Raw genomic sequence first — 94978 nt, forward strand, 5'->3', positions numbered from 1 at the left:
CCTTCGTGACCCAGCTGGGCCCCGTCCACGCCAACATCGTCCTCCTGGACGAGATCAACCGCTCCAGCGCGAAAACCCAAAGCGCCATGCTCGAGGCCATGCAGGAACGCCAGACCTCCATCGGGGGAGTGGTGCACCCGCTGCCCGCCCCCTTCCTGGTGCTGGCCACGCAGAACCCGATCGAGCAGGAGGGCACCTACCTGCTGCCCGAGGCCCAGATGGACCGCTTCATGCTCAAGGACGTGCTGGACTACCCCACCCCGGCGGAAGAGGCGGAGATCATCCGCCGGATCGACGCCGGAGTGTTCACCCCGGAGCAGAAACCCGCCGCGGCTGCCTCCCTCGAGGCCGTCAGCGACCTTCAGGGCATCGTCCGGCGGGTCTACATCGACCCCGCGATCGTCCGTTACATCGTGGGCCTGGCCTTCGTCACCCGCAACGCAGCGGAGTACATCGACGCGCGGCTGGCCGGCTTCATCGAATTCGGGGCCAGCCCCCGCGCCAGCATCGCCTTCAGCCAGGCCGCCCGGGCGGTCGCACTGCTGGACGGCCGGGACCACGTGATCCCCGAGGACGTGAAGTCGCTCGCCCACCGCGTGCTGCGCCACCGGCTCATTCTTGGCTTCGAGGCCGTCGCCGAGCAGGTGCCGGTGGAGACCGTGATCGACGCCATCGTCGCCGCCGTCCAGACACCCTGAGGATGGCGAGCCTCCTCCAGCGGGTGAAGTCGAAGCTCTCGATCCACGCGCACCGCAAGGCCCGCGGCATGCTCGAGGGCCAATACCGTTCCGTCTCCAGCGGCCGCAGCCTGGACTTCGATGACCTCCGCGCCTACGTGCCCGGCGACGAGGTCCGCGACATCGACTGGAAGGCAACCGCCCGGCACGGTTCCCCGCTGGTCCGGCGCTACCTTGCGGCACGGCGTCAGACCCTGCTGCTGGTCACCGACACCGGCCGCAACATGGCCGCCGAATCCCGGGACGGCGAGCCGAAGAAGGACCTCGCCGTGCTCGCGCTCGGGGTGGTGGGGTACCTCGCGCACCGCCACGGCGACGCCGTCGGGCTGGTGTGCGGCGACTCCGGCGGTTCCCGTGCACTGCCGGGCAAGACCGGCGAGGCGCACCTGGAACGGCTGCTCCGCGCAGCCCATGACACCACCTCGCTGGACTCCGCGCCGAGCCGGCTGGAAACCCAGCTGGACTTCGTGGTCCGGACCTTCTCCCAGCGGATGCTGCTCCTGGTGGTGGCCGATGAACTCCTGCCGGATGCGGAGACGGAACGGCTGCTCCGCCGGCTGCGCGCCCAGCACGAGATCCTGTGGCTGACGGTCCGGGACGCCGGGCTGCTCGGCGCCGGCTCCGGCTCCTGTACCGACTCCTACGACGTCGCCGGCACGACGGCGGTCCCGCGGACCCGCGGTCCTGCGGGACCGCGCACCGGGCTGCTGCCGGGCGGGCTGGCCGAATCCGCCGCCATCGCCGGGGCATACGCGCGCGCCCGGGACGACCGGGACGCGGCGCGGCAGTCGATGCTGCGCCGGCTGGGTATTGCAGAGGCCGACGCCGGCAGCAGCCACGACGTGATCCCGGCCGTTTTCACCCTCCTTGCCCGGCACCGGCGGGGACGGTGACTCCTATGGACGGTGACTCTCGTGGACGGTGACTTCTTCGCGCCGCTGGCGTACAGCGACTGGTACCCGTGGGCGGCCCTGGGACTGCTGGTCCTGGTCGCCGGCTGGTACGCCTATGTCCTCCGGAGCACCAGGCGCCGGCCCGCCGGGCAGCAGGCCGAGGAAGTTCCTGCGCCTCCCTCCGCCGTTGCCGCACCGGATCTGGACCGGCTCCGGCGGGACTACCTGGAGCGGATCGACGCCGTGGACCGCGAGGCCGCGGCCGGCACCCGTTCCGGGCGTTCCGCGCACCAGGAGCTGAGCCTGCTGATCCGCAGCTTCGTCCGCGACGCCTCAGGGGTGGACGCGACGCGGATGACCCTGGCCGAACTCCGGGCGGTGTGCACAGAAGGCGCGGTGGGGGTAGCCGTGGGCACGGCGGTGCACGGCGTCCCGGCCGCGGCCGACGCCATCGCGGCGCTGTACCCGGCGGCCTTCGCCGCCGGACCGGCGTCGGGCGCTAAAGACGCAGCGCGGACCGCGCGGGACGTGGTCCGCTCGTGGAACTGATCTTCTGGTGGTTCCTGCCAGCCGCCGCAGTGGCGGTCCCCGCGGCCTGGTTCCTCGTCCGGCGGCGCCACCGGGTCCGCGCTGCCCGGCGCCGTCCGGTCGCCCACAGCGACCGCCTCACCGCGCTGCCGGAGTACCAGGCGGCCCTGCGGCGACACCGGAACCGGCTGCGGCTCCTCGCCGCCGCCGGGACCGTGCTGATGGTGGCCGCCGTCGTGGCCGCCGCCCGGCCGGCCGAACGCAGCACGGTCCGGCCCGAGCAACACAAGCGTGACATCATCCTCTGCCTGGACGCCTCCGGCTCCATGAACAGCGCAGACGCCGCCGTGGTGGACGTCTTCGGCTCGCTCGCCCGCCAGTTCGACGGCGAGCGCATCGGCCTCACCGTCTTTGACAGCAGCGCCGTGCAGGTGTTCCCCCTGACCGATGACTACGACTATGTCCAGGACCAGCTCCAGCAGGCAAAGAGCGCCTTCGACGGGGCCGGCAGCGGCAGCTTCCTCGACGGGACATGGAACGGCGAGGGTTCCTCGCTGATCGGCGACGGCCTGGCGTCCTGCCTCCAGAGTTTCCCGGCGGCGCCCGAAGGGGACGAGCCCGGTCGCCGCGCCCGCTCGGTCATCCTGGCCACGGACAACTTCCTGTCCGGCACACCGCTTGTCACCCTCGCTGAAGCCGGAGCCCTGGCGAAGGAACGGGACGTGCGGGTCTTCGCCCTGAACCCCGGCGACTACGACTTCGGCCCCGACGCCGGCGCGGATCAGCCCGGCGCCCGGCTGCGCAGCGTGGCTGAGACCAGCGGCGGCGCGTACTACGCACTCGACAGCCCGGACGCGGTGCCCGGCATCGTCACCGGGATCGAGGCCACCCAGGCCGCAGCGTTCCGGGGTGCGCCCCGGGCCGTGGTGTCCGACCGCGCCGAGGTTCCACTCGCCGTGGCCCTGCTGGCCGGGCTGGTCCTCGCCGGAGCATCGTGGAGGCCCCGGCGATGACACTGAACCCCATACTGTCCTGGTGGGTCATGGGCCCGCTGGCCACCGCCATCGTCCTGGGCCTCGGCTGGGTCCTGTTCCGTTCCCGGCAGCAGCACGGGCCGTCCGGGGATGCAGGGTTCCGCGGCTGGCTCTTCCGGGGCGCCCTCGTGCTGCTCCTACTCCTCGCGGCCTGCCGGCCCGGACTCCCCGGCGGCACCGTCGAGGCCGCTGCTACGGACCTGAATGTGTTTTTCGTGGTGGATACGAGCAGCAGCATTGCCGCCGAGGACCACACCCCGGCCGGGGGAGAGGCGGCCAAGGGAGAGTCAACCGGGGGCCAGTCGGCCGGTGTGCCACGGCTCGACGGCGTCCGGGAGGACATCCGGGCCATCGCCCGGGAACTCGGCGGCGCCCGCTATTCGCTCATCAGCTTCGATTCCAGCGCCGCCGTGCGGATGCCCCTGACCACCGACACGTCCGCCCTGGAGACTGCGGTTGCCGTGCTGGGGCCCGAGGTGACCGACTACTCGCAGGGCAGCAGCGTCACCGCGGCCCGGGCTGTCCTGGCCGAACGGCTTGCCGCGGCCCGGGACGGCCACCCGGATCGACCCCGGCTGGTGTTCTACTTCGGTGACGGCGAACAGACCAGCGCCGGCGCGCCCCAGGCCCTGGGGATTGACGGCTCCCTCGTGAGCGGTGGAGCCGTCCTCGGCTACGGCACACGGGACGGCGGGCGGATGAAGGAAAACAGCGGCGACCCCGCCCGGCCGGCGACGACGTACATCCAGGACCCGACCACCGGCGCGGCTGCCGTCTCCCGGCTGGACGAGGACCGGCTGCGGGACCTCGCACGCCAGCTCGCCGTGCCCTATCTGCACCGGGCGGCAGGGGATGCGGCGGCCCCGATGCTGCAGCAGGCCACGCCCGGCACCCTGGTGTGCACAGGTGCTGCCCTCGACGGCAGGACCGAACTCTACTGGATGCCTGCGTTCGCCGCGTTCCTGCTGGCCCTGCGCGAAACGCTGCTGGCGTCCGGCCAGCTCCGGGAGCTGCGGCCCACCCGGCCCGCCCGCCGGAGGTCCGAGGGGGCGGCACGGTCCGCCGGGCGGGGGCCGGGCGCATGAGCGTCCGACGCCGGCGCCGGCTGCTGCTCTGGTCCGCCCTGCCCGTCCTGCTGGCACTGCTGCTCGCCGCGAAGCTGCTCAGCGCCGCCTGGTTCGCCGGCCAGGCCAGCAGCGCCTTTGCCCGCGGTGACGCACCGGCGGCGGAGTCGGCCGCCGCGGTCCTGGGCGTCGCGAACTTCCTCGAACCGCACAAGGCACCCTTCGCGGCCGGGGACGCCCTCGCGCTCAGCGGCGACTACGCCGGCGCGCGCACCGCCTTCGAGGCAGCCCTGGCCGCGGCCCCGGCGGCCGACGAGTGCCGGGTACGGGCCAACCTGGGGCTCAGCATCGAACGGCTGGGCGACGACGAGGCCGACGCCGGCCCTGCCGGCACTGCCGGCACTGCCGGCACCGCCGGCACCGCCGGCACCGCCGGCCCTGCCGGCCCAGACAGCACGGACGGCGGCCTCCGTCTGCTGGAGGAGGCCCTGGCCGTAGTCAGGGCCGCGCCCGCAGGCTGCTTCGGCTCGGACCGCGCCGACAGCGCCGCGGGGGAGAGACTGCAGACCGCCGGACAGCGGCTGGAGGAAAAAATCGAACGGCTGCGCGGCCAGCCTGGATCCGGCGAAGCCACCGAACCCGAGGAACCCGGCACGGAATCCGGACCCGAAGAGCAGGACGGCGCCGGGTCGGGGGAGCCACTCGACGCGCAGCTGGAGCAGCTCAGGGAGTCCGGACAGTCCGCCCACCAGGAGCGCAACCACGGCCTGCAGCGGGAGGAGTATCTGAATGGAACCGGCACCGGACCGCTCACGGACAGGCCCTGGTGACCGTCCGGACGAAGAATATTCTGTCCCGGAATGAAATATGCCGTAAACCTGCGTCTTAATTCGGGAGCCGACTTGAACAGCCTCCCGGCCCGCACGTAGAGTCCTATCCAAGTTACCTCAGTAACGTGTCAGCGATCCTCCGCTTACGGCCAGCCCCACGGCGGCCCAGGAGGGTGTGGGTGCCCCCATGTGGGCCTGACATTTGCTCACGGACAACTTCGTATCAGGCGTAACAGTCGCGGCTGCGCCCTGCTGGAGTTTCCTCCGTGTTCCCCAAACTCAATTCACCGGCAACGCCCGTTTTTCGGGCACAGCTGTCAGTGTTCACAGCCAAGGACGCAAATGTCTCCACCAAGCCTTATTGACACCCATCCAAATCTTGCCGGCTCGGCACCCGTCGCGCTGTCCTATGAGCTGTTCCCGCCACGGTCGCCTGCGGCCGCTGAATCGCTCTGGAACACCATCGGCGAACTGGAAGCCACGGACCCGGACTACGTGTCCGTGACCTACGGCGCCAGCGGCTCCAACCGGAACACCGCCGTCGAACTCATCAACCGCCTTGTCCAGGAAACCACCCTGCGGCCGCTGGCGCACCTGACCTGTGTGGGGAACTCCCCGCAGGAGCTCGCCGATATCATCGGCGAACTGCTGGACGTCGGCGTGCGCGGCATCCTGGCCCTGCGCGGTGACCAGCCCAAAGACGGCGTCGCCCCGCCGGAGGGATCGCTGCGCTACGCCCAGGACCTGATCGAGCTCATCCGCCGCGTCGAACAGCGCCGCTCCGCGCTGCTCTGCGCCGGCAAGGTGGCCGTTGGCGTCGCCGCCTACCCCACCCGGCACCCGGAATCCCCGAGTGAGGCGCACGACATCGAGGTGCTGCTGGCCAAGCAGCGCTCCGGCGCCGACTTCGCCATCACCCAGGTTTTCTTCCACACCGGGCAGTACGCGGACCTGCTGACCCGGGCACGCCGGGCCGGCGTGACCATCCCGATCATCCCGGGCGTTATGCCGCTCACCAGCCTCCGCCGGCTCGCCCGGCTCAGCGAGCTGACCGGCGTCGAACCGGACCCGGTCCTGATCGAACGCCTCGCCGCCGCCGAGACCGACGCCGACCGCACCCGGATCGGGGTCAGCGCCACCGTGGACCTGGCCAATGCGGCACTGGACGCCGGCGCCCCCGGACTGCACCTCTACACCTTCAACGAACACACCGCCGCCCTTGATGTGCTGGACAAACTCGCCCTCCCCCGGCCGCGACGCGGCAACCGGCACAGTAGCCACCAGCGCACGGCCGGCCGCCGCCAGCTCGCCAGCTAACCACCCCCCGAACGCCTAGGACTTTTCCCATGACTGCACAGAACATTTCCGCCAGCAACACCCCCTTCCCGTCCGCCTCGATCCTGGGTTACCCGCGCATCGGCCGCCGCCGCGAGCTCAAGAAGGCCGTGGAGGCCTACTGGGCCGGCAAGATCGACGCCGCCGCCCTCGACGCCGCCGCCAAGGAGATCCAACTCGGCACCGCCCGGCGCCTCCAAAGCCTGGGCCTGACCGAAGCCGCCGCCGTTCCCGGCACGTTCTCGTACTACGACCAGGTGCTCGACGCCGCCGCCCACCTCGGCGCCGTGCCCGCCCGCTTCGGCAACCTCCTGAACGCGGGGGGCCAGCTCGACATCGACGGCTACTTCACCCTGGCCCGCGGCACCAAGGACCAGCAGCCGCTGGAAATGACCAAGTGGTTCGACACCAACTACCACTACCTCGTTCCGGAGATCGGCCCGGAGACTTACTTCTCGCTGACCTCCAACCGCATCGTCGAGGAATTCGAATACGCCCTCGCCAACGGGGTCCAGACCCGCCCGTACATCGTCGGCCCGGTCACCTTCCTGCTGCTGAGCAAGGCCTCCGACGACGCCCCGGCCGGGTTCAGCCCGCTGTCCCGCCTCGAGGACGTGCTGCCGGTCTACACCGCCCTGCTGGAGAAGCTCGCCGCCGCCGGCGCCGGCTGGGTCCAGCTCGACGAGCCCGCCCTCGTGGTGGACCAGGACACCCCCGCCGCCGAAATCCAGGCCGCCGTCGCCCGCTCCTACGAGGTGCTCTCCGCCGCCGCCAACCGCCCGCAGCTGTTCGTCTCCACTCCGTACGGTGCGCTCAACGGCCAGCTCGGCACGCTCGCGGCGACCGGCATCGATGCCCTGCACCTGGACGTCTTCAAGGGCGAGGTTCCCTCCGCCGCGGCCCTGGCGGCCCTGGGCAACAAGACCCTGGTCGCCGGCGTCGTGGACGGCCACAACATCTGGCGCAACGATCTTGCCGCCTCCGCGGAGAAGATCGCGGAGCTGAAGAAGTCGGTCGCCAAGCTGGCGGTCAGCACCTCCACCTCCACCGCGCACGTCCCGCATGACGTCGACGAGGAGACCCAGCTCTCCGCGCAGCTGTGCAGCTGGCTCGCCTTCGCCGACCAGAAGGCCACCGAGGTGGTCACCCTCGCCGGCCTGCTGACCGACCCGGCCACGGGTGTTCAGTCAAGGGATGTCCAGCCGGCCATCGATGAGGCCACACGCATCATCGCCGACCGCGCCGCAGCCGACGGCGTCCGCCGCGCCGAGGTCCGAAACCGCACCGCCGCCCTCACCGGCGCCGACTTCAGCCGCTCCGACTACGGCGTCCGCGAGGCCGCGCAGACCAAGGCCCTGCACCTGCCGCCGCTGCCCACCACCACCATCGGCTCGTTCCCGCAGACCGGCGAAATCCGCACCGCCCGGGCCCGCGCCAACAAGGGCGAGCTCAGCACCGGACAGTACGAGCAGCTCATGAAGGATGAGATCAAGCGCGTTGTGGAGCTGCAGGAAGAGCTCGGCTTCGATGTTTTGGTCCACGGCGAGCCTGAGCGCAACGACATGGTCCAGTACTTCGCCGAGAACCTCGAAGGCTTCGACGTCACGGTGCACGGCTGGGTCCAGTCCTACGGTTCCCGCTGCACCCGCCCCTCGATCCTGTGGGGCGATGTCACCCGCAGCGGCCCCATCACGGTGGAATGGGCGCGGTACGCGCAGTCCCTGACCAGCAAGCCGATGAAGGGCATGCTCACCGGCCCGGTCACGATCCTCGCCTGGTCCTTCGTCCGCGACGACCAGCCGCTCGGCGAGACCGCCAACCAGGTGGCACTGGCCCTCCGGGACGAGATCGCCGACCTCGAAGCCGCCGGCATCAAGGTCATCCAGGTGGACGAGCCCGCCCTGCGCGAGCTGCTGCCGCTGCGCAAGGCCGACCAGGCCGCGTACCTGGACTGGTCCGTGAAGTCCTTCCGCCTCGCCACCGCCGGCGCCGGGGACGCCACCCAGATCCACACGCACCTGTGCTACTCCGAGTTCGGCGCCATCATCGACGCGATCGACGGCCTCGACGCCGACGTCACCTCGATCGAGGCCGCCCGCTCCCGGATGGAGGTCGTGCACGACCTCGAGTCCCACGGCTTCGGCCGCGGCGTGGGCCCGGGCGTGTACGACATCCACTCCCCGCGCGTCCCGGGCGAGCAGGAAGTCACCGAACTGCTCAGCACTGCCGTGAAGCACGTCCCGTCCCGCCAGCTCTGGGTCAACCCGGACTGCGGGCTGAAGACCCGAGGCTACGCCGAGACCGAGCAGTCCCTGCGCAACCTGGTCCACGCCACGAAGGCGGTCCGCGCCGGACTGCTGGAAGCGGCCAAGTAGCCGGCAGCTGAACCGACAAACAGCTGAATTAACGACGCCGGCCGGTCACCCCTCAAAAGGTGGCCGGCCGGCTTCGTGCGTATTTACTCATCGATTGCTGAGCAACCGCCCTTTTGAACGCTCAAAAGGGCCGATGCGGAGCAGTCGATTCAGGATTCCCAGAGGATCTCATCGTCCACGACGCCGTCCTCGTCCGCTGACGCGACCAGGATCTCGTCGGTGAAGTGCTGGCCGAGCGTGAAGTCCAGGACGAAATAGCGCTCCGGCTGGCCGGGGAAGATGCCCACGTGGCCGAGCTTCAGCGCCTTGAGGAAGACCGCGTCGGTGAGCTGGCTCTTGTCCTCGACGCCGAAGACCTTCCTCAGGTGTTCGTCCTTGATCGCGTTGCAGTGGAAGTGCCGGTACTCCTGCGGGCTGGTGCCGTCCTGCTCCAGTTCCTCGGCGATCATTTCCCGGACCTGGTCCACGAGTTCGGGCAGGAAGCGCAGCCGGTAGTCAACTTTGTGCATCGCTGCTTCATCGAAGCGGTCATGGGCGTTGACATTCAGGTCAAGCTCCACGGTCTGGCCCGCCAGTTCATGCTTGGCGGTGAAACTGTGGTCCCTTCCGTGGTTGAGTTCAACCTCTCCGAAGTGCTTGCTCGCTACCTTGTTCATACCTTCAACATAGCCCTGAAAACCGCTCCGTTCCAGCATTCCCAGAGGTTTTATCCGGTACCGCACCCGGCCGGCCGGCGGGTACCGGTACATTTAGCGGATGCAAACTGTTGCCCCCGCCGTCGCCCGCGCCCGTGAAATTTACGACAGCGGAGCCACGCGCCCGCTGGCCTGGCGGCTGAAGCAACTGGCCAGCCTGCGCCGGATGCTGGCCGAGCGCCGCACTGACTTCGCGGAGGCGCTGGCCAGCGATCTTGGCAAACACCCCACGGAGGCACTCCTGACGGAGATCGGGTTCGCCGACGCCGAGGCAGCGCACCTGGAGAAGAACCTTGAGGCCTGGCTGCGGCCGCGCCCGGTCGCCGTGCCGCTCGCCGTCCAGCCCGCCAAGGCCTGGACGGAACTGACACCGCTGGGGGTGGTGCTGGTGATCGGCCCGTGGAACTACCCGCTGCAGCTGCTGCTCGCGCCGCTGGCCGGCGCCCTCGCCGCCGGCAACACCGCGGTGCTCAAGCCCAGCGAACACGCTCCCGCCACCTCGGCCGCCCTGGCCCGCTGGGTCCCGGAGTACCTGGCCGGCGCGGCGGAGGTTGTCCAGGGCGGCATCCCGGAAACCACCGCCCTGCTGGCGCTGCGCTTCGACCACATCTTCTTCACCGGAGGGGAAGCGGCCGCCAAGGTGGTCCTGCGCGCCGCAGCAGAGCACCTGACGCCGGTCACCCTGGAACTGGGTGGAAAGTCTCCGGCCTACGTGGACTCCACCACCGACCTGGCCAAGGCGGCCAAGCGGCTCGCGTGGGGCCGGTTTCTGAACGCCGGGCAGACCTGCGTCGCGCCGGACTACATCCTGGCCACCGAGGAGGTGCTGGTTCCGCTGGAACGCGAACTGGTCACCGCGATCGGCGCGCTCTTCGGCACGGACTCCTCCCGCAGCGAATCCTACGGCCGGATTGTCAACGACCGGCACTTCGCACGGATCGCCGCCCTCGCCGACGGGAGCACCGTGGTCCACGGCGGTGAGCGGGACGCCGCCAGCCGCCACTTCGCCCCGACCCTGCTGCGCCCCGCCCCCGGGGACACCGTCATGGGGGAGGAAATCTTCGGGCCGCTGCTGCCGCTGGTCCCGGTCGCCGGGCGGGATGAGGCCATCCGGATGATCAACGACGGCGCCAAACCGCTGGCCCTGTACGTGTTCAGCAACGACGCCGGTACCCGCCGGGCCTTCGCCGAACAAACCTCGTCGGGGGCGCTGTGCTTCGATGTCCCGGCCGCGCACTTGATGGTTCCGGGACTGCCCTTCGGCGGGGTGGGCGCTAGTGGCATGGGCTCCTACCACGGGGAGCACTCGGTGCGGACGTTCTCGCACGAGCGGTCCACCCTCGCCAAGACGTTTCGGCCGGACACCCTGGCCCTGATTTACCCGCCCTACACCAAGACCAAGCACCGGATCATCAGCGCCCTCGCCGGGCTGGGGACCGGGGTCTTCAAGCGTTTCCGCCAGCGCTGACTCAACCCTGACTCAGCCCTGGTGCGGGGCCGCCTGCTTCAGGGCCGGGGAGTTGAAGGTGTCCGCCAGCAGTTCGACGAAGAGCTGGACCTGGGCGGTCTGCTTCTCGTTGATCAGCAGGGCAAAGACGTTGCGGGCCAGCCTGATCTCGGGGACGTCGAGCACCACCACGCCGGCCGGGCGGTGCAGCAGGGCCAGTTCAGGAACCAGCGCCGCGCCCAGCCCGGCCGCGGCCATCTCCAGGCTCGCGTGGAAGTCATCGCTGTAGGCCACGACGCGGGGGTGCAGGTTGCAGCTGGCGAAGAGCCGCTCGATCACCGTGGCGTCGGACGTGCCGGGGTGGTGCACGATCCACGGCATGTCGGAGAGGTGGTCCGCCGCGACCTTCGACCCCGTGCCGATGCCCCAGGCCGCCGGCAGCACCACCCGGAAGTCGTCGTCGCCGATCCACTGCCGCTTGACGGTGTGCGGCCATGCGAGTCCCGACTGGCCCACCTGGTAGACCAGGGCGACGTCGAGTTCGCCGCCGGTACGCAGGCCCTGGATGGTCTGGGCAGGCTCGGCCACGGAGACGCGCAGGTCGATGCCGAGTTTCTTCCAGGCCGGGTTCGCCAGGATCCGCGGCAGCACATAGGTTGCCAGGCTGGGGAAGATGCCCAGCCGGAGCTCCTGCCGGGCGGTGTCCCCGGTGCGCGAGGCCGCCGCCATGAGCGCATCGATGTCGGTGAGGACCTTGGCCGCGTGCCGGGTCATGACCAGGGCCGCTTCGGTGGGCTGAATGCTGCGGGCCGAGCGCTGGAACAGCTCGACGCCGGTGTCGCGTTCCAGGGCGGACATCTGCTGGGAAACGGCCGACGCCGTGTAGCCGAGCCGGGTGGCGGCCGCCGCGAAGGATCCCAGCCGGGTGACTTCGACGAGGGTCCGCAGATGGACGGGGTTGATCAAGGGGCTGCCCTTCGCAGGTTCCGGTGAGGCGGGACCGCAATCCCGCTTCATTCTGGCACATTGGTTCGAAACGAAAAGGTGGAAAGTCGCACACATCCGGCGGCCCTGCCGCGACGAATTGTCCATAAGACGATTCACCCGGACGATCCAGGCAATCGATGTACCAGCCAACAGGAGCAGATCAGTGTCAGATGCAGCAGGGATTCCCGAGGGCCGGCGCGTAGCCGTGATTGGCAGCGGTGTGGCGGGACTGACCGCCGCCTACGTGCTGAACCGGCAGGACTCCGTGACCCTGTTCGAATCCGATACCAGGCTGGGCGGGCATGCCCACACCCACGACGTGCCGCAGGTTGGCGGGCCCGTGCTCGGGATCGACACCGGCTTCATCGTTCACAACGAACGGACCTACCCCACGCTGCTGCGGCTCTTCGCCGAACTGGGCATTGAAACCCAGGACTCGGAAATGAGCATGTCCGTCCGCTGCGACGGCTGCGGCCTGGAATACGCGGGCGCCCGGGCAAAGGGCCGCGGCATCCTTCCCCGGCCCGCCACGCTGCTGCGCGGACGCTACCTGCTGATGCTGCTCGAGGTGATGCGCTTCTACCGCAAGGCCCGCGCCCTGCTCGCCGAGGACGCTCCCGCCGGGGAGAACACGGCCGGGGAGAACACAGCGGGGAAGAATGCTGCCGGGGAAATCACTGCGGAGCCGGAGCTGACCCTTGGTGAGTTCCTGGCGCGGGAGAAGTTCAGCAGCTACTTCATCTCGCACTTCATGACCCCGATTGTCAGCGCCGTCTGGTCCTGCGACCCCACCACCGCCCTGGCCTACCCGGCCCGCTACCTCTTCACCTTCCTGGGCCACCACGGCCTGCTCGGCGTCTCGGGCTCACCCCAGTGGCGCACCGTCACCGGCGGCTCGCGCACGTACGTGGACAAGCTCGCCGCCACACTGCCGGACATCCGCCTCTCCAGCCCGGTCACCGGAGTGCGCCGCCACGCCGAGGGTGTGGAACTCACCATCAGCCGCGGCAAGGGTGACGTCAGCACCGAGACCTTCGACGCCGTCGTGATCGCCACCCACCCGGCCCAGGCCCTGGGCATGCTCACCGACGCCTCGGCTGCCGAGCGGGACGCGCTCGGCGGGATGCCGTACTCGGTCAACCACACCGTCTTCCACCGCGACGCCGCCGTGCTGCCGTCCAGCGACAACGCCAAGGCGTCCTGGAACTACCGGCTGCCCTCCTGCGATGCCCGGCCGGACAACGTCCTGGTCAGCTACGACATGACCCGGCTGCAGCGGCTGGCCCCGGCGGACGGCGGGCGCTACATTGTCAGCCTGGGCGAATCCGAGCTGATTGAGGACAATACGGTGATCGAGCGCATGGTCTACGAGCACCCCCAGTACACCCCTGACTCCCTGAAGGCGCAGCAGCGGATCCTCGCGCTCGGCGACGGCCGGCTGGCCTTCGCCGGCGCCTACCACGGCTGGGGTTTCCACGAGGACGGCGCCCTCTCCGGGGTCCGGGCCGCGGCGCGGCTGGGACGCGAGTGGGACGACGCCGGCGTCGCGCTTGATACGGTTTCCCTGGACCCGGACCTGCAGACCGTCCCCGCGGAGGGCTCATGAGCGCCACAGCTGCCATCTACCGAACCTCCATCGCGCATGTGCGGCGCACCCCGCTGAAAAACGCGTTCACCTACCGCAGCTACAGCTGGTACATCGACGTCGACCGGCTCCCCGTGCTGCCCCGCCTGCTCCGCCCGCTCGCAGGCTTCAGCGCCGCGGACCACCTCGGCGACCCGGCCGGCACGCTCCGCGGCAACGTCGAGGCGTTCCTGGCCACCCGGGGGATTGACCTCGACGGCGGCCGGATCACCATGCTCGCCAGCGCCCGGGTCTTCGGGCACGTGTTCAATCCGCTGAGCCTGTTCTGGTGCCACAACGCCGCCGGGGAACTGCGCTGCGTCCTCGCCGAGGTCCACAACACGTACGGCGAACGGCACTGCTACCTTCTCGAAACGGACGACGCCGGCCGGGCCAGCGTTCCCAAGGCGTTCTACGTCTCACCCTTCAACGACGTCGAGGGCCAGTACCGCATGAAACTGCCGGAACCCGGCGACCGGCTCGCCGTCTCGATCGTCCTCGAGCGCGAGGGGCAGCAGCCCTTCATCGCCAGCGTGGACGGCGAACGCCACCACGCCACCGTGCGGAACATCCTCGCCACGGCGCTCGCGGTCCCGCTGTCACCCCTGCGCGTCTCGGCGCAGATCCGCTGGCAGGGAATCAAGCTGTGGGCACGCCGGCTGCCCCTCATCAAACGACCACACCACCCTTCACAGGAGGCAGTCCAGTGACTATGACCGACGCGACCGGATCCGGCGCTGCACGCCGGGCCAATGAGGCCGCAGCCCCCTACATCGTCCCGCAGCCGCCCGCCGTGGTCGACGCCGGCATCTGGCCCAGCGTCGCCACCGTCCCCTCCGGACTGAAGGTCGCCGTGGCCGGCCGGGTTGCCGAGGCCATCTTCAAGGCCGCGGTCCGCCGGCTGCCGCTGGAGGTCCGCTACCCGGACGGCACCGTCCTGGGCAAGCCGGCCACCCCCGGGCAGAGCCACCCCGTGATGACCCTGAACCGTCCCGAGGCGTTCGCGGCCCGGCTCGGCGACGGCGGCCTGATCGGCCTGGGGGAGTCGTTTATGGCCGGAGAGTGGGACGCCGATGACCTCACCGCCGTCATGGAGGTCTTTGCCGCCCGCGTGGGAACGCTGGTGCCGGAGCCGCTGCAGAAACTCCGAGCGCTCTACCTGCCGCGCCAGCCGCGGAAGGAACGCAACACCGAGCAGAACACCCGCTCGAACATCTCCCGGCACTACGACCTCTCCAACGAGCTCTTCGGCACCTTCCTCGACGACACCATGACCTACTCCAGCGCGATCTTCCCGGAGTCCGGCGAGGCGCTGACGGGCGTCGCCTGGAACGGCCTGGCCGCCGCGCAGCAGGCCAAGATCGACCGCCTGCTGGACAAAGCCGGCGTCGGTGCCGGCACCCGGGTGCTGGAAATCGGCACCGGCTGGGGCGAGCTTGCCCTCCGCGCCGCCCAGCGCGGCGCCACCGTCTACTCCGTCACCCTCTCCAGCGAGCAGCAGGAACTGGCCCGCAAGCGCGTTGCCGACGCCGGCTACACCGATGCCGTCACGATCGAGCTCAAGGACTACCGCGCGGTGGAGGGCGAGTACGACGCCGTCGTGTCCGTGGAGATGATCGAGGCCGTGGGCTTCGAGTACTGGGCCACCTACTTCCAGACGATCGAACGGGTCCTGGCCCCGGGCGGGAAGGTCGCCATCCAGGCCATCACCATCGCGCACGACCGGCTGCTGGCCACCCGCTCCAGCTACACCTGGGTGCACAAGTACATCTTCCCGGGCGGCGTCATTCCCTCCGTGCGGGCCATCGAGGACATCACGGAGAAGCAGACCGGACTGCGGGTGCGCGAACGCCTCGCGATGGGGGAGCACTACGCCCAGACGCTGCGGCTCTGGGAGGAGCGCTTCATGGCCCGCTCCGCCGACGTCCAGGCACTGGGCTTCGACGAAATCTTCCAGCGCATGTGGCTGTTCTACCTCTGCTACTCCCGCGCGGGCTTCGAGACCGGCTACCTCGACGTGCAGCAGATCGTGCTGGACCGCGGGACAGCAGGCGAGGCTGCCAGCGGATCCGGCGCATGACGGCGCCGCTTGCGGCGCTGATCGAGGAGGTCCTGCGGCCGCTGGCCGGCGGGGACCTCCCGGTCCGGCTCGTGGTCTGGGACGGCAGCGAGGCCGGCCCCGCCGGCGCTCCGGTGGTCCGGCTGAACTCACCGGACGCCGTCCGGCGGCTGCTATGGGCGCCCGGGGAGCTCGGCGCCGCCCAGGCCTACGTCACCGGGGACCTGGACGTCGACGGCGACCTCAACTCCGTGCTCGAGCACCTCTGGAAGGTGGTCCGGGACCGGGGCCTCTCCGGCGTCCGCCCCACCCCTGCGGTGCTGGCCGGCGTTGCGCGGATTGCCCGCGCCGCGGGGGCGCTCGGGGCGCCGCCCCCGCCGCCGGCCAGCCAGGCCAGGGTCAAGGGCAGGCTGCACAGCCTGATCCGCGACCGCGCTGCGATCAGCCACCACTATGACCTCAGCAACGATTTCTACGCGCTGATCCTGGATCCGCAGATGGCCTACTCCAGCGGGTACTGGACGGGCCCGCGGGCGGACGCTGCGCAGGGCTACGGTCTTGAGGACGCGCAGCGGGACAAACTGGACCTGGTCTGCCGCAAAATCGGCCTCAAACCGGGGATGCGGCTGCTGGACGTGGGCTGCGGCTGGGGATCGCTGAGCCTGCACGCCGCGCAGCACTACGGTGCAGAGGTGGTCGGCGTCACCCTGTCCGGCGAACAGAAAGCGTTCATCGACGCCCGCATCCGCGACCGCGGCCTCGAAGGGCACGTGGAGATCCGGATCCAGGACTACCGGGAAATCCCGGACGGGCCATTCGACGCCGTCGCCTCCCTGGAGATGGGCGAACACGTCGGCCAGCGGAACTACCCGCTCTACGCCACCGCGCTGTTCACCAACGTCACGCCCGGCGGCCGCGTGCTGGTCCAGCAGATGTCCCGGTGCGGCAAACACCCCGGCGGCGGGCCGTTCATCGAATCCTTCATCGCCCCGGACATGCACATGCGGCCGGTGGGGGAAACGCTGGGCTTCCTGGAGGACGCCGGCCTGGAGGTCGAGGGCGTGCAGGGCATGCGCCGGGACTACGTACTGACCCTCGAGGCCTGGTACGCGAGGTTCGAGGAGAACCATGCGGCCGCCGTCGCAATGATGGGCGAGGAGATAGCCCGGGTCTGGCGGCTCTACCTCGTGGGCGCGCTGCGCAGCTTCACCGAACGCCGGACGGGCGTGGAGCAGATCCTCTGCAGCAGGCCGGAGGCCGACGGGTAGGCAGCGATAGCTGCCCCCACAGCGGCAGCTGTTAGGCGCCTCACGCTCCGGAAGGCGGGCACCCCTGGGTGCCCGCCTTCCGCGTGTTACCGGACACCACATCTAGTGGTTTGCCGCACACCGGACCGCTGTAGGTCCGGGACGCGACACGCCGTCTTCCGGACGACACGCAGGGGAGTTAATTGTGCAAAGGTACTCCACAGCCTGTGGATTTCGTCCGGCAAAACGCCGGAAATACGGACATTTTGAGGCGCCCTGCCTGTGGACTGTCGGTGCATAAAATGACATACTTGTAATACATCATCTTGGGGTCCACATCGGGCTCTTGCACTACATGTAGTATCGACATACAGTTCCAGCGGAGCAGCAGTGCTCGTTAGGCAAGGCCAGTATCGGATCAGGATTCCTGTCCCGGAGAGGCCCGCCCGGACCACTGGCACCCGAGACTCAGCTCAACAGCCGCAGCTCCAGGGCAGTACACATTTCGCAGTACCAAAGACTTCAACAAAGGGGACAGGGACCATGACCGTAACGGTTTACACGAAGCCGGCCTGTGTTCAGTGCAACGCGACATACCGCGCGCTGGATAAGAAGGGCATCACCTACCAGAGCGTCGACATCTCGCAGGATGCGGATGCCCTCGAGCGCCTGAAGGCCCTCGGCTACATGCAGGCCCCGGTTGTCGTCACCGACCAGGACCACTGGTCCGGTTTCCGCCCCGACAAGATCGAAGAACTGGCGCAGGCCTACGCCGTCGCCGTAGCCTGAACCGCTTCGAGCAAAAACCACGTCAGATGAGGTGAGCGAGTCCATGGCACTGGCACCAGCCGCCACGACGCCGACAGCCGGCGCCGGGGCGGTGACGGCAGACGCCCGGACCTCAGACGCTCCGAACTCAAACGCTCCCCGGACCACCGGCAGCAACCTCATTTACTTCTCCTCCTCCTCGGAGAACACCGCACGCTTCATTCGGAAGCTCGGCGTCGACGCGGCCCGGATCCCGCTCCATGGGCGGGAACCCGCGCTCGTGGCCACCGAACCCTACGTGCTGGTGCTTCCCACCTACGGCGGCACCGGGGGAGAAGGATCCGTTCCGAAGCAGGTCATCCGCTTCCTGAACGATCCGCGCAACCGGCAACAGCTCCGGGGCGTGATCGGGGCGGGGAACACGAACTTTGGGGACAACTACTGCATGGCGGGCGACATCATCGCCGCCAAATGCCAGGTCCCGCACCTATATCGATTCGAACTCATGGGGACGCCGGAAGACGTCAGCCGTGTACAACAAGGATTGGAAGAATTTTGGACACGACTGTCGCAAGAACAGAAGTAGCCGTCGAGAAGCACACCGTCCCCGGTGAGAAGCCGGTCATGCCGGCGGCCTTCCAGGGCCTGGGCTACCACGAGCTCAACGCCATGCTGAACCTCTACGGCCCGAACGGGGAGATCCAGTTCGAGGCTGACCGCGAGGCCGCGCACCAGTACTTCCTGCAGCACGTGAACAACAACACCGTGTTCTTCCACGACCTCGAGGAAAAGCTCGACTACCTCGTCAAGAACGAGTACTACGAGCGCGAGACCCTCGACCAGTACACGATGAACTTCATCCGCGATCTCTACAACCGCGCGTACAAGAAGAAGTTCCGCTTCGAGACGTTCCTGGGCGCTTTCAAGTTCTACACCTCCTACACGCTGAAAACCTTCGACGGAAAGCGTTTCCTGGAGCGCTACGAGGACCGCGTCTGCATGGTGGCCCTGCACCTGGCCCGCGGCGACGAGCAGCTCGCGCTGCAGATGGTCGATGAGATCATCGAGGGCCGCTTCCAGCCGGCCACCCCGACCTTCCTCAACGCCGGCAAGCGCCAGCGCGGCGAGCTGGTCTCCTGCTTCCTGCTCCGCATCGAAGACAACATGGAGTCGATCGGCCGTTCCATCAACTCCGCCCTGCAGCTCTCCAAGCGCGGCGGCGGCGTGGCCTTCGCACTGACCAACATCCGCGAGGTCGGCGCGCCGATCAAGCAGATCGAGAACCAGTCCTCCGGCGTCATCCCCGTGATGAAGCTCCTCGAGGACAGCTTCTCCTACGCCAACCAGCTCGGTGCCCGCCAGGGTGCCGGCGCGGTGTACCTGCACGCCCACCACCCGGACATCTACCGCTTCCTGGACACCAAGCGCGAGAACGCCGACGAGAAGATCCGCATCAAGACCCTCTCGCTCGGCGTCGTGATCCCGGACATCACCTTCGAGCTGGCCAAGAAGGACGAGGACATGTACCTGTTCTCGCCGTACGACGTCGAACGCGTCTACGGGATGCCGTTCTCCGACGTCTCGGTCACCGAGAAGTACTACGAGATGGTGGACGATTCCCGGATCAAGAAGACCAAGATCAAGGCGCGCGAGTTCTTCCAGACCCTCGCCGAGATCCAGTTCGAATCCGGCTACCCGTACATCATGTTCGAGGACACCGTGAACCGGGAAAACCCGATCGACGGCAAGATCATCATGTCCAACCTGTGCTCGGAGATCCTCCAGGTCTCCCAGCCCACCACGTACCACGATGACCTGTCCTACGACCAGACCGGCAAGGACATCTCCTGCAACCTGGGTTCGCTGAACATCGCCAAGGCCATGGACTCTCCGGACTTCGGCCTGACCATCGAGACGGCCATCCGCTCGCTCTCGGCTGTTTCGGACATGTCCAACATCACCTCGGTGCCCTCGATCGCCCGCGGCAACGACCAGAGCCATGCCATCGGCCTTGGCCAGATGAACCTGCACGGCTACCTGGCCCGCGAGCGGGTGCACTACGGCTCCGAAGAAGGCATTGACTTCACCAACATCTACTTCTATTCGGTGGTGTTCCACGCGGTCCGCGCCTCCAACAAGCTGGCCATCCAGACCGGCCAGACCTTCGGCGGCTTCGAGAAGTCCAAGTACGCCTCGGGTGAGTTCTTCGACAAGTACACGGACCGGGAATGGGTCCCGCAGACCGCCAAGGTCGCGGAGCTGTTCCAGAACATCCACATCCCCACGCAGGATGACTGGCGCGAGCTGAAGGCGTCCGTCATGGAGCACGGCATCTACAACCAGAACCTGCAGGCCGTTCCGCCGACGGGCTCGATCTCCTACATCAACAACTCCACCTCCTCGATCCACCCGGTGGCGTCCAAGATCGAGATCCGCAAGGAAGGCAAGCTGGGCCGCGTGTACTACCCGGCGCCGTACCTGACGAACGACAACCTGGAGTACTACCAGGACGCGTACGAGATCGGCTACGAGAAGGTCATCGACACCTACGCCGCCGCCACCCAGCACGTGGACCAGGGCCTGTCCCTGACGCTGTTCTTCAAGGACACCGCCACCACGCGCGACATCAACAAGGCCCAGATCTACGCCTGGAAAAAGGGCATCAAGACCATCTACTACATCCGCCTCCGCCAGCTCGCGCTGGAAGGGACTGAGGTGGAAAATTGTGTCTCGTGTATGTTGTAATCAACTGAAATAGGTTGATTTTCATTAGGGGATGAAATGATGGAAACGACGACGGCGGTGGGCGGCTTGGTCTACGGCATCCGGCTTCGGCGGGAGTTCGAGTACAGGTACATCGGTATCACCACCAAGACGGCCAGTCGTCGTTTCCATCAACACCTCCGAGTCGCCGCAGAGGGGCGCAAAACGCCCTTCTACGATTGGCTTCGGAAGCACGACCCGTCGGACGTCATCGCAGATGAGTTGGACTGGATTGAGGGGTTGCCCGAACTGGGGCAGGCCGAAGTCGAGTGGATCAGCTACCTGCGACGCGAGGGGGACCGGCTGCTGAATCTTGCGGATGGCGGTCTGGGGCCGACCGGCGTTGTATGGACGGAAGAGCAGCGTGAAGCCGCGCGCATCAGGAGCACGGGTCGCAAGGGGCTAAGCCGGCCAGGAGCGGAGAACCCCTTCTACGGGGCGAAACACAGCTTGGAGCAGCGGCAGAAGTGGGCGGAGGAACGCAAGGGAACGTATTCCGGCGCGGACAACCCGAACTTCGAAAAGTTTGGACCCGAGCATCCGGGGTTCGGCCACTCGATGACAGAGGCTGCCCGCAAGGCGCTGTCAGAGGCGAGAACGGGGGAGGGCAACCCGAACTTCGGGAAGAAGGCAAGTGCGGAAACCCGTGCGAAAATGTCAGCAGTACGGAAGGGCCGTCCGATGCCTTCCAGCCAGCGCAGCGCCCACACCAGACATCACACCAACAAAGGCATCGAGAAAGCCGACTGCAGCTTCTGCGTCGAGGACTCAGCCAAACCCAGTCTCTCTTCAGAAAGCGAGTCGGAGTCATGACAGCAAAAGTAAAGCTTCTCACCCATGTTGACGCGATCAACTGGAACCGCATCCAGGACGAGAAGGACGTTGACGTCTGGAACCGCCTGGTAAACAACTTCTGGCTGCCGGAGAAGATCCCGCTGTCCAACGACGTCCAGTCGTGGGCGACGCTGACCCCGGACGAGCAGCAGCTCACAATGCGCGTGTTCACCGGCCTGACACTGCTGGACACCATCCAGGGCACCGTCGGCGCCGTCTCGCTAATTCCGGACGCGATCACCCCGCATGAAGAGGCCGTCTACACGAACATCGCCTTCATGGAGTCCGTGCACGCCAAGAGCTACTCCTCCATCTTCTCCACGCTGGCCTCCACCAAGGAGATCGACGAGGCATTCCGCTGGTCCACCGAGAATGCAAACCTTCAGAAGAAGGCCCAGATCGTCATGGACTACTACCAGGGCGACGATCCCCTGAAGCGCAAGGTGGCCTCGACGCTGCTGGAGAGCTTCCTGTTCTACTCGGGCTTCTACCTTCCGATGTACTGGTCCTCACGGGCCAAGCTGACGAACACGGCTGACCTGATCCGCCTGATCATCCGCGATGAGGCCGTGCATGGCTACTACATCGGCTATAAGTTCCAGAAGGGCCTGGAAGGCCTGTCCGAGGAGCGCAAGCAGGAGATCAAGGACTACACCTTCGAACTGCTCTTCGAGCTGTACGAGAACGAGGTCCAGTACACGCACGACCTCTACGACTCCGTCGGCCTGGCCGAGGATGTCAAGAAGTTCCTGCACTACAACGCCAACAAGGCGCTGATGAACCTCGGCTACGAGGCCATGTTCCCGGCCTCCGTCACCGATGTGAACCCGGCCATCCTCTCGGCCCTGTCGCCGAACGCTGATGAGAACCACGACTTCTTCTCGGGGTCAGGGTCTTCTTATGTCATTGGTAAGGCTGTCAATACTGAGGATGACGACTGGGACTTCTGACCTGCAGGCGAAAGTGCCCTGCACCCTTCGGGGTGCAGGGCTTTTTGCTGGGGGGCATCAATTTGATGTTCTCCACCCCGATGACTGCCGAGAAATTCTCCGCCCAGCTGTCCTAGCGTGGCAGAAGAACGAGGGCCGCACTGTCAGGCATTACGCCGTGGTGCGGCCCTTGTTTTGAACCCCAAGAACTGAACCACTGATTCATGGTGCCAACCTCCAAGAAGTCACCGTCAGCCAGCGTCTGAGAGGGAGAAGTGCAAGGCGTGCGATAGGAGAATCGCAACGGCTGGGGCAAGGGCGCTTGGCGGCTAGGCTGGGCCGGGACGGGGATGGGGCGTCTGAAAGTTAAAGCTTAGGAGGCGGGATCGGAGCTACGTTTCGTCGGCTGAGAGCCGGCGACATCGGCGCGGACGTCGCCCGCTTCGTGCCCGCCCTTCTTTTTGCCGAACGGCAGCACTTTCAGCAGCGGGCCCACGACAGCCATGACGATGAGGCCCCAGGCGAGGCCGAGGACGGCCGAGCACAGGGTGTTCACGAGCCAGGCCAGGAAGCCGCCCGCCACCGGGATCCCCGCGAAAGGGGCCTCGAGGACATGGACGAAGTCATAGGGCGCGTGCCAGCCGAGGTCGTATGCTCCCTGCAGCATGATGTGGCCACCGACCCAAAGCATGGCGATTGTCCCGACGAGGGTGATTGCGGCGAGCACTGAGGGCATCCCCTTGACGAGCAATTCGCCGAATCGCTGGGAGCCCGCGGAGTCCTTGGCGGCCAGGTGCAGGCCGATGTCGTCCATCTTGACAATGAGTGCGACGGCTCCGTAGACGAGCACCGTGATCAGGACCGCGACGACGAACAGAATGAGCGCCCGGGCCAACAAGGACTCGTCGGCCACCTCGTTCATCGAGATGACCATAATCTCGCAGGACAGGATGAAGTCGGTGGTGATGGCGCCCTTGGTGACCTTAGCCTCCGCCTCCGGACCCCGTTCGACCGCCGGCTTCTCTTCGTCGGCCTCGTGGTGGCCGCGGAACTTGTGCCAGACCTTTTCGGCACCCTCGTAGCAGAGGTAGGTGCCGCCCGCCATGAGGATGAATGGGATAACCCCCGGGATGAAGGCGCTGATGAGCAGCAGCGCCGGCAGGATGATGAAAAGCTTGTTCCGGAGCGAGCCCCAGAAGATCCGCCTGATCATAGGCAGTTCGCGGGACGGGTCCGCCCCCGAGACGTACTGCGGGGTAACGGCGGCGTCGTCGATCACCACACCGGCGGCCTTGGCTCCCGCCTTCGCCGCCCCGGCAGCGACGTCGTCCACCGAGGCGGCCGCTATGCGGACCAGGGCTGCGACGTCATCCAGCAGCGCGACGAGACCGCCGCTCACAGAACGCTCCCGCACTGCTCGAGGGGGGACTGCAGGGCATGGAAGCCTCGGTCGAGGCGCGTGATCGGCATGCTCAGATTATACGGTGGCGGGCAGCCCGTTGACGTGAACCGGCGTGCGTTCCCGCGGGACGCACGCCACCCGCACCGACCAGTTGGGGCACCGTGGCCGCTGAGTCGACCGCCTCCACAACGCCGTCAACCCCGCGACACCCACCCCGTTCGATCACAAGCATCTGTGCCCCTAGGGGACGGGGATCCGGACGGCCGTGCCGCTGACCACTATTCCGCCGGCAGCGGGAATGTCCACGGTGAGTAGGCCCGGCCGGCCGACGTGCCGTCCCTGGTGGATCAGGACCCTCGACGGGGGCTCGACCAGTCCCAGGATGCGCAGGTAGGCGCCGACCGCGGCCGCGGCGGCCCCTGTTGCAGGGTCCTCCGTGATGGCGCCCACCGGGAACAGATTCCGGGCTTCGAATTCGCCCTCTGCAGTCCGGTGCAGGACGGTCACCGTTGCGGCCCAGCCTTGTTCGTCCATAAGGCGGCGCACTGCATCCGGATCGAAGCCAAAGGAATCGAAAAGGGTACGGTCGGCGAAGACCAGCACCGGATGCCAGTTTCCCGAATACGCGATCCGCGGCGGATAGGCCGGATTGAGATCGCCCGGCCCGACGCCGAGCAATCCGAGCAGTTCAGCCAGGACGGCGTCGTCGAATTCGGCCAGCCGCGGCTCAACGGCAGTAAACGATGCGGTGATGTCGGTGCCTTCGCCTGCTGTCTCGATGACGACCGGGCCGACAGGGGTGTCGAAGGTGAAGGATCCCGCCCCGTCGCGAGCGCTCAACGCCACGGCCAGGGCAATCGTCGCATGGCCACAGAACGGCACCTCGGCGATCGGCGAAAAGTACCGAACCCGGCTCCGTCGCGGGTCGCCGTCGACGCCCTGCTCGGTCACAAAGGCCGTTTCGGCATACCCGACTGCGGCTGCCACCGCCAGCATCCCGGCTTCATCCAGGTGGCGGGCATCCAGGACCAGCCCGGCAGGATTGCCGCCGTCCGGCGTCGTGGAAAAGGCCGCATAACGGAGGACCTCGGGGGAGTTTTCCATGGCTCGATCCTCCCACGCCCGGTCACCGCATCAGCGGCGCAATCGGCAGGAATCATGCCACGGCTGTTGTCGCACTGATAGAACCAAGGCGTGCTGTAGTAACAGCATCGAGTGGCTGATGCTGAGCACGCCCCGAAAGCGGAGCGTCAGCGGTGATCACCGATTTGCAGATCGTTCAGTCTCTTCCGAGATCATTTGCGGTGGTCGGGTGATTCATTTACAGGCGCTAGACCGACGGCCAAAATGAGTCAGAATCGCGGCCTCCAGTACCAGGAGAGTCAGTGCCGAGCCACACAAAGGCCATGAGCCTGAACCCGGAGGCCTACCTCGTCTTGGAGTCCCACAGATGCGGCCGAAAGAGACGCGCCGCGACTGCGCGGCTTCGGTTTCAGCGCCCGAGGGATCGCCGACGTCACCGTGGCTGCGGTCGCCCGAAACTTCTTCAGCCGGGCATTGCTGGCCATGGACGTTGACCTAGACGTCCCCGAAGGCATTAGCGGAGCTGCAGGACGCGCTGCTCACACCGCTGTACCGGGTTCAAGGGCCGCGACGGGCAGCGGCTCCAGCTGCTCCGCTAGCGATTGAGTCTTGGGATGCCGCCTCCTCACAGAGGTCTGCCGCTGTGATGCAGGGTGAAGGTCCCGGCATGTTGTGGGCGGCGAGGGGGACATTTCCTTGGGCTGTGGCGTTCCACGCCGCAGCTTGAACCAATTCTTTGTTTACCGCCCGTTGGCAGATGTGGCTGCAGTTCCCTCAGAGCCACACAGTTTCTAAGATGGCAGGACAAGCAGTCTAGGCGAATGTCAATTGTGGCCGGGCGGATGTGACCAGCATGGCGGAAGAGGCACCGAGGCAGGGCCAGCATTCAATGCAGGACGGCGGCGCCACCGACTACCGCCCGGTCAGCTGGGATGAAGCCTTTGGTGCTATTGAGGAGCAGCTGCGCGGCCTGCACGGCCCGGATGGGGCGATCTTCTACACTTCAGGCCGGACCTCCAGCGAGGCCGCGTTTGGCTGCCAGTTGTTGGTCCCGGGCCTCGGCACCAACAGCCTGACGGACTGTTTCAAGATGTGCCAGGAGTCCGGCGGTAACGACCTGACAGCAGCCCTCGGCGTCGGCAAGGGCTTGGTCAGTCTGGAGGACCGTCGCCATCAAGAACTGATTCTGATCGCCGGACGGGCCCCGGGCGGTGATCAACCACGTATGCTCACCGCACGGGAGAAGGCTAAGCAGGACGGCGCCATTACTGTGGTGATCAACCCGTCTCCGGAAGCCGGCTGGCTGGAATGCTGTAATCCGCGGACTGTGCGCGGACCTGCGGGCAGGGCGAACCATCTGGCCGACGACTACTTGCCCATCCGCATCGGCGGGGACCGAGCGCTTTTCCAGGCACGAGGCATGCTGCCGATGGGCCTGCCCGGTGGGACGGGGGTGGATACGGTCCCAGCCCCGCGACGACGTGGAACGAAGCGCAGAGAACTTCCGCACGGTGGCCTTGACGCCGGTGGGATGTGCCGCCGCCCGCTGCCCGAAAACAAACCTTCTGGCGCCGCTGGATTTCGTGGCAGATGTGAGCGGGACGCCCACGGCAAAGTCCGTGCCAGTGCGCCTCGAAACCGTCCGCTGGGCATGCAGTGCCGGCCTGGATTCCGGCCGGAAGGAGATCACTTTCGGGGCAACCGCTTCAGTCCTTGGGCCGGTTCCGTGATTCCGCAGCACTGGTTCCAGGCGGAGCGGATTCCCTGATGAGTGCCGGCGGGGCAGGTCCCGTGGATGGGTTCGGCGCGCAGGCCGCCGTTCCCTTACCAAGGAAGCCAGAGCGATACGGCCTGAGAGCTTCCTATATCGCGCTGGTCATGTTTGGCGGAGGAGCCGGCGTTCTGTCGCGTCATGGGCTTGAGGAGGCGGTTCCGGCCCCGTCCGGATGGCCGCTCGCCACGCTGCTCATCAATTTGTCAGGGGCCTTGGCCCTCGGAGCACTGCTGGAGGCGCTCCACCGCCGCGGACCAGACGTTGGCATACGACGTAGCCTTCGGCTTCTGCTCGGCACAGGTTTCCTTGGCGGTTTCACGACCTACAGTGCTCTGGCGCTCGAATCGGTGCTGCTTGTGGCGCTGGAAGACAACTCGAGTGCAGCGCTGTACTTGGCTCTGAGCCTTTTCGGCGGCGCACTCGCCAGCTGGGCCGGGATCTGGTGCGGCGCGTCGTTCGACAGGAGGACTCTCGCGCGCCGCGCTGCTTCGGAAACGAAGACTCCCCGAAATCGGGACCTTCTCAAGGAGGAGAATCCATGACCATACTTCTGCTGACTCTGGCCGGCGCTGCCGGGGCCGGGACGCGATTCATTCTTGACAGTGTCGTGAGGCCCAAAGTGCCGACTCCATTGCCCCTGTCAACGATGGCTATCAACGTGGGCGGCTCTTTCCTGCTGGGTGTGCTCGCCGGCGCGGTGTTGACCGCCCGGGTTCCGGCGGAATGGCAGACCATTCTCGGCACGGGTTTCCTGGGCGGATACACCACGTTCAGCACTGCCAGCGTAGAAACCATCCGACTGATTCAGTCCCGGCGCAGCGGTCTGGCCGTCGTCTATAGCCTGGGAACACTGATCCTGTCTTTAGCGGCCGCCGCCACCGGCTTAGGCCTGGGCAGGCTCCTGTAACCCGGGATTCTCTGCCGGTGCCGGTCGCGTAGCTTCTCCCCGCGCTCCCTGCCCCGGTGTAGGCCTAAAGTCCCTATACCGGGGCGCAGGCGACGGCCATCCTTTAGGCGTATACCGATCTCAGGGGCAGGCGGGCAAATGCGTCCCTGTCGCCCGCCACAACTGCGGGGAATTCCAGTACTGCACTTTTTATTCATATGTCGATGGAGCTGACATGGGCAGCGTGGGTTTGCTTTACGTAGGAGCAGTTCTATTCATCAACGGACTGATGCTCGTCGGTGTCATCCCGGGCAAGTCGGCCGCTATCCTTAATTTCTTAGTGGGAACCATGCAAGTGGTCTTCCCCACAATCATCATTATTCAAGCCAATGGCAACCCGTCGGTAATCTTTGGCGCCGCCGGGCTGTATCTTTTTGGCTTCACCTATTTGTATGTCGGCGTGCTTCAGATGACAGGCATCAGCGGCGAAGGCCTTGGATGGTTTTCGCTCTTCGTTGCCGCTTGCGCAGTTGTCGTCGGGTACCTGCAATTCAGCTTGGTAGCCGATCCGGTCTTTGGCGTCATCTGGTGGGTGTGGGCTGTACTCTGGTTCCTTTTCTTCCTTCTTCTGGGGCTGAACAAATCATCCCTGACCAAGATGACGGGCTGGTTCACAGTGTTCATCAGTCATCTGACTGGCACCATCCCGGCGTTCTTCCTGCTGCTCGACCGCTACGAGACCAACAACACACTCGCGGTATTGGTCGCGGCAGTGGCCGCCGTCTCGCTGGCGGCTGCATTCCTCCTGGGACGGAAGTCGATGCGAAGCAGCGCTCAACGCGGTCCAGCCGCGAACGCGGTCCAGGCCGCTTGACACAGTTGCCCCGGGGCAGAGAGGAACCATTCCATGGCCATCTATGAGTACCGATGCCCCGACGACTCGCCCTTCGAAGCATCCCACCGGATCGGGGAGGCTCCGGATTCACTGGCATGCCCATCCTGCGGCAAACCAGCCCGCAGGATGATCAGTGCACCGCATCTATCCAAGGCGGGTTCCCCGGCGTTCCGGCTCATTGACTCTACTCAGCGCAGTGCATCCGAACCTGAGATTGTGAACTCGCAGATTCCAGGCACCCCCCGTCGTGTCCAGTCATATTCATCCAACCCGTTACATCGGAAATTGCCGCGACCCTAACAGCCCGGAAGCGGCACCCTTCAAAGGAGATGAAATGCCAGCAAAGATATTTTCCCTGGACTCCAGCAAGAAGTTCGAGGATCAGGAAAAGATCGGCCATAACCGATGGCACCCTGACATTCCGCCAGTCGCAACGGTCAAACCAGGAGAATCATTCCGGGTCGACTGCCGCGAATGGTTCGACGGGGCGATCGTGAACGATGACTCCGCGGAAGATATCCTTAACGCCCCGCTGCTGACGGTGCACAAACTCAGCGGACCCTTCGCTGTCGAAGGCGCCAAACCCGGTGACCTGCTGGTCGTTGACATCCTGGACGTCGGCCCGATCCCGCAGGAGGATTCCGGACCCCTGGCCGGACAGGGCTGGGGCTACACCGGCATCTTCGCCACCAGCAACGGAGGCGGATTTCTCACTGAACAATTTCCAGACGCATACAAAGCCATTTGGGACTTCACCGGCCAAATCGCAACTTCCCGGCACGTACCGGGTGTTTCGTTTACCGGGCTGATCCACCCCGGGCTGATGGGAACGGCCCCCTCAGCCCAGCTGCTGGCAAAGTGGAACAAGCGCGAAGGCGATCTTATAGCCACCAACCCCAACCGCGTGCCACCCCTGGCACTTCCGCCCGAGGCCGCACATGCGGTCCTCGGACACCTTGCGCCGTCGGAATTCGACAGGGTGGCGGCAGAAGCGGCCAGGACCGCGCCTCCACGTGAAAACGGTGGAAACCAGGACATCAAGAACATGTCCAAGGGCACACGCATCTTCTACCCCGTGTTCGTGGACGGAGCCAATCTGTCCATGGGTGACCTGCACTTCTCGCAAGGAGATGGAGAGATCACTTTCTGCGGCGCCATCGAGATGGGCGGGTTCTTGGATCTCAGGGTGGACCTGATCAAGGGCGGCATGGAAACTTACGGAGTGAGCGAAAATGCCATCTTCATGCCCGGCCACGTCGACCCGCAGTTCAGTCAGTGGCTGGCGTTCTCCGGCACCTCGGTGACCCTGGACGGTGAACAGCGCTACCTTGACTCGCACCTCTCCTATCAGCGGGCATGTCTTCACGCCATCGACTACCTAAGCAAATTCGGTTACAGCCCGGAGCAGGCATACGTTATCCTCGGTGCCGTCCCCATTGAGGGGCGCCTCTCCGGCGTTGTGGACATCCCCAATTCCTGTTCCACGGTCTACATTCCGACAGCGGTCTTCGACTTTGATGTACGACCATCCGCTGCCGGCCCCTACCAAGTCGACCCGGGGATGGGAGTGCCAAAGGCAAGCAACCGATAGCCTCTTTATCAACCGAATTTCGAGGGGCGCCCGGCAAGTGCAGTTCTCGCCGGGCGCCCTCATGCATGGAACCGGGTGTCCCGTTCATTCACCGGAATTGCCCTTGAGAGTGGCTCGACCGGCGGCTGTCCGCGGCGACTGGCCTGCCGTCTACCGGCAGCTAAGCCAGGCCCGGGCATTGTCGGAACTGGAGACGGGGGATCTGAGTCTTCTGGGCAGGGCCGCGTGATGGCTCAGCAGCCCCGGCCGGCGAGGCCGCCGTCGTCGTAACCGGTGAACCGGCCGATGGCGCGGCGGCCAGGGGGACCGGCCGGGGCTGGCCGTCAGTTGTCAGTGCGGGATGCGGAACCGGGCCGGAGATAGTCCCGCAGCAATGGGAACTCCGTGCGCACGTGGGCATCCAGGTCCGCAGTGAACCGGGGCGTGAAGTACAGCCGCAGCAGCGGGTCAAGCGCGCGGCCGATTCCCGGCCACCCGGCGGTGATCGTGTGGCGCACCGACACCCCGCCGCGTACCGGGGTGAGCTCCAGCGACAGACGCGCCGGGAGAGGCACGAGCTTGCGGAACCGCCACACCAGCCTGCGGCCCGGCTCGACCGCCTCCACGGCTCCGCGCAGACGGAGCCGGCGCCGGCCAATAAACTCGTCCATCACCACCACGTCACCCACCCCGCCGGTGGGCCGCCCCAGCACGTGGAGCTGGAGGTGGGTGCCCGGCCACCAGCTACGGTACTGCTCGTCGGTGCAGGCCACCATGAAGTCGGTGACGTCACGGCCCGTCAATCCCACGACGTCGACCGTCGATTCGATTACCAGCATCTGTGCCCCCTGGGCTGTCGCCCGGCCGTGGACCTCCGCGCCGGCCTCTGAGTATGATTTTGCTTGGAATAATTTTCCGCCGAGAACTTGAAGTCTATTGCTAGGCCGGCCTCCTTGAATGGGGGGATTATGGCCCTAGTCTTCCTGCTTGGCACGACGCTAGCTTGAGGGGCTGGGGGAGCACCGCTTTCCCTCGCAGCACGCCATGTTCCACCCCGAACCGCACACTGAGAAGGAAGGCGGCATCGCCAGATGCACATTAAGGACCATTGGGACCGACTGGACCCTGCCACGCGTAAGTGGTTCATTGACAACCCCGGCTGCCAGATTCTTCCCCGGACCATCACCGCAGTTGTCTCCAAGGCGGCGGGCGAGGATCTTGCCAGTGGGCAGCACGGCGAGACGGTCATATCCCAGGAGGATCATGAGTTCATCCGGTCGAAGGCGACCGAGGTCTCGAACGCCTGAACAGCCTCGGCGTCGCAGGGTCAGACGAAGGGCGCACCTCCATGTCAGAGATGCGCCTTTCGCCTGTCCCGGATCAGATGCCTGCCGTCTGGCGGCCCGCCATGGCCCGGGAGAGGAACTCTTCCACAACCGCGGCGAACTCATCAGGCCGCTCGATCTGGGGCATGTGCCCCGTATCCGAAAAGACGTGCGACTCGGCGCGTGGCAACGCCGCGGCCGCTGCCCCGAGATGGCTGAACGGGAGGATGTGGTCGTGGTCGCCCCACACCACGAGCGTTGGAACGTCCGACTGCGCCAGGGCCTCAACGAGGGCCGTGCGCCATTCAGCCCTGATACCGACGATCGTTCCGAGATCGCGGGCGATGTCGAGGACTGTCTGGCGGTGGGCGGCCCGTTGTGACAGGGCGAACGCATGGTTGACGCGGGCATCGGTCACCAGCGCCTTGTTGTAGAAGACAGACTGGACGGTCCGGCGTGAAGCTGCCTCGTCCGGACGCATAAGCAGGGCAGCGAGCGGCCGGACCGTGAGCAGGCGCAGCACCAGTGCAACGTCCTGGCCGAATCCGGCGCTGTTGGCCAGAACCAGGGCGGAGACGCGGTGCGGATGGCCAGCAGCGAACTTCATGGCGACGGCGCCTCCGAGCGAGTTGCCGATGACGGGGAGCGGCTGGTGCACCCCAAGGGCGTCGAGGAAGGCGGGCAGGACGTCAGCGAGCTTCGCCAAGGTCGCCGGTCCGGAGAGCCGGTCGGAGTACGCGAAGCCGGGCAGGTCCACACTGTAAACGGTGCGGCGGGCCGAGAGACGTTCGTGCTGCTCGCTCCAGTCATCGAGGCTCTGGCCGATGCCGTGCAGGAGAAGCACTGGGTCCCCGGCGCCGGTCTTCCGGTAGCGCAGGCGCGTGCCCGCGACGGTGATGTGTCCTGTCCCCGGGAGGTCGAGAGGATCCTGGCGCGGCTCCGGGTTTCGCCGTCCAGGCGCTGTCACCGGCTGCCCGCGCCGGCCGAAACGAACGTGGTCCGTCAGCCTGCCGGCCCTGAGCAGGGCGAAGTCGCGCACATAGTTCTGGTGCAGCCGCCATGGTGAGCCAGTGCCCTGCCGGGGCAGGGTCCCGGCGTCGCGAAGGATGTAGCCCGCCTTCAGGTCAATCAGGGACGTCAGCTCGCCGTTTGCGACGTCGGCGGGAGCCTGGGGCGCGACCCATTGCAGGTTCCGACGGTCGAGGTACTTCAGCACCCTGCAGATGTAGCCTGCGACCAGATCCGCCTTCAGGGTCCACGAGGCGTTCGTGTAGCCGACGGTGAGCGCAAAATTGGGCACGCCGTCGAGCATCATGCCCTTGTAGGTCAAGGTCCTGCCCACGTCCACCGGCTCGCCGTCGACCGTGAGAGTCACACCGCCAAGCACGAGCAGGTTCAGTCCTGTCGCCGTGACGATCACGTCCGCCGGGATGGATCTCCCCGAGACCAGGTCAAGCCCGCTCGGGGTGATCCGCGAGATCCTGTCGGTCGCGATCTCGGCAGTGCCCGCGCTGAGGGCGCGGTAGAGGTCGCCGTTGGGGATCGCGCAGAGCCGCTGGTCCCACGGCTGATACGTCGGGGCCAGGTGCGTGTCGACTGCAAAGCCCTCCGGAAGTTTGGCGATGGCTGCCTTGCGGAGGATTGCCTTCATCGTTTCCGGCCGCCGCCGGCTGAGCTGGTACGTCAGCATCGAAAAGAGGATGTTTTTTGCCCGGACGACGTCGTATGCCAGTTGCGAGGGCAGCTTGCCCCGCAGACGGTCGGCCAAGTGGTCCCGGGACGGCACGGGGGCGATGTAGGTGGGGGAGCGCTGCAGCATGGTGACCTTGGCTGCCGAGCCCGCCATGGCCGGCACGAGTGTCACTGCGGTGGCCCCGCTGCCGATGATTACCACCTGCTTGCCCTTGTAATCGAGATCAGCAGGCCAGTGCTGCGGGTGGACGATAGATCCCGCGAAAGTGTCGGCCCCTTCGATGACAGGGGTAAACCCTTCGTCATAACGGAAATAACCCGAACAGACGGACAAGAACGAGCAGGTAAATGTCACCGCCCGGCCGGCGGGCGACGCCGGATCGGCCCGACGGTATTCGCCCGCGTCCATGAGGACGGCCGTGACGGTCCACAGTGCGGTGTCGCTGGACCACTTGGCCGATTCGACCCGGTGGTGCAGCCGGATCCGCGATCCGAGTTCCTCGTCTGCGACCGTCGCCTCGATGTATTCGCGGATCGAATCGCCGTCGGCTATGGCCTTGGCGCCGGCCCAGGGCCGGAAGGAGTAGCCGAGGGTGTACATGTCGCTGTCGGAGCGGATGCCCGGGTATCGGAAAAGATCCCAGGTGCCTCCCACCGCGCCCCGGGACTCGAGGATCGTGAAGGTCTTCCCGGGTACGTCGCGCTTCAGCCGGCTGGCGAAACCTACGCCGCTCAGCCCGGCGCCGACAATCAACACATCAACGTGTTCGCTCATGAAGCAAAGTTATCGACAGGAGGTTGAGAGAGTCAACACCGCGTCGAGAGCAGGCTAGGATTGGCATATGGCCCAACGAGGACGACGTACCGCACGGGTATCCGGGGATGAACGCCAGGACGCGATTCTCGTCACGGCCGAGGCGCTTCTTGGCCAGCGGGCCTTCGACGACATATCGATCGAGGATCTGGCCCGGGGCGCCGGTATCTCGCGCCCCACCTTCTACTTCTACTTTTCGTCCAAAGACGCGGTGCTGCTGGCTCTTCTGGACCGCGTGATCACCGAGGTGGAACACCGGATCGCCGAATTGCCGCAGGAGTTCGAAAGTGATCCTGCAGGGTCCTGGACACGTGCCATTGGCATGTTCGTCGAGGTGTTCGTGTCCCACCGCGGCGTCTCGGGCGCGGCGATCGCAGCGCGCGCCCGCAACGATGAGGTGCGTGCGCTCTGGTCCAAGTCGATGCAGTCATGGGCCGATTTCTCGACCGGCGTGATCGAGTCCGAGCAAGCTCGGGGGGCCGCGCCGGGGGGAATCGACGCCCACGACCTGGCAGTAAGCCTCAACCTGATGAACGAGCGGGTGATCACGGCGGTCCTCAACCAGGAGAGTCCCGCCGTGGCGGAGTCCCGCGCCCTGGACGTGTTATCAACCATCTGGATCCGCAGTATCTACGGGTCCGTCAACCCCGGCCGCAGGTAACGCCTGCGTCGAAAGGAAGAACTCCAATGCCCCAAATCAAAACGGTGACCGTGCTCGGCACCGGAGTGCTCGGATCGCAAATCGCCTACCAGGCTGCCTTCCACGGATTCGCCGTGACGGCGTATGACATCAACGATGAGGTCCTCACGAAGGCCCAGGCCCGCTTCGCACAGCTCGCCGGCATCTACCAGGCAGAGAAGGTGGCCGGCGCTTCGGAAGGTAAAGCTGAGGCAGCCCTTGAGAACCTCCGCCTCACCGCTGACCTCGCGGACGCCGTCGCCAACGCAGACCTCGTGATCGAGGCCGTGCCCGAACTGATTGAGCTCAAGCGGGACGTCTACCGCAGGCTCGCGGATCTGGCGCCCGCCAGGACCATCTTCGCCACGAACTCGTCGACTCTGCTGCCCAGCGACCTCAAGGATTTCACCGGCCGCCCCGATCGTTTCCTCGCCATCCATTACGCCAACAACATCTGGGCGCAGAACATCGCCGAGGTGATGGGCACGGCCGAGACCGATCCGACGGTGTTCGACGCCGTCGTCGAGTTTGCCCGAAACAGCGGGCTGGAGCCGATCGAGATTAAGAAGGAGAAAGCGGGCTACGTCCTGAACTCGCTTCTGGTGCCGCTCCTGAACGCGGCCGCCGGCCTGCTGCTGCAGGGCATCGCCACCCCGGAAACGATCGACAAAACATGGCGCATTGCCACCGGTGCGCCGACCGGACCGTTCCAGATCTACGACGTCGTTGGCCTGGGAACCGCGTACAACATCTCCTCGTCCTCACCGGACGCCGGATCTCAAGCATTCGCCAAGCACCTGAAGGAGAACTACATCGACAAGGGCAAGCTCGGCGTCGCCTCCGGCGAAGGCTTCTACACCTACTGAACCCGTTCGGTCGATCCATTCAACGCTGGCCGCACCCGTCCACGACCGTCACGTCCAGAGGCATACGGTTGGCCCGACGGAGGCGGCCGGCCAGCACGTTGCGTAACCCACGGGTCACCATGGTCCTCTTGGTCAGGTAACGGAACTCGGCGGCATCGGAGGTCACGAGGTCCAGGAGGGGGCGCACGGCGTCGTCAGGGCTCTGCCCCCAAAGGCCGACGACAATCTGCAGCCCGCCCAGTCGATTCTCGTACCCGGGCTGGGACGTGACGTGCCCCAGCATGTCCGTCGTCACCAGGCCCGGGTTCATGCCATGGACCCGGGCACCGGTGCCCCGGGTCTCCCGCCGCAACGTCTCAGTGAACTGGCGGACCCAGCGCTTGCTCGACGCATACGCGTTTTGCAGCGCCACCGGCCCCTGATCGCCTTGGCCGTAAACGTTGACAAGGTCGCCGTGGCCTTGACCGAGGAACACCGGCAACGCAACCCTTGAGCCGTGGAACGTGCCGAGGATGTTCGTGCGGACCACGCGCGTGAAGTCGTCCACGGGGGTTGACGCCGTAGGTCCGAAGACACCCGAGGTTCCGGCGTTGTTGACCCAGATGTCGAGCGTCCCGCGGCTGAGGGCCTCATCGCGCAGGGCCTCGACGTCGGCCAGCTCGCCCGTATCGCAACGGCGTCCGGACGCCGCGATCCCTTCCGTGTGCAGCCGCTCGACGGCGGCCGCGACGTCGTCGACGGACCTGGACGCCACCACGACCGTCGCGCCCTGCTGCCCCAGCAGCCGGGCCATGGCAAACCCCAGTCCGCGTGTCGAGCCAGTCACGACCGCCACGCGTCCGCGGAGGACGTCTCGGTGGGATCCCATGCCTCTCTCCTACCCGCAACGGACCGGGGGAGCAAGAGTCCCGTCCCCGATTCCAGGTCCTCGGGCGCTGCCCGGGATGGAATGCAGCTGACGGGGCCAACGACTCTTCCCGCGGCTGCTGCCGCACTGCTAGACCGAAAGCCGCTTCATGACGTATTGGACCGTCCCGGGAGGCCGGCATGACAGAGGTGGCTATTGGCACTGAACGCGGACAAATGCCGGCCTACGTTGCGGTACCGGCCGGCGCGGGACCGTGGCCCGGCGTCGTCGTTATCCATGACGCGCTCGGCCTGAGCCGCGACACCCGCGGGCAGGCGGACTGGCTGGCCGGGGAGGGATACCTGGCGGTGGCACCGGACCTGTTCTACTGGGGCAGCAGGGCGGTGTGCCTCTGGTCCCTGATCCGCGGCTGGCGCCCGCTCGGTGACCTGGACCGCACCCGCGCGTGGCTGGCCGGGCGCGACGACTGCACCGGCCGGATCGGGGTCATCGGATTCTGCATGGGCGGCGGCTTTGCCCTCATGCTGGCCCCCGATCATGGCTTCGCCGCGGCCAGCGTGAACTACGGGGGACTCGACGGCGCCACGGCCCGGGCGATGCCCCGCGCCTGCCCGATCGTTGGCAGCTACGGCGCCAAGGACCGCTGGCCAGGGGTCCGCAAGGTGCCTGCCCGGCTGGAGCCGCTGCTCGCCGCCGCCGGGGTGGACCATGACATTAAGGTCTACCCCGGTGCGGGCCATGGCTTCCTCAACCAGCACGGCCCGTCGGATCTGAGCTTCGGGGACACCTTGCTCGCGAAACTGGTGGCGGCAAGCTATCACGAGCCCTCCGCCCAGGACGCGCGCCGGCGCATCCTCGTTTTCTTCCGGCAGCACCTGAGCCCTGAAGGGGAAATACGATGACACACCGCGCACAAAATCGGGCGTCCCAGGCCGGAGCCGTTGCCGCTGCAGCGGGTCTGGTGACCGTTTACCTGGCAATTGTGCGGCCGCGCCTGCTGCGTGCCGGAGCCACCGCAGAGGAAGCGCACGGGGCCTATCCGGGGGACCGGCTCATCCCGGGCGGCACCCGCAGCGCAACCATGGCCGCGACGATTGACGCGCCCCGCCCGCACGTGTGGGCCTGGCTGGTGCAGATGGGGACCGACCGGGCCGGGTGGTACAGCTGGGACCGGCTGGATAACTTCGGGCGCGCCAGCACCTGGACGATTCACCCCGAATGGCAGGACATCGCTGTGGGCGACCATCTGGCGGGCACGCCGGACGGCAGCCAGTGGTGGGAGGTCGCGGCGCTGGATCCGGAGCGGTTCCTGGGCCTGCGCATGTCGCTTGATCTGCGGGGCCGCCCTTTCGATCCGGCGGGACGGCGGCCCCGGTACTTCACTGACTCGCTGTGGGGATTCGAGCTGAAGGACGCGGCAGGCGGGCGCACCCGGCTGGTCGTCAGCGGGTACTGGTCATTCCGGCCGACATGGCTGCAGCCTATTCTGAGTATTTTGCTGCTGGAGCCCTCCCACTGGGTCATGCAGACCCGTCAGTTCTCGAATCTTCGACGCCGGGCCGGGTCACAAAGCGCCTGAGCGGCTGCGGGACCGTGCGCGGTGCCGTGGCCGCGCATGACCGGGAGAACGCGCAGCCCGGGAAGACGCTGGAGAGCCTCTACCTGGATCTGCTGGACGAAGTCGTCCAGCAGGAAGGCCACAGCGTCTATCCGGGCTGGGACGGCAGTCTGCAGCTGCTGATTGATATCAAGAGCGACGGCGAAAGCACCTACGCTGCGATCAAGCGGGAACTGGCAAGCACCCGGCCCTGATGACCCATTACAGCAAGGAGCGACGGCCTCACCGCTCTGGAACAGTTCCTCAAAGCCCAGCCGCGCGATAACACCATCCACGGGACGCTTTACGGCTGCTCCGTACCGGGTACGAGGTCTCACGCCAGACGGTCCGGTCCCTGGATCGGATCGAGGGGCTACCGGGGAGGTAGCCCTGCCCGGTAGCCATTCCGGTGCCGGCGGGCCTTCGCCGATGTCAGGGACGTAGGTGTACGAAAGGAGTTGGTCCGGGTCGCCGAGCACAGCCCGCACGGTGGGGTAGTGAGCAGTTCTCGCGACATCCTTCCCCTGAGTGACGGGATTTTCTCGGAACCGGGGGCCCGTATGGCCGCACGCCCGCCACCCTCGCCAACCGGCTACGACTCGACGGCGGCCACCTCGGGGTGATCGCCGTCAAGCGCCCGGACGATGCAGCAGAAGCTCTGCGCCGGGTGACGGCGCCCCTCGGTCACCCGGAGAGTTTTCCCGGCTTCGTCACCTGGGAGCCCTTGAGGGTTGAGGTGGGCTCGGGTGGGCCGATCGACGTCGGCATCGACGGGGAGGCGCTCCGCATGGCGTCCCCGCTGCGGTTCACCATTCGGCCGGGCGCGCTGCGGACCCGCCTTCCCCGGGCAAAGATCAGGCTCTCACCGCAGGACCGTCCGCTCCCGGTGAAGTTTCGGGGTCTGCGCTGTTTCCCTTCGGACTCGCAGAGCGGTTCTTCTTGATTTCCCCTGATGTTCTCATGGCGTTGAGCTGTCTTGGCTACGCTGGCGGCATGCCATCGTTCAAGCTCGACGGCGCAACGTATGAGTACCTGAGAGCGGACCTTGGGCGCGAGTCCGAGGATGCGCGGCCGAGGCCTGTCGGAAATACCCGGACCATTCAGGCGACCCTGTCCCTGGCAGCCGGCACACAGCCGATGTGCATGCTGCGGCGGCGCGCTGGCTAGATCAAGACGAGTCTCTGAATGGCCTGTTGGGTCAAAAAGAATAGGAGCGAAGATCCATGACGTCCGGGGATTTCGCACGCTTCATGTCCGACTGTATTGCCGCAGATGTCGCGGGTGATCGTGGGCTCACAGAGGACGAGATTTACGGGGTGTACATCAGTTGGTGCGTGCTTCACTGCGTCCGCCCCAGACCTTGCGGGGAATTCTGGGCGGCGATGTCCGGCCTGGGTCTCAACGAACGGCGCCGCATTAACCGGCACTACGTCCGGCCAGGACTTCGGATGACAGGGCCCGCGGCCGTGGATTACGTCCTCGCAAGCCGTCCCGGCCTCGCCCCACCGGACATCGGCGAATGTCCCACCGTCGGCGTTGACAGTCTTTGGGGGACTTTGGGCACGCCCCCGGGAACTCAAGGTTGGCCTACCATGAAGCATGCCCGGGACTGAGAAACTGGAAGTGGAGAGAAAATTCGACGTCGGCGAATCCGATGAGCTGCCGGCCTTCAGATCGATCGCGGGAGTGGAACGCGTTGGGGCGGCAGCGGATCAGAAACTTGATGCTGTGTACTTCGACACGGCGACACTGGCGCTTGCTGCCCGCCGGATCACTATGCGCAGGCGTACCGGGGGTAACGACGCCGGGTGGCACTTGAAACTGCCTGTGACCGCGGGCGAGCGCCGCGAAATCACGGAGCCGTTGAATCAGGACCCGGACTCGGTGCCGCCCCGGTTGAAGGCCCTGGTGCTGGCCCATACCCGGAATCAGGATCTGGTGGCGGTCGCACACCTGAAAACCCGTCGCACGGCGATTCCCCTCATTTCCGCCGACGGAACGGTCCTGGCCGAATTCAGCGACGACCGCGTGGAATCCCGGCTCCTTCTGGAACCGGGCGAAAGTGCCGCCTGGAGGGAATGGGAAATCGAACTCGTCGACGGGCATCGGAAGCTGTTGGACGCCGCCGATACGGTGATCGCGCTGCAGGGCCACCAACCGGCTGAGCTTCCCTCCAAACTGGCCCGCGCCCTTGGCGCCCGGTACCCGGCGGACAGCCCCTCACCACCTCGCCCGCGACGTAAGGGGCCGGCGTCTTCGCTGCTTCTTTCCTACCTGCACGAGCAGGTCGAGGCACTGAAGACGCATGACCCCGGGGTCCGGGAAGGAGCCCCGGACGCCGTACACCAGCTCCGGGTGGCGGCACGCCGGATGCGGTCCGTGCTGGCAAGCTTCCGCAAGCTGACAGACAGGGGGACGGCCCAGCTCCTGCGGGAGGAACTTCAATGGCTCGCCGGGACGGTGGGAACGGCCCGGGACCTTGAAGTCATGCGGATGCACTTGACGGAGCTGATTGGGGCCGAACCCCCGGATCTGGTCATTGGACCGGTAGAAGACCACCTCATGGACAAGCTCGCGGCCGAATACGAGGCGGCCCTCGCCGACGGCCTGGCTGCAATGGAAAGTGACCGGTATTTCCGGCTTCTTGACGCACTTGACGGCTTCCTGGCTGCCCCTCCGCTGTCGGAACCAGCCCATAAGAAGGCGCCGGGGACTGTAGGGCGGCTCGTCAACGCAGAGCGGAAGCGCCTGAACGAAGCGGTGAAGAGCCTCTACAGCGTTTCCAGTGACGAGTCTGCCACCAACCCGGCGCTTCATGAGGTACGCAAGAGCGCCAAGCGTCTCCGGTACGCGGCAGAAGCGGCCGTCCCCATTTTCGGAAAGCGGGCCGTTAGGCTTGCCCGCACCGCGGAAGAAGTCCAGACGATTCTGGGTGACCACCAGGACAGCGTCGTCATCAGGGAAAAACTCCGGTCACTCGCAGCCGTGCCCTCTGAGGGCGGCGGGGGAGCGGGATTCACCTACGGGCGGCTCCACGCGCTGGAGCAACACCGCGGGGCCGAAGCGCGCACCCGGTTCTTGACCGCATGGCAAAAGTCACCGCCGAAGGCCCTTCACGGGAAATAGTCATCGGCTGCTCGTACCGGATTCACCAGACGGACATCCGGGATGGGTAGCGTTGCCGGGGCGGACCCCTTGCCCGGCAGCCAGCCGAGATAGCAGGGTTTGTTCCCCCGCTCACTGTGCCCGAAGGCGGGGCCGGAAAGGACAGCTGTGACTGAAGCTGAGGTCCAGGAACTGCGTGCCCTGCTGGAGGACGTGAACCGGCTACGGCGTACGCTCCGGCACGCCGAAATTCGGCACACTGACAGGATTGCGGCCGTGCTACCCCGACACCGCAACAGCGCGCGGAACCTCATCCACTACACGGAGCTGCGTCGCCATGACATCCGTGACCTCCAATCCGGACTGGCAAAGCACGGACTCTCCTCGCTGGGACGCACTGAACCGAGAGTCCTGCCCAGTGTCGACACCGTGGCCCGGACTCTGGCGCGGCTGGTATCCGCGGACGGCCAACCGGACGCTCAGACGGATCCCATCGACCATGAAGAGATACTCGCCCGGAACGCAGTGAACCTGCTGGGACCGGAGCCGGAAGAACGCGGCACAAGGATCATGGTCACACTGCCCAGCGAAGCATCCACGGACCCCGACATCGCCCGCGGCATGATCGAACGGGGCATGGACCTTGCGCGTATCAACTGCGCGCACGACACCCCCCAGACCTGGCGGCAGATGATCGACAATATCCGTGCCGCAGAAGAATTCACGGGCAGGCGCTGCCTGGTCTCCATGGACCTCGCCGGGCCCAAGCTGCGCACGGGCCCCATCCGCCCGGGACCGCGCGTCCTCCGCGTGAAGCCGGTGCGCAACGAAACCGGTACAGTGACCGCGCCGGCCCGCGTGTGGCTTGGAACCCGGCCCGAGACGGGCACCGCGCTCCCTGTAATTCCTCTCCAGGACAAGAACTGGACAGCGGCCCTGCAGGACGGCCAAACGATCAGCTTCAAGGATGCTCGTGGAGCCCGCCGTACCCTCGTCGTTGACCAGGCAGGTCCGGACGGGTGCCTGGCAGCCCTTCACGACACGAGCTACTTCATCCCCGGAACCGGACTCACCGTCGCCCCGCAGGACCAGTCCGAAAAGAAGTCCCACCACCACACAGCGTCGTCCACCCTTGTTGGAGACCTGCCGGCACTGGAGGAGAGCCTCATGATCCGCCGCGGCGACACAATCATCCTGAGCAGTGACCTCACCCCCACTGACAGCAACACCGTCGGCACCCACCGGATAGGCTGCACCCTCCCCGGCGTCTTCACCGATGTGAACCCCGGGGAAAGGATCTGGTTCGACGACGGCAAGATCGGCGGGGTGATCACCGGGGTCCGGGCGGGAGAACTGACGGCTGAGATTGTCGCCGCCGCTCCACGGGGTTCACGGCTCCGGGCCGAAAAAGGCATCAACCTCCCCGACACCCGGCTCAGCGTCCCGGCGCTGACAGATCAGGACCTCGCCGACCTCGAACACGTCAAGGAACTTGCCGACATCGTCAGCATGTCCTTTGTCCGCAGCGAAGCCGACGTCCGTGACCTCCTGACCCACCTCGATCCGGTGCGGAACCGGGACCTGGACATCATGCTCAAGATCGAGACGGTGGCCGCGTTCGAAGCGCTGCCCGAGATCGTCCTTGAACTCATGAAGTGGGCCGATGTCGGCGTCATGATCGCCCGCGGAGACCTCGCCGTGGAGGCAGGCTTCGAACGGCTGGCAGAGGTCCAGGAGGAAATTCTCTGGCTCTGCGAAGCCGCCCACGTCCCGGTGATCTGGGCGACCCAGGTCCTGGACACCCTGGCCCGGACGGGTCTGCCCTCGCGCGCTGAGGTGACCGACGCCGCGATGGCCCAGCGCGCCGAATGCGTCATGCTCAACAAGGGCCCGTTCATCAACGAGGCCATCAGCATGCTCTCGGACATCCTGGGCCGCATGAAGGACCACACCCGGAAAAAGCGCAGCATGCTGAGGCGTCTCCGGGCCTGGGACCGCTGAAACCTGGCCGCTCCGACGTCACCGGGCTGAAGCGGGTCGAAGCCTAAAGGTGGCTGTCAGAGGACTCGAAGGAAAAATCCCGTTGCAGCCGGCTCCTCGCTTCTTGCTCAACCAGGGTGGGAATGTAACTCCTGATTCGTCCTCCGGCCAAGGACTCGTACTCTTCTCCGACGACCTGCGATATGCGGCCGGGGCGCCTCCGGAAAACGGGCTGACAGCCGGTCGACTACCGCGCGGACAACGGTGCTTTTTCCGATTCGCTCACCACGCCAGTGTCACTCGGGGCTGACCCGGCGTCAATCAACCCCGCGCATACGACGTCACAATCGAGACACCCTGCAGCGCCCGGTCACCGGGGACATGATGTTAACCCGATACGCTCCAGAAACGAGCTGGGGCACCCGTGACGTTCACCTTCGCCAAGTAGCATGGCCCCGTGGAAGCCGACCCTGATCTCCAACGCCCTGCCGCGGCCCTCGGCGCGACGCTGACAGCAGGGGGCGCGGACTTCGCTCTGATCTCCACCTCGGCGGCCGCAGTCGACTTGTGCCTGGTGGACGACTCCGGGGTCGAAACCCGCTACCCCATGGCAGGGGACGACGGATTCTGGACGGCGCACGTGCCAGGGATCTTCGCAGGTCAGCGCTACGGCTACCGCGTCGACGGGCCCTGGGACCCTGCCCGGGGTCTGCGCCACAATCCGAACAAGTTCCTGCTGGACCCGTACGCCAAGGCCATCGACGGCCGGCTCCGCTGGGGACCCGAACTGTATGCCTTCGACCTCAACAACCCGTCCAAGCCCAACACGGCGGACAGCCGGCGCCATACCTTCGCATCCGTCCTGGTCGACACCGCCTACGACTGGGGAACGGACACCCGCCCCGCAACTGCCTTGAACCGGACAATCATCTACGAGGCCCACGTCAAAGGCCTAACCAGGCTGCACCCGGACGTTCCCGCCGCCCAGCGCGGAACCTACGCGGGGCTAGGGCATCCGTCCGTCATCGCGCACCTCAAACGGATCGGCGTAACTGCGGTGGAGCTACTTCCCGTCCAGCAGTTCATCAAAGACGAGCCCCGCGATGGCAGACCCAACTACTGGGGCTACAACCCGATCGGCTATTTCGCACCCCACAACGCCTACGCCGCGGCCTGCGGAGCGGGTGAGACCGACGGCAATGCCGGCGACGGCACTGCGGCCGGGGAGACGCCCGGCGGGGTGCCGCGGTCCGGAGGGCAGGTCACCGAGTTCAAGGACATGGTCAAATCCCTCCACCGTGCCGGCATCGAGGTGATCCTCGACGTCGTTTACAACCACTCCGGTGAAGGCGGAGCCGACGGGCCCAACCTCTGCTTCCGCGGAATCGACAACGGCGCCTACTACCACCTGGTCCCCGGCGACGAGGCCAACTACGTGGACTACACCGGCACCAGCAACACCCTCAATGTGGGCTCGCCCACGGTCCTGCGCATGGTCATGGACTCGCTCCACTACTGGGTGGAGGAAATGCACGTCGATGGATTCCGCTTCGATCTCGCCCCTGCGCTGGCTCGGGCCTCGGACCGGGTCGACATGCTGTCCGCATTCTTTGAATTGGTCGACTCCAACCCGGTGTTTGACGGAGTGAAGCTCATCGCCGAGCCGTGGGACCTTGGCCCGGAAGGCTACCAGCTCGGCAACTTTCCCCCCCAGTGGGTGGAATGGAACGGCAAATTCCGGGACGTCGTCCGCGACTTCTGGCGCGGTCAACCGGGTCTCACGGCCGAGCTCGCGAACCGCTTCACAGGTTCCGCCGACCTCTACCAGGACGACGGCCGCCAGCCAAGTGCGTCCGTCAACTTTGTCACGGCCCACGACGGCTTCACGCTGCGGGACCTCGTCTCCTACGACCGCAAGCACAACTCGGCGAACGGCGAGAACGACCGTGACGGCGAGGCCACCAACCGATCCTGGAACTGCGGCACGGAGGGACCCGCCACGGACCCATTGGTCAACACCCTCCGCGCACGCCAAATGCGCAACCTCATGATCACCTGCGTCCTCGCACAGGGAGTCCCCATGCTGCGCCACGGCGACGAACTGGGACACTCCCAGGGAGGCAACAACAACGCCTACTGCCAAGACAACGAGATCTCGTGGATCAATTGGGCTTCCGCCGACGAGGACTTGATCCAGTTCACCTCGAAGGTCGTCAGGCTGCGCCGGGACTACCCTGTGTTCCGGCGCCGAACCTACTTCGACGGGAGGCCGGTTGCCCCGGCCGAGGGCCTCATGCTGCCTGACATCCTGTGGCTTAACGCCGACGGAACACCCCGGGCGGGAAACCAGTGGGACCAGTCCTGGGGGAAGTCCCTTGCGTGCTACCTGAGCGGCAACGGGGTGCGGACCCGCCGGAACGAACCCGAAAACGACTTTCTTGTCATCTTCAACGCGTCGTCCCACGCTGTGCCGCACCGAATGCCGAAGGAGCACTTTCCCGCGGAGTGGGAGGCCGCCCTGACAAGCTGGAACGGTCCGGCGCCGACAAGATTTCTGGCAGGCGCCGTCTATGAAGTACCCGGGCACACCACTTGGATCCTCCGCTCCGTCGACGAATAACCGGCCGGTGGAAACGCTCTGGATGGTGGCCAGCGGAAAAGGCTCCTGCGACGATGGCATGGTGAACGGGCCGATCGGATTCTGGGTCAAGCGGCTGGATGCGTCGCTTGAGACGCTACTCGATTCCACGCTCTCCCGCCTGTCCCTGACCAGAAGGCAGTGGCAGGTGTTGAGTGCGCTGCACGTGGGCCCCCTCAAGCCCGTGGAACTGGAACATGTCCAGCGCGCCTCGGACGTGGTGATCACCATGGGCTGCTGCGACTCCTGCCCCATCTACCCGGGCAAACGCTACGAGGACTGGGAACTCACGGACCCTTCCGGCCAGCCCGTCGCCGCCGTGTGGAACATCCGCGACGGGACCCGCGAACGGGTCAAGGCGCTCACCGGGGAACATCCCAAACCCGATACCGCCGAAGCGCTGGACGCGGTCGGCGTCGTGATCGTCCTGGGCAACGAGGCAAAGGTCCAAGCCCCGGAGGGCAAGCGGCTCGAGGTCTCGGGTACCGACGAGCCCTCCGAGCGCGGCATCAAAGGCATGGAACGCATGCGCCTGGTCCGGGACGACATCAATGCCCGGGTTCAGACGCTGCACGCGGAGCACACGGGCAACTAGGCCGTGCCGGCCCCGACGCTATCCCGGACGCTGGTCACGGAAGGTGCACAGCGCGGCGGCCTCGCCGCGCCGTGCACCACCCGGGCCGCCGCCGCTGCCCTCCCTGCAGGCACAGGACGGCATCTCGTCTGCGCCTTTGTGGATCCAGCCAGCTGCAGGTCTTCGGGCTTTGAGGCGTCAGCGCGAAGCTTCGCCGATGGTCCGTGGTGGTCTGCGGGTCAGGCTGCCATGGGCACCGGTTCATGGCTCGCCGGGGACGTCGGCTGCGTGGGGACGCGGATCACGACGAAATCTTCCAGGTCCAGGAGTTTCCGCCCGCCGCTCCGGTGGTCCCTGATCCAGAACACGCCAGCGTCAGGGGCCAGTTCAGTGACCGGGCCCCGGTGGGATGGCAGGCCTTGGTACCAGGCCTCGATTTCGTCCCCGGTCATGAGCTCGGTGCAGGCTTGGACCCTTAGGTCTTCAACAAAATTCATGGTTTGCCCTCCGGCTGTCTTCTTTGGCTCTCACAGACATTGCCATCGACTGATTACATGCGTCTTGCCCGCACATGAATCCTGAGTGTCTTCGACTTCGTCGAAGGAGTTGCACCCAACGGACGCCTCCCGGCCCGCACCTGGTTCATGTGTGAATCAGCTGCCCCACGGCGGGCACATCGCAGGCAGGTCCGGGACGGCCGATCAAATAGCCCTGGGCGGTATCGCAGCCCAGCCTGCGCAGAACCTCAAGCTGGCTGGGCCGTTCGACGCCTTCTGCGGTGGTCCGCAGCCCGAGTGTTGTCAGTGCGTGGACCAGCGCACCAACGACTGCGGCCGCGAACGCGTCCGTGTCGATGTCAGCAATCAGGGACCTGTCGATTTTTACAGCGGTCATGGGCAGCTTGCGGATCAGGGCCAGAGAGGAGTTACCCGTTCCGTAGTCGTCCAGGGCGACTCCGACGCCGGTATCGATGAGCTCCCGCAGTTGGCGGGCCGCGCCGGAAACATCGACAAGTGAGGTGCCTTCGGTTAATTCGACCTCCAGCCACCGGGAGCGCACTCCGTGTCGTTGCAGGGCGGCCCGGATTTCTTCGGCCACGGCCCCGGTTGCCAGCTGGCGGGGTGAGACGTTTATGGCGATTTTGCGCGGTGTCCCGTCGTCGATCCACTGGCGGGCCTGGGCGCAGGCACGGTCTGCGACCCACCGGCCGATGCGGTGTATTTCGCCGGTCTCTTCCGCGATGGGGATGAATTCGTCAGGGCCGACTGGGCCTATTTCCGGGTCAAACCAGCGAATGAGGGCCTCTACCGAGTCCAGGGCGCCGGATGCTAGGTCCAGCAAGGGCTGGTAGTGGAGGGATATTGAGCCCTCGTCCAAGGCCAGCGGCAGCCTGCGCCTGATGTCGGACTGCCTGTCCAACGGGAACGGGATCGGCAGGGCCCCGCGCATGCGTCCCATTTTGGCCTTTCCGGAGTGCTTGGCCCGGAACATCGCACCGTCGGCATGGCGCAACAGCGCATCCAGACGCGTCAGCGCATCGTCATCGGGGATCTCGCTCGCCATGGCCAGTCCAATGGTGGCCGTGGCCGTGACACGGTAGGCCTCAAACACAAACGGATCGTCCATCGCAGTCAGTATCCGTGCTGCGACGTCCCGGACCACGGCTTCGTCTGCATCTACCAGGAGAACGGCAAATTCATCACCCCCGAGCCGGACCACCAGGTCGGTAGGTCGCGCACATGCGGAGAGGCGGGCGGCGCATTCGGTGAGGACCGCGTCCCCGGCACGGTGCCCGTACGTGTCATTCACGGCTTTGAAGTCGTCCAGGTCGATAAAGAGTATCCCGATCCGTGACCGGTCGGTGTTCTGTGTCATCACCGGTGCGTGCTCTTCGAGCATGCGCCTGTTCGGCAGCCCGGTGAGAGGGTCATGCATGGCAGCATGTCGGAAAACATCGGTGAGCCCGGCAAGAACCTTCGACACCGGAACGATGAGCGGGCGTTCTTCGGCAACGACGAGGAAATCCTGATACCGGATCTCCTCGGGACGCTCCAGGATTATCCGCACGGCACTTGAAAGGTCAAGATCCGCGGGCAACTCGAATCGCAGGGCCGGCAAGTCCGAGGCCTGTGCCTTCGAGCTGAGTTCACGCCCGAATCCCAAGGGACCGGACATGGCGTACTCCACCTGGTCGCGTGTCAGCAGTGAGTGACCCTGGGGATCTTCGATGGCGACGGCGCGCAGGCCGCGGTCCGTCCGGAACAACGCGTCGATCTCGAGCAGCAGCGTTGCGGCAGGAAATACCCGTGCCTCGACGCCAATGTCAGCAAGTACGGCTACGCCCCCAGGACCCGGCCACGACGTATCACTTCGAACGGATTTCACGCATTGTTCATACCAGACGGAAATGAACGTTCGGTGCTCCCGGCGTTCATCCTGGGCCCGAACAGGTCCGCGGGACTGTGGCACCGGAAACCATCATGCGGCCTGGGGTCACGGGATGCTGACGATCTTCCGCTCGTGGTGCCGCAGGTCGGATGGTGGGCCAGGGCACCGCACCCGTGAAGCTGTGTGGGTGCCGGTGGTGATTGCGTTGCATGCAGGTTGGCCGCTGCATAAAAGGTTCAGTTGCTAGTAGACGACAGTCCCGGTGGAACGCACCACGGTTCCGGTGCTTTGGGTTCGTCCGCTGATGTCGATCTGCAGCCGGCTGCTCTGCAGGGGCGCCTCCAGGGCGCTTGAGAGCTCCGGCAGGGTGGTTGTTTGGATGCGGTGGATGACGTCCCGGACGTCGGCCCTGTCATTCACCGTCACCTGCAGGGTCAGCTCGGGGGCATTGGCCGATCCTCGCAGCAGGGCCGCGGAACTGACGACTCCGGGCAGGGTGTTGATCTGCTTTTCGACGGCCGCGGCGAGGACCGACGGGTCGCAGAGGGTGAACCCCTGGCTGCCGTCTTCATGGAGGCGGTAGGCGCCTGCCGAGTTTCTCCTCGGGATCTGGGCGATGATCCACAGCAGCCCCAGGATCCCGATGATGGCTCCGATGATCAGGACAACGGCCGCCACCCCCGTCGGCGCGAGGAAGGCGCGCAGGTCCCCGGGGACGACGGACTGCCATGCGGGGGCGGTGTTGAGCAGGGTTTGCAGTGTCCCGCTGGCCTGCAGAAGGAGGGCGGTGCCTGCGGCCAGGAAAAGGATGCCGAGAATTGTCAGCCAGATCCGGTTCAGGGTTCCTGCGGTCTGCCTCATCGGAAGCCATCCTTCAAATAGTCGCGGTGGGCGGGTGCGCGAATGGTCTTAGTCTCTGGACCGGACCGTGGCGGTAACCTGCGGAACCGGCGAGAGCCCGGTTTCCTCCAAACGGGCCCGGACGGCGTCGGTGATCCTCTGGCGCAGGTCCCCCGGCTCGTGCAGGGAAGTCGTCACGTTCACGTGGACGCGCCCGGTGGTGGCTGTCGCTGAGGCCGAGCCGACGCCGTCGATCTGCACGCACCGGGCTTTGGCCAGGTGGGCGACGGCGCGGCGGGTCATCACTGTCTCCTGCTCCTCCACCGGTGGCGCCTCATCTCCGACGCCCGTGCCGGAATCATCGACTGTGAGGGCACTGTACTGTCCTGGAATGATGGCGCACAGTAACAGGATGACCCCTGCGACGATGGCCGCTGTCCCGATCTGCCAGACGGCGGGGTCGTTCCACACCAGCCCGGCGAGCCAGTCGCTGGGTCCCTGCAGCACGGTCGGCCACGAGCCGTTGACCAGCCGGGTGACGCTCAGCCAGACCAGCGCGGCGCCGGCGGCCAGGAGGAATATGCCGGCGATGAGTGCCGGGACCGCGCGGCTGGGCCGGTGCCGCAGGCGCGTGGACCGTTGGTCGTGCCGACTCATAGCAGTTTCCTTCGTCCGTTGGTGCCGGTGCCGGTGGTCAGCCACGAGATCCTGATGTCGACCTGTCGGACGTCAACTCCGGTCAACTCGGTCACCCTGGCCGCGATCCGGCGGCGCAGTTCCTCGGTGGCCTGGCGTAGCGGCACCGGATACAGCATCCCGACCTCGACTCTTAACGTCGCGATGTTCCCGGTCAGTTCCACGGATGCCTTGGGCCGGGCGGAAAGATCAGCCCGGGTTCCGATGCCCAGAAACCCGCCCGAGGAACCGCCGGCGGAGGATTCGTCGCTGGCGACCTGGCCGGCGATTTTCTCGATCACCCTGGCCGCCAGCAGGGTCTGCCCCCGCGTGCCCGTCTCACCGAAATCCTCGCCGGCGTCCGCGGCCCCGGGTATGGGCTGGGCGTGGGCTCCTCGCGGGTTCATCGGCTCGATGCTCTACCGAACAGGGCCTGCACATCGAGTTTTCCTTCTGCGATCCGGCCGACCAGCAGGCCGATGAGTCCGAGGATCACCGCGGCCAGCAGCGCCGGCCAGCCGCCGAAGCCCAGAACGATTCCCAGTACTAGACCTATCGTCAGGCACCAACGCGTAGTAGACATAGCCATCCTTTTCCTCATCGTCCCGATCCCCTCGGCGGAGGATACTGTGACGGGTGGTTACTGCAGTTGGGTCTTCTGGACCTGCTGGTCCTCAGGCTCGTCGTCGGGCAGGTGGACATCGGTAACGTTGACGTTCACTTCGAGTACTTCCAGTCCGGTGGCGCGCTCGACGGACTGAATGATGTTGCGGCGGATGCCCTGGCTGACTTCCACCACGGAGAACCCGTAGTCGATGACGATGGAGACATCGATGGCTGTCTGGCGTTCACCCTTTTCCACGGTGACGCCGCCGCTGACGTTGGTCTGGGAACCGGGAATGCGTTCGGTCAGGGCGCTGAACGCGCGCCGGCCGGCGCTGCCCATGGCGAACACGCCGGGAACCTCGCGGGTAGCTATGCCGGCCAGCTTCTGCACCACGGTTTCCTCGATTGTCGTGGCACCGCGATCGGTATGCAGTGCATCCCTCGCATTCGTCGGTGCCAGCGCGCTGCCCTGCTTCTGCCCCTCGGGGGTGGCCATGACGCCGCCTGAAGCTCCGGGGGTTCTGGGTGTCTCGGTCATGGAAAACAACTCCTCGTCGGACTGGTGATCGTACTTACACCGGTATAGACGAAGCCCGGCAGGAATCGTCACGTGTTGGCGCAGACTATTTTTCGCGCTGGGCCACAGCACCGCGGTTCGGTTCCCGGCGTCGCCCGGCTGTGGCATATTGGGGCCAAGGTCCGGTGCGTTTCAGGACGGGATGGACAGTGCATGAATGATCATGGCCCCGGCTTCGAACCGGACCTGGACGAGGGGAGTATCGTCGCCCGTGCCCAGGACGGCGACCTGGCAGCATTCGAACACCTGGTGCTCGCGTATCAGTACAGGCTCTTTCGGCTGGCGTACCGGATGCTCAACGACCGCGGCGAAGCCGAAGACATCGTGCAGGAGACTCTGACAACGAGCTGGTGTGCTCTTCCCATGCTGGCTGATGTCGATGCCTTCGGTGGTTGGATCTACCGGCTGGCGACCAACAAGTGCCTGGACGTGCTGCGCAGGCGGTCCGCCCACGCCGAGAGCATCGTGGACTCGGACGACATGGATGCCATTCCAGGAGCCCGCGCCCGCCCGGTCTCGGCCGGATGGGATCCGGCCCACGAGGCGGAATGGTCCGCCGAACAGGACGGCCTGACCGCCCTCCTGAACACGCTCCCGCCGGCACAGCGGGCCTGCTGGCTGCTGCGGGAAATGCACGGACGCAGCTACGCCGAGATTGGTGTCACACTGAGGATCAGCCCGACAGCAGTTCGCGGCACACTCGCCCGGGCACGGCACCAGATAGCAGAAGGGATGAGCCAATGGCGTTAGACGACATCCCCCGGCTCGGCTGCGGCCGCAGCATCGACAGCATCTGGGCCACCACCGACCGGCCTCCCACCGCACACGAGGAACGGTGCGAACAATGCCAAACTGCCAGAACCCAGCTGGAAAGACTCAGTGAGGCAACCCGTGCACTGCGCGAAAGCGACCTTCACAATCCCGCGCTGGAACCCCGCCACGGGATCAAAAACGCCATCATGGATGTGGCCCGCGCGGAAGTCCGCCGCGGCAGCAGAATCCTCCTGCGCAGCGCAGACAACGGCTCCACGGAGATCAGCGAACAGGCCCTGAGCTCCCTCGTCCGGTTCGCGGCAGCAGCGGTCCCCGGTGTCCACTCACGACGCTGCCGGATCGAAATACGCCCCGCCTCAGCCGGCCCCGCCGGTGAAGACCCCCCGCCCGGAACCACCGGGACAGCCACCACGGCCGGTCCTCGCCTCATCGTCAATCTTCGGGTTGCCGCCGCCCCGGGCATCGACATCCCCCTCATGGCGGAGGCACTCCGACACGAGATCAGCAACGCGATTCCGGCCGGCGTCGGTATTGGGGCCGGGACCGTCAACATCACCGTGGAGGACCTGTACGATGTCTGACCCACCACTCCAAGGCACCATCATCACCAGCCAGCTCATCGCTTCCCTCGCCACCCGCACCACACTGGAAACACCCGGCGTCCTCAGACTCGAACCCACCGTCCAGGGCTTCCTGGCCCGGATCGGTCCCGCCGCCTTGCGCCACCTCCGCAATCCCGGCAGCCAAAACGGCACCTACCGGACCGACGGCGTCACGGCGACCATCAGCGACGGCACCGCACGCGTCCACCTCGATATCGCCACTGACATCACGTACGCCGCCCTCGACGTCGCCGAAAAAGTACAACAACGCGTGCGTGAAAGCATCAGCCACACCGGTCTGACCCCGGGCACGATCGACATCACCATCCTCGCCATAGAACACCACCGCGGCACAACGATCACCTAACCCGGGTGCAATCAGCGGCCGTACGACACTGTCGCAGGCGCCCTCTGCAGCATTCCGGCGCCTCAGCGCCGCGCGGCACTGGCACGCCGCCCGCAGGGTTAGTACCGTCGTCGTAACACCAATTCGCATACAGGCGGGGAACCATGAGCAAGAACGGCAGGAACCGGCACCAGCGCAAGGGCGCGGGCGGCCCCGCTACGCGCGCCTCGGCACCCCAATCCCTGAGCGCGGTCCGGGCCGGCCGTGCCGTGGACGCGCTCACGCCGGCATTTGTCCGCTGGTTTGAGGAGGTCTCACCCGGCTCGGCGGTTGCCGCCCTGGAATGCCTGGAGCCGATCAAGGCCGTCCTGGGCCGCTACATGGACACCACGGCCGCGGCCGACGTGGCGAGCCTTGAACCTTTTGGCTTGTCAGTGGCCGTGACGGACGAAATCGTGGCTGCGTCAGATGACGCCGGAGCTGCTGCCGGCGCCGCGGCCGGCAAGACGGATGTCTTCGGGAGCACGCACTTCGTCGTCCACTCCGTTGGCGCCTTCGTCGAATTCCTCGTCGACACCGGCCGGTGGGGCGGTTCAGCGGATCAGCTGGCGGAAGTCATGGACTTCCTCGACACCGCCGGGGGGGACGACGGCGGCGGGGGTCTCATCGACGTGCCGGACATTCCCGATGAGGAGGCCCTGGCGGACCTCTCCGAGCTGCCGCTCATCCGGCGGGCGACGGCGTTGCTCCAGTGGATCGGAGAGGGGAAGCCCGTCACAGCCACCGGCGCGCTCCGCCTGCGGGACATCGAAGCGGCTGCTGCCTGCGTCGGGGTCGCCGTCAAGGGTGGCGTGAAACGGTCCGGCTCCCCGCTGCCGGGCACCGCCGGTGCGGAGGTCCCCGTGCCCACGGTCCGGAGCATGTACGAGGTGCCGCTGCTGGCCCAGCTCTGGAACGCGCTGGAGGCGACCGAGCTCGTTGAGATCACGTCGACGAAGATAGTCCCCTCTGCGGATTCCGGGGTGTTCCTGGCCGGAGGGCCTGCGGAGCGCCTGGAGGAGCTGGTGTACTTCGTTGACGAGTTCCTGGATACGGCGGTGCTCGGATGGGATCCGGCGCAGCCCTGGGAACGGACGGTCTCGGGACTGCAGGCATCGCTCCTGCTCGCGGCGGCAACGGAGGACCCGCCGGAGAAGGCGCGGCTCCTGGCCGCCCCGGACAATGCGCCGACTGCGGAACGGGCCATGGCCAGGCTGTTGACCGGCATGGCCATAAGCCGCCTCGAAGAGCTCGCGGATCTGGGGCTGCTGACCATCGACACCCACTTCCGGGTGCCGCCGGCCCTCATCCGCTGCATTGCGAGTGTCTTCGACGACGACTGGTTGCTGGCCGACCTGGGCATCGGACAGGCTCCGGACGAGGCTGACGTCGAGCCGGCCGGGCACAGCCACGCAGATTTGGAATCGACCATCCCGGCCCCTGCGCTCGCCGCGGTCCGCGAAGCGCCCCAGCCGGCCGGGACGCCGGTTCTGCAGCTGAAGATCACGCTCAACGATGCGAAGCCCCCCATCTGGCGCCGCGTCCTGGTCCCGGCCGGCATGCCGCTCCCTCAGCTGCACCGGGTGATCCAGGCCGTGTTCGGCTGGCTGGACTATCACCTGCACGAGTTCCGGGTCGGGGGATTCCGCGGCACCGCTTACGCACCGGTGAATCCAGAAGGTGACGACGAGGTCTACGGCGGGGCTTCCCGCGACGAATCAACGGCGACGGTCGGCGTGCTGCTTCCGGCAGTGGGCAGCAGCATGGACTACACGTACGACTTCGGCGACAACTGGGTGCTCGCCATCAAGGTGGAGAAAATTCTGCCGGACGAGCACGGCGGGAAACTCCCGCGATGCACTGCGGGACGCGGCATGGCGCCGGCCGAGGACAGCGGCGGCACCTGGGGGTGGGCGAACATTGTCCACGCGGTCAACGATCCCCACCACGAAGACCACCAGGAATACCGGGAATGGCTGGGAATGCTGCCTGGCGACACGCTGGACCCAAAGGCGTTCGATGTTGAACGGGCCAACGAGGACCTCGTTGGCATCACCTTCTGACGGCTGCCGGCGCTCACGGCAGCGTCACCCTCCGGCGAATCTGCGGGTTTACGCAGGCTCCTCCGCGCTCCGCTGCCGAAGTTCCTCCGTGACGAGCAAGAGGAGTTCGTGGGCCGACCCGGACCCGGCGAGTTCCACACACTGCGTCAGCGCGGCCTGGAGCCGGCACAGCTCGGCGGAGGGGACCAGCGGCCAGCGGCGGACGGTGCCGAAGATCTGTGCGGCCGGAAGTCCGTGAGGAACCTGTCGGTGGATCGTCAAGCCGTCAACTCCCGCGGGGAAGCGGTCCGGCCGGCCACGTGGGACAGTACCTGGCCGCGGGTGGGGTCCGGGACGGGGGAGCCGTTGATGTTGCCGGAATCCATGTTCACTGCGACGGTGACATCCAGACTGCTTGTCATAGACACCATCTCTCTACGAATCACGTGTGACCGTTGCCTGGCTTCCAGAATACCGGCCCGGCAGGGGCGGCGTCACATTTCCGGTAACAAAGGGCACCCCCGCAGGACGCCCGGCGTGGTTCCGAAGATCCGCCGCGGCACAAGCCGCTCAGTCCCGATCCCAATCCCGTCGATCGGACTTCTTGGTCATCGACTCGGGTGGCGCCGGAAAGGCCCCGGCAGGATAAAACCCTGCGACCTCGAGCATGTAGTTCGCCCGCTGCGGGCCGGCAAGCATGTAGCCGTCAATGCTCTTGTAGAACTTGCCATTGACGGTGATGTTCTGCCCGGGCCGCTTCTGACCTTCCAGGGCGTCTCCGAAGAAGGACGCGGTGGCCAGGCCGCTGGTGTAGCCGACCACCCAGGTGGCGCCGTTGGTGTTGGACGTGCCGGTCTTGGCTGCGACCGGGAAACTGGTGTGGACCTTGGGTTTGATGTACACGCCGGACCCCTTTTTCAGCACATCCTGGAGTACGGAGTTCACGCCCCGGGCAACGTCGGGCCTGATGGCGTCACGGCACGACGTGGTTTGGGCCGGGAGCTGCTGACCCGCCGCGTCGCTCACCTCCAGAATGGCGACGGGCTCGCAGTACCTGCCGTCATTGGCGAACGTGGCAAAGGCATTGGCCAGCACGAGCGGCGCCACCTCAATCGCGCCCAGCAGGTTGCCCAGCTGATGCATGTTGACCTGTGCGTTATCCAGCCCGCTGTGGATTCCTGCGGCATCCACCATCTTCTGGATACCGCAGAAATCCAGTTTGGCGGCTTCCGCGAAGGTGGCGGTGTTGATGGAGTTATACAGCCCGTAGTCGACGCGCATGGGCCGGTAATATCCGGCGTCGTTGTTCTGCAGGTCATCCGCGGCGCCGAGGCTCTTCTGTTTCGTGCTGTAGGCACCGAGCACCTTGCCGCAGCTGGATTTCCACTTGAAATCGAGGGGATACGACCGCCGGGAGGCATCCACGGTGTCGGCCAGGGACTTGCCTTCGTTGAGCCATTCCGCCAGAGTAAACGGCTTCATGGTGGACCCGAGTTGGAACCCGCCGGCGCCGTTCAGGTCATTGCCGTCGGCGTCCTTGGAATCGACGTTGAAATTCAGCTGGGTGTCGAATTTCTCCGGTTCGGGGAGGAACACGGTGTTCTGGGCCATCGCCAGGACCTGGCCGGTGCCCGGCCCGATGGAGACCAGCGACGCGCCCCACTTGTCCGGGTTGGCCCCGGCCGTGGCGTCAACCTGCGCTTGGGCGACCTGCTGCAGCCGGCTGTCCAGCGTCGTGGTGATGGTCAGGCCACCGCGGTACAGCTTCCTTACCCGGGAGGCGAGGTCGACGCCGTACGCCGGGTTGTTCAGGATGAGATGCGAAACGTAATCGCAGAAGTATGGTGCCATTTCCGCCCCGGCGCAGCCCTGTTTCCCCGGGTTGAGGGCGAGCTCCACTCTGGAGGCGGCGGCGGCGTCGCGCTCCGCCCGGGAGATCTTGCCGAGCTCGAGCATGGCGTCAAGCACCTGGTTACGACGCTGGATGGCGTTGTCCGGATGGACGGCGGGATTGTAGAAGCTGGGACTTTTCACCAGGCCGGCAAGGAGCGCTGCCTGCGGCAGGGTCAGGCTCTGGGCGGTAGTGCTGAAGAAGTGCCGCGACGCGGCCTCAACGCCGTAGGCATCCCGGCTGAAGAACACGATATTCAGGTAGCCCTCAAGGATCTGGTCTTTGGTGTACTTCTTTTCCAGCTCGATCGCGAGCCGCATTTCGCGCACCTTGTCGCCGATGCTCTTCTGCCCGTTGAGGACAATTCGTTCGCCGTTGTCCGCCGATGCCAGGGACTCGTTGAGGACGTTGGTGACGTACTGCTGGGTCAATGTGGATGCGCCCTGTCTGCCGCCACTGGTCAGGTTGGACGCCAGAGCCCGAAGAATTCCCTGGGGGTCGATACCGGCGTGCTCGTAGAAGCGGCGGTCCTCGATGGCGACAATCGCCTCCCTGATGTACGGGGACATCTGGTCCAGGCTGACTTTTACCCGGTTCTCGGCGTAAAACGTGGCGATCGTCTTCCCGTCAGCAGTCAGGACTTTGGTCGACTGCGACGGCGGATCAACTTGCAGTTCCGCGGGAAGGCCGGTGAAGAACCCCACCGATTCCCGGAGGGCAACGCCAGCCCCGGCGACGGCGGGGACCACGAGGCTGGCGGCAAGAACGCCGCAGACCACGCTCACCGTGAAGTACCCGAGGACCGCACGGAGGCCGGAACCTGGCTTCGATACTGCACGATTTGCCGGCGCCATATTTCCCCCCGTATGCCACGCTCTAAAATTATGATCACACTGCCGCAGGTCCGTGGCTGGTCAGACCGCCGGGGCTGGCGTAGCCGCCCGTCGAACCTTCCGTTGCCCGTCTCCTGACCGTAGAGAGGTTGCGCCGGACACCGCCTCACCCGAACCGGATGGTATGGCTGTCCTTTCGCTTAGATGTTGACACCCCTCCTCGGACGGGACAAGACTAAATCCGCACAACAAATGCTGAAGCTCCCTTTTCAGCGCCTGGAGTGAGGTGGGACAATGCAGATTCCGGCTCGTTTCGAACACTTGCGGACCCCCGTAATGGACACTGCGCTCATGACACGTGTGAGACGACGGCTGGTTGCCGTCACGGCTGCCGTGGCCTTGAGCGTAACGGGGGGCGCCGTCGCCAGCCCCGCGTCCGCGGATCCACGGGAAACCGTCAAGACCTCGACCGCCACCGGGTACGGCGGCGCCGTAAGCACCGTGGACCCGGAGGCATCCGCCGCGGCCATCGAGATCCTCCGCAAGGGCGGCAACGCGGCCGACGCCGCCGTCGCCGCGGCCGCGACGCTCGGTGTGACGGAGCCGTTCAGTGCGGGCATCGGCGGCGGAGGCTACTTCGTGTTCTTCGAGGCGGAGACCGGCGACGTCGGCACGATCGACGGCCGCGAGACCGCGCCGGCCGGCATCACTGGTGACGCGTTCATCGACAAAGCGACGAATAAGCCCTATCCCTTCACCCCTGAACTCGTCACGAGTGGCGTCGCCGTCGGAGTTCCCGGCACGCCGGCGACGTGGGAGCGTGCCCTCGACCGGTGGGGCTCGGTCAGTCTCGGCGACGTCCTTGATCCTGCCATCGAGGTGGCGACCCGCGGCTTTGTGGTCGACGAGACATTCCGCCAGCAGACGCTCGACAACAAGGTCCGCTTCGAGGCGTTCACCTCGACGAGCAGCCTCTTCCTTCCGGGCGGGGACGCCCCCGCCGTCGGCAGTGTCTTCCTGAACCCTGACCTTGCCGAGACGTACCGGCTCCTCGCGAAGAAGGGCCCACGCGGTTTCTACGGCGGCCCGCTTGCGGCGGAGATCGCGGCGACCGTCCAGGCTCCGCCTAAGACTGCCGGCACAAAGCTGCCCGTTCCGGCCGGATCCATGACGACGGCGGATCTGGCCGCCTACCGCGCCCTGGACCAGGAGCCCACGCAGGTTGAGTACCGCGATCTGGATGTCTACGGCATGGCGCCGTCGAGCAGCGGCGGCACCACCACGGGCGAGGCGCTGAACATCCTGGACACATTCAACCTGGCCGGGATGTCCACACCCGGTGCGTTGCACCACTACCTTGAGGCGAGCGCGCTTGCCTTCGCGGACCGGGGCAACTACGTCGGCGATCCCGCGTTTGGCGACGTCCCCACCGCCGCGCTCACCGACCCCCTGTTCGGCAAGGAGCGCGCCTGCCGGATCGACCCGCGGCAGGCGGCTGACAAGCCAGTCCTTCCGGGTGACGTGTCCTCGTACGACGGCGTGTGCCCCGCCGCTGCCGCGGCGCCCGCCGATGAGAAGGACACCGAGAACATCTCCACGACGAACCTGACGGTCGCGGACAAGTGGGGCAACGTGGCCGAGTACACGCTCACGATCGAGCAGACCGGCGGGTCCGGCATTGTGGTCCCCGGCCGCGGCTTCCTGCTCAACAACGAGCTGACTGACTTCTCCACCGTGTACAAAGAGACCGATCCGAACCGGATCCAGCCGGGCAAACGCCCGCGCTCCTCCATGGCGCCCACCCTTGTCCTCAAGGAGGGCAAGCCGTTCCTCGCGCTCGGTTCGCCCGGTGGATCGACCATCATCACCACCGTTCTGCAGACGATCCTCAACCGGGTGGACCTGGGCATGACTATCGAGGACGCCATTGCGGCACCCCGTGCCTCGCAACGGAACACGGCCACAGTCACGGCAGAGCCGGAATTCATCGCGCTGCACGGCGAGGAGCTCACGCGGTATCGCCATCAGTTCACACCGTCGGGGGATGCATTCACTTCGGCAGCAGAAATCGGGGCCGCGACCGCCATCGAGTTCCTGCCCGACGGCCGCATGGTCGCGGCGGCCGAGCCGGCGAGGCGCGGTGGCGGATCCGCAATGGTGGTCACACCGTCGCCGAAGCCGTGAAACAAGGTGGCGAGGGGCACAGGCCGGATCCGCGGAGCCCGGCGGAGCGCCCTATCTCGTGGTGCTGCATCCATGCGAGCATGGGGGCTCACCGAAAATGCGCAGAGAACGGACCCGATGAAATCCAACGAACTTCTGCTCGACGCCTTCGCCCGGATCCGCGAGACCGTGGCCGCCACTCTCGACAGGGCCAACGACGACATTCTGCACCGGCGACCCTCCGGGAACGGTAACTCGATTGCGTGGCTGGTCTGGCACCTCAGCCGGGTCGAGGACGCACAGTTGGCCACCGCCGCCGGCCTGGAACAGGTCTGGACCACACAGGGGTTCGCCGGCCGGTTCGACCTGCCGCTGTCCGAGCGCGACACCGGCTACGGCCATTCCAGCAGCCAGGTCGACGCCGTGAAGGCGCCTCCCGGGCTCCTGCTCGACTACCACGAGGCCGTTCACCGGCAGACCGTGGAGTTCCTGGCCAGCCTCGGCGATGCGGACTTCGACCGCATCGTCGACACCCGCTGGGATCCGCCCGTCACGCTTGGTGTGCGGCTGATCAGCACGATTGCCGATTGCCTCCAGCACGCCGGTCAGGCCGCGTATGCCAGGGGCCTGAACCCCGTGCCAGGGGCCTGAACCCCGCGCCAGCAGCCTAGGAACCGTTGGTGCCGGCGGTACCGGGGTGCGCGTCGTTCGCGGCGGCAACCAGCCGATCGAAACTGGCGGTCCCGATATCGGGTGGGACCACGGTGAAAACTGCGAACCATTTCTCCGGGGCTTCCGTCTCCACCGGTGCCACCCGTTCCACGTGCAGGTTCAGCCCAGGCACCCCGCCAACGGGGAGGGGCAGATGCTCGCCGCTCTTGACCATACGCCGGAATTCCTTGACTGACAGCTGGTCACCAGGGTTGCCCGTCACCTCGGCGATCGTGTCGTTAACCCTCGTGGTCAGCCCCGTCATGAAGGCCCTTCGACGCGAGACCACGGGACCCGTCAGTACCGCCGCGACGATGACCGTGAACAACACAGCGGCCCCGAAACTCCGCAGGCCGTGAATGAAAATCATCAGGATGAGGCAAAGGATCAAAGCGAAGACGCTGAACATAACGAACCGGACCAGGGGATTCTCGCCGGGTTTCCTGGACCAACGGACCAGGGCGACAGTGTTCTGCCGGGACTGACCGTGCCGTGAATTGTCCATGATTAGTACCCCTTCACTTCCATCAGCGCTTCCGCCAGGACGACCGCCCTGCGTGCTTCCCTGAGATCGCTCAGCAGGCCCCGGTCGGGCAGGGCCGAGGTGGTCACGGTGGGACCGGCGAGGGCGGAAAAGACCGCGCTGAGTTTTTCGCGGTCCTCTGAAAGCAGCCGGGACGACGCCAGTTTGTCCCTGCTCAGTTCCAGTTCCAGCAGTGACCTCTCGATTGCCTCGCGGCGACCTTGCAGGGCCGATAACTTGTCCCTGATGCGCTGGGCACGGTCCCGGAACATCGCTTCCATGTTGACCGCCACGTCGTGGAGTTCGCCCAGTGCGGTGTAGGACTGCGGCGACCCGGAGTGCCGGTCGAGTTGCCCGCTGACGTGGAGTCGCCGTCGTTCCCAGTTCGTGACGGCGGATTCGTAAGGGCCCAGGAGCAACGAAACGGCCGCCAGTGCCTTCTCCAGCGACGCCGCCCGCGTGCTCAAGCTTGTTGTGGCAGCGTCCAGCCTCGCCAGAAAGGCGTCGTAATTGTCATGGCCAGGGGATGTGTCGGTCTTCATGAGCCGCTCGCACGCCGTCGCGCCGCGCGGCCCACGCAATCCCGCCCATGACGGCGGGAATCCCGCCGCCGACATCCGCCCCCAACTCCCATGGCAAGAGACTAGAGGCTCCGTGCGCGTTGTCATAGGGTCTGTGGTTCAACTTTGCCGGGAACCTCAGGGGGGTCCACGGCGATTGCGCGGACCTTGACACTGACTTTCACGGTCATCGAGACTGAAAGATCCAGGCTGCCCCGAGGCTAGGGATTGGAAAGACAATGACCAGTACAGGCTCGTTCGTGATTGTGGTTGGTTTTGACGGTTCCAGGAATTCGCAAAATGCACTGAAGTGGGCCATGGACGAAGCCAAGCTGCGCAACGGCCAGATCCGTCTGGTCACGGTCTGGAGCAAGCCGCCGCTGTCCTGGTTTCCGGCAGTACTCGAAACGGCCGCCGGCGAGATCGTAACCGAGGATTCCCCACAACAAATCGCCGAGACGGTCCAGGCCGATGCCCTGAAGACCGCTGAAAAGGAGGGGGCGGCCGCCACCGGGCAGATCGTTCACAGTGATTCTGCGGCGTCAGCAATAATCAAGGCCGCCAAGGACGCGGATCTTGTCGTCGTCGGCGCTCGCGGGCACGGCGGTTTTCCCGGCCTGGACCTGGGATCGGCTGCCACCCAGATTACTACCCATGCACCGTGTCCTGTCCTCGTGGTCCGGCCTAAGGCTTCCTAGGCTGCGAACGGCCGGCGCAACCCGGGTCGGTGTCTGGGGCCGGCAACTCAACCCGCAAACCGTTGTAATGGCGCGACGCGAGAGCCTAGGATGTGGCCACAGCCCCACTCTGGGGACCAACTCCGGGACCCGCCCGCCACGATATCTGGACACACCTGCGGGTGCCCGAATCCTGGACATTAAGGGACGGAAAAGAACCATGGCCAAGTATCTGTTCGAAGCGAACTACGTGGGCGAGGGCGTTAAAGGCCTCATGCGCGAAGGCGGAACAAAGCGCCGCGATGCGCTCGTAGACGCCCTCAAATCCGTCGGAGGCTCGCTCGAGTGCTTCTACTACGCCTTCGGGGAGACCGACGTGCTGGGCGTCTTCGAGGTCCCGGAGCCCTCCGACGCCGCTGCGCTGTCGCTCATGATCAATTCGACGGGATCCGTGAATGTGCGTCTGAAACCGCTCATGACGCTGGAGGATCTTGACGACGCGGCGAAGAAAACACCGAGCTACCGGGCACCCGGGCAGTAGGGGCGCCGGGCACAGGCTGCAGCCTCCGGAGCCGCGGTATGCGGGAGAATATCCCCATGAGCGATCCCGGCGACTTCATAGATCTCGCGCTTCAGCGTGAGTCGTCGTGGAGCCGCGCGGAGGAGGCCGAGGCACGTCACGGCGGCGGCCACCGGTACTACGGCACATCCGTCGGAGCCGTGCGTGGAACGGTCCGCGATGCCCTCCGCCGCCACCCGGGGCTGCCGCACGATGACGTCACCGCGCTCAGCTCCGAGCTGTGGGAGGTGCCCGTCTACGAGCGCCGCCTCGCCGCCGTCGTGCTCCTGCAATCCCGCGTCAGCCTGCTGACGAACACGGACCTGACCCGGATCGAGGGCTTCGTACGGAGCGCACGGCTGGCCGCCCTCGTCGATCCGCTCGCCATCGACGTTGTTGGTCCCCTGATCGAGGGGCTCGACGTCGTCGGCAGGGTGCGCGCGGACAGTGTCCTGGACCGGTGGGCGCGGGATCCCGACGTCTGGCTGCGCCGGGCCGCCCTGCTGTCCCCGCTCCGCGCTCTCCGGGCCGGCACGGGGGACTGGCCCCGGTTCGTGCGCCACGCCCGTCTGGTGCTGCCGGCGCCGGCCGGCAGAACCACGAGGACGAGGACGGCGGGGTCGCCGCCGGGGCGGTCTCCCTCGTGCTTGCCGAGACGGCCAGGCACCGCCCGGATCTGGAATTCTGAGCCGTCGAATACGCCGGTGCCGTCAGTTCGCTGTTATTGCCGATCCAATTGGGGCCGACCGGCTGTGGCGTTGGTGAGCTGCGCGAACACGGGCACGATTTGGAGGGCTGCCTCGGTGAGGAGTACCGCGCCCGCTGGCCGTCACGGGCAGCGTCACGGGTTAGGAGTCCCGCGTCGGCGAGCCTCCTAAGACGGTCAGCAAGGATGTCCTGGGCGATCCCTTCCTTCGACCCGGACTGAAACTCACGGAGTTGGCGGCGACCGCCAACATCCCATCACGCAGCACCAGGACGCTCCAACGGTCAGCCCGACCGCGGTTTTGGCACCATGCACCTCCGGAAACTGCTTGCAGGTTTCCAGCACCCTGCGCTACGGTCGGCGCAGCGATTGCAGACTGCCAGCGGTTGAGGCTGACCGTTTCGCGCGTCGCCTCCGGCGCCCGACCACGACCAGGGAGCACCATGTCACTCGTTCGCGTTCACAACTTCTCCGTCTCGCTCGACGGATTCGGTACCGGTGAGGGGCAGGAGCTGGACGCACCCTTCGGGCACGCCGGGATACGCCTGATGCAATGGGCCCTTCCGACGCACTCCATTAAGCAGATGGCATTGAATGGCGAGAAGGAGGAGGGCTCCAACGGAATCGACGAAACCTTCGCCAGCCGGTGGGCCCCCGGCATCGGCGTGGAAATCATGGGCCGCAACAAGTTCGGGCCTCAGCGCGGCCCGTGGGCCGACGAGGCGTGGCAGGGCTGGTGGGGCGACAACCCGCCCTTCCACACCCCGGTGGTCATCCTCACCCACCACCCGCGCCCGCCACTGACCATGAACGGCGGCACCACCTTCCACTTCGTGGACGCCGAACCCGCCGAAGCGCTTGAGCAGGCACTGGCCCTCGCGCCCGGCGGCGATGTGCGTATCGGAGGCGGCGTCACCACGATCCGCCAGTTCCTTGAAGCTGATCTGATCGACCAGATGCACATTGTCCTCGTGCCGATCCTCCTCGGCCGCGGCGAGCGACTCTGGGACCGCCTCGAAGGACTCGAGCAACGCTTCCACATCGAGGCAGCACCCTCACCCAGCGGCGTCATCCACCTGACCTTCGCCCGGCGCGACCGAGTCGTCTAGTTGCAGGGAGTTGCTCTGGCATGCCAGCGAGGGGGGACCCAAGCCGTCACGAACGACCGTCCATAGATCACTTGCCCTCTGCTTCTGTTCCATGAAACGGTATCTATCGCTCCCTCATGGGGCATTCACTCGGCAGCAGGCTGCGGTTAGAATCAATCCCCCTAACAAAGTTGGGGGAAACGCAATTTCTTTATCATCCGTGTCTGCTCGCGCGAAAACCGGTCGACTCAACAAACTTGCTGGCTCAGCCATCGTCGTTGCGGCCATAGCGGCGTCGGGACTTTGAATATTCCCTTGGGCGCAGGATTAACTTTCCGGTCTCGGTGCCCTCGATCGATCCGATAGTCGGTGCACGGAATGCTGAAGACCCGTCTGGCCAGGGCCAACATGAGAACCGCGGGGGCAGACGCGGCGGCCACAACCTTTTCGTCGGTGGTTTGCGTCCAACTAGTCGATGGTTTGCGTCCAACTAATTGACCAGCATTGTCCCGGACCTGCCATTTCGGTCTCACGGAACAATGCCAAATACCGCTACGGTTCACACCTGTGGCCGTTCCGATAATACTTTCCACTTCCTACCGGCAGGGCGTCATCAAATGACGCCTGCAGGACGCCAAAATCCCGCCGGAGATCGGAACCGGAGGTTTATCAGGGTCTGCCGCCGGAATGGGATGGGGCCTAGCTTCCCGGCCGGCGTTCCACCACGGCATAGGCCTTTTCGTCGAAGAACTCCCAGTCGGTGATCACCATAAAGCCGAGGGCGTCCACGCGGTCGTTCAGGACATGCACGTCGAAGCCTCCGTCGCGGGGTTCAGCGTCCCAGGTGGAGACATGAACCTCCCCGTTTTCCAGCACCAGCAGTTCGGTGTTGACACTGAAGTCCTCCGGCGGCTGACTGCTCAGCTGGCAAATGGCGACACAGTGCCTGGTGACGTCGGGACTGTTCATTTTCGGGCCTCCGCTTCGGGGGAACGGTGATGGCATCATCCTATGCCTGGGGCCGGTTCCGGCGGCGTCCTCGCACTACGGCGACCACTGGCCGGCCTGAGCTGGATGTGACAGCCCGTAATCATTCCGTTACCGTTGTTAGGTGCCTGTTGTTTCCGAGACGGGCTCTTCCCAGCCGATTGCCTAACTCTGCCGCGGCCTGGGGATAACTCGCAGCAACGTCCGGCAGAGACGGGGAAACCAATTTTGACCCGCTGTTCTCCAGGGGTCTTGGGGTGAAGCCGCACGGCCCGTCATGAACGGGCCAGCGTGCGGCCGGGTGCCTCCCATCCGAATCCGACAGCTCACCTCGCAGGCATTGGGAGAGGTTCTTTTAATGACTTTTGTCAATACCCGTGCGCCCAAACGCGCCGATCTTCGCAGCAAACGCCGCACCGCCGGCACCGTTGGCCGCCAGGCCGCAGTACTTGTAGCCGCTTCCGGAATGGTGCTCAGCGGCGCCATGGCCGCGAATGCAGCCGACGCTCCGACCGAGCGCGACTCCGCACCGGCGTCGTCCGTTGACGTCAAGGGTCAGGTCTCCGCGCCGGTCCTGGCGGACTCCGCGGTGCAGATCACCTTCGAGCGCCCGGTCGTGGAGACGACCCCGGCGCCCGTGATCGAGGCGCCCAAGCCCGTGGCCGCTCCGAAGGCCCCGGCAGCACCCGCCCCGGCAGCACCCGCCCCGGCTGCCGCCGCCAAGGCGACCGTGAAGGTCCAGGCCGCCCCCGCCCCCGCCGCTGCCCCGGCAGCGGGTGGAGTGAACGCCACCCTGCTGGCCGTGGCGTACGGCCAGATCGGCATCACCCAGGACTGCACCGCGGTAGTGGAAAAGGCCCTGAACTCTGCCGGCATCCCGGTGGGCGACATCGGCCCGCAGGCCTTCCTGAAGTATGGCAAGGTCGTCGCGGCACCCCAGCCCGGCGACATCATCGTCCAGTCCGGTCACGTCGCCATCTACGCCGGCAACGGCCAGGCCATCAGCGGCGGCATGAACGGCGTCAACGCCACCATGACGCACCCGATGTCCTGGCTGACCGCCACGGGCCCAGTGACGTTCGTCCGCGCCGGCTAGCAGCACCGCTGGCAGCACGTCGAAGGCCGGTCGATCGGTTGCCTCGGGGGCAGCCGATCACCGGCCTTCTGCGTGCCCTGCGTCCGGCTCCACTGAATACCGCAGCAGCACCACGCCGTTGCCGAAGGTGCGGGTCTCCAGCAGCCTGAGCGGCGTCACCGCATCCATCTCCTGGAACAGGGCCTTGCCCAGTCCGATCAGGACCGGGTGCACATAGATCCGGTACTCGTCGATCAGCCCGAGCCGCCGGAACGACGCCGCCAGATCGGCGCCGCCCAGGGCCAGATCCCCGCCGGGTTCCTCCTTGAGCCTGGCCACTTCCTCGGCGATGACGTTGTGCACGACCTCGGTGTTCCAGCCGGCCGACGCCAGGGTTCTGGAGTAGACAATTTTGGGCATGTCCCGCCAGATCCCCGCGAACTCGACCAGCGGGGCGGGGCTGGAGGGGTCCTGGTCCGCCGTCGGCCAGAAGTCGGCCATCAGCTCATAGGTGACGCGCCCGTCCAGGAAAGCGCCCATGGTCCGGAGCTCGTCGTTGAAGTGGCGGTGCAGTTCATCATCGACCAGGTGCCAGCTCAGATCCTGCTCCGGGCCCTCGAAGAATCCGTCCAGGGACACCTGCATCATAAAGACGACCTTACGCATGACGGGCTCCTTCGGTTCACTGCCGGCCGGGGTTCCAGCGTACGCCGCACCCTGCCGCCGCGGCAGGGGAGGGACCGTCCGACGCCGGGCGGCAGCATATTGCCGTCCGCAGGACCCGCCGCCGCCGAGCGGGCCACGGGCGCCGCACCGGCAGCATCTTGCCGAAAATGGACGTCCGCGCCACGATAGGAGGAGTGGTCAGCCGCAACCGGCAACATCCTGCCGAATGGAGAAGCCCAATGGGTGATGTGTTGTCGATTGGAGCCAGCATCCGGAACGCCCGCAAGGATGCCGGCATCACGCAGGAGGACCTGGCCCACCTGGCCGGGACCTCGGTGCGCACCGTACGCGCCATCGAGACCGGGACGGGCAACCCCTCGCTTCGGGCCGTGGTGGCCGTAAGCGACGTCCTGGGCCTGCAGCTGACAGTGCGCTGATGGCGGCCGAGCTGCAGGACCTGAAGTTCGTCCGGGACGCGGACGTCTACAAGGGCGGGATCCTCGCCGGCCACCTCGGCCGGACCGGGTTCGGCGGGGTCCGGTTCAGCTATACCGCGGAGTACCTCGCGGGCAGCGGTCCGGCCGTGGCTGTCTCCCTCCCGCTGACCGGGGATGCGGTGGAAACCCCCGGGGGTGCGCTGCCGGCGTTCTTCGCCGGGCTGCTTCCCGAGGGCCACCGGCTCACCGTCCTGAAGAACGCGACCAAGACCAGCTTTGACGATGAGCTGACCCTGCTGCTGGCTGTCGGGGCCGACGTCCCCGGCGACGTCCAGGTGGTGCCGGCCGGCGAGCGCCCGGCGGACCCGCCCGCCCTGGCCGATACCTCGAAGCCGGAGACGCTTGACTTCTCCCTCCTGGTCGACGCCGTGGACCTCCACGGGCTGCCCGGAGTCCAGCGCAAGACCAGCGCCTCGATGCTGACCACGCCCCTGGCGGTCAGGGGCCACCGCTACCTGCTCAAACTGGACCCGCCGGAACATCCCCACCTGGTGGAGAACGAGGCCGCGCACCTGCAAGGGGCGCGGGCGCTAAAGATCCCGGTCGCCAGATACTCGGTCATCCGGGACCGGAACGGCCTGCGGGGGCTGCTGGTCGAACGCTTCGACCGGGTCAAAGGCCCGGCCGGAACCTGGGTCCGGCTGCCGCTGGAGGACGGGACCCAGGTCCTGGGCCTGCCGCCAGCGTCCAAGTACGGCGTCAGCTCCGAGGAGGTGGCAAGGGCACTCGCCGCTGTGTGTACCGCTCCGCTGCTCGCGAGCCGCAACCTGTATTTGCAGTTCGTCTTTGCCTGGCTGACCGGCAACGGGGACCTGCACGCGAAAAACCTCGCGGTCCTGGGCAGCCCGCGCGGATTCGTGATGGCCCCGGTCTTCGATGTCCCGTGCACCCTGCTGTACGGGGACGAAACCCTCGCGCTGCCGGTCTCCGGCAAGACCCGCCACCTCAGGGCCAGACACTGGGCGGAGCTGGCAGGTTCGCTGGGCCTGCCGGTGCGGGCCGCCCTCGCAGCGAACCGGACCGCGCTTGCCGCGGCCGCCGGGATTAGACTGGAGGAGTTGCCTTTCACGGGGTCCCCGCTGCACGGGGCCCTGCGGGAACTCCGGTTCCGTCGACGGGAGCTGGCCGGCTGATCCGGCCCCGCGGGCGTGGCCACTTGTGCTCCGGCCCGGCCGGGAGAAGAATGCAGGAAATTTGAAGCCGCGCCGCGGTTCGTTACTTTCGGAGGATAAGCATGCCCACCAGCCTGCCTGTGGCGTCAGCCGACGTCGCGCCCCCGTTGCTGTTCCGGGGTTGAGGCCGGTGGAATCCTGGGGACCCGGCCGGCACTACAGCAGCGTCCGGCACACACAAGAGTCAGCCCGGGGCGGGCCGCGCCTGCGGTTCACGGGCGGGATCCGCCCGCAGTTCCTGATTGCACTGGTGACCGTCCTCGGCCTGATCACAGCCGGGGCTGTTTACGGCACCATGCAGGCCAGGGATCCTCTCGGCGCCGGGGCTGCGCCGGCTGCGTCGGTGTCCGCCCCAGCAGGTGCCGCCGAGCCGCTGTCCGCCTCCGGCGGCGCGACGCCGTCCGCAGCACCCTCGACGCCTGCCGTCGCCACGCCCCCCGCGCCCGCCATCGGACCGGCGCTGGACGCGGAGATTAAGGCCGTGATCGCGGCCAACAGCGGCTCCCAGGTGGGCGTGGCCCTGATCGATGTGGCTGACGGGGATGTGCACGAATACGGGGTCAAGACCAAGTTCGTGGCGGCGAGCACCGCGAAAGTCCTCGCCGCAGCCGCGTATTACCACCTGGTGGAAACCGGCAAGGCCTCGCTGGGGACCCCGATGGGGGAATCCACCGCCGGCCAGCAGATCCGGCAAATGATCCAGCAAAGCAACAACAATTCATGGGCGTTGATCCTCGCCGCCGTGGGCCACAAGGGGCTGACCAACTATGCCGCCTCGATGGACATTCCCTATGACCGGACCGTGAACGCCCTGACCCCCGCCGAGATGGCAAGAATTCTGTCCGAGCTGTACAGCGGCCGGCTGCTCAACGCCGCCAACACCGCCCAGCTGCTGTCCTACATGCAGAAGACCAACTACGAAACACTGATCCCGGCCGCCGCACCTGCAGGGGTCAGCGTCTTCCACAAGTACGGGCTGCTCAACGGCAATCTGCACGACGCAAGCATCCTGGTGCAGGGGGATCGGGCGTATGTGTTTGTCGTCTACACGCTGGGCCGGGACGGGGCGGCTGCCCGGGCCCGCGTCTTCCACGAACTTACCAACACAGTCGCCGCCGGACTCTTTTGACGAAAGCGGCCGTTCACCGGAAGCACACACAACCGTACGCTGGAGAAGGGAAATGAATGCCATGAAAGCAGCCCAGGGAGACCGCATCATCATCCGTGGCACTACGGTCGAGTCATCGGACCGGCACGGCGAAATCCTGGAGGTCAAGGGGGCCGACGGGGCCCCGCCCTATCACGTCAGATTTGACGACGGCCATGAGACCATCTTGTTTCCCGGCGGCGATTTCGTCGTCGAACGCAGCAAGGGCGCCTGACCGCGCTAGAAGCTCGACGAACTGCCGGAGCCGGAGAAGCTTCCGCCGCTGCTGCCGTAGCCTGTGCTGCTGCCGCCGCCGCCCCGGGCGCTGCTGACACTGCTGACACCGCTGGTGAAGCCGGAGTTGAACGTCGGCACGGAGAGGAAGTAGTAGGAGGGGTACACGGTCCCCAGGATGCTGGGCTCGTACGTGCGCCCGTACTTGGCCTTGCTGCCGGCCTGTGCGTCCTCCATCTCCCGGTGCATGAGCCGGGCCTCCTTCTCGTCCTTGGCGAAGCCGGCAATCACGGTATCGGCATGGTTCTTGAGCAGTTCGGAGAGGTGGGTGCGCCCGTCCCGCAGCCGGTCCAGGGCGGTCTCGGGCGTGATGGTTCCGTCCGAAAGTTCCGTGGTCCACCGCTCGATCTCCCGGTGGGTCTCATCGCGGAAGGAGCGCAGGGCCGCGGCCGTCGCGGAGTCGCCCTCGGCGTTGCGCTTGCTGAGCATCTGTTCGATCGCGGCCAGGTCGGCGCGGAAGGGGGCAAGCTGCCGGTCCCAGGCGGGGGCCCAGGCGGAGCCCCGGTTAAGCAGGGCGTTGGTGTCGGCGATAACGTCGTCGAGGGCATCAAGCTCCGCCGCGGCGTCGGCGTAGCTGCGGATCAGCTTCAGGTTCGGCCGCCTGCTGAGATCCCGGGGCGAGAGCGCATGGACCCGGTTGGCGAGGCCGGTGGCGGTGTTGTACTTGGCCATAAAGGTGCGGTGCTTCTCGAGGACGGTGCTGCCGTAGCGGGAGGCCTCCGGGATGGTGCCGGCGTTGAGCTCAGTGACCTGGAGGTCCATGCTGACGTTGGAGTAGCTGGCGCTGCCGCGGGCCAGCGCCTTGCGGCTGTCCACCCGGGTCCGCCAGCGCACTATCAGCCACGTTCCGGCGCCCGCGACGGCGGCAGCAGCACTGGACCACGCCACGACCAGGAAGGCCGTGGAGCGGTACCACGGCTGATTGATCAGTTCCGCGCCGCGCTGGATCCCGGCGATGGTGCCGTCCGTCCACTGGGCGTCGCGAAAAAGTTCCTTGGAAGCGTCCTGGATGTCCTCGCGCTGTTCGGGCGAGACCTTCCGGTCCTCACCCATGTACGTCCCCACGTGCCGGCCCACCGGGTCCAGGGCGAAGATGAAGAGCCCGTTCGCCCACTTTTGTCCGTCTTCGCTGATCCACTCCGGATGCTCGGAGCGGGCAAAGCGCAGCACCTCCTCGTTGAAGTTGTCCGACGCCGAACCGTTATGGGTATAGACGGCCACCTTGGTGGGCTGGTAGAACTCGATCGCCTGCACCGCCGGCAGGAGCGTGTTCCGGTCCAGCACCCCGGCCCGGTCCTCCACGACGATGTCCCCCGGAGTGACGGCCTGCGCCGCCGGTCCGGTACCCACCAGCCCGATCATCACCAGAACGAGGAGGCCCAGGACTTTCCGTACGATTCCCATTTTCCGAGCGTAGCGCCTGGCGCATGCGGCGTCGACGTGCCCGCGCCGACCCCGTGCCCCTCTTTTCGGCTAGGCTTGCCACGTCCGACGTGGAAGGGGAATGCGGCAGTGTTCGAGGTTCCTGAACGGCCGGGGCAGTCATGACACCCACCACCCCGGTCGACGAGATGGACGGCCTGGTCGGTTTTGCCGCGCGTGCCGTTGACGCGTTCGGCGAGTGGGGCGTGGGGCTCTTCACCCTGGCGGAGACGGTCCTCCCGCCGATTCCCAGCGAGGTCATTCTTCCCTTGGCCGGGTTTCTCACTCGGCAGGGGACCATGAACATGGCTCTTGTCCTGGTCACCAGCACGCTGGGTGCCTATGTGGGCGCGCTGTTGCTGTATTGGCTCGGGGCGCGGATGGGGCTCGAGCGGTCCATCCGGTGGTTATCGAGGCTCCCGCTCATGGACCGCGAAGACTTTGAAACGGCCGCCGCCTGGTTCAGCCGCCATGGCAGGTCTGCGATCTTCTTCGGCAGGCTGCTCCCGGGCGTGCGCAGCCTGATCTCGCTGCCCGCCGGAGCCGAGCGGATGCACCTTGGCACGTTCAGCGCGTTCACGGTCGCGGGGAGCGGAATCTGGAACGGGCTGCTGATCGGGCTGGGGGCTCTGCTCGGGACCCAGTACCGGCTCATCGACGAATACTCACGGTTCCTCAACTACGCCGTCTATGCCGCACTGGCCGTCGCCGTCGGCTTGCTCATCGTGCGGGGCTTCCGACGGCGGCGAAACAGCAGGTCAGGGCCGAATGGGGCCTAAAGACACCGTGACGACGGGCACTGCCTGCTACAAACTGACTGCATGAGTCCAGCGGCGAAAGAACCCGAACCCAACCAACCAGAACCGGCCGCGCCTGAAGCAGCCGCACCGCCGCCGGAGGCGGGACCGGCAACGGAACCAGCAACAGGACCGGCCGCAGAACCGCGCCGGCCGGACCGCACCCTGCTCGCCATTCTGGCCGCGATTGCCGTGATCGTGGTTGTCGCACTGATTGTCGTGTTTACCCGCGGCGACCCGGCGCCGGTGGACGAGGCCACCCCCGCCGGGGTGGTCCAGCGGTATGCCGCCGCCGTGATTGCCGGGGACGAGACTGCTGCCGCCGCCTACCTGACGGACGCGGCCAAGAACCGCTGCAGCACGAACATGGAGCGGATGGCGGGGGACAACCTCCGCGTCACCCTTGTCTCAACGACCGAGCGGCCAGCCTCGGCGGACGTCTTGGTGTTGATAACCGTCTCTGAAGGCGGCGGGCCGTTCGGAAGTGCCGAGTACCAGATCGAGGACGGTTTTGACCTGGTCAAGATAAGGGACAAATGGCTAATCGACAGGGCTCCCTGGCAGCTGACGGTGTGCCATGACGGGGCGGTGAAGTGATGAGCGCCGACTCCGCCGTGGGCGGAGCGCAACGGACCGTCCGGCGCCTCATCACCTACCTGTTGCTCTTCGCCCTCGTGGTGATCGCGGCCGTCGGGCTCAGCGGACTGCTGGGGCGGCTCCTCGTTGCGGACACCGTGCTGGCCACCGGAGACGTGGCCGGCCTGGCGCGCTCGCTGGCCTTCGCCCTGATCGGCGGACCGCTCGCCGCGCTGCTCTGGTGGGTGGTGTGGCGGCGCCTGGGCGACGAGACGGAGCGGGCGTCCGTCGGCTGGGGCCTGTATGTGACCGGCGCCTATGTGCTCTCCCTGGTTCTGGCGACGAGCAACCTGCTCAGCACACTGACCACGCTGATCGGCGGCCAGTCGCTGCAGTGGCGCCCGTCTCTGGCCACCGGGCTGGTGTGGGCAGCCGTCTGGGTCTGGCACCGGTGGATGTGGCGGCATCCCCGCAAGCGGCCCGTGGACATAGCTGACGCCCCCACGGTTCTCAGCAGCTACATCGGGCTGGTGATTGGGGTCAGCGGCGCCATCTCAGCCCTGTCCGTCCTGCTGGACGCCGCTTTGCGGGGGGCGCTGGCCGCCGCGGCGGTGGGCAAGCCCTGGTGGGTCTCCGCACTGCAGTCCCTTGTCTGGGCCGTGGGCGGCGGGCTGGTCTGGTGGTGGCACTGGAAGCACGACGGCGGCCGGCGGCTGCGCGGCGATCTCGCCAGCGTCGGCCTCATCGCGGTCGGGGTCCTCGGCGCCGGCGTGCTGACCCTCGGCGGGGCGGGGGTCACGGTATTCGTCCTGCTGCGGCTCGCCTTCGACCGCACCGAACCGATGGACCTGCTGCTTGAACCGCTGGCGCCGTCGATTGCTGCCGCAGCGATCGGGTCACTGGTCTGGGTTTACCACCGCGGGCTGGCCCGTGGAAGTTCGGAAGCCATCCGGCAGGGGAGCCGGCTGGTGACGTCCGGCGTCGCCCTGGTGGCCGCTGCCTCCGGGATCGGCGTGATCGTGAACGCCGCCCTCGCCATGGCGGCGACCCCGCTTGCAGGCTCGGGGGCACGCACCCTCCTGCTCGGCGGCATCAGTTCGCTCCTGGTGGGCGGCCTGGTCTGGTGGCTCAGCTGGAAGCCGCTGGAGAGGACCTCCGTGACGACGGCCGGCCCTGCCGGCGATACCGGGAACTGGCAGAACGCCCGCCGGATCTACCTGATTGTGGTGTTCGGTCTCAGCGCCGTGGTCGCGGTCATCACCCTGCTGGTCATCGGCTACCGGATGTTCGAGTACGTCCTGGGCGACATCTCGGGCGGCAGCGTGGTGGACAGGATCCGGGCCCCGCTCGGTTTGCTGGTGGCCACCGCCCTCGTCGCCGGCTACCACTTCGCGGTGTGGCGCCATGAACGTGCCGTTTTCGCGGCGGCGGGGCCCGTCCGGAAGCGGACCATCGGTCACGTGGTCCTGGTGACCGGCACTGATCCTGCACCGCTGCGCCAGGCCATCGAGGACGTCACCGGGGCCAGGGTTACCGTCTGGAGGCGGGCCGACGTCGGGGCCGGTGCCGGTGCCGCTGCCGCTGCCGCTGCCGACGTCGGGGCCGGTGCCATTGCCCACCCCGGCCAGCTGGCTGGCCGGCTGGCCGAGGCGCTTGAGGGTGTAAGAGGAAACCGGGTGCTCGTGACGGTCAGCCAGGACGGCAGGATCGAAGTGATTCCGCTGCAGGGCTGAGGAGCCGGAACCCTGGCTCCTATTCCAGCTCGAACGTCCTCTTGTAGCTGCGCACCGCGTTATTGACGGTGGGGAAGAAGTGGTCCGGCCCGAACCGGCTGCTGACGCCGAACAGGATCAGGCGGTCCTTGATGGGGCCCTTCATTTCGGCGAAGACCAGGCTGATGCCGCGCTTGGCGAGTTCGTCGTCGAGGGCCACGAGGTCATCCAGGGCGGTGGTGTCCAGGCCGGTGATGGCCTCCGAGGCCACGATCACCCACCGCACTGGCGCCGGGGCGTTGGCCACGAGCGTCCGGATATGTTCGGTGAAGACGGTGCCGTTGGCGAAGAACAGCGGTGCGTCGAAGCGTGCGATCACGAGGCCGGGGATGCGCTGGCCCTCGGGGTGCCGGCTCAGGTCGTGGTACCCGGGCACGTCCCCCACACTGCCCAGCTCGGTGCGGTATGGGTCCAGGGCACGCACCACGAAAGCGATCAGGGACAGGCCGATCGCAACCACAATGCCTTCAAGGACGCCCACAAAGGCGACGCCCAGGAAGGTCGCGACCAGCAGGGCGGCCTCGGTCCGGCTCATTTTAAGCAGCCGGAGGAGCGTCTTGAGATCCAGGATCGACGCCGCGGCAACCATCACGACCCCGGCCAGCACGCTGGAGGGCAGGTAGGTCGTCAGCCCGGGCGCCAGAATCATGAACAGCGCCACCAGGGCGGCAGCAACGGCGCCGCTTAGGGGGCTCTTGGCGCCGGCCTCGACGGCGATCGGTGTGCGTGAGGCGCTGCCGGAGATGGGAAAACCGCCAAAGATGCCGCTGGCCACGTTCGCCACGCCGAGTGCCCCCATCTCCTGGTTGCCGTCGACTTGGACCCCGCTCCGGGCGGCGAAGCTCTTCGAGAGGACCGTGGTATCGGCGAAGGCGATCAGGGCGATGCCGGCCGCCGGCCCGAGCAGGGCGATGACGTCCTCCAGGCTGATTCCGCCGAGGGCAGGAGCCGGCAGGCCCTGGGGCAGGGCACCCACGGTGGGGAGCGCCGCCGTCAGGTCCAGGACGGCCGTCAGCGCCGTGGCGGCCACGACGGCGATCAGCACCCCGGGGAGCTTCCGGGGCAGGAAGCGGCACACCACAATGATGGCGATAGTTCCGGCACCGAACAGAAACGCCAAAGGATTGATGGCCCACTGGGCCACGGCCTGCGCGGTCCCGGAGGCGATGTCGATCAGTGAGCCGGCGGTGCCCGACACGCCAAGCAGCTTGGGCAGCTGGCTCACCATGATGACAATGGCGATTCCGTTGAGGTAGCCAACCCGGATGGGTTTGGACAGCAGCCCGGTCACGAACCCCAGTCTGAAAACCCTGCCGGCCAGAAGCAGGGCGCCGATCAGCAGCGCCAGAAGACCGGCGAGGGCCACCGCCTGGTCCGGATCCTTGCCCGCGAGAGGCAGGACGGCGGCGGCGATCATCGGTGCCAGGCTGGAATCCGGGCCAATGATCAGGACCCGCGATGGCCCGAAGACCGCATAAGCGAGCAAGGGGATGATCGATGCGTAGAGGCCCGTGACGGCCGGTAGCCCGGCGGCCTCGGCATACGCCATGCCGGCCGGAATGAGGAACGCGCTGAGGGCGGCGCCGGAGGCAAGGTCAGATTTCAGCCAGGGCCGTTCATAGTCCCGCATCATTCTGAGGCCGGGCGGTAGTTTCAGTGCCCTGGCGCCGCGCACGGTGGCCCTGGCTACGCGGCAGGGGCTGCGGAGTCGCCAGCCGCCGGCGCGTCTTGGCCGTACTCCGCCGAGATGAGGATGGGGAGGTGATCCGAGGCCCCACGCGGCAGGGTTTCGACATTTTCGATGTTAAGCCCCTGGGAGGTGGCGAAATCGAAGTGGCCCTTGAAGACCTTGTAGCGCGTGTACGTCCGCCGGTCACTGAGGGTCAGGTCGTAGCCGGCATCCTTCATCTTGGCCGTGAGGTTCTTGGTGAAGAAGGGGTAGTTGAAGTCGCCCACCATCAGGGACATCAGGCCGCCACCCATGCTGAGCAGTTCCGCGTGTGCGGCGTGGATCTGGTTCCGCCGCAGCGAGTTCGACGCCGTCAGGGGGGCCGCGTGGAACGACGCGATGACGAGGTCGTGATCCGTCTCATTGTCGATCACCCGGGTGCCGATCAGCCGTTCGTGCGCGGGGGAAAGGACGCGGTCGTGCAACGATTTCTTCAGGGCAAAGGTCTTCGTTTCATACGCGGTGAACCGGTCCATGCGGTAGTAGATCGCCAGGCCCAGCCGGTTGCCTTTGGTGGCGTCGGCAAGGTGAAGGTCACCAATGGTGTCCGGGAGGTCGTTCGTGTCGCACTCCTGGAGACACAAGGCATCAATCTCAAAATTGCGGGCCAGATCAACCAACTCACCGATGGCATGGTGCTTTCGCAGGTTGTAGCTGATGACTCGAATCAGGGGAGCACCTCTTCGGTGGATAGTCGTGGAAAGTCTGATTCCGAGTCTACCCAGTCGACGTCTGAACTGAGACGATCCCGATCCGCGGGGAAGGGTCCCCTTCACGCGTCCGCCGTCAAAGCCGGCGCAAAATCGTGCCGACAGCCTGACCCTAGACGTGCCGGTAGCCAATCCTGTGGGGTGTGCCCATTTCCGTGCCCCGGTTCCAAGGAACTGGGACGGGCTAGGCGTAGGGTGGAATTTAGATGATAGGAGCACTTCATGAAGAAAATCCTCATGGTACTGACCAGCGTTTCCGAGATCGGCGATACGGGAGAGAAGACCGGCTACAACGTGGCCGAAGCTGCACATCCCTGGAAGGTCTTCAAGGATTCCGGGCATTTCGTCGACTTCGCGTCCATCCAGGGCGGCCAGCCTCCGCGCGACGAGGTGGACGCGGAAGATCCCATCCAGGTTGCCTTTACCGAGGACGAGACCACGCGCGCCGGTCTCTACAACACGGCCCGCGTCGACGTTGTTGATCCCGACCAGTACGACGCCGTCTTCCTCGTGGGCGGGCACGGCACCATGTGGGACTTCCCGGACAGCGAAGGCCTGCAGAATCTGGTGGCCAGCGTCTACGACGCCGGCGGCCTGGTGGGCGCTGTCTGCCACGGACCGGCCGGCCTGCTGAACGTGGAATTGGAGAACGGGTTCCGCCTCGTCGAGGGCCGGAAGGTGGCCGCCTTCACCAACGACGAGGAGGTTGCCGCAGGGAAGGACAAGGTGATCCCGTTCTTCTTGGCAGACCGACTTGAGGAACAGGGCGCCACCCACGTCTCCGCTGATGTCTTCGAGGAGAAGGTCGTGGTTGACGAGCGGCTGGTGACCGGCCAGAACCCGGCCTCGGCCGCTGGCGTTGCCAAGGAGATGGAGAAGCTCTTCGCAGAGGTCATCCATCAGGAAAAGGCCGAGGAACAGCACGAGACCGAGGCTTTGCGCGCCGAGAAGGACGCCGAGAAAAACGCCAAGAAGGCTGCCGCAGAAGCGGAGCACTAGCCCCAACAGGGCACTGAACTGACGGCCACCCCGACGACGGGGTGGCCGTCAGTTGCGCAGTGTCTGCGCTGTTCCGGGCACGGGTTTAGGCAGGCGCGGCATCGGCCTGTCCGGCTTGTAGCGGCCGGTGATGCCCTCGGTGAGCCGTCGGTCGTCGTGCGGTGGGCCTGCCGCCGGCGCGGAAGCGATAGTGTGTTCTGGGATTACCAGCCACGCGAAAGGGCAGACATTGACTGCTGAACTACCGGTGCTAGCCGAGGGCGATTTCTACTATGAGGTACTGGGCGGGGGGCGTTTCCGCTCCACCATCCACGCCCAGGGCGCCTGGAATGAGCACGAGCAGCATATGGCTCCTGCCTCCGGCATCATGGCCGACTGCCTGGACCGGCATGAGCCCCGCGACGACATGCGGATGGCCCGCCTGAGCTACGAGATACTTGGCCTGATTCCCGGCGGGGAGTTCGAAGTCGTCACCACGACGCTCCGCCCGGGCAGGACGATCGAACTGGTGCAGGCTGAGCTGACCGCGGGCGGCCGCACCGCGATCCGCGCCACGGCGTGGCGGATGATCACCTCCGACACCAGCGCCATCGCGGCATTTGAGGATCCCAGAATTCCCGCGCCGGAGGACTGCGAACCGTATGACGCCGCGACCATCTGGCCGGGCGGCTACATCGCGTCCCTGGAAATGCGGATCGCCGACGGGCACCGCGCCGGGTCGGGCACGGTCTGGCTGCACACCGGGCACCCGCTGACGGACAGGAAGGACAGCAGTGACCTTGCCCGGCTGGTCGGCCTGGTGGACACCGCCAACGGTATCGCCGCCCGGGTTCCCCCGGGAAAGGGCAGCTACTCCTTCCCCAACCTGGACCTCCAGATCCACATGTACCGGCGCCCCGAAGGGGAGTGGCTGGGGCTGGACAACGAGGTCTCCTTCGGCACGGACGGGATTGGCCTGACCTCGACCGTGCTCCACGACCTCACCGGCCCGTTCGGCCGCGCCGAGCAGATCCTGACGCTCCGGAAGTCCTAGTGCTGGGCCGGTCCCGCCGGTAGTGCCGCGGCAACCGGGCAACCGGGCAACCGGCTGCCGCGGGCCGGTGCCGGGCAACCGGCTGCCGCGGGCCGGTCCCGGCTGAAGCCTAGTGGAAGACCACCCAGCCGACCACGGTGGCCAGGCCCGTCAGGACGGCACCCCAGGCGATGTCCGCGACGACGATAATGAGCGGCCAGTTCTTCAGGGTGGCTGCGTTGGTGAGGTCGTAGGTGGCGTAGGCGAAGGTGCCCAGCGCAGCGCCGTAGCCGAGCGCCGTGAGCCAGCTGCCGCCGTCGAGCGCCGGCTGGAGGGCGAAGAAGACGATCCCTGCGACGTACAGGACATAGAAGACGACGGCGTACCCTAGATGGGGTTTGTCTGCCATGAGGTGCCCCAGATGGCGCCGGTAGAACTTGCTCATTGACTTGAGCCAGACGGAATCGATGACGGCGAACGCGGCGGCTACGACGAGGAACTGCAAAATGACCATAGGGGAGCATAACAAGATGCGGCAGGCCGCAGGCGCAGCGCGGACGCTGACGATTTTCCGGCAGGAGGAAACCCTGGGCGCCGCCGCGGACCTGGATCTCGCCCTGGAACTGTTGCGGAAGGTCAAAACCGGCGGTATGGGTCCCATGCTCCGGCTTTACCGGCCGGCGCCCACCGTGGCCTTCGGTCAGCGGGACACGCACCTGCCGGGTTTTGACGCGGCTGCGCAGGCCTGCCGCAGACTGGGCTTCGAACCGCTGGTCCGCAAGGCCGGGGGACGCGCCGCCGCGTACCATCAGGGGACCCTCGTGATCGATCACCTGGAACCGGACACGGACGCGATCGCCGGGGCCAAGAGGCGGTTTTCGTTCTTCGGCGAGCTGCTGGCCAGTGCCCTGCGCAGCGCCGGCGTCGACGCCGCGGTGGGGGAGATCCCCGGCGAGTACTGCCCCGGGGAATTCAGCGTGCACGGGCAGGACCCGGAATTTCCGCAGCACCAGCTCAAGCTGATCGGCACCGCCCAGCGGGTGGTGGCCGGCGGCTGGCTGTTCAGCTCCGTCATCGTGGTGGAGAACTCAGCCCCGATCCGCGCGGTGCTGGAGGCCAGTTACGCCGCCCTTGGCCTGGACTGGGACCCGGCCACTGCGGGCGCCGTCAACGACCTTGTCCCGCACCTGGACGTGGACGCCATCGAGGCGGCCGTGATGGGCGCCTACGCCCGCTACGCCACCCTGGCCTACGGCGACTTCGGCAGCCTGCTCGGCTGAGACCGGCGCAGGCTGTGAATGGCAGATCCATCCAACTGGCAGCAGGGGCCGTTTTCAGCGTTCAAAACGGCCCCTGCTGCTGGTCGGTTAGTGGCCCCGGGCGATCCATTCCTCCAGCTGCGGCGCCTCGGCGCCAACCGTTGTCGGATCGCCGTGGCCGGTGAGCACCACGGTGTCCGCCGGCAGGGTCAGTAGCCGGGCCCTGATGGACTCGACGATGGTGGGGAAGTCGCTGTAGGACCGGCCGGTGGCGCCCGGTCCGCCCTGGAACAGGGTGTCGCCGCTGAACAACGTGGCCTCGCTCTCGAGGGAGAAACACGTGGATCCAGGGGAATGTCCCGGCGTGTGCAGCGCCACGAGCCGGGCTCCAGCGACGTCGAAAGTGTCCCCGTCCTCGATTGGATGGTCCGGTTCGGTGCCCGGGAACACGCGCTCCCAAAGCATCCAGTCCTCGCGGTTGAGGTATACCGGGGCGTTGACGCGCCCACGGACCTCGCCGACGGCGGCTATGTGGTCATCGTGGCCGTGCGTCAGGAGAATCGCCGTGACCTTGCGGCCGGCGACGGCCGCCTCGACGGCGTCGGGGTCGTGCGCCGGGTCAATTATTACGCATTCCGTGTCGTTGCCCACGATCCAGACGTTGTTGTCGACGTCCCAGGTTCCGCCGTCGAGCGAGAAGGTGCCGGAGGTGACCAGCCGGTCGATCCGGACGCCGTTCACAGGGCCGCCGGTCACAGTTCCACGACCGAGCGCAGCACCGAGCCGGAGTGCATCTTGTCGAAGGCTTCCTCGATCTGGTCGATCGTGATCCGCTCCGTGACGAAGGCGTCCAGGTCCAGCTTGCCCTGCTGGTAGAGGTCGATCAGCATGGGGAAGTCGCGCGAGGGGAGGCAGTCGCCGTACCACGAGGACTTGAGGGAGCCGCCGCGGCCGAACACGTCCAGCAGCGGCAGTTCCAGGGTCATATCGGGGTTGGGAACGCCCACAAGGACCACGGTCCCGGCGAGATCGCGGGCGTAGAACGCCTGCTTGTACGTCTCGGGACGTCCGACGGCGTCGATCACGACATCGGCGCCGAAGCCGCCGGTCAGTTCGCGGATCGCCTCGACGGGGTCGACGGTGGAGGAGTCCACGGTGTGTGTTGCGCCGAGGTCCTTGGCGCGTTCGAGCTTCTTCGGGTCGATGTCGACGGCGATCACCGTGGTGGCGCCGGCGAGCGCGGCGCCGGCAACGGCCGCCACACCCACGCCGCCGCAACCGATGACGGCGACGGAATCGCCGCGCTTGACGTTTCCGGTGTTGATGGCTGCGCCGATGCCTGCCATCACGCCGCAGCCGAGCAGGCCGACGGCGGCCGGGTCAGCCTCGGGGTCCACCTTGGTGCACTGACCGGCGGCGACGAGGGTCTTCTCGGCGAAGGCGCCGATGCCGAGCGCCGCGGTGAGTTCGGTGCCGTCCTCGAGCGTCATCTTCTGGACGGCGTTGTGGGTGTTAAAGCAGTACTGCGGCTGGCCCTTGGCGCAGGCGCGGCATTCGCCGCAGACGGCGCGCCAGTTCAGCACCACGCGGTCGCCGGGAGCCACCTCGGTGACGTCCGGTCCCACGGCGCTGACGACGCCGGTGGCCTCGTGGCCGAGCAGGAACGGGAAGTCGTCGTTGATGGCTCCCTGCTTGTAGTGCAGGTCGGTGTGGCAGACGCCGCAGGTGAGGATGTCAACGAGGGCCTCGCCGGGTCCGGGATCCGGAACCAGGATGGTCTCCAGGGTGACGGGTGCTCCCTTGGAGTGGACTACAGCGCCTTTGACTTTATGGACCATGGAAATAGCTCCTCTGCTCGTGTCGCGGTTCTCGCCGCAAAATCTTCATCGCAAGACTTCCGTCACTCAGGACGTCTGTCACACAAAATTCTGTCGTACAACGCGGTGCGGCGCGGCACCCGTGGGTGGCCGCGCCGTCGTCGTTATTGGTTCAGGGGGTGGCCTTAGGCCGCGAGACGGCTCTTGACCTCGGCAGCGGAGGGGTTGGTGGCGGCGGTGCCGTCCGGGAACAGCACGGTGGGAACGGTGCGGTTGCCTCCGTTGAGCTTCTCCACGAGATCTGCGGTGCCGTCCACTTCTTCGATGTTGATTTCGGTGTACCCGATGCCCTGGGCGTCCAGCTGCCTCTTCAGGCGGTTGCAGTAGCCGCACCAGGTGGTCGAAAACATGGTGATGGTGCCGGATTCGGGGGTGAAGTCCACGAAGTTCTCCTCAAAGCTGGTTGACGGCGCGCGATGGGAGCGCCGATTGCCGACAAAAGTCGTACGTTACTCCCAATAACCGTAACCCGGGGACCGGTATTCCCGCAGGGCGGGCGCGGTGGCATGCTGGTGCCATGTGTGGACGCTACGTGATGGCCCGGGCCGTCGGAGACCTGCTGGCCGAGTTCGACGCCGAACTCGAGGACGAGATCGCGATTCCGCCGTCGTGGAATGTGGCCCCGACGGCGGATGTGCCGATCCTGCTCGAACGGCTGGTGGACGGGGAACCGGTCCGGCAGCTCCACCTGGCGCGCTGGGGACTCGTGCCGTCCTGGGCCAAGGACCCGGGCATCGGCTCGAAAATGATCAACGCCCGCAGCGAGAGTGTGCTGGAGAAGCCTGCGTTCCGGAAGGCCACCCGCGCCCGGCGCTGCGCCGTCCCCGCCGACGGCTACTACGAATGGAAGGGTGAAGGCCGCGGCAAGCAGCCCTACTTCGTGCACCCGAGGGACGGCCGTCCGATCGTCTTCGCCGGACTCTACGAATGGTGGAAGGACCCCTCCAAGGCCGAGGACGATCCGGAGCGCTGGCTGCTCTCGACGTCGATCATGACCACAGACTCGCCGCCGGAGGGCTACGCCGGGGGAATGCTGGCCGAACTCACGGCCCTCCACGACCGGGTTCCTCTGCCGATGGACCGGGGGACGATGCAGGCGTGGCTGGACCCCCACACCGACGATGCCGCCGGACTGGTGGATCTGGTCCGGGCCGGGGCGCACGACGTCGCGGAAGGCTGGACGATCGACGCCGTCGGCACCGCGGTCGGGAACGTAAGGAACGACTCACCGGAACTCATCCAGCCGGCGGGGAGCCTGTTCTAGTCGGCGCCCACTCGCCGGGCGGGGGTGCCGCACCTGGCGTGTTGGCCCGCGAATGGATGATCACTGATGAACCCGCGGTGGGAACGGACTGCCAGGGGACGGGGCCGGGAGAGCCGCACGACACCGGCGGGTCGGATTACTTGGGAACCTTCGTTGCGTTCCAGGGACGCTGCGTGGTGCCGCCGACAGACGCCGGCACCACCGCTGCTCCCTCGCTCACCGCACACCGGCTCGAAAAAGCGTGCCGCCGTGTACTCCCGTCACGTTAGCGGGGCCAACTATCACCTCAACAGGGCCATTGTGCCCTGGGTCACCAATATCCTGGTTTCGGGGGCGTCGGACGGCTGATTCACCTGTGGGGATTCCCGGCACTCCAGGTCCCGGAGCCGATGCCTAAATGTTGTCGAGGGCTCCGGGCTGCCGGGCAAGATCGTCCTCGGCGTGGGCCACCACCGGCATGCCGCCGCGGCCTACGGTGAGTGGCGTCCGGTGATAGCCGTGGTAGGTCATCGTTCCGCCGGAGAGCAGGGCCACGTCCTCGAAGCCGTTCTGCTTCAGCACGCAGTAGGCGAGGTAGCTGCGGAACCCCGAGCGGCAGTAGGTGTACACGGGCTTGTCGCGGGGCACTTCGTCGAGCCGCTGGCGCAGCTCTGTGTAGGGAACCAGGATCGCCCCGGGGAGGTGCCAGGCGTCAAACTCCTCTACGGTACGGGTGTCCAGAAGGGTCACCCGGTCGGCGCATTCCGGGAACTCCTCGGGGTACCAGAGGTCGACGTCGCCGCGCAGCAGGTTGGCGCCAATGAAGCCCGCCATGTTTACGGGGTCTTTCGCCGATCCGTACGGCGGGGCGTATGCGAGTTCCAGATGCTCCAGGTCGTAAATCGACATCCCGGCGCGCAGCGCAACTGCAAGTACGTCGATGCGCTTGTCGACACCGTCCCAACCGAGCACCTGTCCACCCAGCAGCTTCCCGTCGTCCGGGGCGAACAACACCTTGAGGAACAGCGGCGCAGAGCCGGGATAGTAGGCTGCGTGGCCGTTCTGGTGGGTGTAGACCTTGCGGTACTCCATCCCCGCGGCGCGCAGCTCTGTCTCGGTCATCCCGGTGCCGCCGGCGGTCATCTCGAATACCTTGACCACAGCCGTCCCTTGCGAGCCGCGGTACTCGGTGTTCCGGCCAGCGATCGTCTCGGCGGCAATCCGGCCTTGCCGGTTCGCCGGGCCCGCCAGCATCGAGAGCACCGGCTTGCCAGTGAGGAAGTGAGCAGTCTCCACGGCGTCACCGGCAGCGAGGACGTCGGGTGCCGATGTGCGCATCTGCGCGTCAACCACGATGCCCCCGCGGGCTCCGATTTTCAGTCCGGCGTCCCGGGCGAGGGCCACGTTCGGGCGTGCACCGGACGCCATGACCACGACGTCGGTCTCGATAGCCGTGCCGTCGGAAAGATCGAGGACCAGCCGGTCGTTCTCCGTGCGGCGTACCGCGGTAGCCGAGGTGCCGAGCCGAAGGTCCACATCCTGGGTGCTGACGTGGTAGTCCAGGATCTGGGTCATCTCGGGGTCGAGCCACGGCATCAGCCGCTCGGTCCGCTCGACGACTGTCGTCTGCAGCCCGCGGGCCCGGAACGCTTCCGTGAGTTCCAGTCCGATGTAGCTGCCGCCGACGACCACAGCGCTGGAGGCCCCGCGGTCCAGGCGAGCGATGATCCGGTCCATGTCCGGGATGTTGCGCAGAACGTCGACCCGGGGGTCGTCCGCTCCCGGGATCGGGGGCCGGACCGGTTCGGCCCCAGTGCACAGTACAAGCTTGTCGTAGGACTCCCTGTACGGCCGCCCGTGCTCTTTGTCGTGTACCTCGACCTCCTTGGCAGCCAGGTCGATGCTGACCACGTCCTGTCCGGTCCGTACGTCCAGCGCCAGGCTCTTAGCCAGGCTTTCAGGTGTCTGGAGCAGGAGGCTGTCACGCTCGGGGATCATTCCGCCAATGTGGTAAGGCAGCCCGCAATTGGCGAACGAGACGTATTGGTCGCGCTCGAGTATGACGATCTCGGCCGACTCATCGAGGCGCCTCAGACGTGCGCCGGTCGACGCACCCGCTGCGACCCCTCCAACGATGACTGTCTTCATCGGTCCTCCCAGCCTCCTGGGGTTCCCACTCCCGGCGGTTTGCCGGCCGGGAACCCCTTGCCTCGCGGAGCAGAGCACACCGGCTCGAAGATGTGTGCCGCCGTGTGCTCAAGTCACGGTAGCCGCCCCGGCGAACACCTCAATAGGGCCTTATGGCCGTAGCCTCGGCGGCCCCTCGGGCGCGGGAAGCAGGCAGTGTCGTCGGCTGCCCTGCGGTGAGCCTTCAGAGCGTCACTTTGCCGCCGCCGTCGACCGCCCAGCTGGGATTGAACGCCACTTCCCAGCGGTAGCCGTCGGGATCGGCGAAATAGCCGGTGTAACCGCCCCAGGGCTGGGTCTTCGGCCCGGCGATGATTTCCGCCCCGGCCGAGTTCGCCTCCGCCATCACCCAATCGACTTCCGCCGTGCTGGCCAGGTTGTGGCTCAGGGTGATGCAGGGACGGCCGGCAGGAGGATCGGTGGCGGCTTCGGCCTGCATCTGCCCGGCGTCCCAGAGCGAGAGGATCAGGCCGTGATTGGCCTGGATGAAGAGGACCTCGCCACGGACTTCCCGGTGCACGGGCCAGCCCAGGCCGTCGACGTAGAAACCGCGGGAGGCGTCAACACTGCGGACACCCAGTGAAATTAAATCGACTCGTGGCTGCATCGTTCGATACTGTCATGGACATGTCCACACATCCCCAAAATGATAAAGCTGCCAGGGCCGACCGGGAACAGCTCGCCGCTGTGCGGGTGGCTGTTGACGAGGTGGACGAGCAGATCGTGTCGCTGATCGGACGCCGCGAGCGCCTGATCCGGATCGCCGGAACCCTCAAGGCCGATAGCGCCGAGGTCCGTGCCCCCGGCCGCGTGGAACGGGTTATCGAACACGTCCGCGCCACGGCGGAACAGAAGGACATCGACGTCGAACTCGTTGAGAAGACCTACCGGGCCATGATCGACGCCTTCATCACGCTCGAACTGGAAGTCTACAAAGCCAGCTCCTAGGCCAGTTCCTGGGCCCGGGGGGCCTAGAGGGATTCCTCCACCGGGACGTTCGCCTGGTAGTCGCGGCCGTCGCAGTCGCTGAACGCCGTCATGAGGTGGCCCTTGGCCAGGCCCATGACGGTGCTGATCGGGAAGTTCCCGGTGATCGTGTTGCCGGAGTGCTCCACGCCCTTGAGGTCAAAGTTCTCCTCGGTGCCGTCGTGGCTGAAGCAGTAGAAGGACACGGCCTCCCCGTTCATGAACTCGATCCCCATTCGTCGCTGGTGGGAGTGGTCAGGGGTTGCTGCCACCAGCCCCACAACGTAGGCGCCCTGACCGGGGATATTTCCGTCTATATCGAACTTCGCCACCAAGGATGTGTCCTCGGCGGCGATGCTTACGTGCTTGAGAAGTGCGTTATGGGAGCTCATGGCTCAATCCTGCTACCTGTGCCTGCGTCCGTCCACCCCTGATCTAGGTTTTGCCCCGGCACCGTCGTAGACTGGAGTTGTTCGAAGATATGTTCGAATAGGTGCTGACAGTTTTAGTTCAGACGGTTTTACAGATGGCGGGGTCCGGGAGGCGCGATGGGCATGTTCAGCGAGTCGGTGAAGGTCGTCTGCGCACCCTCCGGCGAGCCCCTGGAACTCGACTGGGCCGGCCGCAACTACTCCGTCTGTGCGGAACCGGTGCGCTGGTACGAGCGGCGCCAATGGTGGACGGAGGAGCAGCGCGCACCCCTGGGGAGCGGTCCCGGCCTGGTGGATCATGAGATCTGGCGGGTCCAGGTGCGCCGGGCAGAGGCCGCCGACCCGGAAAGCCTCACCCTTGACCTAACCCGGCATGTGGGCAGCGGACGCTGGCGCCTGCTGCGGATCCACGATGGCCGGCTTCCCGTCCGGAAGCCCGCATCGGCATGAGCTTCACCCATCTCCATGTCTCCACCGCCTTCAGCGCCCACTACGGGGTCTCCTGGCCTGAGGAGCTGGCCGCCGTCGCGGCCGCGGACGGGGCGACGGCGCTCGCCTGCACAGACCGCGACGGCCTCTACGGGACGGTCAAGCACCTGAAGGCCTGCATGGCCGCGGGGCTGGACCCGATCGTTGGAGTGGACCTTGCGGTCTTTGACGATGACGGCGACCTCCGCACCCAGGTGGGGGGCCGCGTCGTCGTCCTGGCCCACGGGCACAACAACGGCGCCGGCTACCGCGCGCTGTGCCGGCTGATCTCCGATGCGCATGCCCGCACCACGGGCAAAGCCGGGGGAGCCGTGCCGGTCGCCGTGACCCGTGCCGAGCTGGCGTCCCGCACCCTGCACCCGGAAACGCTCAAGCCGGTGCTGACCGTGCTGATCGGCCCGGACTCCGACGTCGGACGTGCCATGGGCGGCAGGCGCTACCTGCGCCCCCGCACCCTGTTCAAACGCTGGCTCGATGCCATGCCGCCCGGGACCATCGCCGCCGAGGTGGTCAGCCAGCTCAGCCCGCCCGGGGAACCACTCAGCACCGCCCACGCGGTGCGGATGCTCAAGCTCGCCGCCGAACACGGGGTTCCGGCCGTGCTGAGCAACGCCGTGCGGTATGTCGCCGAGGACGGAGCGGCCACCGCGGATGTGCTGGATTCCGCCCGCACCCTCAAATCGCTGCCCGAACTCTCCGCCGCCCCGCAGCTCCAGCCCAACGGGCAGGGCTGGCTCAAATCCGCGGAACAGATGCTCCAGCTGGGCAAGGAGATCATGCACGCTGCCGGGTACGGCGCCGCGGACCTCAAGAACCTGTTGGCGCAGACCGGGGCGCTCGCGGACCGCTGCCGGACCGATCCGGTGACGGACATGGGATGGAAACAGCCCGTGGTGCCGGAAGCCTCGGTCATCGGAATCGCCGGGGACGCCCTGGTGGAGCTCACCCAGCGCTGTGAGGCAGGCATCAGCCGGCGGTTCCCCGGGATCACCGGCAGACCCGCCGAGGAACTGCGCTCGCGGCTGGGGCACGAGCTGAGGATCATCGACAGCCTGGGATTCGCCGCCTATTTCCTGACCGTGGCAGAGGTTTCCCGGATGATCCTGGACATGGGTGTCCGCGCGGCGGCCCGCGGCTCGGGGGCCTCCAGCCTGGTCAACTTCCTAATCGACGTCAGCCAGGTGAATCCGCTGGAACACGACCTGATCTTCGAACGATTCCTCTCCCGGGACCGCGCCACCCTGCCGGACATCGACATCGACGTTGAAAGCGCCGAACGGCACAACGTGTACCGGAGGATTTTTGAGCGCTTCGGCTCCGAGCGCGTCACGCTGATGAGCATGCAAAACGGCTACCGCGCTCGCGGTGCCGTGCGCGACGCCGGGCTGGCCCTGGGCATGGAGGAGGGCGAGGTCGGGGACATCGCCAAGCAGCTGTGGCGTTTCTCGGCCCGGAACTTCCGCGAAGCCCTGGCGGAAAAGCCGGAGCTGAAGGAATTCGCCGGCAGGGTGGGGCAGCGCGATTTCAGGGAGAACCAGCAGCTGGACCTGCTGGTGGATCTCACCGAACGGCTGGACCGGCTGCCGCGCCACATCTCCATGCACCCTTGCGGGGTGATCCTGGGGGACGCCACCCTGCTGGACCGTACGCCCGTGCAGCCCAGCGGACTGGGCCTGCCAATGAGCCAGTTCGACAAGCACGACATGGACCCGATGGGCATGCTCAAGCTCGATGTCCTCGGCGTCCGGATGCAAAGCGCCATGGCCTTCGCCGTCCGCGAGGTGATCCGCCTGCATCCCTCCAAAGCCGAGGTGGTGGCCGCCGGCGCACACCCCCCGGGGCCGGACGGGGCAGGCCCGGACTACATCGCCCCGGACGGGAAGATCGACCTCAACGCAGTGCCGCTTGACGACGAACCCACCTATGAGCTGATCCGCAGCACCCACACCCTGGGCTGCTTCCAGATCGAATCGCCCGGGCAGCGGGAGCTCATCGGCAAACTCGCCCCGCGGGAGTTCAATGACCTCATCATCGACATCTCCCTGTTCCGGCCGGGGCCGATGAAATCGGACATGGTCCGGCCCTTCCTGGAGCATCGGCACGGCTTCGCGCCCGAGGTCTATCCGCACCCGGACCTCAAACCCGTCCTGAAGGAGACACACGGCGTCACGGTGTTCCATGAGCAGATCCTGAAGACCTTTGATGTCATGACCGGCTGCGGGCTGGCGCGGGCTGACGAATTCCGCCGCGCCCTCGGCAACGAGGTCCTGGAAGGCAAGGTGGAGGAGTTCTTCCGGAAGGAGGCCCGCTCGCGGGGGTACAGTCCCGAAGTGGTGGACAAGGTTTGGGGGACGCTGAAGGCCTTCGGCAGCTTCGGGTTCTGCAAAGCCCACGGCGCCGCTTTTGCCGTGCCCACGTACCAGTCGGCCTGGCTCAAGACCCACCACCCCGAGGCCTTCCTCGCCGGGCTGTGGGAACACGATCCGGGGATGTATCCCAAACGGCTCCTGGTGGCCGAGGCGCGGCGGCTGGGAATCCCCATCCTGGCCCTGGACATCAACCGCAGCCAGGCCGAGTACCGGGTGGAACGCGTGGCTACCGGTCTGGACCGCGGCAAGCTGGGCATCCGGCTGAGCCTGAACGGCATCTATGGTCTCTCCGGAACCGAGCTGAAAAGAATCGTGGCGGGACAGCCCTATGACTCGCTCGCGGACCTGCGGGCCCGGTCCCGGCTGAGCAAACCCAGCATCCAGCGACTGGCCCAGCTGGGGGCCTTCGACTCCCTGCACCGGGCCTCCGGCGGGACGGCCAACCGCGCGGACCTGGTGCACCATCTGCAGACCCTGCAAAGCAGGCCACAGCGGAAAGGCATCGACGTGATCGAGGGGCAGCTCTCCCTGCCACTGGGGGACGTCGAGCTGAAAAACCTCAAGGCCGGCCTTCCCGCGCCCACGCTGGTGGATACGGTCCGGGCCGAGCTGGACCTGATGGCGGTGGATGTCAGCGACCACCTGATGGCCAGCCACCGGCCGCTGCTGGACCGGCTCGGCGTCACAACCGCGGACCGGCTGCTGGGACTGCGCAACGGCACCGAGGTGCTGGTCGCCGGGGTCCGCGTCGCCACCCAGACCCCACCCATGCGGGGAGGGCGCCGTGTGGTGTTCATCAGCATCGACGACGGCACGGGTTGCGTGGACTCGGTCTTCTTCCATGAGGCACAGGAGCTGGCCGGGCCGCTGCTGTTCGGCACCCGGCTGCTGCTGATCCGCGGAACCACCCGGCGGACCGGGCCGAGGGGGATCAGCATCAGCGCCGGCATGGCCTGGGACCTGAGCCGGACAGAGACCCTGCCGTTCCCGGTTCCGGCTTCCGGGATCCCGCAGCACCAGCCCCTGGAACCTGAGCCGCCCGGCCCGCTGGACGGGATCAGCCGCAACCTCGCCATTACCGGGCTGGGAGGCTGAGTGGCGCGTTGGTTGGCCTCTTCAGAAACCGATAGCATGGACGAGGCTGGCTGTGGTCCCCGTACGCCACAAGCTACGAAGCCTTAACTTTGAATAGGAGACACCCGTGTCAGATGCCCAGCAGATCACCCTTCTCGTCGATGGCGAAGAAACCAAGGTGACTACCGGGACCACCGGCGCGGAACTCTTTTTTGAGCGCCGCGACGTCGTTGTGGCCCGCGTCAACGGCGAGCTGAAAGACCTTGACCAGCCGCTGACCGAAGATGCCACGATCGAGGGCGTCACGATCGACTCCCCGGACGGGCTCAACGTCCTGCGCCACTCCGCCGCCCACGTCATGGCACAGGCCGTGCAGCAGCTGCGTCCCGACGCCAAACTGGGCATCGGCCCCTACATCACCGACGGCTTCTACTTCGACTTCGACGTCGAGGAGCCGTTCACGCCGGAAGACCTGAAGACCCTGGAAAAGATGATGCAGAAGATCATCAACCAGAACCAGAAGTTTGTCCGCCGCGTGGTCACCGAGGATGAGGCCCGCGAGGCGATGAAGGACGAGCCGTACAAGCTCGAACTGCTGGGCAAGAAGAACAACGCCGCCGAAGCGGGCGAAGGTGTCAACGTCGAGGTCGGCGCCGGCGACATCACCATCTACGACAACGTGGACCGCAAGAGCGGGGACAGCATCTGGTGCGACCTGTGCCGCGGCCCGCACCTGCCCAACACCAAGCTGATCTCCAACGCGTTCGCCCTGACCCGGTCCTCCGCCGCCTACTGGCTGGGCAACCAGAACAACCAGCAGCTGCAGCGCATCTACGGCACCGCCTGGCCCACCAAGGACGCCCTCAAGGCCTACCAGGAGCGCATCGCCGAGGCCGAACGCCGGGACCACCGCAAACTCGGCGCTGAGCTGGACCTGTTCTCCTTCCCGGACGAGCTGGGCTCCGGCCTGCCGGTCTTCCACCCCAAGGGCGGCATCATCCGCAAGGCCATGGAGGACTACTCCCGCCAGCGCCACGTTGACGCCGGCTACGACTTCGTCTACACCCCGCACATCACCAAGGGCCATCTCTACGAGGTCTCCGGCCACCTGGACTGGTACAAGGAGGGCATGTTCCCGGCGATGCACATCGACGCGGAACTGAACGAGGACGGCACCGTGCGCAAGCCCGGCCAGGACTACTACCTGAAGCCGATGAACTGCCCCATGCACAACCTCATCTTCCGCTCCCGTGGACGGTCCTACCGCGAACTGCCGCTGCGGCTCTTCGAATTCGGCGCCGTCTACCGCTACGAGAAGTCCGGCGTCGTGCATGGCCTCACCCGGGTGCGCGGCATGACCCAGGACGACGCCCATATCTACTGCACCAGGGAGCAGATGAAGGACGAGCTCACCACGACGCTGAACTTCGTGCTGGGCCTGCTCAAGGACTATGGCCTGGACGACTTCTACCTGGAACTCTCCACCAAGAACCCGGAGAAGTTCGTCGGCGACGACGCCACGTGGGACGAGGCCACCCGCACCCTCGCCGAGGTCGCCGAAGCCTCCGGTCTGGAACTCATCCCCGATCCGGGCGGCGCCGCGTTCTACGGCCCTAAGATCTCCGTCCAGACCAAGGACGCCCTCGGACGGACCTGGCAGATGTCCACCATCCAGCTGGACTTCAACCTGCCGGAGCGCTTTGAACTCGAGTTCCAGGCCGCGGACGGCACCCGCCAGCGCCCGGTGATGATCCACCGCGCCCTGTTCGGCTCCGTGGAACGGTTCATGGGTGTACTCACCGAGCACTACGCCGGCGCCTTCCCGGCCTGGCTGGCACCCGTCCAGGTGGTCGGCATCCCGGTGGCAGAGGCCTTCAACGACTACATGTTCGACGTCGTGGACCAGCTCAAGGCCGCGGGCATCCGCGCCGAGGTGGACATGTCCTCGGACCGTTTCCCGAAGAAGATCCGCACCGCCAGCAAGGACAAGATCCCGTTCGTGCTGATCGCCGGCGGGGACGACGCTGAAGCCGGCGCCGTGTCCTTCCGCTTCCGTGACGGCAGCCAGGACAACGGCGTGCCGGTGGCCGAGGCCGTGCAGCGGATCGTCGACGCCGTCCGCAACCGGACCAGCTAGCGGACAGGGAAGAACCAGGCATGCAGGAAACCACAGGGGCGGCTCCGGAGTATCCGGGGGACGACGGCGTGACCGACGACTTTGGCCTGGCCGGGGTGCCGGACGCGTTCCAGCGGCTGTGGACCCCGCACCGGATGGCGTACATCAAGGGCGGGCAGCACCAGTTCAAAAACGTGGACGACTGCCCGTTCTGCGTGGCGCCGGAACGCGAGGATGACGATTCCCTGATTGTCTACCGCGGGCGGACCAGCTACGTCGTGCTGAACCTCTTCCCGTACAACCCGGGCCACCTGCTGGTCTGCCCGTACCGGCACATCCCCGATTACACGGACCTGACCGTGGAGGAAACAGCCGAATTCGCCGAGCTGACGCAGACGGCCATGCGCGTACTGCGCAAGGTCGCCAACCCCACCGGTTTCAACCTTGGGATGAACCAGGGCGTGACCGGCGGCGCCGGGATCGCCGGGCACTTGCACCAGCATGTGGTGCCGCGCTGGGGCGGGGACGGGAACTTCTTCCCGATCATCGCCCAGACCAAGGCCATCACCCAGACCCTGGGCGAGGTCCGCCAGCAGGTGGCGGAGGCCTGGCCCCAGGCCGCCGACGCGGGGCCGGCGGCTACCGGGGCGACGGATGCTGAATAGGCACGCGCGCGGTTTCTTCACCGCGCTGTTCACCCCGCTTGCCCGCTGGCTGCTGCGGATCGGTGTCTCCCCGGACGCCGTCACCATCGTCGGGACGCTCGGCGTGGTTGTCGGCGCCCTGGTGTTCTACCCGCTGGGCCAGCTCTGGTGGGGCACGCTCTTCATCACCGCGTTCATCTTCTCGGACGTCATCGACGGCATCATGGCACGGATGCAAAAGGGCGGAGGCCGCTGGGGCAACTTCCTGGACTCCACCCTGGACCGGATAGCGGACGGTGCACTGTTCGCCGGCGTCGCGGTCTGGTTCTTCACCGGAGGGGCGGACACACCCATCGCGATCGCCGCCGTCGTCTGCCTGGTCCTGGGCATGGTGGTCTCCTATGCCCGGGCGAAGGCCGAGTCCCTGGGCTTCCAGGCAAATGTGGGCCTTGCCGAGCGTGCCGAGCGGCTGGTCTCCGTCCTCGTGGTCACCGGCTTCACGGGTATCGGCCTGCCCACTGTGGTTCTTTTTGGAACGCTGTGCCTCCTCGCCGCCGCGAGCCTCGTGACGATCATCCAGCGGATCATCACCGTGCGCCGCCAGTCGCTGGAAGAGGCGGAGGGCACCGCAACCGGACAGGCCGCCTGAGTGCGCAACCCCGTCCTGTCAGCGGGTGTAACCGGAATTCAGCCGGGCGCGGCGGGGGACTAGTATTAGCACTACCGGCCAATGGATCCGGTAATCCGGGGTGTGCGAAGCGGCATCTGTGTGCCGTCCGCGCTCCGGCGAGGTCATCTATCTACCCATAGGGGTTTTTGTGTCTACACCTGATGTAAGCAGCGAAGCCGGCGCGTCCGCGAAGAGCGTTACGGGCAGCAACCGCGTTAAGCGCGGCATGGCGGAGATGCTCAAGGGCGGCGTCATCATGGACGTCGTCAACGTCGAGCAGGCCCGCATCGCTGAGGATGCC

The 94978-nt window shown here is 66.5% G+C and carries 94 protein-coding genes, 2 pseudogenes and 1 riboswitch (1 of these 97 only partly in view); of the genes and pseudogenes, 64 read left to right on the forward strand and 32 right to left on the reverse strand.

Going from position 1 to position 94978, the window contains the following annotated elements:
• The 8 genes from ACZYZ3_RS05980 to metE all read left to right on the forward strand — a co-directional run.
• Nucleotides 1–698: the 3' portion of an AAA family ATPase gene (locus ACZYZ3_RS05980; protein ID WP_463962998.1), read on the forward strand. It extends 298 nt beyond the left edge of the window; 698 of the gene's 996 nt are visible here — the last part of the coding sequence; its start codon lies beyond the left edge, outside the window; the stop codon is at nt 696–698.
• A 2-nt stretch (nt 699–700) separates the two neighbouring features.
• On the forward strand, nt 701–1630 hold the full coding sequence (locus tag ACZYZ3_RS05985; protein WP_463962906.1) for a DUF58 domain-containing protein: 930 nt from the start codon (nt 701–703) through the stop codon (nt 1628–1630).
• Nucleotides 1631–1642: 12 nt separating this feature from the next.
• Nucleotides 1643–2179 (forward strand): hypothetical protein, encoded by a 537-nt coding sequence (locus ACZYZ3_RS05990; protein ID WP_463962907.1) that lies wholly within the window; start codon nt 1643–1645, stop codon nt 2177–2179.
• Nucleotides 2170–3171, forward strand: a complete 1002-nt coding sequence (locus tag ACZYZ3_RS05995) for a vWA domain-containing protein (protein ID WP_463962908.1) — start codon at nt 2170–2172, stop codon at nt 3169–3171. The genes ACZYZ3_RS05990 and ACZYZ3_RS05995 overlap by 10 nt, the downstream gene beginning before the upstream one ends.
• Nucleotides 3168–4277: a VWA domain-containing protein gene (locus tag ACZYZ3_RS06000; protein WP_463962909.1), complete on the forward strand. Its 1110-nt coding sequence runs from the start codon at nt 3168–3170 to the stop codon at nt 4275–4277. Before ACZYZ3_RS05995 ends, ACZYZ3_RS06000 begins: the two co-directional genes overlap by 4 nt.
• Entirely contained in the window at nt 4274–5086 is an 813-nt protein-coding gene (locus ACZYZ3_RS06005) for a hypothetical protein (protein WP_463962910.1), read from the forward strand. Before ACZYZ3_RS06000 ends, ACZYZ3_RS06005 begins: the two co-directional genes overlap by 4 nt.
• 342 nt (nt 5087–5428) lie before the next feature.
• Nucleotides 5429–6403: a methylenetetrahydrofolate reductase gene (locus ACZYZ3_RS06010; protein ID WP_463962911.1), complete on the forward strand. Its 975-nt coding sequence runs from the start codon at nt 5429–5431 to the stop codon at nt 6401–6403.
• 29 nt (nt 6404–6432) lie between these two features.
• Nucleotides 6433–8796 carry a 5-methyltetrahydropteroyltriglutamate--homocysteine S-methyltransferase gene (metE, locus tag ACZYZ3_RS06015; RefSeq protein WP_463962912.1) on the forward strand — a complete coding sequence of 788 codons (2364 nt, stop codon included), beginning with the start codon at nt 6433–6435 and terminating at the stop codon, nt 8794–8796.
• A gap of 149 nt (nt 8797–8945) precedes the next feature.
• Here the strand turns inward: metE and ACZYZ3_RS06020 are convergent, their stop codons facing one another.
• On the reverse strand, nt 8946–9452 hold the full coding sequence (locus ACZYZ3_RS06020; RefSeq protein WP_463962913.1) for a DUF2004 domain-containing protein: 507 nt from the start codon (nt 9450–9452) through the stop codon (nt 8946–8948).
• A 100-nt stretch (nt 9453–9552) separates the two neighbouring features.
• Here ACZYZ3_RS06020 and ACZYZ3_RS06025 point away from each other — a divergent pair, with 100 nt between their 5' ends.
• Nucleotides 9553–10959 (forward strand): aldehyde dehydrogenase family protein, encoded by a 1407-nt coding sequence (locus ACZYZ3_RS06025; protein WP_463962914.1) that lies wholly within the window; start codon nt 9553–9555, stop codon nt 10957–10959.
• Between the two features lie 12 nt (nt 10960–10971).
• Here the strand turns inward: ACZYZ3_RS06025 and ACZYZ3_RS06030 are convergent, their stop codons facing one another.
• On the reverse strand, nt 10972–11904 hold the full coding sequence (locus ACZYZ3_RS06030) for a LysR family transcriptional regulator (RefSeq protein WP_463962915.1): 933 nt from the start codon (nt 11902–11904) through the stop codon (nt 10972–10974).
• 184 nt (nt 11905–12088) lie between these two features.
• On the opposite strand from ACZYZ3_RS06030, the gene ACZYZ3_RS06035 reads away from it, so the two are divergent.
• The 9 genes from ACZYZ3_RS06035 to nrdF all read left to right on the forward strand — a co-directional run bounded on the left by ACZYZ3_RS06035 (nt 12089) and on the right by nrdF (nt 22170).
• A complete protein-coding gene (locus tag ACZYZ3_RS06035) occupies nt 12089–13531 on the forward strand; it encodes an NAD(P)/FAD-dependent oxidoreductase (RefSeq protein WP_463962916.1) in 1443 nt (480 codons plus the stop codon).
• The gene (locus ACZYZ3_RS06040; protein WP_463962917.1) at nt 13528–14259 is read left to right on the forward strand and encodes a DUF1365 domain-containing protein; all 732 of its coding nucleotides are present in this window, start codon (nt 13528–13530) and stop codon (nt 14257–14259) included. The genes ACZYZ3_RS06035 and ACZYZ3_RS06040 overlap by 4 nt, the downstream gene beginning before the upstream one ends.
• The gene (locus tag ACZYZ3_RS06045; protein WP_463962918.1) at nt 14256–15629 is read left to right on the forward strand and encodes a class I SAM-dependent methyltransferase; all 1374 of its coding nucleotides are present in this window, start codon (nt 14256–14258) and stop codon (nt 15627–15629) included. The genes ACZYZ3_RS06040 and ACZYZ3_RS06045 overlap by 4 nt, the downstream gene beginning before the upstream one ends.
• Nucleotides 15626–16876 carry a class I SAM-dependent methyltransferase gene (locus tag ACZYZ3_RS06050; RefSeq protein WP_463962919.1) on the forward strand — a complete coding sequence of 417 codons (1251 nt, stop codon included), beginning with the start codon at nt 15626–15628 and terminating at the stop codon, nt 16874–16876. The genes ACZYZ3_RS06045 and ACZYZ3_RS06050 overlap by 4 nt, the downstream gene beginning before the upstream one ends.
• Nucleotides 16877–17398: 522 nt before the next feature.
• Nucleotides 17399–17644, forward strand: a complete 246-nt coding sequence (gene nrdH, locus ACZYZ3_RS06055; protein WP_024368364.1) for a glutaredoxin-like protein NrdH — start codon at nt 17399–17401, stop codon at nt 17642–17644.
• Between the two features lie 43 nt (nt 17645–17687).
• Nucleotides 17688–18209, forward strand: a complete 522-nt coding sequence (gene nrdI, locus ACZYZ3_RS06060) for a class Ib ribonucleoside-diphosphate reductase assembly flavoprotein NrdI (RefSeq protein WP_463962920.1) — start codon at nt 17688–17690, stop codon at nt 18207–18209.
• A gap of 38 nt (nt 18210–18247) precedes the next feature.
• Nucleotides 18248–20368 carry a class 1b ribonucleoside-diphosphate reductase subunit alpha gene (gene nrdE / locus ACZYZ3_RS06065; RefSeq protein WP_463962999.1) on the forward strand — a complete coding sequence of 707 codons (2121 nt, stop codon included), beginning with the start codon at nt 18248–18250 and terminating at the stop codon, nt 20366–20368.
• A 36-nt stretch (nt 20369–20404) separates the two neighbouring features.
• A complete protein-coding gene (locus tag ACZYZ3_RS06070) occupies nt 20405–21199 on the forward strand; it encodes an NUMOD3 domain-containing DNA-binding protein (protein WP_463962921.1) in 795 nt (264 codons plus the stop codon).
• A complete protein-coding gene (nrdF, locus tag ACZYZ3_RS06075; RefSeq protein WP_282360250.1) occupies nt 21196–22170 on the forward strand; it encodes a class 1b ribonucleoside-diphosphate reductase subunit beta in 975 nt (324 codons plus the stop codon). Before ACZYZ3_RS06070 ends, nrdF begins: the two co-directional genes overlap by 4 nt.
• Nucleotides 22171–22522: 352 nt before the next feature.
• On the opposite strand, the gene ACZYZ3_RS06080 is transcribed toward nrdF, so the two are convergent.
• Together ACZYZ3_RS06080 and ACZYZ3_RS06085 are read right to left on the reverse strand one after the other, a co-directional pair.
• Entirely contained in the window at nt 22523–23548 is a 1026-nt protein-coding gene (locus tag ACZYZ3_RS06080) for a DUF808 domain-containing protein (RefSeq protein WP_463962922.1), read from the reverse strand.
• A gap of 243 nt (nt 23549–23791) precedes the next feature.
• Nucleotides 23792–24655, reverse strand: a complete 864-nt coding sequence (locus ACZYZ3_RS06085; protein ID WP_463962923.1) for a PhzF family phenazine biosynthesis protein — start codon at nt 24653–24655, stop codon at nt 23792–23794.
• 832 nt (nt 24656–25487) lie between these two features.
• Between ACZYZ3_RS06085 and ACZYZ3_RS06090 the strand changes: the two genes are divergently transcribed.
• The 6 genes from ACZYZ3_RS06090 to fmdA all read left to right on the forward strand — a co-directional run bounded on the left by ACZYZ3_RS06090 (nt 25488) and on the right by fmdA (nt 29780).
• Nucleotides 25488–26402: a molybdopterin-binding domain-containing protein gene (locus ACZYZ3_RS06090; protein WP_463962924.1), complete on the forward strand. Its 915-nt coding sequence runs from the start codon at nt 25488–25490 to the stop codon at nt 26400–26402.
• On the forward strand, nt 26402–26950 hold the full coding sequence (locus ACZYZ3_RS06095) for a CrcB family protein (protein WP_463962925.1): 549 nt from the start codon (nt 26402–26404) through the stop codon (nt 26948–26950). Before ACZYZ3_RS06090 ends, ACZYZ3_RS06095 begins: the two co-directional genes overlap by 1 nt.
• Nucleotides 26947–27315 (forward strand): fluoride efflux transporter CrcB, encoded by a 369-nt coding sequence (gene crcB / locus ACZYZ3_RS06100; RefSeq protein ID WP_463962926.1) that lies wholly within the window; start codon nt 26947–26949, stop codon nt 27313–27315. Before ACZYZ3_RS06095 ends, crcB begins: the two co-directional genes overlap by 4 nt.
• A gap of 214 nt (nt 27316–27529) precedes the next feature.
• Entirely contained in the window at nt 27530–28168 is a 639-nt protein-coding gene (locus ACZYZ3_RS06105; RefSeq protein ID WP_463962927.1) for an AmiS/UreI family transporter, read from the forward strand.
• Nucleotides 28169–28201: 33 nt separating this feature from the next.
• Nucleotides 28202–28489 carry an FmdB family zinc ribbon protein gene (locus ACZYZ3_RS06110; protein WP_463962928.1) on the forward strand — a complete coding sequence of 96 codons (288 nt, stop codon included), beginning with the start codon at nt 28202–28204 and terminating at the stop codon, nt 28487–28489.
• Nucleotides 28490–28523: 34 nt separating this feature from the next.
• Complete coding sequence (gene fmdA / locus ACZYZ3_RS06115; RefSeq protein WP_463962929.1) at nt 28524–29780, forward strand: formamidase; 1257 nt, start codon at nt 28524–28526, stop codon at nt 29778–29780.
• 323 nt (nt 29781–30103) lie between these two features.
• On the opposite strand, the gene ACZYZ3_RS06120 is transcribed toward fmdA, so the two are convergent.
• On the reverse strand, nt 30104–30598 hold the full coding sequence (locus ACZYZ3_RS06120) for an SRPBCC family protein (RefSeq protein ID WP_463962930.1): 495 nt from the start codon (nt 30596–30598) through the stop codon (nt 30104–30106).
• 252 nt (nt 30599–30850) lie between these two features.
• Between ACZYZ3_RS06120 and ACZYZ3_RS06125 the strand changes: the two genes are divergently transcribed.
• Nucleotides 30851–31066, forward strand: a complete 216-nt coding sequence (locus ACZYZ3_RS06125; protein ID WP_463962931.1) for a hypothetical protein — start codon at nt 30851–30853, stop codon at nt 31064–31066.
• A 73-nt stretch (nt 31067–31139) separates the two neighbouring features.
• Here ACZYZ3_RS06125 and ACZYZ3_RS06130 read toward each other — a convergent pair whose 3' ends face one another.
• A complete protein-coding gene (locus tag ACZYZ3_RS06130; RefSeq protein WP_463962932.1) occupies nt 31140–33551 on the reverse strand; it encodes an alpha/beta fold hydrolase in 2412 nt (803 codons plus the stop codon).
• Between the two features lie 67 nt (nt 33552–33618).
• Between ACZYZ3_RS06130 and ACZYZ3_RS06135 the strand changes: the two genes are divergently transcribed.
• Together ACZYZ3_RS06135 and ACZYZ3_RS06140 are read left to right on the forward strand one after the other, a co-directional pair.
• On the forward strand, nt 33619–34251 hold the full coding sequence (locus tag ACZYZ3_RS06135; protein WP_463962933.1) for a TetR/AcrR family transcriptional regulator: 633 nt from the start codon (nt 33619–33621) through the stop codon (nt 34249–34251).
• Nucleotides 34252–34277: 26 nt separating this feature from the next.
• Nucleotides 34278–35135 carry a 3-hydroxyacyl-CoA dehydrogenase gene (locus tag ACZYZ3_RS06140; protein WP_463962934.1) on the forward strand — a complete coding sequence of 286 codons (858 nt, stop codon included), beginning with the start codon at nt 34278–34280 and terminating at the stop codon, nt 35133–35135.
• A gap of 19 nt (nt 35136–35154) precedes the next feature.
• Here the strand turns inward: ACZYZ3_RS06140 and ACZYZ3_RS06145 are convergent, their stop codons facing one another.
• Nucleotides 35155–36003 carry an SDR family NAD(P)-dependent oxidoreductase gene (locus ACZYZ3_RS06145; protein ID WP_463962935.1) on the reverse strand — a complete coding sequence of 283 codons (849 nt, stop codon included), beginning with the start codon at nt 36001–36003 and terminating at the stop codon, nt 35155–35157.
• 179 nt (nt 36004–36182) lie between these two features.
• Here ACZYZ3_RS06145 and ACZYZ3_RS06150 point away from each other — a divergent pair, with 179 nt between their 5' ends.
• The 6 genes from ACZYZ3_RS06150 (at nt 36183) to ACZYZ3_RS06175 (ending at nt 42706) form a co-directional block, all read left to right on the forward strand.
• The gene (locus ACZYZ3_RS06150; protein ID WP_463962936.1) at nt 36183–36905 is read left to right on the forward strand and encodes a dienelactone hydrolase family protein; all 723 of its coding nucleotides are present in this window, start codon (nt 36183–36185) and stop codon (nt 36903–36905) included.
• Entirely contained in the window at nt 36902–37582 is a 681-nt protein-coding gene (locus ACZYZ3_RS06155; protein WP_463962937.1) for a hypothetical protein, read from the forward strand. Before ACZYZ3_RS06150 ends, ACZYZ3_RS06155 begins: the two co-directional genes overlap by 4 nt.
• 26 nt (nt 37583–37608) lie before the next feature.
• Nucleotides 37609–37815 carry a PI-PLC domain-containing protein gene (locus ACZYZ3_RS06160; RefSeq protein WP_463962938.1) on the forward strand — a complete coding sequence of 69 codons (207 nt, stop codon included), beginning with the start codon at nt 37609–37611 and terminating at the stop codon, nt 37813–37815.
• Between the two features lie 778 nt (nt 37816–38593).
• Nucleotides 38594–38767 carry a hypothetical protein gene (locus ACZYZ3_RS06165; RefSeq protein ID WP_463962939.1) on the forward strand — a complete coding sequence of 58 codons (174 nt, stop codon included), beginning with the start codon at nt 38594–38596 and terminating at the stop codon, nt 38765–38767.
• A gap of 432 nt (nt 38768–39199) precedes the next feature.
• The gene (locus tag ACZYZ3_RS06170) at nt 39200–40726 is read left to right on the forward strand and encodes a CYTH and CHAD domain-containing protein (protein ID WP_463962940.1); all 1527 of its coding nucleotides are present in this window, start codon (nt 39200–39202) and stop codon (nt 40724–40726) included.
• Between the two features lie 147 nt (nt 40727–40873).
• Complete coding sequence (locus ACZYZ3_RS06175; protein ID WP_463962941.1) at nt 40874–42706, forward strand: pyruvate kinase; 1833 nt, start codon at nt 40874–40876, stop codon at nt 42704–42706.
• 43 nt (nt 42707–42749) lie between these two features.
• Here the strand turns inward: ACZYZ3_RS06175 and ACZYZ3_RS06180 are convergent, their stop codons facing one another.
• The gene (locus tag ACZYZ3_RS06180; RefSeq protein WP_463962942.1) at nt 42750–42857 is read right to left on the reverse strand and encodes a hypothetical protein; all 108 of its coding nucleotides are present in this window, start codon (nt 42855–42857) and stop codon (nt 42750–42752) included.
• 285 nt (nt 42858–43142) lie between these two features.
• On the opposite strand from ACZYZ3_RS06180, the gene glgX reads away from it, so the two are divergent.
• Together glgX and ACZYZ3_RS06190 are read left to right on the forward strand one after the other, a co-directional pair.
• A complete protein-coding gene (gene glgX / locus ACZYZ3_RS06185) occupies nt 43143–45305 on the forward strand; it encodes a glycogen debranching protein GlgX (protein WP_463962943.1) in 2163 nt (720 codons plus the stop codon).
• A gap of 7 nt (nt 45306–45312) precedes the next feature.
• Nucleotides 45313–45918 carry a low molecular weight phosphatase family protein gene (locus tag ACZYZ3_RS06190; protein ID WP_463962944.1) on the forward strand — a complete coding sequence of 202 codons (606 nt, stop codon included), beginning with the start codon at nt 45313–45315 and terminating at the stop codon, nt 45916–45918.
• Nucleotides 45919–46136: 218 nt separating this feature from the next.
• Here ACZYZ3_RS06190 and ACZYZ3_RS06195 read toward each other — a convergent pair whose 3' ends face one another.
• The 7 genes from ACZYZ3_RS06195 to ACZYZ3_RS06225 form a co-directional block, all read right to left on the reverse strand.
• Nucleotides 46137–46394, reverse strand: a complete 258-nt coding sequence (locus ACZYZ3_RS06195) for a hypothetical protein (protein ID WP_463962945.1) — start codon at nt 46392–46394, stop codon at nt 46137–46139.
• 145 nt (nt 46395–46539) lie between these two features.
• Nucleotides 46540–48282 (reverse strand): putative bifunctional diguanylate cyclase/phosphodiesterase, encoded by a 1743-nt coding sequence (locus tag ACZYZ3_RS06200; RefSeq protein ID WP_463962946.1) that lies wholly within the window; start codon nt 48280–48282, stop codon nt 46540–46542.
• 246 nt (nt 48283–48528) lie between these two features.
• Nucleotides 48529–49146 (reverse strand): hypothetical protein, encoded by a 618-nt coding sequence (locus ACZYZ3_RS06205; protein ID WP_463962947.1) that lies wholly within the window; start codon nt 49144–49146, stop codon nt 48529–48531.
• Between the two features lie 48 nt (nt 49147–49194).
• Nucleotides 49195–49782 (reverse strand): DUF6286 domain-containing protein, encoded by a 588-nt coding sequence (locus ACZYZ3_RS06210; protein ID WP_463962948.1) that lies wholly within the window; start codon nt 49780–49782, stop codon nt 49195–49197.
• Complete coding sequence (locus ACZYZ3_RS06215; protein WP_463962949.1) at nt 49779–50207, reverse strand: Asp23/Gls24 family envelope stress response protein; 429 nt, start codon at nt 50205–50207, stop codon at nt 49779–49781. The genes ACZYZ3_RS06210 and ACZYZ3_RS06215 overlap by 4 nt, the downstream gene beginning before the upstream one ends.
• The gene (locus ACZYZ3_RS06220; protein WP_463962950.1) at nt 50204–50383 is read right to left on the reverse strand and encodes a hypothetical protein; all 180 of its coding nucleotides are present in this window, start codon (nt 50381–50383) and stop codon (nt 50204–50206) included. Before ACZYZ3_RS06220 ends, ACZYZ3_RS06215 begins: the two co-directional genes overlap by 4 nt.
• Nucleotides 50384–50440: 57 nt before the next feature.
• Nucleotides 50441–50902 (reverse strand): Asp23/Gls24 family envelope stress response protein, encoded by a 462-nt coding sequence (locus tag ACZYZ3_RS06225; RefSeq protein ID WP_463963000.1) that lies wholly within the window; start codon nt 50900–50902, stop codon nt 50441–50443.
• Nucleotides 50903–51136: 234 nt separating this feature from the next.
• Here ACZYZ3_RS06225 and ACZYZ3_RS06230 point away from each other — a divergent pair, with 234 nt between their 5' ends.
• From ACZYZ3_RS06230 to ACZYZ3_RS06245, 4 genes are all read left to right on the forward strand, one after another.
• Nucleotides 51137–51733 carry an RNA polymerase sigma factor gene (locus ACZYZ3_RS06230; protein ID WP_463962951.1) on the forward strand — a complete coding sequence of 199 codons (597 nt, stop codon included), beginning with the start codon at nt 51137–51139 and terminating at the stop codon, nt 51731–51733.
• A complete protein-coding gene (locus tag ACZYZ3_RS06235) occupies nt 51724–52338 on the forward strand; it encodes an Asp23/Gls24 family envelope stress response protein (RefSeq protein ID WP_463962952.1) in 615 nt (204 codons plus the stop codon). Before ACZYZ3_RS06230 ends, ACZYZ3_RS06235 begins: the two co-directional genes overlap by 10 nt.
• The gene (locus tag ACZYZ3_RS06240; protein ID WP_463962953.1) at nt 52331–52726 is read left to right on the forward strand and encodes an Asp23/Gls24 family envelope stress response protein; all 396 of its coding nucleotides are present in this window, start codon (nt 52331–52333) and stop codon (nt 52724–52726) included. The genes ACZYZ3_RS06235 and ACZYZ3_RS06240 overlap by 8 nt, the downstream gene beginning before the upstream one ends.
• A 143-nt stretch (nt 52727–52869) precedes the next feature.
• Complete coding sequence (locus tag ACZYZ3_RS06245) at nt 52870–54807, forward strand: plasmid pRiA4b ORF-3 family protein (RefSeq protein WP_463962954.1); 1938 nt, start codon at nt 52870–52872, stop codon at nt 54805–54807.
• Between the two features lie 48 nt (nt 54808–54855).
• Here the strand turns inward: ACZYZ3_RS06245 and ACZYZ3_RS06250 are convergent, their stop codons facing one another.
• The 3 genes from ACZYZ3_RS06250 to ACZYZ3_RS06260 all read right to left on the reverse strand — a co-directional run bounded on the left by ACZYZ3_RS06250 (nt 54856) and on the right by ACZYZ3_RS06260 (nt 57531).
• Nucleotides 54856–55068, reverse strand: coding sequence for a hypothetical protein (locus ACZYZ3_RS06250; protein ID WP_463962955.1), 213 nt, complete (start codon nt 55066–55068; stop codon nt 54856–54858).
• Nucleotides 55065–55208 (reverse strand): hypothetical protein, encoded by a 144-nt coding sequence (locus ACZYZ3_RS06255; RefSeq protein WP_463962956.1) that lies wholly within the window; start codon nt 55206–55208, stop codon nt 55065–55067. The genes ACZYZ3_RS06250 and ACZYZ3_RS06255 overlap by 4 nt, the downstream gene beginning before the upstream one ends.
• 148 nt (nt 55209–55356) lie before the next feature.
• Complete coding sequence (locus tag ACZYZ3_RS06260; RefSeq protein ID WP_463962957.1) at nt 55357–57531, reverse strand: transglycosylase domain-containing protein; 2175 nt, start codon at nt 57529–57531, stop codon at nt 55357–55359.
• Nucleotides 57532–57861: 330 nt separating this feature from the next.
• On the opposite strand from ACZYZ3_RS06260, the gene ggt reads away from it, so the two are divergent.
• Both ggt and ACZYZ3_RS06270 read left to right on the forward strand, forming a co-directional pair.
• Nucleotides 57862–59694: a gamma-glutamyltransferase gene (ggt, locus tag ACZYZ3_RS06265; protein WP_463962958.1), complete on the forward strand. Its 1833-nt coding sequence runs from the start codon at nt 57862–57864 to the stop codon at nt 59692–59694.
• 117 nt (nt 59695–59811) lie between these two features.
• Complete coding sequence (locus tag ACZYZ3_RS06270; RefSeq protein ID WP_463962959.1) at nt 59812–60324, forward strand: mycothiol transferase; 513 nt, start codon at nt 59812–59814, stop codon at nt 60322–60324.
• Between the two features lie 16 nt (nt 60325–60340).
• Here ACZYZ3_RS06270 and ACZYZ3_RS06275 read toward each other — a convergent pair whose 3' ends face one another.
• Nucleotides 60341–60889 carry a hypothetical protein gene (locus ACZYZ3_RS06275; protein ID WP_463962960.1) on the reverse strand — a complete coding sequence of 183 codons (549 nt, stop codon included), beginning with the start codon at nt 60887–60889 and terminating at the stop codon, nt 60341–60343.
• Between the two features lie 2 nt (nt 60890–60891).
• Nucleotides 60892–61449 (reverse strand): hypothetical protein, encoded by a 558-nt coding sequence (locus ACZYZ3_RS06280; protein WP_463962961.1) that lies wholly within the window; start codon nt 61447–61449, stop codon nt 60892–60894.
• A 257-nt stretch (nt 61450–61706) separates the two neighbouring features.
• Between ACZYZ3_RS06280 and ACZYZ3_RS06285 the strand changes: the two genes are divergently transcribed.
• From ACZYZ3_RS06285 to ACZYZ3_RS06300, 4 genes are all read left to right on the forward strand, one after another.
• A complete protein-coding gene (locus ACZYZ3_RS06285) occupies nt 61707–62165 on the forward strand; it encodes a universal stress protein (protein WP_463962962.1) in 459 nt (152 codons plus the stop codon).
• Nucleotides 62166–62364: 199 nt separating this feature from the next.
• Nucleotides 62365–62685 carry a GYD domain-containing protein gene (locus ACZYZ3_RS06290; RefSeq protein ID WP_463962963.1) on the forward strand — a complete coding sequence of 107 codons (321 nt, stop codon included), beginning with the start codon at nt 62365–62367 and terminating at the stop codon, nt 62683–62685.
• Nucleotides 62686–62741: 56 nt separating this feature from the next.
• Nucleotides 62742–63581 (forward strand): DNA alkylation repair protein, encoded by an 840-nt coding sequence (locus ACZYZ3_RS06295; protein ID WP_463962964.1) that lies wholly within the window; start codon nt 62742–62744, stop codon nt 63579–63581.
• Nucleotides 63582–63852: 271 nt separating this feature from the next.
• The gene (locus ACZYZ3_RS06300) at nt 63853–64518 is read left to right on the forward strand and encodes a dihydrofolate reductase family protein (RefSeq protein ID WP_463962965.1); all 666 of its coding nucleotides are present in this window, start codon (nt 63853–63855) and stop codon (nt 64516–64518) included.
• A gap of 678 nt (nt 64519–65196) precedes the next feature.
• Here the strand turns inward: ACZYZ3_RS06300 and ACZYZ3_RS06305 are convergent.
• Nucleotides 65197–65466 carry a hypothetical protein gene (locus ACZYZ3_RS06305; RefSeq protein WP_463962966.1) on the reverse strand — a complete coding sequence of 90 codons (270 nt, stop codon included), beginning with the start codon at nt 65464–65466 and terminating at the stop codon, nt 65197–65199.
• Nucleotides 65467–65667: 201 nt separating this feature from the next.
• Nucleotides 65668–65838, forward strand: a riboswitch (cyclic di-AMP (ydaO/yuaA leader).
• 4 nt (nt 65839–65842) lie between these two features.
• On the opposite strand from ACZYZ3_RS06305, the gene ACZYZ3_RS06310 reads away from it, so the two are divergent.
• The gene (locus ACZYZ3_RS06310) at nt 65843–66580 is read left to right on the forward strand and encodes an NlpC/P60 family protein (RefSeq protein WP_463962967.1); all 738 of its coding nucleotides are present in this window, start codon (nt 65843–65845) and stop codon (nt 66578–66580) included.
• A gap of 57 nt (nt 66581–66637) precedes the next feature.
• Here the strand turns inward: ACZYZ3_RS06310 and ACZYZ3_RS06315 are convergent, their stop codons facing one another.
• Nucleotides 66638–67225, reverse strand: a complete 588-nt coding sequence (locus ACZYZ3_RS06315; protein ID WP_463962968.1) for a dihydrofolate reductase family protein — start codon at nt 67223–67225, stop codon at nt 66638–66640.
• 239 nt (nt 67226–67464) lie between these two features.
• Between ACZYZ3_RS06315 and ACZYZ3_RS06320 the strand changes: the two genes are divergently transcribed.
• The 4 genes from ACZYZ3_RS06320 (at nt 67465) to ACZYZ3_RS06335 (ending at nt 70276) form a co-directional block, all read left to right on the forward strand.
• Entirely contained in the window at nt 67465–67662 is a 198-nt protein-coding gene (locus ACZYZ3_RS06320; protein ID WP_463962969.1) for a helix-turn-helix transcriptional regulator, read from the forward strand.
• Nucleotides 67662–68855, forward strand: coding sequence for a type II toxin-antitoxin system HipA family toxin (locus tag ACZYZ3_RS06325; protein ID WP_463962970.1), 1194 nt, complete (start codon nt 67662–67664; stop codon nt 68853–68855). The genes ACZYZ3_RS06320 and ACZYZ3_RS06325 overlap by 1 nt, the downstream gene beginning before the upstream one ends.
• A gap of 169 nt (nt 68856–69024) precedes the next feature.
• Complete coding sequence (locus ACZYZ3_RS06330; protein ID WP_463962971.1) at nt 69025–70023, forward strand: serine hydrolase; 999 nt, start codon at nt 69025–69027, stop codon at nt 70021–70023.
• 61 nt (nt 70024–70084) lie between these two features.
• Complete coding sequence (locus ACZYZ3_RS06335) at nt 70085–70276, forward strand: DUF1918 domain-containing protein (protein ID WP_463962972.1); 192 nt, start codon at nt 70085–70087, stop codon at nt 70274–70276.
• Nucleotides 70277–70281: 5 nt separating this feature from the next.
• On the opposite strand, the gene ACZYZ3_RS06340 is transcribed toward ACZYZ3_RS06335, so the two are convergent.
• The gene (locus ACZYZ3_RS06340) at nt 70282–71739 is read right to left on the reverse strand and encodes a DUF5129 domain-containing protein (RefSeq protein ID WP_463962973.1); all 1458 of its coding nucleotides are present in this window, start codon (nt 71737–71739) and stop codon (nt 70282–70284) included.
• 140 nt (nt 71740–71879) lie between these two features.
• Here ACZYZ3_RS06340 and ACZYZ3_RS06345 point away from each other — a divergent pair, with 140 nt between their 5' ends.
• From ACZYZ3_RS06345 to ACZYZ3_RS06355, 3 genes are read left to right on the forward strand one after another with little or no spacing between them, the layout of a single operon-like run.
• Nucleotides 71880–72536 (forward strand): DedA family protein, encoded by a 657-nt coding sequence (locus tag ACZYZ3_RS06345; protein WP_463962974.1) that lies wholly within the window; start codon nt 71880–71882, stop codon nt 72534–72536.
• A 42-nt stretch (nt 72537–72578) separates the two neighbouring features.
• The gene (locus ACZYZ3_RS06350; protein WP_463962975.1) at nt 72579–73151 is read left to right on the forward strand and encodes an LpqB family beta-propeller domain-containing protein; all 573 of its coding nucleotides are present in this window, start codon (nt 72579–72581) and stop codon (nt 73149–73151) included.
• Nucleotides 73151–74863 (forward strand): DUF5671 domain-containing protein, encoded by a 1713-nt coding sequence (locus ACZYZ3_RS06355; protein WP_463962976.1) that lies wholly within the window; start codon nt 73151–73153, stop codon nt 74861–74863. Before ACZYZ3_RS06350 ends, ACZYZ3_RS06355 begins: the two co-directional genes overlap by 1 nt.
• 19 nt (nt 74864–74882) lie before the next feature.
• On the opposite strand, the gene ACZYZ3_RS06360 is transcribed toward ACZYZ3_RS06355, so the two are convergent.
• Together ACZYZ3_RS06360 and ACZYZ3_RS06365 are read right to left on the reverse strand one after the other, a co-directional pair.
• Nucleotides 74883–76535 carry a SulP family inorganic anion transporter gene (locus ACZYZ3_RS06360; RefSeq protein ID WP_463962977.1) on the reverse strand — a complete coding sequence of 551 codons (1653 nt, stop codon included), beginning with the start codon at nt 76533–76535 and terminating at the stop codon, nt 74883–74885.
• Nucleotides 76536–76588: 53 nt separating this feature from the next.
• The gene (locus tag ACZYZ3_RS06365) at nt 76589–77299 is read right to left on the reverse strand and encodes an endonuclease/exonuclease/phosphatase family protein (RefSeq protein ID WP_463963001.1); all 711 of its coding nucleotides are present in this window, start codon (nt 77297–77299) and stop codon (nt 76589–76591) included.
• 264 nt (nt 77300–77563) lie between these two features.
• Here ACZYZ3_RS06365 and ACZYZ3_RS06370 point away from each other — a divergent pair, with 264 nt between their 5' ends.
• Both ACZYZ3_RS06370 and ACZYZ3_RS06375 read left to right on the forward strand, forming a co-directional pair.
• Nucleotides 77564–78340, forward strand: coding sequence for a type 1 glutamine amidotransferase domain-containing protein (locus ACZYZ3_RS06370; RefSeq protein ID WP_463962978.1), 777 nt, complete (start codon nt 77564–77566; stop codon nt 78338–78340).
• Between the two features lie 229 nt (nt 78341–78569).
• Entirely contained in the window at nt 78570–79373 is an 804-nt protein-coding gene (locus ACZYZ3_RS06375; RefSeq protein WP_463962979.1) for a thioesterase family protein, read from the forward strand.
• Between the two features lie 109 nt (nt 79374–79482).
• Here ACZYZ3_RS06375 and ACZYZ3_RS06380 read toward each other — a convergent pair whose 3' ends face one another.
• Nucleotides 79483–79866: a DUF2177 family protein gene (locus ACZYZ3_RS06380; protein WP_463962980.1), complete on the reverse strand. Its 384-nt coding sequence runs from the start codon at nt 79864–79866 to the stop codon at nt 79483–79485.
• A 16-nt stretch (nt 79867–79882) separates the two neighbouring features.
• Here ACZYZ3_RS06380 and ACZYZ3_RS06385 point away from each other — a divergent pair, with 16 nt between their 5' ends.
• Nucleotides 79883–80632 carry a lipoate--protein ligase family protein gene (locus ACZYZ3_RS06385; protein ID WP_463963002.1) on the forward strand — a complete coding sequence of 250 codons (750 nt, stop codon included), beginning with the start codon at nt 79883–79885 and terminating at the stop codon, nt 80630–80632.
• Between the two features lie 87 nt (nt 80633–80719).
• On the opposite strand, the gene ACZYZ3_RS06390 is transcribed toward ACZYZ3_RS06385, so the two are convergent.
• The 3 genes and pseudogenes from ACZYZ3_RS06390 to ACZYZ3_RS06400 all read right to left on the reverse strand — a co-directional run.
• Nucleotides 80720–81367 carry an MBL fold metallo-hydrolase gene (locus ACZYZ3_RS06390; protein WP_463962981.1) on the reverse strand — a complete coding sequence of 216 codons (648 nt, stop codon included), beginning with the start codon at nt 81365–81367 and terminating at the stop codon, nt 80720–80722.
• Complete coding sequence (locus ACZYZ3_RS06395) at nt 81364–82449, reverse strand: S-(hydroxymethyl)mycothiol dehydrogenase (protein WP_463962982.1); 1086 nt, start codon at nt 82447–82449, stop codon at nt 81364–81366. The genes ACZYZ3_RS06390 and ACZYZ3_RS06395 overlap by 4 nt, the downstream gene beginning before the upstream one ends.
• A gap of 164 nt (nt 82450–82613) precedes the next feature.
• Nucleotides 82614–82901 (reverse strand): annotated as a pseudogene (locus ACZYZ3_RS06400) (mycoredoxin); the annotation flags it as partial.
• A 104-nt stretch (nt 82902–83005) separates the two neighbouring features.
• Here ACZYZ3_RS06400 and ACZYZ3_RS06405 point away from each other — a divergent pair.
• Nucleotides 83006–83752, forward strand: coding sequence for an SOS response-associated peptidase (locus ACZYZ3_RS06405; protein ID WP_463962983.1), 747 nt, complete (start codon nt 83006–83008; stop codon nt 83750–83752).
• Between the two features lie 393 nt (nt 83753–84145).
• On the opposite strand, the gene ACZYZ3_RS06410 is transcribed toward ACZYZ3_RS06405, so the two are convergent.
• The gene (locus tag ACZYZ3_RS06410; RefSeq protein ID WP_463962984.1) at nt 84146–85879 is read right to left on the reverse strand and encodes an FAD-dependent oxidoreductase; all 1734 of its coding nucleotides are present in this window, start codon (nt 85877–85879) and stop codon (nt 84146–84148) included.
• Between the two features lie 223 nt (nt 85880–86102).
• Entirely contained in the window at nt 86103–86525 is a 423-nt protein-coding gene (locus ACZYZ3_RS06415; RefSeq protein ID WP_463962985.1) for a VOC family protein, read from the reverse strand.
• A gap of 14 nt (nt 86526–86539) precedes the next feature.
• Between ACZYZ3_RS06415 and ACZYZ3_RS06420 the strand changes: the two genes are divergently transcribed.
• Nucleotides 86540–86866 (forward strand): chorismate mutase, encoded by a 327-nt coding sequence (locus ACZYZ3_RS06420; protein WP_463962986.1) that lies wholly within the window; start codon nt 86540–86542, stop codon nt 86864–86866.
• A 23-nt stretch (nt 86867–86889) separates the two neighbouring features.
• Here the strand turns inward: ACZYZ3_RS06420 and ACZYZ3_RS06425 are convergent, their stop codons facing one another.
• The gene (locus ACZYZ3_RS06425; RefSeq protein ID WP_463962987.1) at nt 86890–87276 is read right to left on the reverse strand and encodes a hypothetical protein; all 387 of its coding nucleotides are present in this window, start codon (nt 87274–87276) and stop codon (nt 86890–86892) included.
• Between the two features lie 156 nt (nt 87277–87432).
• On the opposite strand from ACZYZ3_RS06425, the gene ACZYZ3_RS06430 reads away from it, so the two are divergent.
• The 6 genes and pseudogenes from ACZYZ3_RS06430 to ACZYZ3_RS06455 all read left to right on the forward strand — a co-directional run.
• Nucleotides 87433–87765, forward strand: coding sequence for a DUF6504 family protein (locus ACZYZ3_RS06430; RefSeq protein ID WP_463962988.1), 333 nt, complete (start codon nt 87433–87435; stop codon nt 87763–87765).
• Nucleotides 87762–91268: a DNA polymerase III subunit alpha gene (locus ACZYZ3_RS06435; RefSeq protein WP_463962989.1), complete on the forward strand. Its 3507-nt coding sequence runs from the start codon at nt 87762–87764 to the stop codon at nt 91266–91268. The genes ACZYZ3_RS06430 and ACZYZ3_RS06435 overlap by 4 nt, the downstream gene beginning before the upstream one ends.
• Nucleotides 91269–91374: 106 nt before the next feature.
• The gene (thrS, locus tag ACZYZ3_RS06440; RefSeq protein ID WP_463962990.1) at nt 91375–93384 is read left to right on the forward strand and encodes a threonine--tRNA ligase; all 2010 of its coding nucleotides are present in this window, start codon (nt 91375–91377) and stop codon (nt 93382–93384) included.
• A gap of 20 nt (nt 93385–93404) precedes the next feature.
• Complete coding sequence (locus ACZYZ3_RS06445) at nt 93405–94028, forward strand: HIT family protein (protein ID WP_463962991.1); 624 nt, start codon at nt 93405–93407, stop codon at nt 94026–94028.
• Entirely contained in the window at nt 94018–94656 is a 639-nt protein-coding gene (gene pgsA, locus ACZYZ3_RS06450) for a phosphatidylinositol phosphate synthase (RefSeq protein ID WP_463962992.1), read from the forward strand. The genes ACZYZ3_RS06445 and pgsA overlap by 11 nt, the downstream gene beginning before the upstream one ends.
• Before the next feature lie 169 nt (nt 94657–94825).
• Nucleotides 94826–94978: pseudogene (locus tag ACZYZ3_RS06455) on the forward strand (pyridoxal 5'-phosphate synthase lyase subunit PdxS); the annotation flags it as partial.

It is taken from the genome of Pseudarthrobacter linnaei, from assembly GCF_055412825.1.

Coding starts and splice junctions, on each gene's coding strand:
- ACZYZ3_RS05985 (WP_463962906.1), top strand. CDS start 701: ATGGCGAGCCTCCTCCAGCGGGTGAAGTCGAAGCTCTCGATCCACGCG.
- ACZYZ3_RS06000 (WP_463962909.1), top strand. CDS start 3,168: ATGACACTGAACCCCATACTGTCCTGGTGGGTCATGGGCCCGCTGGCC.
- ACZYZ3_RS06005 (WP_463962910.1), top strand. CDS start 4,274: ATGAGCGTCCGACGCCGGCGCCGGCTGCTGCTCTGGTCCGCCCTGCCC.
- ACZYZ3_RS06010 (WP_463962911.1), top strand. CDS start 5,429: ATGTCTCCACCAAGCCTTATTGACACCCATCCAAATCTTGCCGGCTCG.
- metE (WP_463962912.1), top strand. CDS start 6,433: ATGACTGCACAGAACATTTCCGCCAGCAACACCCCCTTCCCGTCCGCC.
- ACZYZ3_RS06020 (WP_463962913.1), bottom strand. CDS start 9,452: ATGAACAAGGTAGCGAGCAAGCACTTCGGAGAGGTTGAACTCAACCAC.
- ACZYZ3_RS06025 (WP_463962914.1), top strand. CDS start 9,553: ATGCAAACTGTTGCCCCCGCCGTCGCCCGCGCCCGTGAAATTTACGAC.
- ACZYZ3_RS06040 (WP_463962917.1), top strand. CDS start 13,528: ATGAGCGCCACAGCTGCCATCTACCGAACCTCCATCGCGCATGTGCGG.
- ACZYZ3_RS06050 (WP_463962919.1), top strand. CDS start 15,626: ATGACGGCGCCGCTTGCGGCGCTGATCGAGGAGGTCCTGCGGCCGCTG.
- nrdH (WP_024368364.1), top strand. CDS start 17,399: ATGACCGTAACGGTTTACACGAAGCCGGCCTGTGTTCAGTGCAACGCG.
- nrdI (WP_463962920.1), top strand. CDS start 17,688: ATGGCACTGGCACCAGCCGCCACGACGCCGACAGCCGGCGCCGGGGCG.
- nrdE (WP_463962999.1), top strand. CDS start 18,248: ATGCCGGCGGCCTTCCAGGGCCTGGGCTACCACGAGCTCAACGCCATG.
- ACZYZ3_RS06070 (WP_463962921.1), top strand. CDS start 20,405: ATGATGGAAACGACGACGGCGGTGGGCGGCTTGGTCTACGGCATCCGG.
- nrdF (WP_282360250.1), top strand. CDS start 21,196: ATGACAGCAAAAGTAAAGCTTCTCACCCATGTTGACGCGATCAACTGG.
- ACZYZ3_RS06085 (WP_463962923.1), bottom strand. CDS start 24,655: ATGGAAAACTCCCCCGAGGTCCTCCGTTATGCGGCCTTTTCCACGACG.
- ACZYZ3_RS06090 (WP_463962924.1), top strand. CDS start 25,488: ATGGCGGAAGAGGCACCGAGGCAGGGCCAGCATTCAATGCAGGACGGC.
- ACZYZ3_RS06095 (WP_463962925.1), top strand. CDS start 26,402: ATGAGTGCCGGCGGGGCAGGTCCCGTGGATGGGTTCGGCGCGCAGGCC.
- crcB (WP_463962926.1), top strand. CDS start 26,947: ATGACCATACTTCTGCTGACTCTGGCCGGCGCTGCCGGGGCCGGGACG.
- ACZYZ3_RS06105 (WP_463962927.1), top strand. CDS start 27,530: ATGGGCAGCGTGGGTTTGCTTTACGTAGGAGCAGTTCTATTCATCAAC.
- ACZYZ3_RS06110 (WP_463962928.1), top strand. CDS start 28,202: ATGGCCATCTATGAGTACCGATGCCCCGACGACTCGCCCTTCGAAGCA.
- fmdA (WP_463962929.1), top strand. CDS start 28,524: ATGCCAGCAAAGATATTTTCCCTGGACTCCAGCAAGAAGTTCGAGGAT.
- ACZYZ3_RS06120 (WP_463962930.1), bottom strand. CDS start 30,598: ATGCTGGTAATCGAATCGACGGTCGACGTCGTGGGATTGACGGGCCGT.
- ACZYZ3_RS06125 (WP_463962931.1), top strand. CDS start 30,851: ATGCACATTAAGGACCATTGGGACCGACTGGACCCTGCCACGCGTAAG.
- ACZYZ3_RS06130 (WP_463962932.1), bottom strand. CDS start 33,551: ATGAGCGAACACGTTGATGTGTTGATTGTCGGCGCCGGGCTGAGCGGC.
- ACZYZ3_RS06135 (WP_463962933.1), top strand. CDS start 33,619: ATGGCCCAACGAGGACGACGTACCGCACGGGTATCCGGGGATGAACGC.
- ACZYZ3_RS06140 (WP_463962934.1), top strand. CDS start 34,278: ATGCCCCAAATCAAAACGGTGACCGTGCTCGGCACCGGAGTGCTCGGA.
- ACZYZ3_RS06145 (WP_463962935.1), bottom strand. CDS start 36,003: ATGGGATCCCACCGAGACGTCCTCCGCGGACGCGTGGCGGTCGTGACT.
- ACZYZ3_RS06150 (WP_463962936.1), top strand. CDS start 36,183: ATGACAGAGGTGGCTATTGGCACTGAACGCGGACAAATGCCGGCCTAC.
- ACZYZ3_RS06155 (WP_463962937.1), top strand. CDS start 36,902: ATGACACACCGCGCACAAAATCGGGCGTCCCAGGCCGGAGCCGTTGCC.
- ACZYZ3_RS06165 (WP_463962939.1), top strand. CDS start 38,594: ATGCCATCGTTCAAGCTCGACGGCGCAACGTATGAGTACCTGAGAGCG.
- ACZYZ3_RS06170 (WP_463962940.1), top strand. CDS start 39,200: ATGCCCGGGACTGAGAAACTGGAAGTGGAGAGAAAATTCGACGTCGGC.
- ACZYZ3_RS06195 (WP_463962945.1), bottom strand. CDS start 46,394: ATGAATTTTGTTGAAGACCTAAGGGTCCAAGCCTGCACCGAGCTCATG.
- ACZYZ3_RS06205 (WP_463962947.1), bottom strand. CDS start 49,146: ATGAGGCAGACCGCAGGAACCCTGAACCGGATCTGGCTGACAATTCTC.
- ACZYZ3_RS06210 (WP_463962948.1), bottom strand. CDS start 49,782: ATGAGTCGGCACGACCAACGGTCCACGCGCCTGCGGCACCGGCCCAGC.
- ACZYZ3_RS06215 (WP_463962949.1), bottom strand. CDS start 50,207: ATGAACCCGCGAGGAGCCCACGCCCAGCCCATACCCGGGGCCGCGGAC.
- ACZYZ3_RS06220 (WP_463962950.1), bottom strand. CDS start 50,383: ATGTCTACTACGCGTTGGTGCCTGACGATAGGTCTAGTACTGGGAATC.
- ACZYZ3_RS06225 (WP_463963000.1), bottom strand. CDS start 50,902: ATGGCCACCCCCGAGGGGCAGAAGCAGGGCAGCGCGCTGGCACCGACG.
- ACZYZ3_RS06230 (WP_463962951.1), top strand. CDS start 51,137: ATGAATGATCATGGCCCCGGCTTCGAACCGGACCTGGACGAGGGGAGT.
- ACZYZ3_RS06235 (WP_463962952.1), top strand. CDS start 51,724: ATGGCGTTAGACGACATCCCCCGGCTCGGCTGCGGCCGCAGCATCGAC.
- ACZYZ3_RS06240 (WP_463962953.1), top strand. CDS start 52,331: ATGTCTGACCCACCACTCCAAGGCACCATCATCACCAGCCAGCTCATC.
- ACZYZ3_RS06245 (WP_463962954.1), top strand. CDS start 52,870: ATGAGCAAGAACGGCAGGAACCGGCACCAGCGCAAGGGCGCGGGCGGC.
- ACZYZ3_RS06255 (WP_463962956.1), bottom strand. CDS start 55,208: ATGACAAGCAGTCTGGATGTCACCGTCGCAGTGAACATGGATTCCGGC.
- ACZYZ3_RS06260 (WP_463962957.1), bottom strand. CDS start 57,531: ATGGCGCCGGCAAATCGTGCAGTATCGAAGCCAGGTTCCGGCCTCCGT.
- ggt (WP_463962958.1), top strand. CDS start 57,862: ATGACACGTGTGAGACGACGGCTGGTTGCCGTCACGGCTGCCGTGGCC.
- ACZYZ3_RS06270 (WP_463962959.1), top strand. CDS start 59,812: ATGAAATCCAACGAACTTCTGCTCGACGCCTTCGCCCGGATCCGCGAG.
- ACZYZ3_RS06275 (WP_463962960.1), bottom strand. CDS start 60,889: ATGGACAATTCACGGCACGGTCAGTCCCGGCAGAACACTGTCGCCCTG.
- ACZYZ3_RS06280 (WP_463962961.1), bottom strand. CDS start 61,449: ATGAAGACCGACACATCCCCTGGCCATGACAATTACGACGCCTTTCTG.
- ACZYZ3_RS06285 (WP_463962962.1), top strand. CDS start 61,707: ATGACCAGTACAGGCTCGTTCGTGATTGTGGTTGGTTTTGACGGTTCC.
- ACZYZ3_RS06290 (WP_463962963.1), top strand. CDS start 62,365: ATGGCCAAGTATCTGTTCGAAGCGAACTACGTGGGCGAGGGCGTTAAA.
- ACZYZ3_RS06295 (WP_463962964.1), top strand. CDS start 62,742: ATGAGCGATCCCGGCGACTTCATAGATCTCGCGCTTCAGCGTGAGTCG.
- ACZYZ3_RS06300 (WP_463962965.1), top strand. CDS start 63,853: ATGTCACTCGTTCGCGTTCACAACTTCTCCGTCTCGCTCGACGGATTC.
- ACZYZ3_RS06305 (WP_463962966.1), bottom strand. CDS start 65,466: ATGAACAGTCCCGACGTCACCAGGCACTGTGTCGCCATTTGCCAGCTG.
- ACZYZ3_RS06310 (WP_463962967.1), top strand. CDS start 65,843: ATGACTTTTGTCAATACCCGTGCGCCCAAACGCGCCGATCTTCGCAGC.
- ACZYZ3_RS06315 (WP_463962968.1), bottom strand. CDS start 67,225: ATGCGTAAGGTCGTCTTTATGATGCAGGTGTCCCTGGACGGATTCTTC.
- ACZYZ3_RS06320 (WP_463962969.1), top strand. CDS start 67,465: ATGGGTGATGTGTTGTCGATTGGAGCCAGCATCCGGAACGCCCGCAAG.
- ACZYZ3_RS06325 (WP_463962970.1), top strand. CDS start 67,662: ATGGCGGCCGAGCTGCAGGACCTGAAGTTCGTCCGGGACGCGGACGTC.
- ACZYZ3_RS06335 (WP_463962972.1), top strand. CDS start 70,085: ATGAAAGCAGCCCAGGGAGACCGCATCATCATCCGTGGCACTACGGTC.
- ACZYZ3_RS06340 (WP_463962973.1), bottom strand. CDS start 71,739: ATGGGAATCGTACGGAAAGTCCTGGGCCTCCTCGTTCTGGTGATGATC.
- ACZYZ3_RS06345 (WP_463962974.1), top strand. CDS start 71,880: ATGACACCCACCACCCCGGTCGACGAGATGGACGGCCTGGTCGGTTTT.
- ACZYZ3_RS06350 (WP_463962975.1), top strand. CDS start 72,579: ATGAGTCCAGCGGCGAAAGAACCCGAACCCAACCAACCAGAACCGGCC.
- ACZYZ3_RS06355 (WP_463962976.1), top strand. CDS start 73,151: ATGAGCGCCGACTCCGCCGTGGGCGGAGCGCAACGGACCGTCCGGCGC.
- ACZYZ3_RS06360 (WP_463962977.1), bottom strand. CDS start 76,535: ATGATGCGGGACTATGAACGGCCCTGGCTGAAATCTGACCTTGCCTCC.
- ACZYZ3_RS06370 (WP_463962978.1), top strand. CDS start 77,564: ATGAAGAAAATCCTCATGGTACTGACCAGCGTTTCCGAGATCGGCGAT.
- ACZYZ3_RS06380 (WP_463962980.1), bottom strand. CDS start 79,866: ATGGTCATTTTGCAGTTCCTCGTCGTAGCCGCCGCGTTCGCCGTCATC.
- ACZYZ3_RS06385 (WP_463963002.1), top strand. CDS start 79,883: ATGCGGCAGGCCGCAGGCGCAGCGCGGACGCTGACGATTTTCCGGCAG.
- ACZYZ3_RS06395 (WP_463962982.1), bottom strand. CDS start 82,449: ATGGTCCATAAAGTCAAAGGCGCTGTAGTCCACTCCAAGGGAGCACCC.
- ACZYZ3_RS06405 (WP_463962983.1), top strand. CDS start 83,006: ATGTGTGGACGCTACGTGATGGCCCGGGCCGTCGGAGACCTGCTGGCC.
- ACZYZ3_RS06410 (WP_463962984.1), bottom strand. CDS start 85,879: ATGAAGACAGTCATCGTTGGAGGGGTCGCAGCGGGTGCGTCGACCGGC.
- ACZYZ3_RS06415 (WP_463962985.1), bottom strand. CDS start 86,525: ATGCAGCCACGAGTCGATTTAATTTCACTGGGTGTCCGCAGTGTTGAC.
- ACZYZ3_RS06420 (WP_463962986.1), top strand. CDS start 86,540: ATGGACATGTCCACACATCCCCAAAATGATAAAGCTGCCAGGGCCGAC.
- ACZYZ3_RS06425 (WP_463962987.1), bottom strand. CDS start 87,276: ATGAGCTCCCATAACGCACTTCTCAAGCACGTAAGCATCGCCGCCGAG.
- ACZYZ3_RS06430 (WP_463962988.1), top strand. CDS start 87,433: ATGGGCATGTTCAGCGAGTCGGTGAAGGTCGTCTGCGCACCCTCCGGC.
- ACZYZ3_RS06435 (WP_463962989.1), top strand. CDS start 87,762: ATGAGCTTCACCCATCTCCATGTCTCCACCGCCTTCAGCGCCCACTAC.
- ACZYZ3_RS06445 (WP_463962991.1), top strand. CDS start 93,405: ATGCAGGAAACCACAGGGGCGGCTCCGGAGTATCCGGGGGACGACGGC.
- pgsA (WP_463962992.1), top strand. CDS start 94,018: ATGCTGAATAGGCACGCGCGCGGTTTCTTCACCGCGCTGTTCACCCCG.